This is a genomic window from Pseudomonas sp. SIMBA_068, from assembly GCF_046534705.1.
GTDB lineage: Bacteria > Pseudomonadota > Gammaproteobacteria > Pseudomonadales > Pseudomonadaceae > Aquipseudomonas > Aquipseudomonas putida.
Genome location: NZ_JAWRYI010000014.1, coordinates 1 through 112090, shown reverse-complemented (window position 1 = coordinate 112090; position 112090 = coordinate 1). Strand labels below are relative to the sequence as shown.

At 62.7% G+C, this 112090-nt stretch carries 115 protein-coding genes, 1 tRNA gene, 1 pseudogene and 1 riboswitch (1 of these 118 cut by a window edge); of the genes and pseudogenes, 46 read left to right on the top strand and 71 right to left on the bottom strand.

Annotated features, from left to right (window positions below; genetic code table 11):
* On the top strand, positions 1 to 571 hold the 3' portion of the coding sequence (locus SB756_RS25785; protein ID WP_410912439.1) for an MATE family efflux transporter. The gene continues 767 nt to the left of window position 1, outside the view; the window shows 571 of its 1338 coding nt (coding positions 768-1338); its start codon lies off the left edge, out of view; the stop codon is at positions 569 to 571.
* An 85-nt stretch (positions 572 to 656) separates the two neighbouring features.
* On the opposite strand, the gene speA is transcribed toward SB756_RS25785, so the two are convergent.
* The 4 genes from speA to SB756_RS25765 all read right to left on the bottom strand — a co-directional run bounded on the left by speA (position 657) and on the right by SB756_RS25765 (position 4984).
* The gene (gene speA / locus SB756_RS25780; protein ID WP_016497862.1) at positions 657 to 2570 is read right to left on the bottom strand and encodes an arginine decarboxylase; all 1914 of its coding nucleotides are present in this window, start codon (positions 2568 to 2570) and stop codon (positions 657 to 659) included.
* Positions 2571 to 2721: 151 nt separating this feature from the next.
* Entirely contained in the window at positions 2722 to 3093 is a 372-nt protein-coding gene (locus SB756_RS25775) for a translation initiation factor Sui1 (RefSeq protein ID WP_016497861.1), read from the bottom strand.
* A 284-nt stretch (positions 3094 to 3377) separates the two neighbouring features.
* On the bottom strand, positions 3378 to 3914 hold the full coding sequence (locus SB756_RS25770) for an NUDIX hydrolase (RefSeq protein ID WP_016497860.1): 537 nt from the start codon (positions 3912 to 3914) through the stop codon (positions 3378 to 3380).
* A gap of 2 nt (positions 3915 to 3916) precedes the next feature.
* Positions 3917 to 4984 carry a DUF2333 family protein gene (locus tag SB756_RS25765; protein WP_410912435.1) on the bottom strand — a complete coding sequence of 356 codons (1068 nt, stop codon included), beginning with the start codon at positions 4982 to 4984 and terminating at the stop codon, positions 3917 to 3919.
* A 248-nt stretch (positions 4985 to 5232) separates the two neighbouring features.
* Here SB756_RS25765 and SB756_RS25760 point away from each other — a divergent pair, with 248 nt between their 5' ends.
* The 6 genes from SB756_RS25760 (at position 5233) to accC (ending at position 13258) form a co-directional block, all read left to right on the top strand.
* On the top strand, positions 5233 to 6588 hold the full coding sequence (locus SB756_RS25760; RefSeq protein WP_341797468.1) for a diguanylate cyclase: 1356 nt from the start codon (positions 5233 to 5235) through the stop codon (positions 6586 to 6588).
* 224 nt (positions 6589 to 6812) lie between these two features.
* A complete protein-coding gene (locus SB756_RS25755; RefSeq protein ID WP_410912433.1) occupies positions 6813 to 8774 on the top strand; it encodes a methyl-accepting chemotaxis protein in 1962 nt (653 codons plus the stop codon).
* A gap of 138 nt (positions 8775 to 8912) precedes the next feature.
* Positions 8913 to 10685 carry a protein-disulfide reductase DsbD gene (locus SB756_RS25750; protein ID WP_410912431.1) on the top strand — a complete coding sequence of 591 codons (1773 nt, stop codon included), beginning with the start codon at positions 8913 to 8915 and terminating at the stop codon, positions 10683 to 10685.
* A 179-nt stretch (positions 10686 to 10864) separates the two neighbouring features.
* Positions 10865 to 11320, top strand: a complete 456-nt coding sequence (gene aroQ / locus SB756_RS25745; protein ID WP_003255330.1) for a type II 3-dehydroquinate dehydratase — start codon at positions 10865 to 10867, stop codon at positions 11318 to 11320.
* Positions 11321 to 11420: 100 nt separating this feature from the next.
* Positions 11421 to 11885 carry an acetyl-CoA carboxylase biotin carboxyl carrier protein gene (gene accB, locus SB756_RS25740; RefSeq protein WP_341797465.1) on the top strand — a complete coding sequence of 155 codons (465 nt, stop codon included), beginning with the start codon at positions 11421 to 11423 and terminating at the stop codon, positions 11883 to 11885.
* A gap of 17 nt (positions 11886 to 11902) precedes the next feature.
* A complete protein-coding gene (gene accC, locus SB756_RS25735; RefSeq protein ID WP_012270325.1) occupies positions 11903 to 13258 on the top strand; it encodes an acetyl-CoA carboxylase biotin carboxylase subunit in 1356 nt (451 codons plus the stop codon).
* A gap of 173 nt (positions 13259 to 13431) precedes the next feature.
* Here the strand turns inward: accC and SB756_RS25730 are convergent, their stop codons facing one another.
* Positions 13432 to 15285: a sigma-54-dependent Fis family transcriptional regulator gene (locus SB756_RS25730; RefSeq protein WP_410912428.1), complete on the bottom strand. Its 1854-nt coding sequence runs from the start codon at positions 15283 to 15285 to the stop codon at positions 13432 to 13434.
* A gap of 283 nt (positions 15286 to 15568) precedes the next feature.
* Here SB756_RS25730 and SB756_RS25725 point away from each other — a divergent pair, with 283 nt between their 5' ends.
* The 6 genes from SB756_RS25725 to SB756_RS25700 all read left to right on the top strand — a co-directional run bounded on the left by SB756_RS25725 (position 15569) and on the right by SB756_RS25700 (position 22625).
* Positions 15569 to 16624 (top strand): ATP-NAD kinase family protein, encoded by a 1056-nt coding sequence (locus SB756_RS25725; RefSeq protein ID WP_341797463.1) that lies wholly within the window; start codon positions 15569 to 15571, stop codon positions 16622 to 16624.
* A 22-nt stretch (positions 16625 to 16646) separates the two neighbouring features.
* Positions 16647 to 17624, top strand: a complete 978-nt coding sequence (locus tag SB756_RS25720; RefSeq protein ID WP_016497852.1) for a thiamine pyrophosphate-dependent dehydrogenase E1 component subunit alpha — start codon at positions 16647 to 16649, stop codon at positions 17622 to 17624.
* Positions 17625 to 17657: 33 nt separating this feature from the next.
* On the top strand, positions 17658 to 18680 hold the full coding sequence (locus SB756_RS25715) for an alpha-ketoacid dehydrogenase subunit beta (RefSeq protein ID WP_043199305.1): 1023 nt from the start codon (positions 17658 to 17660) through the stop codon (positions 18678 to 18680).
* A complete protein-coding gene (locus SB756_RS25710; protein ID WP_341797462.1) occupies positions 18677 to 19783 on the top strand; it encodes an acetoin dehydrogenase dihydrolipoyllysine-residue acetyltransferase subunit in 1107 nt (368 codons plus the stop codon). The genes SB756_RS25715 and SB756_RS25710 overlap by 4 nt, the downstream gene beginning before the upstream one ends.
* A 436-nt stretch (positions 19784 to 20219) precedes the next feature.
* Entirely contained in the window at positions 20220 to 21953 is a 1734-nt protein-coding gene (locus tag SB756_RS25705) for a C13 family peptidase (RefSeq protein ID WP_410912427.1), read from the top strand.
* 27 nt (positions 21954 to 21980) lie between these two features.
* Positions 21981 to 22625 carry an oxidoreductase gene (locus SB756_RS25700; protein ID WP_341797460.1) on the top strand — a complete coding sequence of 215 codons (645 nt, stop codon included), beginning with the start codon at positions 21981 to 21983 and terminating at the stop codon, positions 22623 to 22625.
* Positions 22626 to 22732: 107 nt separating this feature from the next.
* Here SB756_RS25700 and SB756_RS25695 read toward each other — a convergent pair whose 3' ends face one another.
* The 4 genes from SB756_RS25695 to SB756_RS25680 all read right to left on the bottom strand — a co-directional run bounded on the left by SB756_RS25695 (position 22733) and on the right by SB756_RS25680 (position 27125).
* Positions 22733 to 23020 (bottom strand): YceK/YidQ family lipoprotein, encoded by a 288-nt coding sequence (locus tag SB756_RS25695; RefSeq protein WP_049277555.1) that lies wholly within the window; start codon positions 23018 to 23020, stop codon positions 22733 to 22735.
* Positions 23017 to 23646: a flavin prenyltransferase UbiX gene (ubiX, locus tag SB756_RS25690; protein WP_019472370.1), complete on the bottom strand. Its 630-nt coding sequence runs from the start codon at positions 23644 to 23646 to the stop codon at positions 23017 to 23019. The genes SB756_RS25695 and ubiX overlap by 4 nt, the downstream gene beginning before the upstream one ends.
* Positions 23643 to 24992: a UDP-N-acetylmuramate:L-alanyl-gamma-D-glutamyl-meso-diaminopimelate ligase gene (mpl, locus tag SB756_RS25685; RefSeq protein WP_234229288.1), complete on the bottom strand. Its 1350-nt coding sequence runs from the start codon at positions 24990 to 24992 to the stop codon at positions 23643 to 23645. Before mpl ends, ubiX begins: the two co-directional genes overlap by 4 nt.
* A 66-nt stretch (positions 24993 to 25058) precedes the next feature.
* Positions 25059 to 27125 carry a sigma-54-dependent Fis family transcriptional regulator gene (locus tag SB756_RS25680; RefSeq protein WP_410912424.1) on the bottom strand — a complete coding sequence of 689 codons (2067 nt, stop codon included), beginning with the start codon at positions 27123 to 27125 and terminating at the stop codon, positions 25059 to 25061.
* A gap of 255 nt (positions 27126 to 27380) precedes the next feature.
* Here SB756_RS25680 and SB756_RS25675 point away from each other — a divergent pair, with 255 nt between their 5' ends.
* From SB756_RS25675 to SB756_RS25635, 9 genes are all read left to right on the top strand, one after another.
* Complete coding sequence (locus SB756_RS25675) at positions 27381 to 28901, top strand: aldehyde dehydrogenase family protein (protein ID WP_341797458.1); 1521 nt, start codon at positions 27381 to 27383, stop codon at positions 28899 to 28901.
* Between the two features lie 226 nt (positions 28902 to 29127).
* The gene (eat, locus tag SB756_RS25670; RefSeq protein ID WP_049277561.1) at positions 29128 to 30576 is read left to right on the top strand and encodes an ethanolamine permease; all 1449 of its coding nucleotides are present in this window, start codon (positions 29128 to 29130) and stop codon (positions 30574 to 30576) included.
* 46 nt (positions 30577 to 30622) lie between these two features.
* Positions 30623 to 32017 carry an ethanolamine ammonia-lyase subunit EutB gene (locus tag SB756_RS25665; RefSeq protein WP_410912422.1) on the top strand — a complete coding sequence of 465 codons (1395 nt, stop codon included), beginning with the start codon at positions 30623 to 30625 and terminating at the stop codon, positions 32015 to 32017.
* 8 nt (positions 32018 to 32025) lie between these two features.
* On the top strand, positions 32026 to 32844 hold the full coding sequence (gene eutC, locus SB756_RS25660; RefSeq protein ID WP_341797456.1) for an ethanolamine ammonia-lyase subunit EutC: 819 nt from the start codon (positions 32026 to 32028) through the stop codon (positions 32842 to 32844).
* A 108-nt stretch (positions 32845 to 32952) separates the two neighbouring features.
* Positions 32953 to 33411, top strand: coding sequence for a GNAT family N-acetyltransferase (locus tag SB756_RS25655; RefSeq protein WP_341797455.1), 459 nt, complete (start codon positions 32953 to 32955; stop codon positions 33409 to 33411).
* 264 nt (positions 33412 to 33675) lie between these two features.
* The gene (locus tag SB756_RS25650) at positions 33676 to 34323 is read left to right on the top strand and encodes a DedA family protein (protein WP_341797454.1); all 648 of its coding nucleotides are present in this window, start codon (positions 33676 to 33678) and stop codon (positions 34321 to 34323) included.
* A 20-nt stretch (positions 34324 to 34343) separates the two neighbouring features.
* Positions 34344 to 35159 (top strand): zinc-dependent peptidase, encoded by an 816-nt coding sequence (locus SB756_RS25645; RefSeq protein WP_341797453.1) that lies wholly within the window; start codon positions 34344 to 34346, stop codon positions 35157 to 35159.
* Positions 35160 to 35252: 93 nt separating this feature from the next.
* Complete coding sequence (gene ppa / locus SB756_RS25640; RefSeq protein ID WP_016497835.1) at positions 35253 to 35780, top strand: inorganic diphosphatase; 528 nt, start codon at positions 35253 to 35255, stop codon at positions 35778 to 35780.
* A 185-nt stretch (positions 35781 to 35965) separates the two neighbouring features.
* Complete coding sequence (locus SB756_RS25635) at positions 35966 to 36667, top strand: helix-turn-helix transcriptional regulator (RefSeq protein WP_410912419.1); 702 nt, start codon at positions 35966 to 35968, stop codon at positions 36665 to 36667.
* Between the two features lie 288 nt (positions 36668 to 36955).
* Here SB756_RS25635 and SB756_RS25630 read toward each other — a convergent pair whose 3' ends face one another.
* Positions 36956 to 39895, bottom strand: coding sequence for a TonB-dependent receptor domain-containing protein (locus SB756_RS25630; protein ID WP_410912417.1), 2940 nt, complete (start codon positions 39893 to 39895; stop codon positions 36956 to 36958).
* Positions 39896 to 40084: 189 nt separating this feature from the next.
* On the opposite strand from SB756_RS25630, the gene SB756_RS25625 reads away from it, so the two are divergent.
* Positions 40085 to 40624 (top strand): sigma-70 family RNA polymerase sigma factor, encoded by a 540-nt coding sequence (locus SB756_RS25625; protein ID WP_410912416.1) that lies wholly within the window; start codon positions 40085 to 40087, stop codon positions 40622 to 40624.
* The gene (locus SB756_RS25620; protein ID WP_410912414.1) at positions 40617 to 41573 is read left to right on the top strand and encodes a FecR domain-containing protein; all 957 of its coding nucleotides are present in this window, start codon (positions 40617 to 40619) and stop codon (positions 41571 to 41573) included. Before SB756_RS25625 ends, SB756_RS25620 begins: the two co-directional genes overlap by 8 nt.
* 15 nt (positions 41574 to 41588) lie before the next feature.
* On the opposite strand, the gene SB756_RS25615 is transcribed toward SB756_RS25620, so the two are convergent.
* On the bottom strand, positions 41589 to 42809 hold the full coding sequence (locus SB756_RS25615) for a glycosyltransferase family 4 protein (RefSeq protein ID WP_410912412.1): 1221 nt from the start codon (positions 42807 to 42809) through the stop codon (positions 41589 to 41591).
* Positions 42810 to 43077: 268 nt separating this feature from the next.
* The gene (locus SB756_RS25610) at positions 43078 to 45255 is read right to left on the bottom strand and encodes a TonB-dependent siderophore receptor (RefSeq protein WP_410912410.1); all 2178 of its coding nucleotides are present in this window, start codon (positions 45253 to 45255) and stop codon (positions 43078 to 43080) included.
* 181 nt (positions 45256 to 45436) lie between these two features.
* On the opposite strand from SB756_RS25610, the gene SB756_RS25605 reads away from it, so the two are divergent.
* The 3 genes from SB756_RS25605 to SB756_RS25595 all read left to right on the top strand — a co-directional run bounded on the left by SB756_RS25605 (position 45437) and on the right by SB756_RS25595 (position 48448).
* Positions 45437 to 46129, top strand: a complete 693-nt coding sequence (locus SB756_RS25605; protein WP_410912408.1) for a response regulator transcription factor — start codon at positions 45437 to 45439, stop codon at positions 46127 to 46129.
* The gene (locus SB756_RS25600; protein ID WP_410912406.1) at positions 46129 to 47475 is read left to right on the top strand and encodes a histidine kinase sensor domain-containing protein; all 1347 of its coding nucleotides are present in this window, start codon (positions 46129 to 46131) and stop codon (positions 47473 to 47475) included. Before SB756_RS25605 ends, SB756_RS25600 begins: the two co-directional genes overlap by 1 nt.
* Positions 47476 to 47557: 82 nt before the next feature.
* Positions 47558 to 48448, top strand: coding sequence for an alpha/beta hydrolase (locus tag SB756_RS25595; RefSeq protein ID WP_410912404.1), 891 nt, complete (start codon positions 47558 to 47560; stop codon positions 48446 to 48448).
* A 38-nt stretch (positions 48449 to 48486) separates the two neighbouring features.
* On the opposite strand, the gene SB756_RS25590 is transcribed toward SB756_RS25595, so the two are convergent.
* Together SB756_RS25590 and SB756_RS25585 are read right to left on the bottom strand one after the other, a co-directional pair.
* Complete coding sequence (locus tag SB756_RS25590) at positions 48487 to 49473, bottom strand: zeta toxin family protein (protein WP_341797443.1); 987 nt, start codon at positions 49471 to 49473, stop codon at positions 48487 to 48489.
* A gap of 94 nt (positions 49474 to 49567) precedes the next feature.
* Positions 49568 to 50794 (bottom strand): RtcB family protein, encoded by a 1227-nt coding sequence (locus tag SB756_RS25585; RefSeq protein ID WP_410912402.1) that lies wholly within the window; start codon positions 50792 to 50794, stop codon positions 49568 to 49570.
* Between the two features lie 70 nt (positions 50795 to 50864).
* A riboswitch (FMN riboswitch) is annotated at positions 50865 to 51006 on the top strand.
* Positions 51007 to 51086: 80 nt separating this feature from the next.
* Between SB756_RS25585 and ribB the strand changes: the two genes are divergently transcribed.
* The 5 genes from ribB to SB756_RS25560 all read left to right on the top strand — a co-directional run bounded on the left by ribB (position 51087) and on the right by SB756_RS25560 (position 57107).
* Positions 51087 to 51737 carry a 3,4-dihydroxy-2-butanone-4-phosphate synthase gene (ribB, locus tag SB756_RS25580; protein WP_341797442.1) on the top strand — a complete coding sequence of 217 codons (651 nt, stop codon included), beginning with the start codon at positions 51087 to 51089 and terminating at the stop codon, positions 51735 to 51737.
* 131 nt (positions 51738 to 51868) lie between these two features.
* Complete coding sequence (locus tag SB756_RS25575; RefSeq protein ID WP_003255380.1) at positions 51869 to 52111, top strand: exodeoxyribonuclease VII small subunit; 243 nt, start codon at positions 51869 to 51871, stop codon at positions 52109 to 52111.
* Positions 52108 to 52995, top strand: a complete 888-nt coding sequence (gene ispA, locus SB756_RS25570; protein WP_016497789.1) for a (2E,6E)-farnesyl diphosphate synthase — start codon at positions 52108 to 52110, stop codon at positions 52993 to 52995. The genes SB756_RS25575 and ispA overlap by 4 nt, the downstream gene beginning before the upstream one ends.
* A gap of 204 nt (positions 52996 to 53199) precedes the next feature.
* On the top strand, positions 53200 to 55095 hold the full coding sequence (gene dxs / locus SB756_RS25565; protein ID WP_410912400.1) for a 1-deoxy-D-xylulose-5-phosphate synthase: 1896 nt from the start codon (positions 53200 to 53202) through the stop codon (positions 55093 to 55095).
* A 140-nt stretch (positions 55096 to 55235) separates the two neighbouring features.
* A complete protein-coding gene (locus tag SB756_RS25560; RefSeq protein ID WP_410912398.1) occupies positions 55236 to 57107 on the top strand; it encodes a TonB-dependent receptor domain-containing protein in 1872 nt (623 codons plus the stop codon).
* Here SB756_RS25560 and SB756_RS25555 read toward each other — a convergent pair.
* The 12 genes from SB756_RS25555 to nrdR all read right to left on the bottom strand — a co-directional run bounded on the left by SB756_RS25555 (position 57085) and on the right by nrdR (position 65901).
* Positions 57085 to 57897, bottom strand: coding sequence for a cobalamin-binding protein (locus SB756_RS25555; protein WP_410912396.1), 813 nt, complete (start codon positions 57895 to 57897; stop codon positions 57085 to 57087). The two genes, SB756_RS25560 and SB756_RS25555, sit on opposite strands and share 23 nt — an antisense overlap.
* On the bottom strand, positions 57897 to 58316 hold the full coding sequence (locus SB756_RS25550) for an MFS transporter (RefSeq protein ID WP_410912394.1): 420 nt from the start codon (positions 58314 to 58316) through the stop codon (positions 57897 to 57899). The genes SB756_RS25555 and SB756_RS25550 overlap by 1 nt, the downstream gene beginning before the upstream one ends.
* Complete coding sequence (gene ribA / locus SB756_RS25545) at positions 58313 to 58930, bottom strand: GTP cyclohydrolase II (protein ID WP_016484701.1); 618 nt, start codon at positions 58928 to 58930, stop codon at positions 58313 to 58315. Before ribA ends, SB756_RS25550 begins: the two co-directional genes overlap by 4 nt.
* A gap of 244 nt (positions 58931 to 59174) precedes the next feature.
* The gene (locus tag SB756_RS25540) at positions 59175 to 59918 is read right to left on the bottom strand and encodes a substrate-binding periplasmic protein (protein WP_341797439.1); all 744 of its coding nucleotides are present in this window, start codon (positions 59916 to 59918) and stop codon (positions 59175 to 59177) included.
* Positions 59919 to 59933: 15 nt separating this feature from the next.
* Positions 59934 to 60437, bottom strand: a complete 504-nt coding sequence (locus tag SB756_RS25535; protein ID WP_410912392.1) for a phosphatidylglycerophosphatase A — start codon at positions 60435 to 60437, stop codon at positions 59934 to 59936.
* A complete protein-coding gene (gene thiL, locus SB756_RS25530) occupies positions 60434 to 61402 on the bottom strand; it encodes a thiamine-phosphate kinase (protein WP_410912390.1) in 969 nt (322 codons plus the stop codon). Before thiL ends, SB756_RS25535 begins: the two co-directional genes overlap by 4 nt.
* An 18-nt stretch (positions 61403 to 61420) precedes the next feature.
* Positions 61421 to 61921 (bottom strand): transcription antitermination factor NusB, encoded by a 501-nt coding sequence (gene nusB, locus SB756_RS25525; protein ID WP_410912388.1) that lies wholly within the window; start codon positions 61919 to 61921, stop codon positions 61421 to 61423.
* Complete coding sequence (ribE, locus tag SB756_RS25520) at positions 61918 to 62394, bottom strand: 6,7-dimethyl-8-ribityllumazine synthase (protein WP_003255395.1); 477 nt, start codon at positions 62392 to 62394, stop codon at positions 61918 to 61920. Before ribE ends, nusB begins: the two co-directional genes overlap by 4 nt.
* A 91-nt stretch (positions 62395 to 62485) precedes the next feature.
* Entirely contained in the window at positions 62486 to 63577 is a 1092-nt protein-coding gene (gene ribBA / locus SB756_RS25515; protein ID WP_016497781.1) for a bifunctional 3,4-dihydroxy-2-butanone-4-phosphate synthase/GTP cyclohydrolase II, read from the bottom strand.
* Positions 63578 to 63595: 18 nt separating this feature from the next.
* Positions 63596 to 64261, bottom strand: a complete 666-nt coding sequence (locus SB756_RS25510) for a riboflavin synthase (RefSeq protein WP_016497780.1) — start codon at positions 64259 to 64261, stop codon at positions 63596 to 63598.
* Between the two features lie 42 nt (positions 64262 to 64303).
* Entirely contained in the window at positions 64304 to 65434 is a 1131-nt protein-coding gene (gene ribD, locus SB756_RS25505) for a bifunctional diaminohydroxyphosphoribosylaminopyrimidine deaminase/5-amino-6-(5-phosphoribosylamino)uracil reductase RibD (RefSeq protein WP_410912386.1), read from the bottom strand.
* A gap of 2 nt (positions 65435 to 65436) precedes the next feature.
* Positions 65437 to 65901, bottom strand: a complete 465-nt coding sequence (gene nrdR, locus SB756_RS25500; RefSeq protein ID WP_009685710.1) for a transcriptional regulator NrdR — start codon at positions 65899 to 65901, stop codon at positions 65437 to 65439.
* A gap of 106 nt (positions 65902 to 66007) precedes the next feature.
* Between nrdR and SB756_RS25495 the strand changes: the two genes are divergently transcribed.
* Genes SB756_RS25495 through trxA form a run of 3 tightly spaced genes read left to right on the top strand, consistent with a single transcriptional unit; the run spans position 66008 to position 68024 of the window.
* Positions 66008 to 66460 (top strand): YbaY family lipoprotein, encoded by a 453-nt coding sequence (locus tag SB756_RS25495; RefSeq protein ID WP_016497778.1) that lies wholly within the window; start codon positions 66008 to 66010, stop codon positions 66458 to 66460.
* A complete protein-coding gene (locus tag SB756_RS25490) occupies positions 66461 to 67120 on the top strand; it encodes a class I SAM-dependent methyltransferase (RefSeq protein ID WP_341797436.1) in 660 nt (219 codons plus the stop codon). It begins immediately after the preceding gene.
* Between the two features lie 31 nt (positions 67121 to 67151).
* The gene (trxA, locus tag SB756_RS25485; protein WP_016497776.1) at positions 67152 to 68024 is read left to right on the top strand and encodes a thioredoxin; all 873 of its coding nucleotides are present in this window, start codon (positions 67152 to 67154) and stop codon (positions 68022 to 68024) included.
* 143 nt (positions 68025 to 68167) lie between these two features.
* On the opposite strand, the gene SB756_RS25480 is transcribed toward trxA, so the two are convergent.
* The gene (locus SB756_RS25480) at positions 68168 to 68512 is read right to left on the bottom strand and encodes a hypothetical protein (protein ID WP_410912383.1); all 345 of its coding nucleotides are present in this window, start codon (positions 68510 to 68512) and stop codon (positions 68168 to 68170) included.
* Positions 68513 to 68642: 130 nt separating this feature from the next.
* Between SB756_RS25480 and SB756_RS25475 the strand changes: the two genes are divergently transcribed.
* From SB756_RS25475 to SB756_RS25455, 5 genes are all read left to right on the top strand, one after another.
* The gene (locus tag SB756_RS25475; protein ID WP_410912381.1) at positions 68643 to 69212 is read left to right on the top strand and encodes a DUF2796 domain-containing protein; all 570 of its coding nucleotides are present in this window, start codon (positions 68643 to 68645) and stop codon (positions 69210 to 69212) included.
* Positions 69213 to 69923, top strand: coding sequence for an ABC transporter ATP-binding protein (locus SB756_RS25470; RefSeq protein ID WP_016497772.1), 711 nt, complete (start codon positions 69213 to 69215; stop codon positions 69921 to 69923).
* Positions 69923 to 71188 (top strand): ABC transporter permease, encoded by a 1266-nt coding sequence (locus SB756_RS25465; RefSeq protein WP_341797434.1) that lies wholly within the window; start codon positions 69923 to 69925, stop codon positions 71186 to 71188. The genes SB756_RS25470 and SB756_RS25465 overlap by 1 nt, the downstream gene beginning before the upstream one ends.
* A gap of 126 nt (positions 71189 to 71314) precedes the next feature.
* A complete protein-coding gene (locus SB756_RS25460) occupies positions 71315 to 71827 on the top strand; it encodes a DUF3299 domain-containing protein (protein ID WP_410912378.1) in 513 nt (170 codons plus the stop codon).
* Between the two features lie 109 nt (positions 71828 to 71936).
* Positions 71937 to 72620, top strand: coding sequence for an OmpW/AlkL family protein (locus SB756_RS25455; protein WP_016497769.1), 684 nt, complete (start codon positions 71937 to 71939; stop codon positions 72618 to 72620).
* Here SB756_RS25455 and SB756_RS25450 read toward each other — a convergent pair.
* Positions 72608 to 73813: an MFS transporter gene (locus SB756_RS25450; RefSeq protein ID WP_410912376.1), complete on the bottom strand. Its 1206-nt coding sequence runs from the start codon at positions 73811 to 73813 to the stop codon at positions 72608 to 72610. The genes SB756_RS25455 and SB756_RS25450 overlap by 13 nt on opposite strands.
* 101 nt (positions 73814 to 73914) lie before the next feature.
* Here SB756_RS25450 and SB756_RS25445 point away from each other — a divergent pair, with 101 nt between their 5' ends.
* On the top strand, positions 73915 to 74358 hold the full coding sequence (locus SB756_RS25445) for a winged helix-turn-helix transcriptional regulator (RefSeq protein ID WP_410912374.1): 444 nt from the start codon (positions 73915 to 73917) through the stop codon (positions 74356 to 74358).
* A gap of 30 nt (positions 74359 to 74388) precedes the next feature.
* On the opposite strand, the gene SB756_RS25440 is transcribed toward SB756_RS25445, so the two are convergent.
* Both SB756_RS25440 and SB756_RS25435 read right to left on the bottom strand, forming a co-directional pair.
* A complete protein-coding gene (locus SB756_RS25440; protein ID WP_341797431.1) occupies positions 74389 to 75321 on the bottom strand; it encodes an NAD-dependent epimerase/dehydratase family protein in 933 nt (310 codons plus the stop codon).
* Positions 75314 to 76198: a sugar nucleotide-binding protein gene (locus tag SB756_RS25435; protein ID WP_341797430.1), complete on the bottom strand. Its 885-nt coding sequence runs from the start codon at positions 76196 to 76198 to the stop codon at positions 75314 to 75316. Before SB756_RS25435 ends, SB756_RS25440 begins: the two co-directional genes overlap by 8 nt.
* A gap of 228 nt (positions 76199 to 76426) precedes the next feature.
* On the opposite strand from SB756_RS25435, the gene SB756_RS25430 reads away from it, so the two are divergent.
* The gene (locus SB756_RS25430) at positions 76427 to 77272 is read left to right on the top strand and encodes an alpha/beta hydrolase (RefSeq protein WP_410912372.1); all 846 of its coding nucleotides are present in this window, start codon (positions 76427 to 76429) and stop codon (positions 77270 to 77272) included.
* 11 nt (positions 77273 to 77283) lie between these two features.
* Here the strand turns inward: SB756_RS25430 and SB756_RS25425 are convergent, their stop codons facing one another.
* Positions 77284 to 78093: a helix-turn-helix domain-containing protein gene (locus SB756_RS25425; RefSeq protein ID WP_043199392.1), complete on the bottom strand. Its 810-nt coding sequence runs from the start codon at positions 78091 to 78093 to the stop codon at positions 77284 to 77286.
* 178 nt (positions 78094 to 78271) lie between these two features.
* Between SB756_RS25425 and SB756_RS25420 the strand changes: the two genes are divergently transcribed.
* Together SB756_RS25420 and SB756_RS25415 are read left to right on the top strand one after the other, a co-directional pair.
* Positions 78272 to 79714 carry an alanine/glycine:cation symporter family protein gene (locus tag SB756_RS25420; RefSeq protein WP_019471904.1) on the top strand — a complete coding sequence of 481 codons (1443 nt, stop codon included), beginning with the start codon at positions 78272 to 78274 and terminating at the stop codon, positions 79712 to 79714.
* Positions 79715 to 79786: 72 nt separating this feature from the next.
* Entirely contained in the window at positions 79787 to 80776 is a 990-nt protein-coding gene (locus tag SB756_RS25415; RefSeq protein ID WP_410912369.1) for an asparaginase, read from the top strand.
* 106 nt (positions 80777 to 80882) lie between these two features.
* Here the strand turns inward: SB756_RS25415 and SB756_RS25410 are convergent.
* The 7 genes from SB756_RS25410 to fdnG all read right to left on the bottom strand — a co-directional run bounded on the left by SB756_RS25410 (position 80883) and on the right by fdnG (position 90056).
* Positions 80883 to 80978 (bottom strand) — tRNA-Sec (locus SB756_RS25410).
* A gap of 6 nt (positions 80979 to 80984) precedes the next feature.
* Positions 80985 to 82907, bottom strand: coding sequence for a selenocysteine-specific translation elongation factor (gene selB, locus SB756_RS25405; protein ID WP_410912367.1), 1923 nt, complete (start codon positions 82905 to 82907; stop codon positions 80985 to 80987).
* Complete coding sequence (gene selA / locus SB756_RS25400) at positions 82904 to 84331, bottom strand: L-seryl-tRNA(Sec) selenium transferase (protein WP_410912365.1); 1428 nt, start codon at positions 84329 to 84331, stop codon at positions 82904 to 82906. The genes selB and selA overlap by 4 nt, the downstream gene beginning before the upstream one ends.
* A gap of 122 nt (positions 84332 to 84453) precedes the next feature.
* Positions 84454 to 85380 (bottom strand): formate dehydrogenase accessory protein FdhE, encoded by a 927-nt coding sequence (gene fdhE / locus SB756_RS25395; RefSeq protein ID WP_341797425.1) that lies wholly within the window; start codon positions 85378 to 85380, stop codon positions 84454 to 84456.
* A 4-nt stretch (positions 85381 to 85384) separates the two neighbouring features.
* Complete coding sequence (locus tag SB756_RS25390; RefSeq protein ID WP_132846736.1) at positions 85385 to 86041, bottom strand: formate dehydrogenase subunit gamma; 657 nt, start codon at positions 86039 to 86041, stop codon at positions 85385 to 85387.
* On the bottom strand, positions 86038 to 86988 hold the full coding sequence (gene fdxH, locus SB756_RS25385; RefSeq protein WP_063424888.1) for a formate dehydrogenase subunit beta: 951 nt from the start codon (positions 86986 to 86988) through the stop codon (positions 86038 to 86040). The genes SB756_RS25390 and fdxH overlap by 4 nt, the downstream gene beginning before the upstream one ends.
* Complete coding sequence (gene fdnG / locus SB756_RS25380; RefSeq protein ID WP_341797424.1) at positions 86988 to 90056, bottom strand: formate dehydrogenase-N subunit alpha; 3069 nt, start codon at positions 90054 to 90056, stop codon at positions 86988 to 86990. The genes fdxH and fdnG overlap by 1 nt, the downstream gene beginning before the upstream one ends.
* Before the next feature lie 321 nt (positions 90057 to 90377).
* Between fdnG and SB756_RS25375 the strand changes: the two genes are divergently transcribed.
* Positions 90378 to 90866: a GlcG/HbpS family heme-binding protein gene (locus SB756_RS25375; protein WP_161774249.1), complete on the top strand. Its 489-nt coding sequence runs from the start codon at positions 90378 to 90380 to the stop codon at positions 90864 to 90866.
* A gap of 70 nt (positions 90867 to 90936) precedes the next feature.
* Here the strand turns inward: SB756_RS25375 and SB756_RS25370 are convergent, their stop codons facing one another.
* Both SB756_RS25370 and SB756_RS25365 read right to left on the bottom strand, forming a co-directional pair.
* A complete protein-coding gene (locus SB756_RS25370) occupies positions 90937 to 91488 on the bottom strand; it encodes a single-stranded DNA-binding protein (protein ID WP_016497749.1) in 552 nt (183 codons plus the stop codon).
* Between the two features lie 9 nt (positions 91489 to 91497).
* Entirely contained in the window at positions 91498 to 92892 is a 1395-nt protein-coding gene (locus SB756_RS25365; protein WP_341797423.1) for an MFS transporter, read from the bottom strand.
* A gap of 129 nt (positions 92893 to 93021) precedes the next feature.
* Here SB756_RS25365 and uvrA point away from each other — a divergent pair, with 129 nt between their 5' ends.
* A complete protein-coding gene (gene uvrA / locus SB756_RS25360) occupies positions 93022 to 95856 on the top strand; it encodes an excinuclease ABC subunit UvrA (protein WP_049275099.1) in 2835 nt (944 codons plus the stop codon).
* 71 nt (positions 95857 to 95927) lie between these two features.
* Here uvrA and bfr read toward each other — a convergent pair whose 3' ends face one another.
* From bfr to SB756_RS25205, 31 genes and pseudogenes are all read right to left on the bottom strand, one after another.
* Entirely contained in the window at positions 95928 to 96392 is a 465-nt protein-coding gene (gene bfr, locus SB756_RS25355) for a bacterioferritin (protein WP_003255449.1), read from the bottom strand.
* A gap of 163 nt (positions 96393 to 96555) precedes the next feature.
* Entirely contained in the window at positions 96556 to 97995 is a 1440-nt protein-coding gene (locus SB756_RS25350) for a catalase (RefSeq protein ID WP_341797422.1), read from the bottom strand.
* 171 nt (positions 97996 to 98166) lie between these two features.
* A complete protein-coding gene (gene rplQ / locus SB756_RS25345; RefSeq protein WP_003255451.1) occupies positions 98167 to 98553 on the bottom strand; it encodes a 50S ribosomal protein L17 in 387 nt (128 codons plus the stop codon).
* 42 nt (positions 98554 to 98595) lie between these two features.
* Entirely contained in the window at positions 98596 to 99597 is a 1002-nt protein-coding gene (locus SB756_RS25340) for a DNA-directed RNA polymerase subunit alpha (protein ID WP_003255452.1), read from the bottom strand.
* A 22-nt stretch (positions 99598 to 99619) separates the two neighbouring features.
* A complete protein-coding gene (gene rpsD / locus SB756_RS25335) occupies positions 99620 to 100240 on the bottom strand; it encodes a 30S ribosomal protein S4 (protein ID WP_012270238.1) in 621 nt (206 codons plus the stop codon).
* Positions 100241 to 100255: 15 nt separating this feature from the next.
* A complete protein-coding gene (gene rpsK, locus SB756_RS25330) occupies positions 100256 to 100645 on the bottom strand; it encodes a 30S ribosomal protein S11 (RefSeq protein ID WP_003255454.1) in 390 nt (129 codons plus the stop codon).
* A gap of 18 nt (positions 100646 to 100663) precedes the next feature.
* On the bottom strand, positions 100664 to 101020 hold the full coding sequence (gene rpsM / locus SB756_RS25325) for a 30S ribosomal protein S13 (RefSeq protein ID WP_003255457.1): 357 nt from the start codon (positions 101018 to 101020) through the stop codon (positions 100664 to 100666).
* A 131-nt stretch (positions 101021 to 101151) separates the two neighbouring features.
* A complete protein-coding gene (rpmJ, locus tag SB756_RS25320) occupies positions 101152 to 101268 on the bottom strand; it encodes a 50S ribosomal protein L36 (RefSeq protein ID WP_002555468.1) in 117 nt (38 codons plus the stop codon).
* A 28-nt stretch (positions 101269 to 101296) separates the two neighbouring features.
* Positions 101297 to 102628, bottom strand: coding sequence for a preprotein translocase subunit SecY (gene secY, locus SB756_RS25315; protein ID WP_003255459.1), 1332 nt, complete (start codon positions 102626 to 102628; stop codon positions 101297 to 101299).
* Positions 102629 to 103063, bottom strand: coding sequence for a 50S ribosomal protein L15 (rplO, locus tag SB756_RS25310; protein WP_003255461.1), 435 nt, complete (start codon positions 103061 to 103063; stop codon positions 102629 to 102631).
* Positions 103064 to 103066: 3 nt separating this feature from the next.
* Positions 103067 to 103243 (bottom strand): 50S ribosomal protein L30, encoded by a 177-nt coding sequence (rpmD, locus tag SB756_RS25305; protein WP_016497744.1) that lies wholly within the window; start codon positions 103241 to 103243, stop codon positions 103067 to 103069.
* Between the two features lie 2 nt (positions 103244 to 103245).
* The gene (gene rpsE / locus SB756_RS25300) at positions 103246 to 103746 is read right to left on the bottom strand and encodes a 30S ribosomal protein S5 (protein WP_003255465.1); all 501 of its coding nucleotides are present in this window, start codon (positions 103744 to 103746) and stop codon (positions 103246 to 103248) included.
* 3 nt (positions 103747 to 103749) lie between these two features.
* Positions 103750 to 104100: a 50S ribosomal protein L18 gene (gene rplR, locus SB756_RS25295; protein WP_003255467.1), complete on the bottom strand. Its 351-nt coding sequence runs from the start codon at positions 104098 to 104100 to the stop codon at positions 103750 to 103752.
* A 10-nt stretch (positions 104101 to 104110) separates the two neighbouring features.
* The gene (rplF, locus tag SB756_RS25290) at positions 104111 to 104644 is read right to left on the bottom strand and encodes a 50S ribosomal protein L6 (RefSeq protein WP_003255469.1); all 534 of its coding nucleotides are present in this window, start codon (positions 104642 to 104644) and stop codon (positions 104111 to 104113) included.
* A 12-nt stretch (positions 104645 to 104656) separates the two neighbouring features.
* Positions 104657 to 105049, bottom strand: a complete 393-nt coding sequence (gene rpsH, locus SB756_RS25285; protein WP_003255471.1) for a 30S ribosomal protein S8 — start codon at positions 105047 to 105049, stop codon at positions 104657 to 104659.
* 209 nt (positions 105050 to 105258) lie between these two features.
* Complete coding sequence (gene rpsN / locus SB756_RS25280) at positions 105259 to 105564, bottom strand: 30S ribosomal protein S14 (protein WP_009681970.1); 306 nt, start codon at positions 105562 to 105564, stop codon at positions 105259 to 105261.
* Between the two features lie 13 nt (positions 105565 to 105577).
* The gene (gene rplE, locus SB756_RS25275; protein ID WP_003255474.1) at positions 105578 to 106117 is read right to left on the bottom strand and encodes a 50S ribosomal protein L5; all 540 of its coding nucleotides are present in this window, start codon (positions 106115 to 106117) and stop codon (positions 105578 to 105580) included.
* Between the two features lie 20 nt (positions 106118 to 106137).
* Positions 106138 to 106452 carry a 50S ribosomal protein L24 gene (rplX, locus tag SB756_RS25270; protein WP_003255476.1) on the bottom strand — a complete coding sequence of 105 codons (315 nt, stop codon included), beginning with the start codon at positions 106450 to 106452 and terminating at the stop codon, positions 106138 to 106140.
* A gap of 11 nt (positions 106453 to 106463) precedes the next feature.
* Positions 106464 to 106832, bottom strand: a complete 369-nt coding sequence (rplN, locus tag SB756_RS25265; RefSeq protein WP_002555479.1) for a 50S ribosomal protein L14 — start codon at positions 106830 to 106832, stop codon at positions 106464 to 106466.
* Between the two features lie 23 nt (positions 106833 to 106855).
* Positions 106856 to 107122 carry a 30S ribosomal protein S17 gene (gene rpsQ / locus SB756_RS25260; protein WP_023534981.1) on the bottom strand — a complete coding sequence of 89 codons (267 nt, stop codon included), beginning with the start codon at positions 107120 to 107122 and terminating at the stop codon, positions 106856 to 106858.
* Between the two features lie 2 nt (positions 107123 to 107124).
* Positions 107125 to 107316 carry a 50S ribosomal protein L29 gene (gene rpmC / locus SB756_RS25255; RefSeq protein ID WP_002555481.1) on the bottom strand — a complete coding sequence of 64 codons (192 nt, stop codon included), beginning with the start codon at positions 107314 to 107316 and terminating at the stop codon, positions 107125 to 107127.
* On the bottom strand, positions 107316 to 107729 hold the full coding sequence (gene rplP, locus SB756_RS25250) for a 50S ribosomal protein L16 (RefSeq protein ID WP_003255479.1): 414 nt from the start codon (positions 107727 to 107729) through the stop codon (positions 107316 to 107318). Before rplP ends, rpmC begins: the two co-directional genes overlap by 1 nt.
* Before the next feature lie 12 nt (positions 107730 to 107741).
* Positions 107742 to 108428, bottom strand: a complete 687-nt coding sequence (gene rpsC, locus SB756_RS25245) for a 30S ribosomal protein S3 (RefSeq protein ID WP_003255481.1) — start codon at positions 108426 to 108428, stop codon at positions 107742 to 107744.
* Positions 108429 to 108441: 13 nt separating this feature from the next.
* Positions 108442 to 108774, bottom strand: coding sequence for a 50S ribosomal protein L22 (rplV, locus tag SB756_RS25240; RefSeq protein WP_003103908.1), 333 nt, complete (start codon positions 108772 to 108774; stop codon positions 108442 to 108444).
* 11 nt (positions 108775 to 108785) lie between these two features.
* Entirely contained in the window at positions 108786 to 109061 is a 276-nt protein-coding gene (gene rpsS / locus SB756_RS25235; RefSeq protein ID WP_003255482.1) for a 30S ribosomal protein S19, read from the bottom strand.
* A gap of 16 nt (positions 109062 to 109077) precedes the next feature.
* Complete coding sequence (gene rplB / locus SB756_RS25230) at positions 109078 to 109902, bottom strand: 50S ribosomal protein L2 (RefSeq protein WP_008089816.1); 825 nt, start codon at positions 109900 to 109902, stop codon at positions 109078 to 109080.
* Positions 109903 to 109916: 14 nt separating this feature from the next.
* Complete coding sequence (gene rplW, locus SB756_RS25225; RefSeq protein ID WP_003255484.1) at positions 109917 to 110216, bottom strand: 50S ribosomal protein L23; 300 nt, start codon at positions 110214 to 110216, stop codon at positions 109917 to 109919.
* Entirely contained in the window at positions 110213 to 110815 is a 603-nt protein-coding gene (rplD, locus tag SB756_RS25220; RefSeq protein ID WP_003255485.1) for a 50S ribosomal protein L4, read from the bottom strand. Before rplD ends, rplW begins: the two co-directional genes overlap by 4 nt.
* Before the next feature lie 12 nt (positions 110816 to 110827).
* Positions 110828 to 111463 carry a 50S ribosomal protein L3 gene (gene rplC / locus SB756_RS25215; protein ID WP_003257089.1) on the bottom strand — a complete coding sequence of 212 codons (636 nt, stop codon included), beginning with the start codon at positions 111461 to 111463 and terminating at the stop codon, positions 110828 to 110830.
* An 80-nt stretch (positions 111464 to 111543) separates the two neighbouring features.
* Positions 111544 to 111855, bottom strand: a complete 312-nt coding sequence (rpsJ, locus tag SB756_RS25210; protein WP_003186070.1) for a 30S ribosomal protein S10 — start codon at positions 111853 to 111855, stop codon at positions 111544 to 111546.
* A 142-nt stretch (positions 111856 to 111997) separates the two neighbouring features.
* Positions 111998 to 112090: pseudogene (locus SB756_RS25205) on the bottom strand (elongation factor Tu); the annotation flags it as partial.

Below are 112090 nucleotides of genomic sequence, written 5' to 3'. Positions count from 1 at the left end.
GGTGTTTCTGCTGATTACCGTGCAAGGCGCACGCCTGGGCGAGTCCACGGTGGCGGCCAATGCCCTGCTGCTCAACGGCCTGTTGCTGACTGCCTATGCACTCGATGGGTTGGCGCATGCGGTGGAGGCCCTGTGTGGCCATGCCATTGGTGCCCGCGACCGCGACACCCTGCGCCGCTCGCTGGTGGTCGCCTGCGGCTGGTCGCTGATCACCAGCCTGGGCTTTGCCGGGTTGTTCCTGCTGGGTGGGCACCTGTTCATCGACTTGCAGACCGACATCGACAGTGTGCGGGCGGCGGCCTACCCATATTTGCCCTATTTGGCGCTGCTGCCGTTGATTGCAGTGTGGAGTTACCTGCTGGACGGCCTGTTCATAGGCGCGACCCGGGCGCGGGAGATGCGCAATGCGATGTTGGTGTCGGTGCTGATTGCACTGCCGGTGGCGGTGGCCATGAGCGGGTTCGGCAACCATGGATTGTGGTTGGCGTTTCTCGGGTTCATGGGGTTGCGGGCGGTGACGCTGGGGTGGGTGGGGTGGCGGTTGCAGCAGAGGGGTGAGTGGATTCAGTGATGTCGGGGCCGCTTTGCGGCCCATCGCGACACAAGGCCGCTCCCACAAAAGGCAGCACAGGCTTTTGCAGGAGCGGCCCCGGCAATTACGACGACAGGTACGAAGACCGGGTCAGCCCAAGGCGCAACGCATCCAGGTACTGCGTGCGCTCGCGCGCAGTGATCTTGGCGCTGGCGACCTTGTCGCGGTAATGGGTCATCAACTCCTCCGGCGACAGGTGCACGTAGCGCAGCATGTCTTCGATGGTGTCGTGGGTCTCGATGCCGGCGTGGTACACGCTGCCGTCGGCGTTCTGGTAGATGTTCACCGAGTCGGTGTCACCGAACAGGTTGTGCATGTCACCCAGGATTTCCTGGTAGGCACCGACCAGGAACACGCCCAGCAGATAGTCCTCGCCATCCTTCAGCGCATGCACCGGCATGCTGGTTTCGATGCTCTGCTCGTCGACGTACTGGTTGATCTTGCCATCCGAGTCGCAGGTCAGGTCCTGCAGTACGGCGCGGCGCAGCGGCTCTTCGTCCAGGCGGTGCAGCGGGATGATTGGCAGCACCTGGCCAATGGCCCAGGTATCCGGCAGGCTCTGGAACACCGAGAAGTTGCAGATGTACTTGTCGGCCAGCTTGTCGTTCAGCTCGTCCAGCACCTGGCGGTGCGAGCGCTGGCGGGCTTTCAGCGAGTTATGCAGGCGGCGGCACACGGCAAAGTAGCACTGCTCGGCCAAGGCCTTCTCGCTCAGGCTGATCTTGCCATCGGCATACTGCGCGGCCACGTCACCCATGTAGTGGGTGGCGCGCCAGTAAGTCTCGGTCACCATCTCGATGTCGGTCGGGCCAAGCAGGTCGGCCAGCCACTGCACCGTCTCGGGCAGGGCTTCCTTGTTCTCGATGGTCGGCACGTCGTCGTTGTGCTTCTCGACGTCGGTGACCTGGATCACCAGCATGGCGTGGTGCGCGGTCAGCGAGCGGCCACTCTCGGAGAAGATGTGCGGGTGCGGCAGGCCTTGCGCGTCGCAGAACTCCTTGAGCATGCCCACCACCACGCCGGCGTAGTCGTCCATGTCGTAGTTGATCGAGCTGGCATTGCGCGAGTGGGTGCCGTCGTAGTCCACGCCCAGGCCGCCGCCGACGTCGATGTGGTCGACCGGCAGGCCCAGCGCACGCAGCTCGCCGTAGTAACGGATGGCTTCCTTGAAGCCGTGCTGGTAGTCGGCCAGGTTGGCAATCTGCGAGCCCATGTGAAAGTGCAGCAAGCGGATGCCCTGGTCCAGACCGGCATCGCGGAAGCGCTGTACCACCGAAATCAGCTGGGCAGCAGACAACCCGAACTTGGACTTCTCACCACCGGTGTCGGCCCATTTGCTGGACGCCAGCGACGACAGGCGCACGCGCAGGCCGACCTGCGGCTTCACCTTGAGCTCGGCGGCCTCGTCGATCACCAGAGCCACTTCCGACTCTTTCTCGATGACGATAAATACGTTGTGGCCAAGCTTCTGGCCCATCAGCGCCAGGCGAATGAACTCACGGTCCTTGTAACCGTTGCAGACGATGGTACCGCCCTTCGGCGCCAGCGCCAGCACGGCCAGCAGCTCGGGCTTGGAGCCGGCTTCCAGGCCAATGGAGACGTTTTGCGTGGCGATGATGTTTTCCACCACCGCTTCCTGCTGGTTGACCTTGATCGGGTACAGCGCGGTGTACTGGCTCTGGTACTCCAGGCGCGCGATATTGGCATCGAACGCACCGGTCAGCTGGCGTACGCGGTCCTGCAGAATGTCGGGGAAGCGCACCAGCAAGGGCAGCGACAGGCCGCTCTGGCGCAATTCGTCAACCTGCTCGTACAGGTCGATCGGCGCGCTGTCGGGGCCGTTGGGGCGCACTTCGACGCGCCCGGCTTCATTGATGGCGAAATAACCAGCGCCCCAATGGCGGATGCCATAAACACTGCGGCTGTCGGCCACGGTCCACTGGCTACCATCGTCTTTGCGTGTGCGTCGTACGGACATTCAAGTCCCCTATAGATAAGTCGAAGACACTGCCCCGCAGGCAGCGGAGCGAGTGTAAAAGCTGTAAATGACGATTCATCCGTGCTCAGGCATAGACCCTGACCACAGGAACGAGTTTAGAAAGCGCTGGGCAAAAAATTGTGCGATGGCCTCAGCCGCCGGACTTTTTCGCCTTGAAACCCTGTTTGGTCAGCTCGCCGATCAACAGCTCGACATGGTCGCCCTGGATCTCGATAACCCCGTCCTTCAGTGCGCCGCCAGTACCGCAGCGGCGCTTGAGCGTGGTCGCCAGGTCTTTGAGCTGGTCGGGCGGCAGGGGCACACCGGTGACGGTAGTCACGGTCTTGCCACCACGGCCTTTGCTCTCACGGCGCACACGGGCAATGCCGTCGCCTTCGGGGATGATTTGCTGCTTGCAGCTGCAGGCATCCACCGGCTGGCCACAGTCGGGGCAGTGCCGACCAGCGTCGGTGGAGTAAACGAGACCGCCGAGGGCGGAAAAGGAAGAAGCTTTCTTGGCCACTTTTGTTCCTCTGTGCTGAGGACAAAAACTGGTCGTGCCCTGGGGTTGAGGCCGACCGCGAAGCCCCACTCTGGCAGGGGCGGCGCTACTGCCGCAAGATCCTGCGACAGCCCGAAAAGGGCGCGCAGTGTAACGATAAATCCGGCTGTTGCTAAGTACAGGATTGCGGCATTTTACGAATGTTTTGCGACTATTCGCGGCCCACAGGTACAGCGCAGCTCTCGAACACTTCACAATCCCTGTGGGAGCGGGCGTGCCCGCGAAAGGGCCAGTATTGAAAACAACTATCCCTGGCTGACTTTATATCGCTGCAAAGCGGCCAGTGAGTCCGGGCAATACGGTTTGCTCAGGCTCTCTTGCTCAGCCTGCTCCAAGCCAATGAACCGCGCCTCGATCACCTCTTCCGGCTGCAAGCGCAACGGCGCATCGGACACCGCTGAATACACCGCACACCACAACCGGTTGTCGGGCTGGTCGAAATAGAACCGTTCGTGAAAGCGTAACTCAACCCCTTCAATTCCCAGTTCCTCGGCCAGCTCACGCGCCGCCGAGTCGGCGTAACCCTCCCCGGCCGTCACCATGCCACCCGCCGCCACATCCCAGTACCCCGGGTACAGCGCCTTGCTCAGGGTACGCCGGTGCACACACAACTCACCGGCACTGTTGAACAGCAGAATGAAGGTGCAACGGCCGATCAGGCCACGCTCGCGCAACTCTGCGCGGGGCAATGCCCCCAGTACCTGATCGGCCTCGTCCACCCAGCTGACCAGTTCGCGGTCGGAGGCCGCCCGGTGGGCGGCCTCGTTCGGGCTGATGGCCATTCTCAACCCTGCGACAGCAACTGACGCAGGTCGATCACGGCAGCGTTGGCCCGCGAAATGTAGTTGGCCATGACCAGCGAATGGTTGGCCCACATGCCGAAGCCACTGCCGTTGAGCACCATCGGGCTCCACAGCGGCTCTTGCGAGGCCTCCAGTTCACGGATGATCTGGCGCACGCTGACCGTGGCATTCTTCTTCGCCAGCACGTCGGCGAAGTCCACCTCGATGGCGCGCAGCAGGTGCGACAACGCCCAGGCCTGGCCGCGGGCTTCGTAGAACACGTTGTCGATCTGCAGCCATGGGGTTTCCACCAGCTCCTCGTCCACCTGCGGCGCTTGCCCGGCAACCACCGACTCGGTCTTCAGCGTGGTGTTGAGCTTGACCCGGCCAACGCTGGCCGACAGCCGCTGCGACAGCGAGCCCAGGCGAGTGGCCACGTCACCCAGCCAGTTGTTCAGGTTGTCGGCACGGGTGTAGAAAATCGCGCCTTTGTCGCCGGCAGCCAGACGGGTCTGGTAACGGCTCAGCGACTTGATGCCCTCTTCGAACTCCGACTCGCTCGATGGCAGGATCCAGCTCTTGTTGTCGAAGTTGAAGCGCGGCTCGGCCTTGGCCAGGTCGGCGTCTTCGGTGGACTGCGACTGCGAGCGGGCGAAGTCCTTGCGCAAGGCGCGGGACAGGTCGCGTACCTGGACCAGCACGCCGTATTCCCAGCTCGGCATGTTGTCCATCCACAGCCCTGGCGGGAAGCGGTCGTTGGAAATGTAGCCGCCCGGCTTGTTCAGCAAGGTGCTGGCCACGGTCTTGAGGGTCTCGATGGTGGTGTAGCCCACCACCATCTGCTGGCCGCCGCGCTCAGCGGCAGACTGGGCATTCTGCTGTACCGGGAACAGTTCCGGCTCCTGGCTCCAGTACCAACCCAGGCCGATACACACCAGCAGGTACAACCCGATCAGGGTCCCCAGGGCACGGCTCCACAGGCCGCCAAGGTAGCTACGGGCGGCAGCGCCGCGGCCGTCGACACGCTCACGGGGCTCGGCTTTGGCCTCGCGGTTTTTCCAGTCCAGCATGGCTTTGTCCTTAATCAGTCACGACGGTTCTAGGGCTTTGACCACAGGCCTGCGCCAGGGTGCCACGGCAAGCCCGCATGGCAGCACTATAAAGCAGACACCACCGTACGCATAAGCGACCAATCAGTCAGCAACTGAATATTCGTTCTGGCCGCTTTGTTGATACAGGGCAGTCACGTATTTGCAAAGAGCTGCTAGCATAGAGCCATCATTGCCCCTGCACATCCCAACCTATAAGTAGCCAGGACATGAGCCAAGCAGTTGAGCCGAGCCCGCAGTGCCCCACCCAACAGGTGACGCGTAGCGGCCTGCGCAAGGACGACCCGCTCGACCCGCTGCTGCTGCCCCTGCGCAAGCCGGTGTACATCCTGCTGCAGGACCATGAGCGTGCCCAGCGCCTGGCCCAGCAACTGGAGTTCTTTGGCCTGGTGGTGCAAGCGCTGCCCAGCGCTGCGGCGTTTCTCGCCTCGATCAACGAATACCCGCCTTCGGCCATCATCATGGATGTCGACTTCACCGGTGCCGGCCAAGGCTTGCTGCTGGCCGCCCAGGTGCAGCAGGGGCTGGCGCTACCTGTTCCGCTGCTGTTCTTCAGCCACCACGAAGCCGACACCCCGACCCGCCTTGCCGCCGTACGCGCGGGTGGCCAGGACTTTCTCACCGGCAGCCTTGAAGCTTCCAGCCTGCTGGAAAAGGTCGAACTGCTGACCAACGCCACCCCGCACGACCCGCTGCGCGTGCTGATCATCGACGACTCGCGCACCCAGGCGCTGCACACCGAGCGCGTGCTGGCCAGCGCCGGCATGGTCACCCGCAGCCTGACCGACCCCATCCGCACCATGGCCGAGCTTGCCGACTTCCAGCCCGACCTGATCATCCTCGACCTGTACATGCCTGCCTGCACCGGCCCGGAACTGGCCAAGGTGATCCGCCACAGCGACCGCTATGTGAGCGTGCCGATCATCTACCTGTCTGCCGAAGACGACCTGGACAAGCAGCTGGATGCGATGAGCGAAGGCGGTGATGATTTTTTGACCAAGCCCTTTCGCTCACGCCACCTGATCACCACCGTGCGCAACCGCGCCGCCCGCGCCCGGCACCTGAAGGCGCGCATGGTGCGCGACAGCCTGACCGGGCTTTACAACCACACCCACATCCTGCAACTGCTGGAAGACTGCAGCTTCCGCGCCCGCCGCGAACAGCAGCCGTTGAGCTTTGCCATGCTCGACATCGACCATTTCAAGAAGATCAACGACCGCCACGGCCACCCCATGGGCGACCGGGTGATCAAGAGCCTTGCACTGTTCCTCAAGCAACGCTTGCGCAAGACTGATTTCATTGGCCGTTATGGGGGTGAAGAGTTCGCCATCGTCATGCCCAACACCGCGCTGGACGCGGCGCACAAGGTGCTGGACGAGATTCGCCGGCGCTTTGCAGAAATCCTCTACCCGGCGCAGCCGCAGGATTTGCAGTGCACCTTCAGTGCCGGGGTGGTGCAGCTGGATGAGGTGCTGGATGCACTGACCATGGCCAGTGCGGCGGACGAGGCGCTGTACCGGGCCAAGCATGCGGGGCGTAATTGCGTAGTGCGTGTAGAGCCTTGAGTTATTTATAGGCTGTACCGGCTTCTTCGCAGCACAAGGCTGCTCCTACAGGAGCACGCTGAATGTAGGAGCAGCCTTGTGCTGCGAAGAGGCCAGAGCAGTCCACACCAATAGCAGCACTGTGCCACTTTTTTCTGGCACCAAGCCCCTGTCGTCATCACCCCGTCACAAAATCGCAATAACTTCAGGCGCCTACCTCTCCCCTGCGCAGGAAGTTCGCGGCTATGCGCCTGAAGTGGCTGACCAATTTCAACACCCTGTTGCTGGTAACGGTGTGTCTCGCCCTGGCCGTCACCCTGTGGTGGTCGCAGCGTGCCCTGGAGCGCCCCTACCAGATGATGGAGCGCTACCTGGGCCTGTCCCAGCAGTTCCAGAACCAGGCAGCACGCAATATCCAGGCTTACCTTGGCAGCGGCGATGCCCTGCGCCATGCCGCCGCCATGGAGGCCAACCAGCAATTGCAGGCCAGCCTGAGCGAGTGGCCCGCAGAACTGGCCGGCAAGCTGCGCCCCAGCCTCGACAACCTGCAGTCCTTCACTGCCAACGAACTGCTGGCCGCCGGTAAACTGGCCGGCGATCCGCAAGCCCTGCTGCTGCAGGCCGAGCGGGAAATGGGGGCCAACTTCGAACAACTGGCCGGCTACGCCCGCGACAGCGGCACCGCCGATGCCAACCGCTACCTGCTGCCGTTGCTCGATGCCAGCGTGCACCTCGGCCGCCTGTCGCTGGCAAGGGACAAACTGATCAGCAGCGGCCGCCCGGAGCTGGCCGACGAAGTGGAGCGTGAACTACAACTGATCCGCACCCAGGCGCAGGCCATCGACAGTTTGCCGTTGCTGGGCGTGACCCGCGCAGCCGAATCCGGTGCCGACGACTTCGCCGCCATGATGGGCCTGGAAACCCAGGCCAGCGCCCAGCAGGAAGACATTGCGGTGGGCCTGAAGCGTGAACTGCAAAGCCTGCTCAGCCGCTACCCGGCCGAACTGCAACGCACCCGCGAACAGATCGAACGCCGCGCCGCCCTTGCCGCCAGCACCCATCAGAGCCTGGAGGCGGTGCAGCAGGCCATCGCCGCGCTGGAACCCGAAGTACGCGGCGAGCATGCCAAGATCGCCGCCGAGGTGCGCATCATCCAGGGCCTGATGATCGGCCTGATACTGCTCATCGCCCTGCTGATCGACACCTTGCAGCGGCGCCTGACCCGCACCCTCGTCAGCCTTGCCCCAGCCTTGTCACATTGGGCCGAGGGCGACTTTGCACAGGCCATCTCCCTGGGCAAGACCAACCGCGAACTGCACGACATCCAGGAGTCGCTCAACCGCCTGCGCCAGTACCTGGTGGAGCTGGTAGGCACCATCCGCCACAACGCCGAGCAGGTGGCTGGCAGCAGCCACGCCCTGGCCGGCATGAGCGCCGCCCTGCACGACGGCGCCGAGCGCCAGGCCGGCGATACCGGCCAGATCCGCGATGCCTTGGGCGAGCTGGAAGCGACCATTCAGCAAGTGGCGGGCGATGCCAGCGCCGCTGCCGATGCCAGCCGCGATGCCGGGCGCGCAGTGGAACAGGGCCAGGCGGTCATTGGCCAGAGCTTGTCGGGCTTGCGCGAGCTGGTCGATGAAGTGCAAGGCAACGCCCGTATGATCGAGCAACTGGCCGACGAGTCGGCGACCATCGGCGGGGTGTTGACGGTGATCCGCTCGATTGCCGAGCAGACCAACCTGCTGGCGCTGAACGCCGCGATCGAAGCAGCCCGTGCGGGAGAAATGGGCCGCGGCTTTGCCGTGGTGGCCGATGAAGTGCGCTCGTTGGCGCAGCGCACCACGGGGGCTACCGGCGAAATTCAGGCACTGATCGACCGCTTGCAGCAAGCTGCGAAAAGTTCGGTGGCGGGAATGCGTGCGCAGCTTGAGCATGCCGAGGCCACGGCCAACCAGGCCCAGGCGGCGGATGGCGCGCTGGACGAGATTGTCTGTGCCATCCGCACCATTTCCGACACAGCGGTGCGCATTGCCGATGTCACGGCCCAGCAGAGTGGTGCGGTGAGTGAAATTCGTGACCACAGCGAGCGCATCCATGAGCTGGGCGAAGACAACCTGCAACGCATTGGCGAAGGGCGCGAGCAAGGCGAGCAGTTGCTGGGGCTGGGTGGTGAGCTGAACCGGGCGGTGCGGGCGTTCAGAGTCTGAACGGGCAGTGCAGTCTCTGTGGGAGCGGCGCATGCCTTGAAGATATCGCAGGCCATGTGTCGCCCACGCCGCCTGCATGGCCCCAACCTGTACCAACTCCGCTATCATGCCCGGCACGTTCCACCTCGCGAGTCCGCCATGCGCCGCCTGTTTTTCCTGCTGTTCCTGCTGCTGGCCAGCCCTGCGTTCGCCACGGGCCTGCTCGACAACCGCCCCAGCGCCACCCTCGGCGCCGCTTCGCTGGCCAACAACGCCGACTTCCTGCCGGTACACGAAGCCTTCAAGCTCAGCCTGGTCCAGGCCGATGCGCAAACCGTCAAGCTGCGCTTCGTTGCCACCGAGGGCTACTACCTCTACCGCCACCGCTTCCAGTTCCGCACCGAGCCCGCCGACATCGCCCTGGGCACCCCGAACATCCCCAAGGGCGAGGCCAAGCACGATGAATTCTTCGGCGACGTCGAGGTGTACCACGGCGTGCTCGACATCGAGCTGCCGCGCACCGACCCGCGAGCCTTCACCCTGCTGGTGGGCTACCAGGGCTGTGCCGACAAAGGCCTGTGCTACCCACCGGAAACCGCACGCCTGAGCATCGATGGCGAAGGCGGCGCCAACGCCCCCGCAACCGCCGAACACGGCTGGAACTGGAAATCGCTGCTGTTGTTCTTCCTCGCCGGGGTCGGCCTGACCTTTACCCCGTGCGTACTGCCGATGCTGCCGATCCTGTCTGGCGTAGTGCTGCGCGGCCAGGTCGGTGGCCTGCGCGGGCTGTCGCTGTCGCTGGCCTACGTGCTGCCGATGGCGGCCAGTTTCGCGGCGCTCGGCGCGCTGATGGGCCTGTTCGGCGCCGGCCTGAACCTGCAGGCGCGCCTGCAGTCGGCCTGGGTGCTGGTGCCCTTCGCGCTGTTTTTCGTGCTGTTCGCCCTGGCCATGTTCGGCCTGTTCGAGCTGAAGCTGCCCCAGGCACTGAGCAACCGCCTGAACAACGTCGCCAACCATACCCGGGGTGGCTCGCTGCTGGGCGCCGCAGTGCTGGGCGTGCTCTCCAGCCTGCTGGTTTCGCCTTGTGTGTCAGCCCCCCTGGCTGGCGCCTTGCTGTATATCAGTGCCAGTGGCGATGCCCTGGGCGGCGCACTCAAGCTGTTCGCCCTGGGCCTGGGCATGGGTGCCCCCTTGTTGCTGGTGGCCACCGGTGGCGCAGCATGGCTGCCGAAAAGCGGCCCGTGGATGAACACGGTGAAAAACGCCATCGGCGTACTGCTGCTGGGCCTGGCCATCGGCTTGCTCAGCCGCGTGCTGCCGGGGCCGGTGACCTTGCTGCTGGTCGGTTTCCTCGCCGCTGGCGTGGCCCTGTTCCTCGGCGCCCTGGAGTTCGTGGTCAAGACCGCTCGCCAACGCCTGGCCCAACTGCTTGGCCTGGCCTTGCTGGTATACGCCCTGGCCTGCTGGTACGGCGCCCTCAGCGGCCAGGGCGACCCGCTTCGCCCGCTGCCCGTTGCAACAGTGGCGGCCACCGGCAGCAGCCAGGCGGCACAGGCAGATGCCTGGCAGACCATCACCACCCCCAGCGCACTGGACGCCGCACTGGCCCAGGCCAAGGCGGCCGGCCAGCCAGTGCTGCTGGACTGGTACGCCGACTGGTGCATCAGTTGCAAAGTGATCGAGCATGAAGTGCTCAATGCGTCGCAGGTGCAAACGCAGCTGGCCGGCTTCAAGCTGCTGCGTTTCGACATCACCGAGAGCAGTGCCGAGCAACGCAAGCTGCTCGACCGTTACCAGCTGTTCGGCCCACCTGCCCTACTGTTCTTTGCCGCGAACGGCAGCGAAATTACCGCTGATCGGGTGATTGGCGAGATAAACGCCGGTGATTTTGCGCAAATTCTGACACGCGTGCGCGGCAAAGTCGGTCTATAACTTCCCGCGTGCGGGGAAAAATCTTGTAATAGGTGACCAGATTTAATTATTTGGTCACATACTTCGCGCGAATCTCGGACATCGTGCTGGCTATTGCCGGGAACTGGACACTTGCCGTCGCTTTACGGCACACTCGCCGCGCTGTGTCGAATTGCCCTACAAATCCAAGGAATCCGCAGATGGCAACGCTACTGGTGCTCCACGGCCCAAACCTCAACCTGCTCGGTACTCGCGAGCCTGGCCATTACGGCGCCGTGACCCTGGCCCAGATCAACCAGGACCTGGAGCAACGTGCCCGCGCCGCGGGCCACCATCTGCAGTACCTGCAGAGCAATGCCGAATACGAACTGATCGACCGTATTCACGCCGCACGCAACGAGGGTGTGGACTTCATCCTGATCAATCCGGCTGCTTTCACCCACACAAGCGTCGCATTACGTGACGCATTGCTTGCGGTGAGCATCCCATTCATCGAAGTGCACCTGTCCAACGTGCACAAACGCGAACCGTTCCGTCACCACTCCTACTTTTCCGATGTTGCCGTAGGGGTGATCTGCGGCCTGGGCGCCAGCGGTTATCGCCTGGCCCTGGAGTCCGCGCTGGAACAACTGGCTGCCAACGCACAGCCCAAATGATGAAAACCCTGGCCTAAGTGGGCCGGGGTTCGAGAGAAACGTTTCCGATACGTTTTTTTGTATTTCGCCCCCTGACCGAACCTTTGGGAGTTGATGATTAATGGATATCCGTAAAGTCAAGAAACTGATCGAGCTGCTGGAAGAGTCTGGCATCGACGAACTGGAGATCAAGGAAGGCGAAGAGTCGGTCCGTATCAGCCGTCACAGCAAGACCCCAGCTGCCCAGCAGTTCTACGCACCAGCACCGATGGCCGCTGCCCCTGCTGCTGCTGCCCCGGTTGCCGCTGCTGCTCCAGTCGCCGAAGCCGCTGCTGCTGCCCCGGCCCTGAAAGGCACCGTGATCCGCTCGCCAATGGTAGGTACCTTCTACCGCAAGCCTTCGCCGACCTCGCCGAACTTCGCTGAAGTGGGCCAGTCCGTGAAGAAAGGCGACACCCTGTGCATCGTTGAAGCCATGAAGATGATGAACCACATCGAAGCCGATGTTGGCGGTGTCATCGACGCCATTCTGGTAGAAGACGGCCAGCCGGTTGAGTTCGACCAGCCGCTGTTCACCGTCGTTTGATTCGCGGAGAGCCAACGATGTCTGGGAAGCTGGAAAAAGTCCTGATCGCCAACCGCGGGGAAATTGCCCTGCGGATCCTGCGTGCCTGCAAAGAGCTGGGCATCAAGACCGTCGCCGTGCACTCCACGGCCGACCGCGAACTGATGCACCTGGGCCTGGCAGACGAGTCGGTCTGCATTGGTCCTGCTTCGTCCAAAGATTCCTACCTGCACATCCCGGCGATCATCGCTGCGGCCGAAGTGACAGGCGCTACCGCCATTCACCCGGGTTACGGGTTCCTGGCGGAAAACGCCGACTTCGCCGAGCAGGTGGAAAAGTCCGGCTTTGCCTTCATCGGCCCGAAAGCCGACACCATTCGCCTGATGGGCGACAAGGTTTCGGCCAAGGACGCGATGATCAAGTCGGGCGTACCGACCGTACCGGGCTCCGATGGCCCGCTGCCGGAAGACGAAGAAGTCGCCCTGGCGATTGCCCGTGATGTCGGCTACCCGGTGATCATCAAGGCCGCCGGTGGCGGTGGTGGTCGCGGCATGCGCGTGGTGCACAAGGAAGAGGACCTGATTTCCTCGGCCAAGCTCACCCGTACCGAAGCCGGTGCCGCCTTCGGCAACCCGATGGTCTACCTGGAGAAGTTCCTGACCAACCCACGCCACGTGGAAGTGCAGGTCCTGTCCGACGGCCAGGGCAACGCCATCCATCTGGGCGACCGCGACTGCTCGCTGCAGCGCCGTCACCAGAAGGTACTGGAAGAAGCACCAGCCCCGGGTATCGATGAGAAAGCCCGTCAGGAAGTGTTCAAGCGTTGCGTCGATGCGTGCATCGAGATCGGCTACCGTGGTGCCGGTACTTTCGAGTTCCTGTACGAGAACGGCCGCTTCTACTTCATCGAGATGAACACCCGCGTGCAGGTTGAGCACCCGGTGTCGGAGATGGTTACCGGTATCGACATCGTCAAGGAGATGCTGAGCATCGCCGCTGGCAACAAGCTGTCGTTCCGCCAGGAAGACGTGGTTATCCGTGGCCACTCGCTGGAGTGCCGGATCAACGCCGAAGACCCGAAGAAATTCATCCCGAGCCCTGGCAAGGTCAAGCACTTCCACGCCCCAGGCGGCAACGGCGTTCGCGTCGATTCGCACCTGTACAGCGGTTATTCGGTTCCGCCGAACTACGATTCGCTGATCGGCAAGCTGATCACCTACGGCAAAGACCGCGACGAAGCCATGGCGCGCATGCGCAACGCCCTGGACGAGATCGTCGTCGACGGCATCAAGACCAACATCCCGCTGCACCGCGACCTGGTGCGTGATGAAGGCTTCTGCAAAGGCGGCGTCAACATTCACTACCTCGAACACAAGCTGGCAAACGAGCATTGATCGAATAGTGTGATGTACCAGAACCCCGGACTTGTTCCGGGGTTTTTTATTGCCTGTCGGGGCCTCATCGCCGGCAAGCCAGCTCCCACAGGTACTGCACATGGCTTGAGGCCGATGCGGTCGGGGTGGGAGCTGGCTTGCCGGCGATTGGGCTGCAACGCAGCCCCAGGGCCCTACCCCTTCATCCGCGGCATCTCGATGCGGTGCTCGTGCACACGCCGATACAAGGTAGCCCGCGAAATACCCAACGCCCGCGCTGCATCGGCCGGTTTCCAGCGATGGCGGATCAGTGCATCCAGCAACAACTGCCGGGCCGGGCAGGACACGCCGCTTTCAGCCGAGACAACCGCATCACCGCGCACCTCTTGCGGCAAATCCTGCAACTGCACCTGCCCGCCTTCACTCACCGCACAGGCATAACGCAACACCTGCCGCAGTTGGCGCAGGTTCCCAGGCCAGCGGTAAAGCAGCAGCGACTGCAACGCAGCATCCGCCAACACCACCTCCACCGAACACGCTTGCGCCTCCTCGGCCAGCAGTTGGTGAATCAGCCCCAAGCGATCCTCGCGCTCTCGCAGCGGCGGCAGCTCGAACCGGGCATTGGCCAGACGGAAGTACAGGTCCTCGCGAAAACGGCCCTCCGCCACCATCTTCGCCAAGTCGCGGTGGGTGGCGCAGATCACCTGGATATCCACCCGCTCGCGCCGTGCAGCCCCCAGCGGCGCCACTTCGCCTTCGGCCAGCACACGCAGCAGGCGGGTTTGCAGGTTCAGCGGCATGTCGCCGATTTCGTCAAGAAACAGGGTGCCGCCATCGGCCTGCTGCAACAGCCCCTGCATACCTTTGCTGGAAGCCCCGGTAAAGGCCCCGGCTACATAGCCAAACAGTTCGCTCTCGATCAGGTTTTCCGGGATGGCGGCGCAGTTTAGCGTGACAAATGGCCCGTCGCGGCGCTGGCTTTGCTGGTGCAGCTGGCGGGCAAACACTTCTTTGCCGGCCCCGGTTTCGCCTTGTACCAGCACCGCGAGGTTGCAGTCCTTGACCCGCGTGGCCAGCCGCAAATGCTGCTCGATGCGGGTGTCCTGCGCCTGCTGCAAGGGCTGCGCGCGCTGGCGTTGCTGCGGAGCGCTGACCCGGCCATACAGCCCACCCAGGCCCGGCAGGCGCTGGGCGGACGACGTGTTGACGCGCCGTAGCTGGCCCATGTCGAACAGTTCGCCAATGTGCTCGGGCAAGCGCCCCAGGTGCTGCACCAGCCGTTGCCGCGCCAGGCTGTTGATGGCCTGCAAGCGGCCATCGGCATCCCAGGCCAGCAGGTAATCGGGCTGGCTCTCCACATAACCCGGGGTGCCATGGGCGCGCATTACCCAGTGGCCTTGGGCACTGTGCATGAAGAAGGCGTTTTCGATTTCACGGGCAGTCTGCTCGACCAACTGGCGGATAAGGTGCTGGCTGCGGCGGTCGTCGGGTGACTGCAAGGCCGAGACATCCACCACCCCCAGCAACTCGCCCTGCGGGTCGAACACCGGCGCCGCGGTGCAGGTCAGGCCGATGAAGGCTGCGCGGAAGTGATCGCGCTTGTGCACCGTGACCGGGGCCTTGCTGGTCAGCACCGCCGCTACACCGCAGGTGCCCTCCTCGCCCTCCGACCAGCAGGTACCCAGGTACAGCCCGGCCTTGCGGCAGTCATTGCGGATGGCCGATTCGACCCGGTAATCGATGGTGCGCCCCTGGGCATCGGTCAGCAGCACGCAGTAGTCGGCGCCGCGCACTCGCTCGTGCAGGCGTGCCACGGCATCGCTGGCGATGCGCAGAAACAGCTCGGCGCGTTCGCGGCATTCGTTGAGCAGGCTTTGGGACAGGATGCGCGGCCCCTGCTGGGACCCGGGGTCGAGGCGGTACAGCTCCATGGAACGGCGCCATGAATCGAGGATCAGCGCTGGCACCGGCGCCTGTGGCAGGCGGTCGGCGTTCTTCAGCACCCGGCTGACGCAGTCGACATGGGCTCGGGAGTTCGCGGCAAGCATTCAGGCCCTCCGGTTCTCGTTGCTGTTTTTATCGTTGTCCGGCCATTAAGCGCTTCCACGCATGCCCCGACAAGCACTGTGTGATTACCGGCCGGCTTGAGACGCTGCGTCTCAGCGTCTCGCCAACCCTGGCCCCGCGCTGGCACCCGGCGTCTCGCAAGCAGCGCAATGAGCACCTGCCTGAGCGCAACAAAACCGCTCTGGCACGGCCATTTCAGCCGCGCCACGAAAAGCTGGCACCGCGCTTGCTCCTGCCCTTGCAAACAAAAATACGAGGTGCGCCATGCAGCTACCCGCCCTGACCGTCGGGATCATTGCCAACCCTGCCTCTGGCCGCGACCTGCGCCGCCTGACCGCCAATGCCGGGCTCTATTCGAGCACCGACAAGGCCTCGGCGATCCAGCGCCTGCTGGCTGCCTTCGGTGCCACGGGCATCGGCCAGGTGCTGCTGCCCAGCGACATGACCGGCATAGCCGCCGCCGTGCTCAAGGCCAGCCAGGGCCCCGGCGCCCGTGACCAGCACTGGCCGGCCATCGAAATACTCGACCTGCCGCTGACCCAGACCGTTGCCGATACCCGCCTGGCCACCCGGCGCATGGTCGAGCGTGGCGTGGCGATGATCGCCGTGCTCGGTGGCGACGGCACCCACAAGGCAGTCGCTGCCGAGGCCGGTGACATACCGCTACTGACGCTGTCCACCGGCACCAACAATGCCTTCCCCGAACTGCGTGAAGCTACCAGTGCGGGCCTGGCCGGCGGCCTGCTCGCCAGCGGCCAGGTACCGGCCAGCATCGGCCTGCGCCGCAACAAGCGCCTGCTGGTGAAAGTGCCCGAGCAGCAGCTTGCCGAATGGGCCTTGGTGGAAGTGGCGGTATCGCCCCAGCGCTTCATCGGTGCCCGTGCACTCAGCCGCAGCGAAGACTTGAGCGAAGTCTTTGCCTGCTTCGCCGAGCCCCATGCCATTGGCCTGTCAGCCTTGTGCGGGCTGTGGTGCCCGGTGTCGCGCCAGGACCCGCACGGCGCCTGGGTACGCCTGAACCCCGCTGCCGAACAGGCGCTGCTCGCCCCCTTGGCGCCCGGCCTGCTGCAAGGCTGCGGCATCACCGCCAGCGGCCCGCTGACGCCCGGCGTCGCCCATCGCCTGAGCCTGGCCAGCGGCACCCTGGCCCTGGACGGCGAGCGCGAAATCGAATTCGCCGAGCACGATACGCCCACCATCACCCTCGACCACCAAGGCCCGCTGAGCGTGGATGTCGAGGCCGTCCTGGCACATGCCGCCCGCCATCACCTGCTGGCCGTCCCGCGCGGCCACCGGCTGCACCCTGCAAACCCGCGTTGAGACAACCCTGGAGAACAACAAGATGTCCAATCAACTCAGTACCGAACAACTGCTGCATGCCTATGAAGTGATGCGCACCATCCGCGCCTTCGAAGAACGCCTGCACGTGGAGTTCGCCACTGGCGAGATCCCCGGCTTCGTCCACCTGTACGCCGGCGAAGAAGCCTCCGCCGCCGGGGTCATGGCCCACCTGCGCGACAGCGACTGCATCGCCTCGACCCACCGCGGCCATGGCCACTGCATCGCCAAGGGGGTGGATGTGTACGGCATGATGGCCGAGATCTATGGCAAGAAAACCGGCGTGTGCGGCGGCAAAGGCGGCTCGATGCACATTGCCGACCTGGAAAAAGGCATGCTCGGTGCCAACGGCATCGTCGGCGCCGGTGCACCGCTGGTGGCCGGGGCGGCATTGGCAGCCAAACTCAAGGGCCGTGATGACGTGTCGGTAGCCTTCTTCGGCGATGGCGCTTCCAACGAAGGCGCCGTGTTCGAAGCCATGAACATGGCGTCGATCATGAACCTGCCGTGCATCTTCGTGGCCGAGAACAACGGCTACGCGGAGGCCACAGCCTCCAACTGGTCCGTCGCCTGCGACCACATTGCCGACCGCGCAGCCGGCTTCGGCATGCCGGGCGTCACCATCGACGGCTTCGACTTCTTTGCCGTGTACGAGGCCGCCGGCGCCGCCATCGAGCGCGCCCGTGCCGGGCAAGGGCCGTCACTGATCGAGGTCAAGCTCAGCCGCTACTACGGCCACTTCGAAGGCGATGCGCAAACCTACCGCGCGCCGGATGAAGTGAAGAACCTGCGCGAATCCCGCGACTGCCTGATGCAGTTCCGCAACAAGACCACCCGCGCCGGCCTGCTCACTGCCGAGCAACTGGACGCCATAGACGCGCGCATCGAGGACCTGATCGAAGACGCCGTGCGCCGCGCCAAGTCCGATCCCAAGCCACAGCCCGCCGACCTGCTCACCGACGTCTACGTCAGCTACCCCTGAGCCGCGGATTACAAGAACAACAGGAGAACCACCATGGCAAGAAAGATCAGCTACCAGCAGGCCATCAACGAAGCCTTGGCCCAGGAAATGCGCCGCGACAACACGGTGTTCATCATTGGTGAAGACGTCGCCGGCGGTGCCGGTGCACCCGGCGAGGAGGACGCCTGGGGTGGCGTGCTGGGCGTGACCAAGGGCCTGTATCACCAGTTCCCCGGCCGCGTGCTGGACGCTCCATTGTCGGAAATCGGCTACGTCGGCGCTGCCGTCGGTGCCGCCACCCAAGGCCTGCGCCCGGTGTGCGAACTGATGTTCGTGGATTTTGCCGGCTGCTGCCTGGACCAGATCCTCAACCAGGCTGCCAAGTTTCGCTACATGTTCGGCGGCAAGGCGGTCACCCCGCTGGTGATGCGCACCATGTACGGCGCCGGCCTGCGTGCGGCCGCCCAGCACTCGCAGATGCTCACCTCGCTGTGGACGCACATCCCCGGCCTGAAGGTGGTGTGCCCTTCTTCCCCTTACGATGCCAAGGGCTTGCTGATACAGGCGATCCGCGACAACGACCCGGTGATCTTCTGTGAGCACAAGCTGCTGTACAGCATGCAGGGCGAGGTGCCGGAAGAGGTGTACACCGTGCCGTTCGGTGAGGCCAACTTCCTGCGTGATGGCGACGATGTGACCTTGGTCACCTATGGCCGCATGGTCCATGTAGCACTTGAAGCCGCCAACAACCTGGCCCGCCAGGGCATCGACTGCGAAGTGCTGGACCTGCGCACCACCAGCCCGCTGGACGAAGACAGCATTCTTGAAAGTGTGGAAAAAACCGGCCGCCTGGTGGTGATCGACGAAGCCAACCCGCGCTGCTCGATGGCCACCGACATCAGCGCGCTGGTGGCGCAGAAGGCCTTCGGCGCACTCAAGGGCCCGATCGAGATGGTCACTGCACCGCACACCCCGGTGCCGTTCTCCGATGCCCTGGAAGACCTGTACATCCCTGACGCGGCGAAGATCGAAGCGGCCGTGCGCAAGGTGATCGAAGCCGCAAGGAGTGCCGCATGAGCCAGATCCATACCCTGACCATGCCCAAGTGGGGCCTGTCGATGACCGAAGGCCGGGTGGATACCTGGCTCAAGCAGGAGGGTGACGAAATCAACAAGGGCGACGAGGTGCTGGACGTCGAGACCGACAAGATCAGCAGCAGCGTCGAAGCCCCGTTCAGTGGCGTGTTGCGCCGCCAGGTGGCCAAGCCGGATGAAACCCTGCCAGTGGGCGCGTTGCTGGCCGTGGTGGTGGAAGGCGAAGCCGAAGAAGCCGAAATCGATGCGCTGGTGCAGCGCTTCCAGGCCGAGTTCGTCGCCGAGGGGGGCGCCGATCAGGCCCAGGGGCCGGCCCCACAGAAGGCAGAGGTTGGCGGCCGCCTGCTGCGCTGGTTCGAGTTGGGGGAAGGTGGCACGCCGCTGGTGCTGGTGCACGGTTTTGGCGGCGACCTCAACAACTGGCTGTTCAACCACCCGGCATTGGCCGCTGAACGCCGCGTGATCGCACTCGACCTGCCGGGGCACGGCGAGTCGGCCAAGGCCCTGCAGCGGGGCGACCTGGATGAACTGAGCGAAACCGTGCTGACCCTGCTCGACCACCTGGACATCGCCAAGGCCCACCTGGCGGGCCATTCCATGGGCGGCGCGGTAAGCCTCAACGTGGCACGCCTGGCGCCGCAGCGGGTGGCCAGCCTCAGCCTGGTCGCCAGTGCCGGCCTGGGCGAAGCGATCAACGGGCAGTACTTGCAAGGCTTCGTCGCCGCCGCCAACCGCAACGCCCTCAAACCGCAGATGGTGCAACTGTTTGCCGACCCGGCGCTGGTCACCCGGCAAATGCTGGAGGACATGCTCAAGTTCAAGCGCCTGGAAGGTGTTGATGACGCCTTGCGCCAGCTGGCATCAGCCATTGCCGACGGCGACCGCCAGCGCCACGACCTGCGCGGGGTGCTGGGGCAGCATCCGGCACTGGTGGTGTGGGGCGGCAAGGACGCGATCATCCCGGCCAGCCATGCCGAAGGCCTGGAGGCAGAAGTACTGGTGCTGCCCGAGGCTGGGCATATGGTGCAGATGGAGGCGGCTGAAGAGGTGAATCGGAGGATGGCGGATTTTTTGCGGGGGCATTGAAGGGTATGACTTGAGCTCTTGCGTGCCTGTGAGATCGAGCGCCGCCCGCGCGGCGCTTCGCAGCACAAGGCTGCTCCTACATTTGTTTCGGGCCAGTCACTACTGCACCCTAGGCGCGCGCCCCCTGGATGTATGACAGGAGATTGATGAAGAGCAGCTGGGGCCGCGCGGAAAAGGTTCAGGTAGTACTGGCCCGAAACAAATGTAGGAGCAGCCTTGTGCTGCGAAGCGCCGCGCGGGCGGCGCTCGATCTCACAGGCAATGAACAACCCAAGGCATGCGCCTGTCTGCCCACCCTCGATCCCCCGACATTCACCTCGCAGCCATCTCGCAGCCATCTCGCCGCGCCGGCCTGTTGTCTCATCTGCTTATGCCCTATCTGTCTCGGCCCCTTATTCTGCGTCATACTCGGCAGACCTATTGCCCGGTCCTCGCCATGCGTCCACTGCTCCCCATTACCCTGGTCCTGCTGCTCGCCGCCTGTGGCGATGGCGAATCGCTGCTTGCGCCGGACGCACGCCTGCCGGACGGGGGGCGTTACCGGGGGCAGGTGGTTGATGGCCTGCTGCAGGGCGAGGGCCGTATCGACTACCCCAACGGCAGCTGGTACGCCGGCGGCTTCAAGGACGGCCAGTGGCATGGCCAGGGCGAATGGCATGGCCAGAACGGCGAGGTGTACCGTGGCCAGTTCGCCGAGGGGCTGTTCCAGGGGCTGGGCGACCTGACCACGCCGGGCAGCCACTATGGCGGCACCTTCAAGCACGGCCGCCGCGACGGCGAAGGCACGCTCAAGCAAGCCGACCAGACCTACCGCGGCCAGTTCAAGGACGACCTGTACGATGGCGCGGGCGAGCTGGAACTGGCCGACGGCAGCCGCTACCAGGGCCTGTTCGCCAAGGGCAAGCCCAACGGCGCCGGGGTGCGCAGCGATGCCAGCGGCAACCAGTTCAGTGGCCGCTTCGTCAACGGCCAGCTGCAAGGCAGCGGCACGTACGACAGCGTCGACGGCGAGCAGTACATCGGTGAGTTCAAGGACAATCGCCTGGAAGGCCGGGGCCGCTACGAAAACGCCGATGGCGATGTATGGATCGGCGAATTCAAGGACGGCGCGCTGATGGGTGAAGGCGAACTGCTGGGCAGTGACGGCAGCCACTACAAGGGCGAATTCGTCGACTGGCGCCTGTCGGGCCGGGGCAGCCTGCAACTGGCCGACGGCAGCACCTACGTCGGCGGTTTCCTGAACGATGCCTACCATGGCCATGGGCAGCTGACCTTGCCAAGCGGCCAGGTCGAAGGTGGCACCTGGGCCAACGGTGTGCGCGTACGCGACCAGAAAGGCAAGCTGCTACCTGACCCACTGGACCTGGCCCTGCTCAACCAGGGCCGGCTGCTGGAAGAGACGCTGGCCCGGGTACCGCGCTCAACGCCGCCCATCCAGCTGTACAGCCTGGTGGTGGCCGGCGATGGCCAGCAAAGCGTGTTCCTGCGCGAAGCCGACTACGTCAGCAACATGCTCAAGGTGCGCTTTGGCGCCCGCGGCCAGGTGACCCTGGTCAACCACCGTGACCACATGGCCACCCGCCCCATGGCCACCCGCGAGAACCTCACCCGCGCCGCCAGTACCCTGGCCGAACGCAGCGGCCCCGAAGACCTGGTGTTCATCTACCTCACCAGCCATGGCAGCCAGGACCATCAGTTGGTGCTCGACCAGCCGCGCCTGCAACTGGCCGACCTTTCTGCCGACGAACTGGCCACTGCCCTGGCGCCATTGAAGGACCGCGACAAGGTAATCGTCATCTCGGCTTGCTATTCAGGGGGCTACATCGCCCCGCTCAAGGACGATCGCACGGTGATCATGACCGCCGCCCGGGCCGACCGCGTATCCTTCGGGTGCTCGGAAGAAGCCGACTTCACCTACTTTGGCGATGCGTTGTTCGCAGAAGCACTGAACCAGACCGACGACCTGAAACAGGCGTTTGAACTGGCACGCTCCAGCGTTGCCGAAAGAGAACAAAGGGAAGGCTTCGAGGCCTCGGAGCCGCAGCTGTGGGCACCGCCAGCAGTACTGGAACACTGGCAGCACCTGCGCCGGCAACAGGCCGAAGAAGCATTGCGTAACGCCGCACAGGCCAACGTGGGGGCACAGGCAAAAACACCTGGCAGCCACTAGACTTGTGTGTAACAAGGGAGAGACATCATGTATTTGACGCCTCAGCATGTCCTGCTTGCCGGTGCTACCGGCCTGACCGGTGAACACCTGCTGGACCGCCTGCTCAACGAACCCACCATCACCCGCGTACTGGCGCCTACCCGCCGGCCGCTGGCCGAGCACCCGCACCTGGAAAACCCGGTGGGCGACCCGGCGGTATTCCTTCCACAGCTGGCCGGGCGGGTCGATATCGCTTACTGCTGCCTGGGCACCACGCTGAAACAGGCCGGCTCCGAATCGGCCTTCCGCGCAGTGGACCTGGACATGGTAGTGGCGTTCAGCAAGCGTGCCCGGGAGATGGGCGCGCGGCATCTGCTGGTGGTCAGTGCGCTGGGTGCCGACCCGAAATCGTCGATTTTCTACAACCGGGTCAAGGGCGAAATGGAAGAGGCGCTCAAGGCCCAGGACTGGCCGCAACTGACCATCGTGCGGCCGTCATTGCTGCTGGGCGAGCGGATCGAGCCACGGCTGGCAGAACAACTGGTTTCGCCGTTTTCGAGGTTGATACCTGGCAAGTACCGGGGGATCGAGGCGTGTACCTTGGCCCGGGCCTTGTGGCGGTTGGCGCTGGAGGAAGAAGACGGGGTGCGGATTGTGGAGTCGGATGAGCTTCGCAGGTTGGGCAAGATATAAGCTTTTCCTGAAAGGGCCTCTTCGCGGGCACGCCCGCTCCCACAGGTACTGTGATCAACTGAGGACCACGCAATCCTGTGGGAGCGGGCTAGCCCGCGAAATGGCCATCACAGGCCGCCGGTGGCCTGGAAGCCGACACCGGCCGCAGTCAGCAATGACAACGGCAACAACAGGGTATCCAGAAGCATGCTGCCAGGCAGGTCCAGGCGTGGATACGCCGGTGCATCAGCCCCGTAATGATCGCGCGGGCAGCACCCGCCATTGATCACGTACAAATCCAGCCGGGTACCGGCATACACCACCGGCGCCCCAGGTTTTGCAGCATCCAGCGTGCGCACCGTGGCGCAGCCACCCAGCATCACCAGCGCCGCCACCCCCAACAGCGCTCGCTTCAATCATCCACCCCGAAGTGGTGCTCGCCCCAACGCGGCAACATGTCCTGGGGAATGGCCAGCAGGTTGAGAATGCGCGCAACGACAAAGTCGACCAGGTCGTCGATGGTCTGCGGCTGGTGATAGAAGCCGGGCGCAGCCGGCAGGATCACCGCACCCATTTGCGACAGCTTGAGCATGTTCTCCAGGTGGATGGTGGAAAACGGCGCTTCGCGCGGCACCAGGATCAGCTGGCGCCGCTCCTTGAGGGTAACGTCGGCAGCGCGTTCGATCAGGTTGTTGCAAGCCCCCGTGGCAATCGCCGACAGGGTGCCGGTGGAACAGGGCACCACTACCATCGCCGCCGGGGCGCCGGAGCCGGAGGCTACCGGCGACATCCAGTCTTCCTTGCCGTACACACGGATCTGCCCATCGGCGGCGCCGGTGTATTCGGTAAGGAATGCCTGCATCGCCTGGGGCTTGGCCGGCAGCACCACGTCGGTCTCGGTGGCCATGACCAGTTGCGCGGCCTTGGAGATCAGGAAATGCACCTCACGGTCCTCGCGCACCAGGCAATCGAGCAGGCGCAGGCCATACTGGGCGCCCGAGGCGCCCGTCATGGCCAGGGTGATGCGTTCCGGCCCGCTCACTTCAGGGCCTCGGCCAGCTTGCCGTGCAGGCCACCGAAGCCGCCGTTGCTCATGATCACCACGTGGGTGCCCGGGCGTGCCTGACCTTTGACCCGCTCGATGATCGCGTCGAGGCTGTCGGCCACCACGCTCGGTACCTTGCACTTCGCCGCAGTGGCAGCCAGGTCCCAGCCGAGGTTGGCCGGGGCGTACCAGATCACCTGATCGGCGTCGTTGACGCTTTCCGGCAAACCGTCACGGTGGGCGCCGAGCTTCATCGAGTTGGAGCGTGGTTCGATCACGGCAATCACCGGCGCCTCGCCAACGCGCTTGCGCAGGCCGTCGAGGGTGGTGGCGATGGCGGTCGGGTGGTGGGCGAAGTCATCGTAGATGGTCACGCCCTGTACTTCGGCAACCTTTTCCATGCGCCGCTTGACGCTCTTGAAGGCGCTCAGGCCTTCGATACCCATGGCCGGCACCACGCCAACATGGCGGGCCGCTGCCAAGGTAGCCAAGGCGTTGGCGACGTTGTGCTGGCCAGTCATTGCCCAGTCCACCACGCCCTGCGCCTCGCCCTCGAACAGCACTTCGAAACGCGAGCCGTCGGGGCTGAGCAGGCGCGCCTGCCACTGGCCACCTTCACCGGTCGTCTGTACCGGGGTCCAGCAGCCCATGCCGATGACCCGCTCCAGCGCTTGCTCGGTGGTGGGGTGAATGACCAGGCCTTCGCCCGGGATGGTGCGCACCAGGTGGTGGAACTGCCGCTCGATCGAGGCCAGGTCCGGGAAGATGTCCGCATGATCGAACTCAAGGTTGTTGAGGATCGCGGTACGTGGGTGGTAGTGGACAAACTTCGAGCGCTTGTCGAAGAAGGCGCTGTCGTATTCATCGGCTTCGACCACGAAGAACGGCGTGTCGCCCAGGCGCGCCGACACCGAGAAGTTCTGCGGCACACCACCAATCAGGAAGCCCGGGCTCATGCCGGCATGTTCCAGCACCCAGGCCAGCATGCTGCTGGTGGTGGTCTTGCCATGAGTGCCGGCAACGGCCAGTACCCAGCGGCCTTGCAGCACGTGGTCCGCCAGCCATTGCGGGCCGGACACATAAGGCAGGCCCTTGTTCAGCACGTACTCCACGGCCGGGTTGCCACGCGACATGGCATTGCCGATGACCACCAGGTCTGGCGCCGGGTCCAGCTGGGCTGGGTCATAGCCTTGGGTCAACTCGATGCCCTGGGCTTCGAGCTGGGTGCTCATCGGGGGATAGACGTTGGCGTCCGAGCCGGTGACGCGATGGCCAAGTTCCTTGGCCAGCACCGCCAGCGAACCCATGAAAGTGCCGCAAATACCGAGAATGTGAATATGCATGGTCGACCTCGCAAAACATCGAGGCAGGGTAGCCCAGGGCGCGACAAATCGCACCCGCTGTTTCGCTCAGTCGGCCCTGGTGATGCCGTGTTTGCGCAGTTTTCGATACAAGGTATTGCGGCTGATGCCCAGGAGCTCGGCGACGCGGGTCAGATGCCAGTGTTTTGCCTCCAGGGTCGCCAGCAGCGCATGGCGCTCGGCCTCTTTCAACGCTGCCGGCCCTATCGCCGGCAAGCCAGCTCCCACAGGTGCAGCGTCAGCTTCGAAAGCCCTGTTTACCCTGTAGGTGCAACTGCGTTCTAGCGCCGGTTCTGGCCTTGTCGCAGGCAAGCCGGCCCCTGGATTTACAAATGGCTTGAAGCCAGTGTGGTCGGGGTGGGAGCTGGCTTGCCGGCGATCGAGGGCAAAGCCCTCGCGGACGACGGCGGGGAGATCCGAGAACATGATTCGGGCATCTTCGCAAAGCGCTACCAATGTACGCAGCACATTGCGCATCTGCCGCACGTTCCCCGGCCAGGTGAAGTCCAGCAGCGCCTGGCGCGCACTGGGCTCCAGCTCGACCCGATGCCCCTGCGCCTCCTGACGCAGCAGGAAGTCCAGCAACTGCGCCTTGTCACTGCGATCGCGCACCGCCGGCAACGCCACCTCCAGGCCATTGAGGCGGTAATACAGGTCCTCGCGGAAACTGCCCTGCTCCACCCGTTCCAGCAGGTGGCGGTGGGTAGCGCTGACAATGCGCACGTCAACCGCTTGCGGTTCACCCCCGATCGGCACCACCTGGCGCTCTTCCAGCACCCGCAGCAGGCGGGTTTGCAGGGCCAGCGGCATGTCGCCGATCTCGTCCAGTAGCAAGGTCCCGCCGTCAGCCTGCAACAGCTTGCCGCGCATGCCTTCCTTGCGTGCGCCGGTAAAGCTGCCACCGCGGTAACCGAACAGCTCGCTTTCAATCAGGCTCTCCGGGATCGAGGCGCAGTTGATGGCGACAAACGGCTTGCCGCGCCGCTCGCTGGCCTGGTGCACGGCCTGGGCGAACGCCTCCTTGCCACAACCGGTTTCGCCGCGCAGCAGCAACGGCACGTCACGCTCGAACACCCGCACGCAGCGGCGAAAATCGTTGTGCAACGCCGGGTCGAGCAGGCAGATGGCCGGTTCCACATCGCGCACGGGCTGGCGGTAGGCGGTGGGCACAGACCACACCGGCGTACGTGCCTTGCCGCGCAGGCTGGCGAACACCTGGCGGCCGTCCACCGTGCGTAGCGGCCAGACCGTACTGCCTGCGGGCATGGCGCGGTTGAACAACTCGTCGTGGCTGCAGGCAAAGAAGCGCTGCACGGGTTTGCCCAGCACGCCACCGCGCACGGTACCCAGCAGGTTCAGCGCGCTCTGGTTGGCCGCGCAGATGCGCCCGTCACCGTCGAAGGCCAGCAGCCCTTCGCTGAACAGGCCGACCGACTCGGCCTGCAGGTGGAAACGCAGCAGCCACTGCTGCTCGAAATGGCGCAGGAAATAGCAGCTTTCGATCATCTTCGCCGAAAGGTTGACCAACGCCATGGTGTGGAACTGGCTCTGGCGCGAAACATCGGGCCGGGCCGACGACACATCAAGCACCGCCAGCAGTTCGCCATGCGGGTCGAACACCGGGCTCGCCGAACAGGTCAGGCCGGTATGGCGGCCACGAAAGTGCTCGTTCTGGTGGATGGTCAGGGCCTGGCGCTCGACCAGGCAGGTGCCGATGCCGTTCGTGCCCTCGCGCGCTTCGCTCCAGTCGGCGCCCAGCCACAGCCCGGCACGCTCGAAGCTGCGCCGCTCGGTGGGCGCGCTGACGCAGTTGAGGATTACCCCGCGGGCGTCGGTCAGCAGTACCGCGTGGCCGGCCCCGGAAAGCTGCTGGTGCAGGCTGTTCATTTCAGGGTCGGCAATTTGCAGCACCTGGCGCAGGCGCTCGCGGCTTTCCAGCAGGCGCCCGTGCTCAAGCACCACCGGGGCCGCGATCACAGCAGGGTCGAGGTGGTAGTCCTCCAGGCAACGCAGCCAGGAGCGGGCGATGGACGGGTCACTGCCGCCCTCCCCGGCGCCACCATGGGCAACGGTATGGACTTGCTGGGCATGGCGACTGAAATGATTGCTCTGCATTGTTGTAGTTCTCTGCAGATAGAGAGTCACATCAGCATCCTCCACCCGGGAAGGCTTTGCAATGCAGCCTGCCGTGACGTGTCGCAAATGGCACAAAGTGTCACCCCCGCGTGTACCGGCGCTGGCACAACGGCCGCTCACCGGGGCCGGGCAACTGACCCAAATCATTGATTTGCCTGGGGTGCCCAACGCTGGCCCAACCTTTGCTCTACGCTTCTCAACTCCTCAACAAACATAACAGCCAGGAGACACACCATGCGTTACGCACATCCCGGTACCGACGGCGCGAAGGTTTCCTTCAAGAACCGCTACGGCAACTACATCGGTGGCGAGTTCGTAGCTCCGGTCCAGGGGCAGTACTTCGAGAATACGTCCCCGGTGAATGGCAAACTGATTGCCGAATTCCCCCGCTCCACTGCCGAAGACATCGATAAAGCGCTCGACGCTGCCCACGCCGCTGCCGACGCCTGGGGCCGCACTTCAGTGCAGGACCGCTCCAACGTGCTGTTGAAGATTGCCGACCGCATCGAGCAGAACCTTGAGCTGCTGGCCATTACCGAAACCTGGGACAACGGCAAACCTGTCCGCGAAACCCTCAACGCCGACATTCCGCTGGCCGTCGATCACTTCCGCTACTTCGCCGGCTGCATCCGCGCCCAGGAAGGCGGCGCTGCCGAGATCAACGAAGGCACCGTGGCTTATCACATCCACGAGCCGCTGGGCGTCGTCGGGCAGATCATTCCGTGGAACTTCCCGATCCTGATGGCGGCCTGGAAGCTGGCGCCTGCGCTGGCCGCCGGTAACTGCGTGGTGCTCAAGCCTGCCGAGCAGACGCCACTGGGCATCACCGTGCTGCTGGAAGTGATCGGCGACCTGCTGCCACCTGGCGTACTCAACGTGGTGCAAGGCTACGGCCGCGAAGCCGGTGAAGCCCTGGCCACCAGCAAGCGTATCGCCAAGATCGCCTTCACCGGGTCTACCCCGGTGGGCTCGCACATCATGAAATGCGCGGCCGAAAACATCATCCCGTCCACCGTCGAGCTGGGCGGCAAGTCGCCGAACGTGTACTTCGAAGACATCATGCAGGCCGAGCCAAGCTTCATCGAGAAGGCTGCCGAGGGCATGGTGCTGGCGTTCTTCAACCAGGGCGAGGTGTGCACCTGCCCGTCGCGTGCCCTGGTACAGGAGTCGATCTACCCGCAGTTCATGGAAGTGGTGATGAAGAAGGTGCTGCAGATCAAGCGCGGCGACCCGCTGGACACCGACACCATGGTCGGCGCCCAGGCTTCGCAGCAGCAGTTCGAGAAGATTCTCTCGTACCTGCAGATTGCCCAGGAAGAAGGCGCCGAGCTGCTGACCGGCGGCAAGGTCGAGAAACTGGAAGGCTCGCTGGCCACCGGTTACTACATCCAGCCGACCCTGCTCAAGGGCAACAACAAGATGCGCGTGTTCCAGGAAGAAATCTTTGGCCCGGTGGTCAGCGTCACCACCTTCAAGGACGAAGCCGAAGCACTGGCGATTGCCAACGACACCGAGTTCGGCCTGGGTGCCGGCGTGTGGACCCGTGACATCAACCGTGCCTACCGCATGGGCCGCGGGATCAAGGCCGGGCGTGTGTGGACCAACTGCTACCACCTGTACCCGGCGCATGCGGCGTTTGGCGGGTACAAGAAGTCCGGCGTCGGCCGTGAGACCCACAAGATGATGCTGGACCACTATCAGCAGACCAAGAACCTGCTGGTGAGCTACGACATCAACCCGTTGGGCTTCTTCTAAACCGCGTCGCGGCCTTCGCGGGCTCGCCCGCTCCCACAGGTTCACCGTTGGTTCCAGAACCGATGCAATACCTGTGGGAGCGGGCAAGCCCGCGAAGAGGCCGGACCTGATCTACACAAAACCCAGAGCGGCAACCGTGCACCAACCGCTCTGGCTCGCTTCCTGCAGTACACATCACCATCGGCCCGAACCCTTCCGGCCACCAAGAAAAACAACAGGTGAATCTATGCCAAGCGATCATTCCGCCGGCTCGCCGGCAGGCTCTTCCGTCGACTTCGAAAAAGTCGGGTCGGACTATTTCCAGCAACGTGAACTGAAAAAAGGCGCCGCCGGCTGGGTACTGCTGGTCGGCCTGGGCGTGGCCTATGTCATCTCCGGCGACTATGCCGGCTGGAACTTCGGCCTGGCCCAGGGCGGCTGGGGCGGCATGTTCCTCGCCACCTTGCTGATGGCCACCATGTACCTGTGCATGTGCTTCTCGCTGGCCGAACTGTCGTCGATGATCCCCACCGCAGGCGGCGGCTACGGTTTTGCCCGCAGTGCCTTCGGCCCATGGGGCGGCTTCCTGACCGGCACGGCAATCCTCATCGAGTACGCCATTGCGCCCGCAGCCATCGCCGTGTTCATCGGCGCCTACTGCGAGTCACTGTTCGGCATCGGCGGCTGGGTGATCTACCTGGCGTTCTATATCGTGTTCATCGGCATCCACATCTTCGGCGTGGGTGAAGCGTTGAAACTGATGTTCATCATCACCGCCGTCGCCGCCATCGCCCTGGCGGTGTTCCTGGTGAGCATGGTGCCCCATTTTGATGCAGCCAACCTGTTCGACATCGCCAAAACGGACGCAGTAGGCGCCAGCAGCTTCCTGCCGTTCGGCTATGTCGGCGTGTGGGCGGCCATCCCTTACGCCATCTGGTTCTTCCTTGCCGTCGAAGGCGTGCCGCTGGCTGCCGAAGAAACCAAGAACCCCAAGCGTGACCTGCCACGCGGCCTGATCGGCGCCATGCTGGTACTGCTGGCCTTCGCCCTGCTGATCCTGGTGGTCGGCCCCGGCGGTGCAGGCTCCGAAGCGCTGAAGGCATCCGGCAACCCGCTGGTTGAAGCGCTGTCCAAGGCCTACGGCGGCAGCACCTGGATGGGCGGCTTCGTCAACCTGGTCGGCCTGGCCGGGCTGATCGCCAGCTTCTTCTCGATCATCTATGCCTATTCCCGGCAGATCTTTGCCCTGTCCCGTGCCGGCTACCTGCCGCGCAAACTGTCGGAGACCAACAAAAGCAAGGCCCCGGTGCTGGCCCTGATCATCCCCGGCATCATCGGCTTTGCCCTGTCGCTGACCGGCCAGGGCGACTTGCTGATCCTGGTGGCGGTGTTCGGCGCTACGCTGTCCTATGTGCTGATGATGGCCGCGCACATCACCCTGCGCATCCGCCGGCCGAAGATGGAGCGCCCGTACCGCACCCCCGGTGGCATCTTCACTTCAGGTGTGGCGCTGGTGCTGGCGTGCATCGCCGTGGTTGCCGGCTTCCTGGTCGACCCACGGGTGGTGATTGGCGCCGCAGTGATCTATGCGGTACTAATTGCCTACTTTGCTTTCTACAGCCGCCACCACCTGGTCGCGGGCACGCCGGAAGAGGAATTCGCCGCCATCCAGCAGGCCGAAGAGGCCTTGCACTGATTGCCGCCACCCGCCGCGGGGCAACCCGCGGCTCTGGAGATTCTGTATGGCAAGTTTCGTACACACGGTAGGCCACCTGGTCTACCGCTTCGACAGCCTCAAGGACGTGATGGCCAAGGCCAGCCCGGCCCGCTCGGGGGACTTCCTGGCAGGCGTCGCGGCCAGCAATGACGGCGAGCGTGTCGCTGCGCAGATGGCGCTGGCCAATATCCCGCTGCCCCATTTCCTCAATGAAGCCCTGATCCCATACGAAGCCGATGAAGTCACCCGGCTGATCATCGACACCCACGATGCCCAGGCCTTCGCCCCGGTCAGCCACCTGACCGTGGGCGGCTTGCGCGACTGGCTGCTGAGCGAAGAGGCCAATGAAGACAGCCTGCGCGCCCTGGCGCCAGGGCTGACACCGGAAATGGCTGCGGCCGTGTCGAAGATCATGCGCGTGCAGGACCTGGTGCTGGTGGCGCAGAAGATTCGCGTGGTCACCCGGTTCCGCGGCACCATGGGCTTGCGCGGGCGCTTGTCTACGCGCTTGCAGCCCAACCACCCGACCGACGAGCCGGCCGGTATCGCCGCCAGCATTCTTGACGGCCTGCTGTACGGCAACGGCGACGCGATGATCGGCATCAACCCGGCCACCGACAGCATCGCCTCGATCTGTGCCCTGCTGGAAATGCTCGACGCCATCATCCAGCGCTACGACATCCCCACCCAGGCCTGCGTGCTGACCCATGTCACCACCTCGATCGAGGCGATCAACCGTGGCGTGCCGCTGGACCTGGTGTTCCAGTCCATTGCCGGCACCGAGGCGGCCAACGCCGGGTTTGGCATCAACCTGAACGTGTTGCAGGAGGGTTACGAAGCGGGCCTGTCGCTGAAACGCGGCACCCTCGGGCAAAACCTGATGTATTTCGAAACCGGCCAGGGCAGCGCTCTGTCGGCCAACGCCCACCATGGCGTCGACCAGCAAACCTGCGAGACCCGCGCCTATGCCGTGGCCCGCCACTTCAAGCCGTTTCTGGTCAACACCGTGGTCGGTTTCATCGGCCCGGAGTACTTGTACAACGGCAAGCAGATCATCCGCGCGGGCCTGGAAGACCACTTCTGCGGCAAGCTGCTGGGCGTGCCGATGGGCTGCGACATCTGCTACACCAACCACGCCGAAGCCGACCAGGACGACATGGACACCCTGCTGACCCTGCTGGGGGTGGCCGGGATCAACTTCATCATGGGCATCCCCGGCTCCGACGACATCATGCTCAACTACCAGACCACCTCGTTCCACGACGCGCTGTACGCGCGCCAGACTCTGGGCCTGAAGCCCGGGCCGGAATTCGAGGCATGGCTGGCCCGCACCGGCATCTTCACCCAGGCCGATGGCCGGGTGCGCTTTGGTGACAACCTGCCAGCGGCCTTCCGCCAGGCCTTGGCACAGCTTGCATAGGGATGACCATGGACCATCGCACGCCTACCCCCGACAACCCTTGGCTGGCCCTGCGCAACCTGACCCCGGCGCGCATCGCCCTGGGCCGTGCCGGCACCAGCCTGCCGACCGGGGCGCAGCTGGACTTCCAGTTCGCCCATGCCCAGGCCCGCGATGCCGTGCACCTGGCCTTCGACCATGCCGGCCTGACTACCCAGCTGGGTGACCGCGGGCGCGAAAGCCTGGTGCTGCACAGCGCTGCCAGTGACCGCCACCAGTACCTGCAGCGCCCGGACCTGGGCCGGCGCCTGGACGAAGAGTCGATTGCCACCCTGCGCCAGCATGCACAGGCCAACCCCGGCGGCGTCGACCTGGCCATTGTGGTCGCCGATGGCCTGTCGGCGCTGGCCGTGCACCGCCACGCATTGCCGTTCCTGGCCCGTTTCGAGGAACAGGCCGCCGCTGACGGCTGGACCAGCGCCCCGGTTGTGCTGGTGCAGCAGGGCCGCGTGGCAGTGGCTGACGAGGTTGGTGAACTGCTGGGCGCACGGATGACCGTGATGCTGATCGGCGAGCGCCCGGGGCTGAGTTCCCCCGACAGCCTTGGCCTGTATTTCACCTACGGGCCAAAAGTCGGCCTGACCGATGCCTACCGCAACTGCATCTCCAACATCCGCCTGGAGGGGTTGAGCTATGGCATGGCGGCGCACCGCCTGTTGTACCTGATGCGCGAAGCCTGCCGTCGGCAGCTTTCCGGAGTGAATCTCAAGGATGAAGCCGAGGTCCATAGCCTGGAAAGTGAGCACACTGGTAACCAGAAAGGCAACTTCCTGCTCGGCAAAGAGTAAACAACATGTCACGGAAGGCGGATTGCACTTGTGACGCGCATTGGGCAGCATGCCCTTGAAAGCCGCTGGCATTCCGCTGTTTCCCTAAATGGACTCTGAGGGCCGCACATGCGCATCATCAAGGCAACCCTGGAACACCTCGACCTGCTCACGCCATTGTTCGTCAAGTACCGTGAGTTCTACGGGCAGCTCCCCTACCCCGATAGCTCGCGCAGCTTCCTGGAAAAGCGCCTGAAGCGGGATGAATCAGTGATCTACCTGGCACTTCCCGATGATGACGACAGCAAGTTGATGGGCTTTTGCCAGCTCTACCCAAGCTACTCGTCGCTGTCGCTCAAGCGCGTGTGGATTCTCAACGACATCTACGTGGCCGAAGATTCGCGACGCATGCTGGTGGCCGACCATCTGATGCGTGAAGCGAAGAAAATGGCCAAGGAAACCAACGCCGTGCGCATGCGGGTGTCGACCAGCGCGAACAATGAGGTCGCGCACAGGACCTACGAATCCATCGGGTTTCGTGAAGATACCGAGTTCAAGAGCTACATCCTGCCCATCAGCCAGGATTGATCTGTCAAAACGGTTCACCGCATTTGTAGGAGCAGCCTTGCGCTGCGAAAGGGCCGAGATTGCCTGTGGCATCACTGGCCTCTTCGCAGCGCAAGGCTGCTCCATGAGCTCGGTGCTGACACAAAACAGTCCCTATCGTAACCCCCCGCTACAAACTCCCCGGGCATGATCCTCACTTCGCCGTATAATGCCCCACCTGTCATGCGTGAAAATTTACCCATCCCCAGGTAACCCAGCCTACGCCCAAGAACACAGGTGCTGTACATGGATTTCAACCCGTTGGACCTTATCCTGCATCTCGATGCCTACCTCGATCTGCTGGTCACCAATTACGGTCCCTGGATCTACGCCATCCTTTTCACCGTGATCTTCTGCGAAACCGGGCTGGTGGTAATGCCCTTCCTGCCGGGCGACTCGCTGCTGTTCATCGCCGGCGCCGTAGCGGCGGGTGGCGGTATGGATCCGGTGCTGCTGGCTGGCCTGTTGATGGCTGCCGCAATCCTGGGCGACAGCACCAACTACGTGATCGGCCGAACAGCCGGCGAGCGGTTGTTCAACAATCCCGACTCGAAAATATTCCGCCGCGACTACCTGCAGCGCACCCATGAGTTCTATGAACGCCATGGCGGCAAGACCGTGACGCTGGCGCGCTTCCTGCCCATCCTGCGCACCTTCGCACCGTTCGTCGCCGGCATCGCCCACATGCATTACCCACGTTTCCTGGGCTTCAGCGTTGCCGGTTCAATCCTGTGGGTCGGCGGCCTGGTCACCCTGGGCTACTTCTTCGGCAACGTGCCATTCATCAAGCAGCACCTGTCGCTGATGGTGGTGGGCATCATCATCCTGTCGCTGGTACCGATGATCCTCGGCCTGTTGCGCGGCCGCCTGGGCCGTGCGGCCAAGGCTCACTGAACACTTAGAGAACAGCAGGCATGTGGTCGTTCAGCGCCTGGCGGCGCAAGCGCGCACTGGCGCGCTACCCCATCGAGCCAAAGCAGTGGCAGGCCGTGCGCGAGCGCTTGCCCATGCTGGACGGCATCAGCGACGACGAAGATCACTGGCTGCGCGAAGCCTGCATCCTTTTCCTGCTCGACAAGCACCTCACCTGCCTGCCAGGTGTCGAACCCGACGACGAGCAGCGCCTGTTGCTGGCCGCCCAGGCGCAGTTGCCGCTGCTGCACCTGGGCGAGCTGAACTGGTACCAGGGCTTCCACGAAATCATCCTGTACCCCGACGATTTCAAGAGCCCCCAGCGCCACCGCGATGCCAGTGGCGTGGAGCACGTGTGGGACGGCGAGCACAGCGGCGAGGCCTGGCAACAGGGGCCGATCATCCTGGCCTGGAACGGCGTGCTGGCCAGCGGTGGCTGGGAGGCCTACAACCTGGTCATCCATGAGCTGGCGCACAAGCTCGACATGCTCAACGGCGATGCCAACGGCCTGCCGCCGCTGCACAGCGGCATGCCGGTGGATGAGTGGGCAACGGCCATGCAGCAGGCCTACGACGACCTCAACCGCCAGCTGGACAACAACCCCGACGCCGAAACCGCCATCGACCCGTATGCCGCGGAAAACCCGGCGGAGTTCTTTGCTGTCACCAGCGAATACTTCTTTAGTGCCCCCGACCTGCTGTATCAGGCTTATCCACAGGTCTACCACCAGTTGTCGCAGTTCTACCGGCAAGACCCGCTGGCGCGGCTGCTTCGGCTGCAGGCCGAACACCCCGAGTACCGCGAAAGCCACGCCTGACGGGGCCGCACATCCGGCCAGGCGTGGCATGCCCCGGCAGAATGTGCCTATAATCGCCGCCACTTTTTTGGTCAAACACGGGGGCACTGCCCAATGAGCTACAGCAAGATTCCGGCGGGCAAAGACCTGCCGAACGACATCTACGTCGCCATCGAAATCCCGGCCAACCACGCGCCGATCAAATACGAGATCGACAAGGACAGCGACACCCTGTTCGTCGACCGTTTCATGGCTACCCCGATGTTCTACCCAGCCAACTACGGCTTCATCCCGAACACCCTGGCTGACGACGGTGATCCGCTGGACGTGCTGGTGGTTACCCCTTACCCGGTAGCGCCAGGCTCGGTTATCCGCGCCCGTCCGGTTGGCATCCTGAACATGACCGACGACGGCGGCGGTGATGCCAAGGTCATCGCTGTTCCTCACGACAAGCTGTCGCAGCTGTACGTCGACGTGAAGGAATACACCGACCTGCCAGCCCTGCTGATCCAGCAGATCGAGCACTTCTTTGCCAACTACAAAGATCTCGAGAAGGGCAAGTGGGTCAAGATCGAAGGCTGGGATGGCGCTGACGCCGCCCGTGCTGCGATCACCAAATCGGTTGCTGCCTACAAAGGCTGATACCGGTTGTAAAAAAAACCCGCTTCGGCGGGTTTTTTTTTGCCCGAAGGGGCGACAGCACCTTCATTCGGTAAAAAGTCCTACGCAGTCCTACACCAACGCCCTACAAGCAGGCACTTTTCGTACAAACTCCGTCAACAAGCGGTTCATTTCCTTGCGGGTACCCCGTCGCTACACTCGCCCCCATGAACACTTCCGGCGACCGTCTCAAAGCCCTTCTCCACGAATGTGGCCTGTCCGCTTCTGATTTCGCCGCTCAGCGCAGCGTCACACCGCAGCACGTCAACAACTGGTTCAACCGCGGCGTACCCCTGGCCCGCCTGGACGAAATGGCCGACCTGTTCTGTGTGCATCGGCGCTGGCTACGCACGGGCGAAGGGCCCAAACACACAAACCCGATCCAGCGCAACCACCCGCCACGCCAGGCACCGGCCAACTCGCCCAGCCCACTGTCGGCACACCGTGCCCGGGAGCTGAGGGTGCCTTTTTACGAACTGCGAAACGGCCTGCTTGCGCCGGTGGCCAGCAAACACCTGCGCCTGCCGGCAAAAGCGCTGAAAGGGTTGGGTGTGCACGCCCATCACGCCATCTGCCTGGCCATGCCCGCCAGCAACATGGTTCCGCTCATTCCGCTGGAGGCCATCCTGGCCGTGGACTTGGGCATGACCCAGGTAATAGAGGGCGAAACCTATGCCCTGCTGCACAATGGCGTGCTCAGGGTAAACAACCTCAGCCTCGGCCCGCAGGGCACGCTGTACCTGCACAGCCATGACCGGCGCAATTACGCCGTCGAACGCTACACCTGCGCCCAGCGCCAGGCGCAGGGCCTGGAGATTATCGGTTGGGTATTCCACTGGTCGCATTTCCGCCAGCAGCGGCCCGGCTGAAACAACCTGTGCCATTTTTTGCTGGGCATCCTGCGCGTGCCCTTGTATGCTACGCCGCACATTAAGCCCCGACCGGCGCGAGCCGCGGTCCAGAGGGCTCGGCGATATCCCACACGGGCATCTGCCATCTCTTTCAGGCCCTTGATGGCCACACAGTTAAGGCGATTGCGGCTTACCATAAATTAGTCGGAAGCGTCCCCGAGAAGCCGGCCACAAGCCGGCTTTTTAATGCCCGCAAAAATGCCGGGGCGCTGGCGAAACCCTCTGCGCCAACGCCCTCTGCGGCCTTCAGAACCGCGTCACTACCCCCACCCGCAGCGTGCGCCCCGGCGCCGGCATGAAGCTTTGCGCCAGCGGGTCCAGATAGTAGCGATCGGTCAGGTTCTGCAGCGAGGCATTCACCTCGGTGTTCTCGAGCAACTTGTATTTCAGGAACAGATCGAACAGCGCAACCGAGCGGTATTCGATCTGCGGCGTGGTAGCACCGGACTGCCAGGGCTTGTCGAGGGTATTGGTCGGCCCGGAGGTGTAGGTCACCCGCCCACCCACGGTCAATGCCTCGTCGAGGAAGCGCACGCCGCCAGTCAGGTTGGCTGAAAACCGTGGCGGGTTCTGGGTGTTGGTGTAAGAACCCATGAAACTGCCCGGCGTACAGTTGGGTGTGTTCTCGGTCTTCTGGTACGGGTTGGCGGTGGCGCGGAGTTTGCCGGCGAAGTCCGCGTCGCAGGTCTCGGTCTTGAGGTAGTAGGTGGCCGAGAGGTCGGCAAACACACGGCCGGCATCGTAGTGTGATTGCAGCTCAAGGCCGCGGGTGCTGAAGCTGTCGGTGTTGCTGAAGGTCATCAGGCCCCAAAGCCCCGGGCTTGGGTCGTAGTACCGGGTGATGTAGTTCTTTATCACGTTGTCGAAGTAGGCAAGCTTGACCGCGGCCGAATCGTGCTCGGTAAACAGGTTGTCGCGCAGCGCGCTGACGCCGATCTCCCAGCTCTGCGAGCGTTCGGGCTTCAGGCTTTTACCGGGGGAGACTTGCTGGGTACCCTGGCTGGTCTCGAACAAAGACGGCAGGCGCAGGCCCTGGGTGTAGGTGACATACAAGAACGTGTCGGGCATCAGCTCGACGTTGATGCCGAATGCCGGCGAGAAGCCGCCGCCACTGCTGCTGCCCTGCGGGCTATGGTCGTAGCCTGTGACTACGCTGCTGATGCCTTCGGTGCCGACCTCCACGCTGGTCGCGCCGAAGTCGTTGAAACGCACGCCATTGAACGGCTCGTTGCTGTTGCCGAAGACGATGCCGTTGTTCAGCCTGGGGTCGGTGGCATCGGTGTACTGGCCGTTCTGGTCGGGGAACCAGGTCATGCTGCCCCAGCCTTTCGGGCCACTCGCCGAGACGTATCGTACCTCGCGGTCCTGACGCCTGGCGGTGGCCAGCACGGTGTTGTCCCTGGTGTGGAAGTGGCTGTAACGGCCACCGCCCCACAGGGTCAGTTGCTCGATCGGCTGGTACTCGAGCTTGCCGTTGAAGCTGAACTCCTGCCTGGAGGCATCGCGCAGGGTGCGGTTGGCATCGATGTCATGCTGGGTGATAAGCACACTTTTCTGCGGTTGCAGGTCTTCGAGCTGGAAAGCGCCGCCCAGGTCGAGCTTGAAGTCGCCATGGGTCGTCTCGAACCGGGAGACGTTATTCAGGTCGCCACCAATACGGCGGTTGTCCTGGCGGGTCCAGCTGCGGTCAGAACGAAACAACTGCGAAGCAGGCGCCGTCCAGGCCGAGCTCAAGGTGCTGGTTTTGGCGTCTGTCATCCACAGGTTGCTGGTCAGGTCGACCCAGGGGTTACCGGCAGGCAGGTAGTGGTAGCGCGCCGTGTAGGTGTCGATCTTCACCTCGCCCAAGGGGTACTGGTAGATACCCGCGGTGCCGAAACGATAGATGTCGGAAGGCATGATCTCGGCAGTGCGACCGTCGTAGCGGCGATAGCCCAGGTCCAGCGTATGGTCGTCGGCTATCCGCCAGGTTGCCTTCAGCAGGTACGAGTCGGTTTTCGATGAAGAGTTGAGCACTTCTTCGCCGGCGTTGTAGGTCATTGCCACGCTTGGCTGCTCCCGGCCGTCTTCGTCATGGATGCGGTAGCGGTCCTGGCCTTTCTTGCCGGAAAAGTAGTTGCCCTGGTTACGGTGGGCATACGCCGCCACTACGTCCAGCCGCTCTGTGGTGAAGGCTAAGGCAGCGCTGCCAGACTCAGCCTCGGAGCCAAACAGGCTGCCCCGGCTGTCGCGTGGCGGCGCGGTCAGGCTTTCATCCCTGGAGCTGGCGCTGCGGTGAGCGGGGGCTACGCCGTTGTCCCAGAAATCGCCCTTGAGCCGCACGCCGACCTGGTTGCCGTCCACCAGAATGTCCTGCACACCGATCGTCTGCATCTCCACCGTGCCGCCTATCGCCCCGGACTTGGTCGACGGCCCTTTGTTCACGGTCAGACTGCTGATCAGGTCGGGATCGATATAGCTGCGCTGCTGGGTACCGCCATAACCTCGATACACATCCAGGGCCTGCTCAGAACCATCGACCTTGACCGCCACCCGGCTCTGGCCCTGGATGCCGCGGATGTTGACGTCCAGGGCACCGCCATTGCGGGTGTCACCAACCTGCACGCCTGGGACACCGCTGAGCAGGTCGCCCGCAGACACCCGGCCGAAGCGGTCGATCTGCTCGCTGGTCAGGTGCACTGACGAACGTGGCGCTCTGTAGGTTTCCACCTCTGGGCCCTGTGCGGCGGCCTCGACCATCGTCGGCGACAACTCTGCTGCAGCACGGGCAGCGGTGCCCTGCGCCAACAACACGTAGGTGCCGGTAGCACTTGGCACCAGCCGCAAACCGGTATTGGCGAGCAACCGCTGCATGCCCTCGCTGACCGTATACCGCCCTTTCAAGGCGGGCGCCGTTCGCCCGCGGATCAGGTCAGGCTCGTACGACAGCAGCAGCCCGGCCTGGCTGCTGAAGCTGCCGAGGGCTGCCCCCAACGGGCCTTGGGCAATGTTGTAGTCACGCAGCGTGGCGTCGTCCAGGCGGGTAGCCGTGAGCGCAGCCTTGTGGGCATCCTGGGCCAAAACCGCGCTGCTGTGCAGCAGGCCCGCAGCGCAGCAACTGGTCAGCGTGCAACGCAGCACAAAGTTGATGGGCGACAGGCAAGGCCGAAGGCGCGGAGCAGGTGAAGGACAACGTACTGGGAGCATGCTTTTCTCGCTCGTGGGGTTCGCGCCCACCACTGGCAGCGGGCTGTTACCTCCTCTGTCGCACGAGATCGAAAAAAGGATATGAATGGATAGGAAGCGTCCGAATTTACCGAACCGGCCTTGTGACTTGAGCAATTCTAGTGATAATGGTTTGCATTTGCGACAGCCCATGTATCAATTCAATCGACGATGAATGCACCCTTCTCCCCGCCGAACAGTACCGAGCCGTGCAGTATCGAAACGCTGTACATCGAGAACCACGCCTGGCTGCGTAACTGGCTTGCCTACCGGCTGAGGTCATGGGGGCGCGGGGTGGCCGACGATCTGGCCCAGGATACGTTCCTGCGTGTGCTGGCCAGCCGCGAGGGCGCGCGGGTCGAGCCGATTCGTCAACCCCGCGCCTACCTGACGCGCATCGCGAACTGCGTGCTGGTGAGCTGGCGGCGCCGGCAGTCGCTGGAGCAGGCGTGGCTCGAAGCGCTGCTGTTGCTGCCAGAGCCCGAGTATCCTTCGCCCGAGCTGCAATGTGTGATCCTCGAGACCCTGCATGAGATCGACGCAGTTCTGCACAAGCTGCGACCGCGTGCAAGGCAGGCATTCCTGATGGCGACCCTGGACGGCATGAAGCACAAGGACATCGCCGTGGCCTTGAACATAGCGCTGCCGACGGTGAAGAAGTACATCCACGACGGCTACCTGACCTGCCTGACGCAGATGCCCGATGACTAACGGTACTCCAACGCCCGACGATGCCATCGCGCAGCATGTGCTTGCCCAGGCAGCCTCGTGGCTCATGCTGATGCAGGAAGGGCCGCTGCTGCCTGCCCAGCAGCTCGAACTGGAGCGCTGGCGGCTTGCCAGTGATGAGCACGAACGTGCATGGAAAAGGGCGCAGCGCCTGCTTTCACGCCTGGGCAGCCTGCCGCCAACGCTGGCCAGGCATACCCTGCAACGCCCCCCGGGCAGGCGCGCGGTACTGCGCGGGCTGGTTCTGCTGATGGGTGCCGCACCGCTTGGTTGGTGGGGCTGGCGCTTGCAGGCCGGGCGTTTTGCCAGTGATTACCATACGGCTGTCGGCGAGCGCACACACGCGCGGCTGGCCGATGGCACGCAGATCATCCTGAATACCGACAGTGCCCTGCAGCTGCTTTTCGATAGCGCGCAACGGCTGCTGCATCTGCGCCGTGGCGAGGTGTACATCGTGACCGCTGCCGACCCACGGCCGCTGATGGTGCAGACCGTACATGGGCAGTTGCTTGCACTGGGCACGCGGTTCAGCGTGCGCCAGCTGGCCGATGAAACCTTGCTCGAGGTGTACGAAGGCGCCGTGCAGGTACGCCCCGAAAGCACCAGCGTGGCGGCAGGCGAGAACATCATCCGCGCCGGGCAGCAGGTTCGATTCACCCGGGAGCGTCTGGGCCTTGTCGGTGAGGTGGGTGAAACCAGCCTTGCTTGGCAACGCGGCTTGCTGGTGGCCGATGACATGCCATTGCACCAGTGGGCGCAGGCATTGATGCGCTACGCCGACCAGCGCCTGGAGTACGACCCCGCGTTGAGCGAACTGCGGGTGTCTGGCACCTTCCCGGTCGATGATCTGCCGCTGGCGTTGGCCATGCTGGCCCAGACCTATGGGCTGCAGGTTCGCCAAGGTGGTGGGCGTCTGGTTATCAGTCGGTGATCGGGCAGCCCATCGTCAGTCTTTTCGGGCGCGCGGGCTGGCAGAGGGTGTCAAACTGCTCTTCAGGAATTCCTCGCGCACCTGGTGCATCTGCAAGTGTGTTTTCCCGGTCGCATACTCCAACCCCGCAAGCCCCATTTCCAACGCCAGCTCGGGATGCCGGGCAGCATGACGGATACGCTCTGCCAGGCTGGACGGGTTCCCGGTTTCGAACGTCAGCGCGTTGTGCTTGCTGGTTATGTCCAGCACCCCGGATGTATCAGAACCGATGACGGGAACGCCTTGGCTGAACGCGTCAAAAATGATGCGGGGCTGTTCCTGCTTCAAGGTCGGCACCAACAACCAGTCATGCTGGGCAATGATGTCGAAAAAGTCGTTGCCATAATCAACTGCGTTCTGGAACCGCACTTCGATGCCGCCATGGTCTTCAGCTGCAAAGCGTAGGCAGTGCTCTTTGAAATCACCCTCACCCATGAGGGTGACGGTGATATCAATGTTTTCGACTTCCAGTTGTTCAATGGCTTCAAGGACTAGCAGAACACCTTTATCCAGGACAAGGCGTGATGGGTAAAGCAGTTTGACTTTACGGTTGCCCTTGGCTTCGAATCTTTTCCTGACGGCGTCCGGTGCCGCGATGTATTTTTTATCCAGCCAGCTGGCAGGGTTGATCAGCGTGCGGCTGCTATTACGCCCAAGAAAATACTCCTTGTAGAAAGACTGAGTAAAGATCCTGGCATTCGCCAGCTTCAGGCAGCGCTTCAACAAAAGGGTGTGCATATGGTGTTCGATGATTGCTCTGAGGCTTCGCGGCTGCCCCTGAGCCAACATCCAGAATGAAGACTCTATGACAATCACCCATTGGAAGCGGAACAAAGGCTTGAGCGGCAATAGGTAAAAGGACAAGGGGAATGCCCAACCGGCCCCGTCAGAATGAACGATCCGCGCATGCTTGCAGGCATTGATGACGGTTATGAAATTCGGAAAAAAGTTCTTTAATACTGACGAAAGCCCATAGTCTTTGCGCAACCCATAAAGCCATTTAACATCCAGATGGCTAATGCTTTGCAGTCCGTCGACGTTGCCGCCTCTCTCGACAGGGCAGCACATGCCGAAGTTTTCTATGTAGGTGAGATGAAGCTCTATATCTTTGACCCACAAGGGGTCTGTAAACAAGCCACCTTGCTCGTCTACGACAACAGGAATTCGGGTGAACAGCATGTATGGGTCTTCAATCATATTCCCCTCACAGGGATGCCAAGGACACTAACGGTTGAATTGTCTACATGGGGCCTACTCCTCAATACCAGCCGTCCATCTCAACAACGTTCCAGCGTCCTTGCAGACCTTCTTCATACGCAGCAAGCGCTCCGCATGGGTTCACTCTAGTGCGGCTTCACAGATTGCACACGCGATGTAGCAACAATTTCTCATCGTGTGCTGCCCCCTTGTAGGCGCGACATAAGGCCGCGCCCACAGGGACCGCACGCGTGCCCAAACAAGCCGATCAGAAATCGTAACGCGCCCCAACCATCATGCTGCGCGACGGCCCGTAGAAGTTGAACGTCGACGTCGACCCCACCCGCGACAAGTAGTCCCGGTCGAACAGGTTGTTGACGTTGAAAGTGGCCGTCAGCTTCGAGGTAACCGGGTACGACAGCATGGCGTCGACCGTGGCATAGCCCGGTGCATCGATACGCACGCCACCATTCTCGGAATAGAAGCTGCTCATCGCCGATACCCCGCCACCAATGGCCAGGCCGGTCAGCGGGCCTTGGCTGATGGTGTACTTGCTCCACAGCGAAGCCTGGTTGCGCGGCATGATGAAGAAGGTGGTTTCGGCGTCCCCCTTGAGGGTTTCGGTTTCCATCCAGGTGTAGCCGGCCAGCAACTCCCAGTTTGGCGTCAGCTTGCCGCTCACTTCCACTTCCGCGCCTTTGACGCGGGTCTTGCCGGAGGCAATCGAGAAATTGGTGTCTACACCATCCTCGTCATACTCGGTGGTGGCGCGGTTCTTGTCGGTCAGGCGGAATACCGAGAAACGGGTATTCAGGTCGCCGCCAAAGTAGCTGCTCTTGAGCCCGAATTCGTACTGCTCGCCTTCACGCGGCTTCAGCACCCGGCCGTTGCTGTCGGTGTCGGACTGCGGCTTGAACACCTGCGAGTAGCTGGCGTACAGCGCATGGTTCTCGGTCAGGTCGTAGACCAGGCCGCCATACGGGGTGAAGTGGCCATCGACACGCTTGCTGTCGTTGGTGGTAGCGCCGCTGCTCAGGGTAGTGGTGTAGAAATCACCGCGATACCAGCTGAAGCGGCCGCCAGCGATCAGCGCCAGGCGCTCGATGGGGCGGAAGGTGACCTTGGAATACAAGCCGTATTCCTCTTCCTGCATGCCGGTCTCGGTACTGTAGTTGGGCGACGGTTTGGCGAACTGCTTCGGCGAGTAGGTGTTGACGTTGATGGGGCCCAGGTTGGTGGTGCCGTTGAGGTACTCGGTGTCGTAGTTCTTGTAGTCGGTGCCGACCACAAATTCGCTGACCTGGCCGAGGGTTTCGAACGGCTGGCTGTAGCTAGCGTCCAGCGAGTAGGTGTCCTGGGTGAAGTCGCGGGCGCTGGCGCGCTCGGAGTTGGCACCGGTGGTGGCATTGGTCGCGGTGAAGGCATACAGGTAATTGGTGTCGCGGTGCGAACCGCGCGCCGCGATACGGCCATAGCCGCCGTTGTCGAAGCGGTGGGTCAGCTCGGCGACCAGATCGGTGGTCTTGCCATCGAAGGAGTTCCAGTCAGCCCCCAGGAAACGCGAATGGCTGAAATCGGGCACTTCGCCGGACAGCGTTGCCGGGTAACCATTGTGCGGTGTGATGTTCTTCACTTCGTGCATCAGGCCGAACGACAGCGTGGTGGCGTCGTCCAGGTCGACATCCAGCGCGCCGTAGTAGCTGTTGCTGGTGTTGGCGTTGTAGTCGACCTCGCCATTGGTGTCGTCACGGGACGCGATGAAACGCCCGCGCACGCGCCCGGCGTCATCCAGCGGCCCGCTCAGGTCGATTTCTTCGTGGTTGGTGTCCCAGGTGCCATAGCTGCCTTCGACGTGGCCCTGGAACTCGGCAGTCGGGCGCTTGCGCACCATGTTGACGATGCCACCCAGTTCACTGGTGCTGCTGAACAGCCCGGCCGGGCCGCGCATGATTTCGACACGGTCGAACGCCGCCAGCGACGGCACGGTACCAAAGATGCTGGCCATCGGTGCCGGCAGGCCGTCAATGTTGAACTCGCTGTACTCATAGCCACGGGCGTAGATCGACGACCGGCCGCTGTCGTTGGTCAAGGTGCGCAGGCCGGCGGTGTACTTGGCCAGGTCATCCAGGTGTACGAACTGGCGGTCTTTGACGTAGTCCTGGGTGTATACGGTGATCGACTGGGGGATGTCCTTCAGCGCTGCTGGCGTCTTGGTGCCCACGGTCGCGGCATCGACGCTGTAGCCACCGGTGGCTTCCGAGGGCAGCATGTCGTACAGCCGGTTGCCTTCGATGGTCAATGCCGGCAGGTCGAGCGCAGTGTCCTCGGCTGCCGCCTGGGTCGCTACCGTTTCGGCCAGTGCCGACACCGAAAACGGGGCCAGCAACCCCAGCACCAGCCAGCCCCGAGCCCGTCGCGAGCTCCCCACACCTTTGAAACCGTTCATGACACACCCTTCGCCCAAATGATAGTAATTCGCAAACGAAACAAGTTGCTTTTTGCGAACGATACCGGAGGGAAAACGGGGGCGCAGCAGGATTAACCTTCTTAACACACCCAAGCGTTGCCCTCCCTTGCTGGCAATGGGATGATTCGTAACTGATACAGGTTCTCATTCAAGGCTCCCCGTGCCCACCTCACTTCTCCTCGCCGAAGACGACGCAAGCCTGCGTCAGGACCTGGAACGCCATTTCCTCAAACGCGGTTTCCGGGTACACGCCTGTGCCACTGGTACCCAGGCCCTGGACGCCATTGGGCAAACACCGTTCGAACTGGTGTTGCTGGACATCATGCTTCCGGGTATCGATGGCCTCAGCCTGCTCGACGAGTTGCGCCGCCAGCAGGCGGTGCCGGTCATGCTGATGTCGGCGCTGGGCGCCGAGCAGGACCGCATCAGTGGCTTTACCCGTGGTGCCGACGACTACCTGCCCAAGCCCTTCAGCCTGGCGGAGCTGGACGCACGGGTCGATGCCTTGCTGCGGCGCGTGGCATTTGATCGCGGCACGGCGCTGCGTGCCGACGTCGGCGAAGTGATGCTGGACCACGACCGCCAGGACGTTATCCACAACGGCAACGCCGCTGGCCTCACCGCATCCGAATTCCGCTTGCTGGTGACGCTGCGGGCGCATCCCGGCGAAGCCTTGAGCAAGCCCTTCCTGTACCAGACCGTGCTGCACCGGGCCTATACCCGCCTGGACCGGGGCCTGGACGTGCACGTGTGCAACCTGCGCCGCAAACTGGCCGACATCAGTGCCCAGCACCTGCAGATCCAGGCCGTGCGCGGGCAGGGGTATCTCCTGGTCGACACGGAACAGCCCTGATGCGTCGCCACCCGTTGCTGTGGAAACTGGCCGTACTGCAGGTCAGCTTCTGCCTGTTGCTGATCTGGCTGATCTGGACCTGGGGCCTGTCGGTGGAGCGCAGCACCTATTTTCTGTCCCCGGCCGACCAGGATTACCTGGCGCGCTATGCGCAACAAGCTGAAGACGCCTGGAACCAGGGCGGTGCGGTAGGCGCCGAGGCCTGGCGCAGGCAACTGGAACAGGCCGAGGACACCTGGGTGGCGGTGATCGGCCCGCACCTGCAAAGCCTCGGCACCACACCGCTGAGCGCCGAGGAGGCGAGCCACCTGACCTTCATGCGCAAACTGGACTGGCCCATGAGCCGGCGCCTGCAGGATGAGCTGCCCTACGTCAGCATCGAATTCCCGCAACACCCCGAGCGCGGCCGCCTGGTGCTGCAACTGCCCGAACGCCTTCTGCCCACCGGCCTGACGCCATGGACCCATGTGATCACCCACGGCGTTGCACCTGCGCTGCTCGCCCTGCTGCTGGGCCTGGCGTTGTACCGGCATTTAGTCGTACCACTGAACCGCCTGCGCGACCGCGCCGACGCCTTGCGTGCCGATGACCTGGACAGCCCCGCCCTGCCCCTGCTGGCACGCCGTGACGAGCTGGGTGAACTGGCACAGGCCTTCGAGCACATGGCCGGGCGCCTGCGCCAGAGCCTGGAGCAACAGCGCCTGCTGCTGCGCACGCTGTCTCACGAGCTGCGCACACCCCTGGCACGGTTGCGAATCGCCCATGACAGCGACTTGCCGCCGCTGCAGTTGCGCGACCGCCTGGACCGCGAAGTCGCCGACATGCAGAAACTGCTGGAAGACACGCTGGACCTGGCCTGGATGGACACCGAACAGCCCAGCTTGCCGACCGAGCCGATACTGATGGTTTCCGTATGGGAAGCACTGTGCCAGGACGCCTGCTTCGAAAGTGGCTGGGACCGTGCACGCCTGCCGTGTTCACTCGGCACCGATTGCCTGGTACAGGCCCATCTGGACAGCCTGGCCCAGGCCCTGGAAAACCTGATGCGCAATGCCATTCGCCACTCGCCGGCCGAGGGCCGGGTCAGCCTGGAGGGCTGGCGTGAAGGCGACTGCTGGCACCTGTGCCTGAGCGACCAGGGCCCCGGCGTACCTGACGCCGACCTTGAACGCATCTTCAAGCCTTACCAGCGCCTGACCGACAGCGGCGCGGGCTTCGGCCTGGGCCTGGCCATCGCCCGACGCGCCATCGAGCTGCAAGGCGGCCGCTTGTGGGCCAGCAATGGCCACCCTGGGCTGTGCCTGCACCTGACCTTGCCGATGGCCAGGGACTGTTTAGAAAGTTAATGCGCTTTACGCTCAATCAGGACTGATTATCATCTGGGCGTTCCAGCCTTGCGTTCCTCGCAAAGCCCTGACGAGACGCCTGATGAGCAAGATGACCCTGACGCTGGCTTTGGCACTGGCCCTTGCAGCCCCCGTTGCCCTGGCACAGCCCGAGCGCAACCAGAAGATGGACACCTCGCTGCTGCAGCGTCAGGACCTGGCCTACCGCTTCACCCAGCTCGACCTGGACTCGGCCGATGGCCAGCGTCATTACCGTTTGTGGGTCGGTACGCCGAACCGCACGGCGCCAGCATCGGGGTACCCGGTACTGTGGATGCTCGACGGCAATGCTGCGCTCGGCGCGCTGAACAGCCAGCAACTGGCCAAACTTGCCGCCGGTCAGGCGCCCTTGCTGGTGGCCGTGGGGTACCAGACCGAGCAGCGTATCGAGCGGGCGGGGCGGACTTATGACTACACCCCGGCGTTGCCTGGGCAGGCCGAGCAGCGTGACCCGCTGACCGGCCAGCCCAGTGGTGGCGTGGATGCATTTCTGGACCTGCTGACCGAGCGCATGCGGCCGATGGTGGCCGGGCTGGCCCCCATCGACCTGCAGCGACAGACGCTTTGGGGCCATTCCTACGGCGGGCTGGCCGTGCTGCATGCGCTGTTCACCCGGCCCGGGGTGTTCAGCGACTATGCGGCGGCCAGCCCTTCACTGTGGTGGCATGACGGGGCGATCGTGCAGGAGGGGCAGGGCCTTGCGCAACGCTTGGGCAACAGCCCTGCACGGCTGCTGTTGATGCGCGGCAGCGAGGAACCTGCCAACCCCAGGGCGCAGGTAAAGGGCGATGTCGAGAGGCCTGCACGAGAACTGGCGGCAGACCTGGCCAGGGTAAAAGGCCTTCGGGTCCACTTCAAACGGTTCGAAGGACTCGACCATGGGCAAATGCTGGGGGCCTCTTTGAATACGGTGATCGAGCAGCTGGCCAAATAACCGCCTATCCGGCTCCGGCCTGCTGCGCCCTCGTATCATCAGGGATAGGTGTACTTGAGCAGGTACTGGCTCAGGTCGCGGAAGGCATCCCTGGAAATCCTGGGTACCAGGTCGGTGCTACGGCCAAGGGTCTTGCAGCAGGCCATTACCATCTGTTGGCGCACCGGCTCATCAAGCATGCCGGCATGCACGACCTGGAAGAATTGCAGGTAGGCGCCAGAATCGTTGCCTTCAGGGCTACGCCGGATTTCAACCAGTGTGTCGTGGTAAGGCGCCCGGAAAAAGGGCTGGCCATCGTAGTCCGCCTGGGGAGTCAACACACCAGGGGCATCACAGATGCTGTGGCACAGCACCTTGCTCTGCTGATCCGTTTCGAAGCCACGCTCATAAAGCGTGACCTGCGAACCAGGGGCCTGCGTACAAGCGTGTTCGAAAGCGTTCAGGATCTTTTTGGCATTCGCCTGTGAGCTCTGGATCTGCGACAACGCCACGAATCGCTCGATTTCGCCCTTGGCGACGCTCTTCACGCCGCGGTCGAGGGTCGCCCAATGGCTGAATTCCACCTTGCAGGCGATCATGTGAATTTCGAAGCGGTAACCCGCTTTTACGGCCGCAGGCTGGAAGCCGGCGAATGCTGCGTCGTCCAATGCCGTTTCCATGATGATGTTGTAACGGTTGGCGAAAGCGTATTCAAACACCTTGCCGCTCAGTGCCCTGATGAAGGCTTCGGTGTGCTCGTACACGTGCAGCACACCGTGCTCGCTCATTTCGGCGTAGTGCGGGTGCAGCTTGCGAAATTCGGGCAAGTACAGTCGCACATGGTTCGGGTAGCGCTCGCTGGGTAGCAACTGCTTCTCCAGCAAGTAGGTCTTGCCCGACCCTTGGGCACCGGCAACGATCAGCATGTTCGGGGTGGGGTCACTTTCAGGCCCATCAGCTTCGCGCGCTTTGTCGAACAATGCGTGGTCGAGCTGGGCGAAGGCATTATCGACGTCGCTGTCAGTGAACGGGTAAAGCGTGGCCATATCTGCAATCCTCAGGTGTCTGCCCCAAGTGGGCTGCGCGACACTCTAGGAACTACCCGGCGCACTGTGTGGTAGCCAGTTATGGCACTTCTCGCTACCCCTTCACACACACGACCTGGCGCAGGGTATGAACCACCTCTACAAGCGCCTGCTGGGCACGCATCACCGCGTCGATGTCTTTGTACGCCATCGGGATCTCGTCGACGACGTCCTTGTCCTTGCGGCACTCCACATGCGCCGTGGCACGCCGTTGGTCCTCGACGGTAAAGCGGCTTTTGGCCTTGGTCCGGCTCATCACCCGGCCTGCGCCATGGCTGCAGGAACAGAACGACTCCTCGTTGCCCAGCCCACGCACGATGAAGCTCCTGGCCCCCATCGAGCCCGGGATGATGCCCAGTTCCCCCTTCTGTGCCGACACCGCCCCTTTGCGCGTGACCAGCACTTCGCGGCCAAAATGCTGCTCACGCTGCACGTAGTTGTGGTGGCAGTTCACCGCTTCCAGGCTGGCCTCGAACGGTTTGCCCAGCGCCTTGCGAGCAGCGCCGACCACGGCCAGCATCATCAGCTCGCGGTTCTGCCGGGCGTACTCCTGCGCCCACTCCACCGCTTCGACGTAGTCGGCGAAATGGCGGCTGCCTTCTTCGAAGTACGCCAAGTCCTTGTCCGGCAGATTGGCCAGGTGCTGGCGCATGTCGGCCTGGGCCAGTTCGATGAACAGGTTGCCGATGGCATTGCCCACACCGCGCGAGCCGCTGTGCAGCATGAACCAGACGCGGTCGGCCTCATCCAGGCAAACTTCGATGAAGTGGTTGCCGCCGCCCAGGGTGCCCAGGTGGTGGCGGTTATTGGTCTTTTCCAACCGGGGGTATTTATCGGTAATGGCCTTGAACCGCCCGGCCAGCTGGCCCCAGGCCTTGTCCGCCTTGGCCGGCACATCGGCCCAGGCGCCCTGGTCACGTTTGCCGAAGCTCTTGCCATGCGGCACCGCCTGCTCGATGGCACTGCGCAAGCCATGCAGGTTGTCTGGCAGGTCACGGGCGTGCAGCGAGGTGCGCGCGGCGATCATGCCGCAGCCGATGTCCACGCCAACCGCTGCGGGAATGATCGCGCCGACCGTAGGGATCACGCTGCCGATGGTCGAGCCCTTGCCCAGGTGCACGTCGGGCATCACCGCCAGGTGCTTGAAGATGAACGGCATCCTGGCCGTGTTCAGCAGTTGTTGGCGGGCCTCGTCTTCGACCGGCACGCCATCGGTCCACAACTTGATCGGCTTGCCACCGGCGAGCTGCAGAATATCCATGGGCTTGTTCCTCGAATGCATGACGGCATGATACCGCCAAAGGTCGTAGAGCCGTGGGTTGCCAGCGGGGTGGCAAGGTGCGGTATGCTTGGGCGGTCTTCAGGGCGGGGTGAAAGTCCCCACCGGCGGTAAATCGAAAGATGAGCCCGCGAGCGCCCCGGCCATGCCGGGGGTCAGCAGATCTGGTGCAACTCCAGAGCCGACGGTCATAGTCCGGATGAAAGAAGGCGTCAGGCAGGGGCCATCCGGGCGCCCCTGCGCGCGCATTTTGTTCGCCCCGAGACGTTCATCGATCATTCACGAGGAGCGTTTCATGTCCACCCGTAACCATCCGCAATTCCCCGCTGTTTCCGCCGCCATCGCCGCCTTCCAGGCCGGGCGCCCTGTGCTGCTGCTTGACGATGACGACCGCGAGGACGAAGCGGACATCATTGCCGCTGCCGAAAACATTACGCTGCAGACCATGGCCATGATGATTCGCGACTGCAGCGGCATCGTCTGCCTGTGCCTGGACGAAGCCACCGTCGACGCACTGCAACTGGCGCCAATGGTGCAGAACAACCAGGCCCGCCACGGCACCGGATTCACGGTCACCATCGAGGCTGCAGAAGGCATCACCACCGGGGTTTCTGCCCAGGACCGCATCACCACCATTGGCGCAGCACTGCGCTCCAGCGCCGAACAGCGTCATATCGTCAGCCCGGGGCATGTGTTCCCGCTGCGCGCCCGCAATGGCGGGGTGCTGACCCGCCGTGGGCACACCGAAGGCTCGGTGGACCTGGCGCGCCTGGCCGGCCTGCGCCCGGCGGCAGTGCTGTGCGAGCTGATGAACCCCGATGGCAGCATGGCGCGTGGCGAGCAGGTGGCGGTTTATGCGCGGCAGTACAACTTGCCGGTGCTGACCATCGAGGAGCTGGCGCGGTACCGCGAGGCGCTGCTGGAACGGGAAGCAGAGCCGGCCTGATCCTCCGAACAGGGCCGCTTTGCGGCCCTTTTGGGAGCGGCCTGTATCAGCCGGGCAGCTGTCGGAAGTTTGCTCCCCCCGCCCCGCTCTGCTAGTGTCGCGCCGTTCTGAATGCCACCGAGAAAGTCGCCATGGCCCGCAAAAAAGCCTCCCTCGATTTCGAGCAATCCCTCGCAGACCTGCAAGCACTGGTCGAGCGCCTGGAGAACGGCGAGTTGTCGCTGGAAGAGTCGCTGGCCGCCTTCGAGCAAGGCATCGCCCTGACCCGTGATTGCCAGGGTGCCCTGGCCCAGGCCGAACAGAAGGTGCAAATCCTCCTGGAACGCGACGGCGAACTGGCCGCGCAGCCCTTCGACGCGGAGCCGGAAGCATGATCGGCACCTACCAGGCCAGCTGCCAGGCTCGGGTCGACGCCGCCCTCGAACCGCTGTTCGTTGCCCCGTCCAAAGAGCTGGAACGCCTTTACGCCGCCATGCGCTACAGCGTGATGAACGGCGGCAAGCGCGTACGCCCGCTGCTGGCCTACGCGGCCTGCGAAGCCTTGGGCGCCCCGGCCGAACAGGCCAACGGCGCGGCCTGCGCGGTCGAACTGATCCACGCCTACTCGCTGGTGCATGACGACCTGCCAGCCATGGACGACGACGACCTGCGTCGCGGCCAACCCACTACCCACAAAGCATTTGACGAAGCCTGCGCCATCCTCGCTGGCGACGGTTTGCAGAGCCTGGCATTCAGTGCCCTGCTCGACCCTGGCCTGAGCCCGCAGGCCGACGGCATTCGCCTGGCCATGGTCCAGGCCCTGGCCAAGGCTGCCGGCCCGGCAGGCATGGTCGGCGGCCAGGCCATCGACCTCGGTTCGGTAGGCCTGAAGCTGGACCAGCAGGCACTGGAGTTCATGCACCGGCACAAGACCGGCGCACTGATTGAAGCCAGCGTGCGCCTCGGCGCCCTGGCCAGCGCCCGTGCCGAACAGGCGCAGCTGGATGCCTTGCAGGTGTATGCACAGGCCATCGGCCTGGCATTCCAGGTGCAGGACGACATCCTCGACGTGGAAAGCGATACCGCTACCCTGGGCAAACGCCAGGGTGCCGACATAGCGCGTGACAAACCGACCTACCCGGCCCTGCTGGGCCTGGAAGCGGCCAAGGCCTATGCAATCGAACTGCGCGACCAGGCGCTGATCGCACTGCAAGGCTTCGGGGAAACGGCCGAGCCGCTGCGGGCCTTGGCGCGCTACATCGTCGAACGCCGTAACTGATTGATTGGGGCCGCTGCGCGCCCAATGCCGGCAAGCCAGCTCCCACAGGTACCTCGGCGGCCTGTGATCTGTGAAGATCCTGTGGGAGCTGGCTTGCCGGCGATGGGCTACAAAGCAGCCCCGTGCGACACCCGTCTGAATGGGCAGTATTTCCTACAATGGGGTAAACTGCCGCGTCTTCACACACCTATAACGACTCGCCTGATGCCCACGACGTTTCAAGAGATCCCCCGCGAACGCCCGGTCACGCCGTTGCTCGACCGCGCTGACACGCCTGCCGGCCTGCGCCGGCTGGCCGAAGCCGACCTGGAGACCCTGGCCGACGAACTGCGCCAGGAACTGCTCTACACCGTGGGACAGACCGGTGGGCATTTTGGCGCCGGTCTGGGCGTGATCGAGCTGACCATCGCCCTGCACTACGTATTCGACACCCCGGACGACCGGCTGGTGTGGGACGTGGGCCACCAGGCCTACCCGCACAAGATCCTCACCGGGCGCCGTAACCGCATGCTCAGCCTGCGCCAGAAGGACGGCATCGCCGCTTTCCCGCGCCGCAGCGAGAGCGAGTACGACACCTTTGGCGTCGGCCACTCCAGCACCTCGATCAGCGCCGCACTGGGCATGGCCATTGCCGCCCGTCTGCAGAACAGCGCACGCAAGTCGATCGCGGTGATCGGGGACGGGGCGCTGACTGCCGGCATGGCCTTCGAGGCGTTGAACCACGCCCAGGAAGTCAACGCCGACATGCTGGTGATCCTCAACGACAACGACATGTCGATTTCGCGCAATGTCGGCGGCCTGTCCAACTACCTGGCCAAGATCCTCTCCAGCCGCACCTACGCGAGCATGCGCGAAGGCAGCAAGAAGGTGCTGTCGCGCCTGCCAGGCGCCTGGGAAATCGCCCGCCGCACCGAGGAATACGCCAAGGGCATGCTGGTGCCGGGCACGCTGTTCGAAGAACTGGGCTGGAACTACATCGGCCCCATCGACGGCCACGACCTGCCGACCATGATCGCCACCCTGCGCAACATGCGTGACCTGAAGGGCCCGCAGTTCCTGCACGTGGTGACCAAGAAGGGCAAGGGCTTCGCCCCGGCCGAGGCCGACCCGATCGGCTACCACGCCATCACCAAGCTGGAGCCGGCCGACAAGCCTGCCGCGCCGAAGAAAGTCAGCGGCCCGAAATACTCTGCCGTGTTCGGCCAGTGGCTGTGCGACATGGCCGCCGCCGACAACCGCCTGGTGGGCATTACCCCGGCGATGAAGGAAGGCTCCGACCTGGTCGACTTCAGCGAGCGCTACCCGGAACGCTACTTCGACGTGGCGATCGCCGAGCAGCACGCCGTTACCCTGGCGGCCGGCATGGCCTGCGAGGGCAGCAAGCCGGTGGTGGCGATCTACTCCACGTTCCTGCAGCGTGCCTACGACCAGCTGATCCACGACGTGGCCGTGCAGAACCTCGATGTGCTGTTTGCCATCGACCGCGCCGGCCTCGTTGGCGAAGACGGTCCGACCCATGCGGGCAGTTACGACCTGTCGTACCTGCGCTGCATCCCGGGCATGCTGGTGATGACCCCGAGCGACGAGAACGAGCTGCGCAAGATGCTCAGCACCGGCCACCTGTACAACGGCCCGGCAGCCGTGCGCTACCCGCGTGGCACCGGCCCGAATGCGCCGATCAGCGGCGACCTGGAGCCACTGGAAATCGGCAAGGGCGTGGTTCGCCGCCAAGGCGAGAACGTCGCCCTGCTGGTGTTTGGCGTGCAGCTGGCCGAGGCCATGCAGGTGGCCGAGCAGATCAACGCCACAGTGGTTGACATGCGCTTCGTCAAACCGCTGGACGAGGCCTTGGTGCTGGAACTGGCTGGCAGCCACGCGCTGCTGGTGACCATTGAAGAGAACGCCATCATGGGTGGCGCGGGTGCTGCGGTGGGTGAGTTCCTGGCCAGCCAGGCAGTGCTCAAGCCGCTGCTGCACCTGGGCTTGCCCGACATCTACGTCGAGCATGCCAAGCCTGCACAGATGCTGGCTGAGTGCGGGCTGGATGCGGCCGGGATCGAAGCGTCGGTGAAGGCCCGCATGGCCAGGCTCGGCTTGTAACCCCCGGGGCCGCTCTGCGGCCCATCGCGACACAAGGCCGCTCCCACAGCGACCTCACCGCTCCCCAGGCTTGCGCAATACCTGTGGGAGCGGCCTTGTGTCGCGATCGAGGGCGCAGCCCTCGCAAAATGGTACTGCCCATGAAAGCCCCAACTTTTGCCACCCTGCTCTGCCTCCCCCTCCCGCTGCTGGCCGCCGAGCGCGACGACGCCCTCAAGCTCCCCGACGTGCTGATCAGCGCCAGCCGCCAGGTCGAATCGCGCACCGTCACCAGCGCCGCCAATACCGTCTTCACCCGCACCGACATCGACCGCCTGCAACCCACCAGCGTCACCGACCTGCTCAGCCGCGTGCCTGGCGTGCAAGTGGCGCCTACCGGTGGCCGTGGCAGCCTGCCCGGCATCTTCATCCGTGGCACCAAGGCCGCACAAAGCCTGGTACTGGTCGATGGCGTGCGCATCGCCAACGCTACCTCCGGCGACAGCGGCCTGCAGCTTCTCGACGTTGACCAGATCGAGCGGGTGGAAGTGCTGCGTGGCTCGCGTTCGGCGGTGTACGGCAGCGATGCCATTGGCGGGGTAATCCAGATCTTCACCCGGCGCAGCAATGGCCCCGGCCTGCAGCCGCGCCTGCGCATGGCCGCCGGCAGCAACCAGACATTCCAGCGCAGCTTGGGGCTTTCTGGCGGCAACGACGCGACCCGCTTCAACCTCGGCGCCAGCCTGGATGAAACGGCCGGCATCGACTCGACCGGGCCGTCATTCGCCAGCGATGGCGACCACGACGCTTACCGCAACAAGGCATTCAACCTGAGCCTGAGCCACACCTTCAGTGAGCGCTTCGAGGCCGGGCTGAACCTGCTCGACAGCCGTGGCCGCAGTGAGTACGACAACCCGTTCGGCGGCTTCGACCCGGTCACCTTCGAAAGCTTCGGCCAACAGCCCTACACCGATTTCAGCGTCAGCAGCCTGGGCAGCTACTTCGATGCCCAGCTCACCGACGCATGGCATACGCGGCTGGAACTGGCCCACAGCGAGAACCGCGACGACAAGCGCGACAAGCTCAGCGCCGAACGCTTCGTGTTCAATACCTACCGTGATCAGGCCACCTGGCAGAACGACCTGACCCTGGGCGAGCGACACAGCGTGTTGCTGGGTGGCGACTGGTACGAAGACCGCGTGCACGCCAGCACCGACTTCACCGAAGACAGCCGGTGGAACCGCGCCGTCTTCGTCCAGCACCGCTACCAGGGCGAACGGTTTTCCACCGAAGTGGGTGTGCGCCATGACCGTAACCAGCAGTTCGGCGGCCAGACCACCTGGAGCGGCAGCCTGACCGTACCGTTGAACGCACAGAATGATGTGCTGCTGTCCTACAGCGAAGGCTTTCGGGCGCCAACCTTCAACGACCTGTATTACCCTCAGTTCAGCAACCCGGACCTGAACCCCGAGCACTCCAGAAGCTACGAGCTGCAATGGCGCAGCCAGCTGACTGCGGACAGCCGCCTGGAAGCCTCGCTGTACCGCACCGACCTGCGCGATGCGATCGTGTTCGGCCAGGACTCGATACCCCGCAACGTCGCCTCGGCCCGTATCAACGGCTTCGAAATGGCCTTGGCGCAACAATGGGGCGCCTGGCACAGCCAACTGGGCCTGGCACTGATCGACCCTCGTGACCGTGACAGCGGCCACACCCTCGCCCGCCGTGCACGCCGCACGCTGAGCCTGGACCTGGACCGTGAACTCGGGCGTTTCACCGTGGGCGCAGGCTGGCAAGCGGTCAGCGGCAGCTATGACGATGAGGCCAACCGCAACCGCATCGGCGGCTATGGCCTGCTCGGTTTGCGCGGTAGTTGGGCAGCCACTGACGAACTGAAACTGGAAGCGAAGCTGGATAACCTGCTGGACCACACTCACAGCCGTGCCCTGTACAGCTACGAGGGTGCCTACCACCCCTACCGCGAAGAAGGCCGCACGCTGTTGTTCAGCGTTACCTGGACGCCGGCGCTTTAGCCGCGAGCAACGCGCACAAGCGTGCGGTGGCTTCGATCATCTGCCCGCTGGGCCGCTCCAGACCTTTGTCGGGCACCACCAGCAAGCGGCCATCGGCAACCGCACGCAATTGCGGCCAAGCCTTCCAGCTCGCCAGTTGCGCTGGATCGCCAGCCAGGATGACCTGTGGGTTGCGCAGCAGCACAGACTCCACATTCACCTGCGGTGCCGGCTGGTTGAGGTCGGCGAACACATTGCGCGCCCCGCACACTGCCAAGGCATCGCTCACCACCTGCCGGCCACCCAGGGTGTACAAGGGCTGGTCCCATACCTGGTAGAACACCTGCAATGGCTCGTCACGCCGGTACTGCTCACGTAACTGCTGCAGCCGCTCTCGCAGGGCCTGGGCGTACTGATGGCCTTGTTCGGCACGGCCGATACGCTCGGCGATGGCTTCGATCTGGGAAATCAACTGGTCGATATCATGGGGTTCCGCACTGAAGGTGGCGATGCCCAGGCGCTTGAGCTGGTCGCGCTGGGCAGGTGGCACGCTGCCCGGCCAGAGCAGCAACAGCTCGGGGCGCAGGCTGAGCAGGCGCTCCATGTTCAGTTGCCCTTGGCGCCCAACCGAGGGCAGGTCGCGCAGCGCTGCCGGCCGCTCGCCACCGTCGAGCACCCCCACCAGCAGGTCGTCGGCCCGCAGTTCGAGCATGATTTCAGTCATCGAGGGCGCCAGGCTGACCACCCGCAGGGGGTCAGCGGCCAGCGCGGTGCAGGCGAACAGCGCCAGCAGGCCTGGCAGCAGGCGCATCAGCCGAGCTGACGTGGAATGCGATAGAGGTACAGCACCACCACGGTAGACAGTGCCAGCAGGATTTGCGGCACCGCCTCAAGGCCGACCAGCACCGACAGTGCGGCGACCCAGGCCGGGAAGCAGGCGTACAACATGGCCATGCGCCGTACCCCGGCCAGTTCGATCCAGGCAGCGGGCTCTTCGCCCGTGCCGAGCACCTTGGAGGTGGCGATCAGTGCGCGCTTGTAGGCGCCGAAGCGCGGCAGGCTGAGGAACATGGTCGCCGCGCCGGCGATGAACAGCGGCATGGCCAGCACCGGGATCAGCGCGTCACCACCACCAAAGGCCCAGGCCATGACCGGCAGCGGCACCACGCCCATCGCCAGGTACTGCCACCAGGCCAGTGCCAGGCGCCGCTTGACCTCGGCACGGGTCACGCCTGGGGCACCTCACCCTGGTGTTCATTGCCCAGCATGTGGCCGAGTTTGCCGGCCTTGGTCGCCAGGTAGTAACGGTTGTGCGGGTTGTGGCCGGTGTGCAGCGGCACACGTTCGGCAACCACGATATTCATGTCGGTCAGCGCTTTGACCTTGCGCGGGTTATTGGTCATCAGGCGCAGGGCTTTCACACCCAAGTGCTCCAGCATCGGCAAGCAGATGGCGTAGTCGCGCTGGTCGGCGGCAAAGCCCAGGCGTTCATTGGCTTCGACGGTATCGGCGCCACCATCCTGCAGCTCGTAGGCGCGGATCTTGTTCAACAGGCCGATGCCACGGCCTTCCTGACGCAGGTACAGCAGCACCCCACGGCCTTCACGGGCGATAGCCTGCAGCGCGGCTTCCAACTGCGAACCGCAGTCGCACCGCTGGCTGAACAAGGCATCGCCGGTCAGGCACTCGGAGTGCAGGCGCCCCAGCACCGGCTGGCCGTCCGCAATGTCACCCAGGCTGAGCACTACGTGCTCGCGGCCAGTGGCTTCGTCGAGGAAGCCATGCATGGTGAAGGTCGCGAATGGCGTCGGGAGTTTAGAGGCGGCAACAAAGACGACGGGCACGTTGTGCTCCTGGAATAAGTTGGAAATTTCTCGTGGGCCGATTGTATCAGCCGGTTGCAGGCTGTGGGCGGGCTGAATACCGCGGGTTAAGATCGAAAAGTTCGATGCTTAGCAGCGCGGGCTTGGCACGCTCTCTGTGGGAGCGGGTTTACCCGCGAAGCAGACAACGCGGTGCCTGGCACCGGCTCCGCCGGTGTTCGCGGGTAAACCCGCTCCTACAGGGACCGCGCAAACCCTTTGAATGCTAATGCGGGCGGCTATCTGGGCCGAAAGGGTACGGCTGTTTCCAGTGCTCGAAAATCGGCTTCAGCTCGCCGCTGCGCACCAGTTCGTCCATGCGCTTGTCGAACAGGTCACACAGCGCCTTGGCCTGGCCGTTGCGGGCAAACGCCAGGTACAGCGGCAGCTCGGCCACATGGGTACGGCGGAAGCGCTCGGGCTGGGATGACTGGCTCAGGACATAATCGACTTCGGTCTGTGCATCGATGTAGAAGTCCACCCGGTCATGCTCGAGCATCGGCAGAATGCCTTCGCGGCGCTGAATTTCACGGTATTCATGCACATCTGGCAGGTAGCTGCCGTAGTCGTAGCCACGCACCCAGGCCAGGCGATACTTGCCCACATTCTGCGCAGTAGGCACAGGTTTGCTAGCCAGCCCCAGGGCATAGATGTGGTCCATGTCGAAGTGCCAGCGCGGGTACAGGTTGTCGTCGTTCTCTTGCTTGTAAGAGCCCACCCAGGCATCGGCTTCGCCACGCTTTACCAGCCCGACTGCACGGCTATAGGGCGCGCTCTGGGCCACCACCTTGACCCCTGCCGGCTCGAACACCTTGCGCAGCACATCCCAAGCCACCCCGGTACCGTCAGCGTTGGTGTAATCGAGCCACTCTTCACTGACCAGATGGATCTGCTTCGGCACGCCTTCAGCAGCTGCCACCCATGGGGCAACGCTCAGCAGCACTGCCAACAGCAACGTCCTTATGGCCATTCAAGCGCTCCCTGTTCAGGCAACCGCCCACACCAGAACCTGCATGCCCAGCCAAGCAAACACGCCGGCCAGGATATCGTCGAGCATGATGCCGACGCCCCCGTGCACATGGCGGTCGATCCAGCGGATCGGCCAGGGTTTGAGGATGTCGAAGAAGCGGAACATCAGGAACCCTGCCAGCAGCCACTGCCAGCCTTCTGGCACCAGCCAGAGGGTGATCCACATGCCGACGATCTCATCCCAGACAATGCCTTCATGGTCGTGTACGCGCAAGTCATTGGCGACTTTGCCGCACAACCAGAAGCCAAACAGCATGCTCACGCCCAGCACCAGCCAGTAGCCCCAGTCAGGCAACAGCTGCCACAACGGAATGAACGGGATGGCCACCAGCGAGCCCCAGGTGCCTGGGGCCTTGGGCAAGGTACCGGAACCGAAGCCAAAAGCGATGAAGTGCCACGGGTTGCGCCAGACCGAAGGCGGAACGAACTCCGCAGGCACCTGATTGGGGTGATCGGTCACGGTGTCTCCCTAAAATGTTGATAGCCCCGCTGAACGGGGGTGATGTCCCGACCCTGTGCGTCGCGCAAGGTGACACCCTGCCCTTCGAGCACACGGCCAATGGTATGTACCTCGACCATGCCGAGGTCAGCCAGGAGCGCCAGCGCCTCAGGCGGCAGCGTGAAAGCGAGCACGTAGTCGTCGCCACCGGCCAGGGCTGCCTGTACTGCCGCTTCGCGCCCCAGGAACGCCTCTACAGCAGGAGACACTGGCACCTGGGCCAGGTTCACCTCCAGCGCAACGCCGGACGCCTTGGCGATGTGCCCGCAATCAGCGAGCAGGCCGTCGGAGATGTCCAGCGCCGCCGTGGCCCGGCCACGCAGCAGCGTGCCGAGGGTGAGCTGCGGCATTGGCGACCAGTAATGGGCCAGCAGCGGCTCGGCCTGTTCGGCAGGCGCCTCGCGTTCGCCCAGCACCAGCGGCAGCGCGCCGGCCGCCTTGCCCAGCACACCGCCGACGCACAGCAGGTCGCCTGGCCGTGCACCGCTACGGCGCAACGCCTGGCCTGCCGGCACGCGGCCAAACACTGTGACGGTGATGCTCAGCGGGCCCCGGGTGGTGTCACCCCCGATCAGGCTCATGCGGCAACGGTGGGCCATGCGGCTGAGGCCGTCGGCATACGCCGCCAGCCAGTCAGGGCCAACGTCCGGCAGGGTCAGGGCGAGGGTAAAGCCGATCGCAGTCGCGCCCATGGCGGCCAGGTCACTGGCGGCCACGGCCAACGAACGCTGGCCAAGCAGCAGCGGATCGCAAACAGCGGGAAAATGCACCCCGGCGACCAGGGTGTCGGTCGACACCGCCAGTTGCTCACCGGGGGGAAGGGCTAGCAGGGCGCAGTCGTCGCCAATACCCAGGGCCACGCCCTCGCCGCCCTGCGCACAAGGCGCGGCGGCGAAGTAATGGTTGATCAGCTCGAACTCACCCATGGCTCTACAGCGCCAGAATCAGCGCTTGTTCGCCTTGACTTCGGCTTCACGCAGCGACGGCGCCAGCTTGTCTAGCACGCCGTTGACGAACTTGTGGCCGTCGGTGGCACCGAAGACCTTGGCCAGCTCGACACCTTCGTTGATCACCACGCGGTACGGTACGTCGACGCGCTTGATGAACTCCCAGGTGGACAGGCGCAGCACAGCCAGCTCGACCGGGTCGAGCTCTTCCAGCGTTATGGTCATGCAAGGCGCCAGCGCCTTGTCGATTTCGCCCTTGATTGCCGGAACCCCATGCAGGATTTCACGGAAATAAGCACCGTCGACGTCGGTGAAATCGTTATCCACCCGGAACTGCGCTTCGATCTCGTTCAGCGAATGCTGCGCCATGTGCCACTGGTACAGTGCCTGGGTCGCGAGCTTGCGGGCTTCGCGGCGCTTGGCGCTTTTCGAGGGCTTGCCGGCATCCGCAGGTTTTGGATCGCGCGGGTTGAAACGATCGCTTTCGTCGCTAATCACTTGGCCTCCAACTGCGCCAGCAGGCTGACCATTTCCAGTGCGGACAGGGCAGCTTCAGCACCTTTGTTGCCGGCTTTGGTGCCGGAACGCTCGATGGCTTGTTCGATGGAGTCGACGGTCAGTACGCCGAAGGCCACCGGAACACCGAACTCCATGGACACCTGGGCCAGGCCCTTGGTGCATTCGCCCGCCACGTATTCGAAGTGCGGGGTACCGCCACGGATCACGGCGCCCAGGGCGATGATCGCGTCGTAGGCGCCTTGCTGGGCGACCTTCTGTGCTACCAGCGGGATTTCAAATGCGCCCGGGGCACGGATGATGGTGATGTCGCTTTCGCTGACACCGTGGCGTACCAGGGCATCAACGGCACCGCTTACCAGGCTTTCAACGACGAAGCTGTTGAAGCGGCCAACCACCAAAGCATAGCGACCTTTGGGGGCGATGAAGGTACCTTCGATGGTCTTCAGGGTCATTCCGATATTCTCATCTTCAAGAGCGAGGCCGCATACAAGCGGCCTCGACAGGGGTCTGGACTCGAGCAGAGGGCGTCAATGCCGCCTCAAGTCACTCGGAGGGCACGTATTCTACAACTTCCAGATCGAATCCGGATATCGCGTTGAACTTCATCGGCGAACTCATCAGGCGCATCTTGCGCACACCAAGGTCGCGCAGGATCTGCGAACCGGCACCCACGGTGCTGTAGGTGGTCGGTGCCTTGGCCGGTGCATCGCCTGCGCTTTCGCGGATGTGCGCCAGCAGCACGTCGCCATCCAGCGGGTGGCCCAGCAGCAGTACCACGCCGCTGCCGGCTTCGGCCACGGCGGCCATGGCAGCACGCAGGCTCCAGCGGCCTGGCTGCTTGACCAGCAGCAGGTCGCGCAGCGGGTCCATGTTGTGCACACGCACCAGGGTCGGCTCTTCGGCGCAGATCTTGCCCAGGGTCAGGGCCAGGTGCACGTCGCCTTCCACCGCGTCGCGGTAGGTGACCAGGTTGAACTCGCCCAGCTCGCTTTCCACCGGCTGCTCGGACACACGCTGCACGGTGCGCTCGTGGATCATGCGGTAGTGGATCAGGTCGGCAATGGTGCCGATCTTCAGGCCGTGCTCGGCGGCGAACACTTCCAGCTCGGCGCGGCGCGACATGGTGCCGTCGTCGTTCATCACTTCGCAGATCACGCCGCTTGGCTCGAAACCGGCCATGCGCGCCAGGTCGCAGGCAGCTTCGGTGTGGCCGGCGCGGGCCAGGGTACCGCCGGGCTGGGCCATCAGCGGGAAGATGTGGCCAGGGCTGACGATGTCTTCGGCCTTGGCATCCTTGGCGGCAGCGGCCTGAACCGTGCGTGCACGGTCGGCGGCGGAGATGCCGGTGGTGACACCTTCGGCGGCTTCGATCGACACGGTGAACTTGGTGCCGAAGCCCGAGCCGTTGCGCGGCGCCATCAGCGGCAGCTTCAGCGTTTCGCAACGCTCACGGGTCATCGGCATGCAGATCAGGCCACGGGCGTGCTTGGCCATGAAATTGATGTGCTCGGGCAGGCAGCATTCGGCTGCCATGATGATATCGCCTTCGTTCTCGCGGTCTTCGTCATCCATGAGGATGACCATTTTGCCCTGGCGGATGTCTTCGACCAGTTCTTCGATGCTGTTGAGCGCCACGCGGCACCCCCTTCTCAATCAGGATTTCAAGAAGCCGTTGGCGGCCAGGAAGCTTTCGGTAATGCCACTGCCCTTGCTCGGTTCGGCAGCCTTGTCACCCAGCAGCAAGCGCTCCAGATAACGGGCCAGCAGGTCGACCTCAAGGTTTACCCGACGCCCTGCGCGGTAGTCGGCCATGATGGTTTCGGACAGGGTGTGCGGGACAATGGTCAGCTCGAACTCGGCGCCATTGACCTCATTGACCGTCAGGCTGGTGCCGTCGACGGTGATCGAACCCTTGTGGGCGATGTACTTGGCCAGCTCCTTGGGTGCACGCACACGGAACTGGATGGCGCGGGCGTTATCGCTGCGCGAGATGATTTCGCCGACGCCGTCGACATGGCCGCTGACCAGGTGCCCACCCAGGCGGGTGGTGGGGGTCAGGGCTTTCTCCAGGTTGACCTTGCTGCCGCTCTTGAGGTCAATGAACGCGGTGCGTTTGAGGGTTTCGACGCTGACGTCGGCCCAGAAGCCATTGCCCGGCAGTTCGACGGCGGTCAGGCATACCCCGTTGACGGCGATGCTGTCGCCCAGCTTGACGTCACCCAGATCGAGCTTGCCGGTTTCGACGTAGACGCGCACGTCACCACCCTTGGGGGTGAGGCTGCGGATGGTGCCGATGGATTCGATGATGCCGGTAAACATGGGGTCTTCCTCAAAAACGGTTTGCACGGGGCAAGCCCGGCATTATACGCCGGGTGCCGGCAGGGGGATGGCTGTGACCCGCCAGTCATCGCCCACTGCGCGCATTTCGGTAATTTTCAATCGCGGCGCTTCGCTCATCTTGTCCAGCGGCCAGTCCAGCAACGGGCGGGCCTGGGAGCCGAGGAAGGTGCCGGCAACGAACAGCTGATATTCGTCGACCAGGCCTTGGCGGGCAAAGGCACCGACCAGGCCGGCACCGGCTTCCAGCAGGATTTCGTTGACGCCGCGGGCGGCCAGGGCCTGCAGCAGCGCCGGCAGGTCGACCTGACCATTGTCACCTGGCAGGTTCAACAATTCGTGGCCGGCAGCGGCATAGCGCGGGTCATCTGCGACAGCGGTCACCACCAGTGCCGGGCCGGCCTTGAAGAACGGCGCATCCAGTGGCAGGCGCAGGCGGCCATCGACCAGTACGCGCAGCGGCGTACGGCTGAGAGCCAGGGCTGTGGTTTCGGCATCCAGGCCCAGCTCGGCGCCACGCACGGTCATGCGGGCGTTGTCGGCCAGCACGCTGGCAGCGCTGGTCAGCACCACGCTGGAGCGGGCGCGCAGGCGCTGTACCGCCGAACGTGCAGCCGGGCCGGTAATCCACTGGCTTTCGCCACTGGCCATGGCGGTGCGGCCGTCCAGGCTCATGGCCAACTTGGCGCGCACGAACGGCAGACCAGTTTCCATGCGCTTGAGAAAGCCCGGGTTGAGTGCGCGGGCCTCGGCTTCGAGCACGCCACTGGCCACCTCGATACCGGCCTCGGCGAGGCGCCGCAGGCCTTGCCCCGCCACTTGCGGGTTAGGGTCCTGCATGGCTGCCACAACCCGCGCCACACCGGCCTTGACCAGCGCCTCGGCACACGGCGGCGTGCGCCCATGGTGGCTGCACGGCTCAAGGGTAACGTAGGCACAGGCGCCACGGGCACGCTCACCGGCCTGGCGCAGGGCATGCACTTCGGCATGCGGCTCGCCGGCGCGCACGTGCCAACCTTCGCCGACCACTTCGCCATCACGTACGATCACGCAGCCTACGCGCGGGTTGGGGTGGGTGGTATACAGGCCCTTGCGCGCCAGCTCCAGCGCGCGGGCCATGTAGTGGGCGTCAAGGATGGCGGCTTGGCTGGGCATGTTCACTCTTTGGCTGGCTCACGGGCCAGGCGGTCGATTTCTTCGCGGAACTCGTCCAGGTCCTGGAAGCGCCGGTACACCGAGGCAAAGCGGATATAAGCCACCTCGTCGAGCTTGCGCAGCTCGGCCATGACCATTTCACCCACCACCAGCGATTTGACTTCGCGCTCGCCAGTGGCACGCAGGCGGCTCTTGATGTGGGCCAGCGCCGCTTCCAGACGCTCGACGCTGACCGGGCGCTTTTCCAGGGCCCGTTGCATGCCGGCGCGCAGCTTGTCTTCGTCGAAAGGCTGGCGCGTGCCGTCCTGCTTGATCAGCCGGGGCAGCACCAGTTCGGCGGTTTCGAAGGTGGTGAAGCGCTCGCCACAGGCCACGCATTCGCGGCGGCGGCGCACCTGCTCGCCCTCGGCAACGAGGCGAGAGTCGATGACCTTGGTGTCGTTGGCACCGCAAAAGGGACAGTGCATGGTGGCAGGCAACAAAAAAAGGGAGGGCCATGGTAGCGCATTGCACTGGCAAGACAAGCCAAAGGGGTTAACATCCATGGGAAATCTGCCCGTTAAGGACTCCCCCATGCACTACCGAGCGCTCGTCGTGCTGTGCTGCGCCGCCCTGCTCGCCGCTTGCGGCAGCGACAGGCCGAAGACCGATACACCCCCGGCGCCCACGCCAACCCGCTCGGCCAAACCGGCCGAAGTATTGGGCCCGTTGCCGGCCTACCAGCGTGAACTGAGCGGCACCTTGCTGGAAATCCCGGCCGGTGCCGACGTGGAACTGGCCTTGCTGGTCATCGACGAACGCGACCGCCCGCAACGCCTGCTGGCCAGCAGCAACCTGACCGGCACCGGGCAAGCGTTGCCCTACCACCTTCGCTTCAACCCCGAAGCCTTCCCGGCCGGCGCGCGGGTCGAGCTACGTGGCCGCGCCAGCCGTTCCGGCCAGTTGATCATGCACCTGCCGCCGGTACGTATCAGCCAGGCCCAGACCCAGGCCACCGGCCCGCTGCGTTTCGAGAAGGCACCTTAAGTGGCGCCACTGGCCCTGCAACAGGCTCTCAGCGGCCTGATCGGCGAAGCGCGCCTGATCGTCAGCGAGCTGCCCGGCTGTGACTTGAAGCTGTGGTTGATCGACGACCAGAACATGGACCGCGCCTTCAGCAGCGACGAAACCCGGCGCATTCTTGACGAGCCGCCCTACTGGAGCTTTTGCTGGGCCAGTGGCCTGGCCATGGCCCGGTACCTGGCCGAACGCCCGGAATGGGTGGCCGGCAAGCGCGTGCTGGACTTTGGCGCCGGCTCCGGTATCGCCGGCATTGCCGCCGCGCGCGCCGGGGCACTGGAAGTGGTGGCCTGCGACCTTGACCCGCTGGCCCTCCATGCCTGCCGCGCCAATGCCGCGCTGAACGGGGTAGAGCTCAGTTACAGCAGCGACTTCTTTGCCGAGGACGACCGCTTCGACCTGATCCTGGTTGCCGATGTGCTGTACGACCGCGCCAACCTGCCGCTGCTGGATGCCTTCCTCAGCCGCGGCCGCCAGGCGCTGGTGGCCGACTCGCGGGTACGCGACTTCAGCCACCCGCTGTACCAGCAGTTGGGCGTGCTCGAAGCACTGACCCTGCCGGACCTGGCCGAGCCACACGAATTCCGCAGGGTCAGCCTGTACCACGCCAGCCGCGACGCCTTATAGTGGTGCCATTCACGAGTTAGCGAGAGTCGCGATGACCCAAGACACGCCTTACATTTTCGACGCTACCGATGCCACCTTTCAGCAACTGGTGATCGAGAACTCTTTCCACAAGCCGGTGCTGGTGGACTTCTGGGCCGAGTGGTGTGCGCCGTGCAAGGCACTGATGCCGTTGCTGGCCAAGATCACCGAAGGTTACCAGGGCGAGTTGCTGCTGGCCAAGATCAACTGCGACGTGGAGCAACAGGTGGTTGCCCAGTTCGGTATCCGCAGCCTGCCGACCGTGGTGCTGTTCAAGGACGGCCAGCCGGTGGACGGTTTTGCCGGGGCTCAGCCGGAATCGGCGATTCGCGCCATGCTCGAGCCACACGTGCAGATGCCCGCCGCACCCACCGCTTCGCCACTGGAGCAGGCCAAGGCACTGTTTGCCGAAAGCCGCTTTGCCGAAGCCGAAGCGCTGTTGCAGGCGCTGCTGGGTGAAGACAACAGCAATGCCGAGGCGTTGATCCTGTACGCCCGCTGCCTGGCCGAGCGCGGTGAACTGGGCGAGGCCCAGGTGGTGCTGGATGCGGTCAAGACCGACGAGCACAAAGCTGCGCTGGCCGGTGCCAAGGCCCAGCTGACCTTCCTGCGCCAGGCGGCCAGCCTGCCGGAAGTGGCCGACCTGAAAAGCCGCCTGGCGCAGAACCCGCAGGATGACGAGGCGGCTTATCAGCTGAGCATTCAGCAGCTGGCGCGCCAGCAGTACGAGGCGGCGCTGGATGGGCTGCTGAAGCTGTTCCAGCGTAACCGTGGCTACGAGAACGGGCTGCCGCAGAAGGCGTTGCTGCAGGTGTTCGAGTTGCTGGGTGGGGATCATCCGCTGGTTGGCGTTTATCGCCGCAAGCTGTCGGCGGCGATGTTCTGAGAATGCCGGGGGCCGCTTTGCGGCCCATTCGCAGCACAAGGCTGCTCCTACAGGGACCGTACGAAACCACGGCCACCTGATCCTTGCAGGAGCAGCCTTGTGCAGCGAACGGGCTGCAAAGCAGCCCTAAATTCCTGGCCCTCTCACCCAACCCAGTGATAGACCGGCGCATCCACGCCACTTTCCACCTTCACCTCACTGCTGTGCCGCAAGCGCACCAGCAGCCGCTTGCCCGCCGCCGTGCTTCCCGCCAGCCCTTCCAGCCGGTCCAGCAACTCCGGCCCGCTCATCTGCCCGGCAACGCGCAACACTTCACGCGCTGCGGACCATTGCCCGTCATCATGGCGCGGTGCCGCAACAGTAGCCGTCGCAGCACCCTGTACCACAACAGGCACCTCGATTTGCTTACCCAGTTGCGCCCACTCTTCAGGCGCCAGCTCGATGGTCAGGTCCACCGGCCAGTCACCAATCTGTCCACGAATTCTCATGATGCATTCCTTGAGCCCAGGTCAATGCAGCCATGCTACCGCAACATGAAACCTTAGCCACGCAGGCTGGCGGCGCGCAGAAAAGTTGTTATAACATAACCCAATCTTCCAGCCCGCCCCGGAGTCGTCCATGCGTCGCCTGCTGCTCGCCCTGCCCTTCGCCTTGCTGCCACTGGCCGTGGCCCATGCCCACGATGACCATGATCATGACCACGGCACGCTCGGCACCCACGAGCATGGCGTGGCCAAGCTCAACGTCGTGCTTGATGACAACACCCTGGAGCTGGAGCTGGACAGCCCGGCAATGAACCTGGTGGGCTTCGAGCATGCCGCCAGCAGCGATGCAGACAAGGCCAAGGTCGCCGCCGTGCGCCAGCAACTCGAACAACCCCTCAAGCTGTTCGGCCTTTCTGCAGCAGCAAACTGCAAGGAAGAACAACAGGAGCTGGAAAGCCCGCTGTTCGGTGATGCCCTGAAAGCCGACGACGAGGGTGACGAGCACGCGCATGGCCACCAGCACAGCGACATTGGTGCCCATTACCAGCTCACCTGCGCCAACCCTGACAAACTGGCACAGGTGGACCTGGCGCCCTTGTTCAAGGCCTTCCCGGCCACCCAGAAAATCAACGTGCAACTGATCGGCCCCAACGGCCAGAAAGGCGTGGAAACCACGCCGGCCAAGGCAGCGGTCGCCTTCTGAATGAGCCAGCCGTTGATCGAATTGCATGACCTGGTGTTCGGCTGGCCAGGTCAGCCGCCGTTGCTGGATATTCCGGCATTCCACCTGGACGCGGGTGAAGCCCTGTTCCTCAAGGGCCCCAGCGGCAGTGGCAAGACCACCTTGCTGGGCCTGCTCGGCGGGGTGAACGTGCCGGCCCAGGGCCGCATCCAGTTGCTTGGCCAGGACCTCGGCAAATTGGGCCAGGGCGCCCGCGACCGCTTTCGGGTCGATCACACCGGTTACATCTTCCAGCAGTTCAACCTGCTGCCGTTTCTCTCTGTACGTGAAAACGTCGAGCTGCCCTGCCGCTTCTCGCACAGCCGCAAGGCCCGCGCCGAGCAGCGCCATGGCAGTGTCGACCAGGCGGCCGGCACGCTGCTGGCCCACCTGGGCCTGGGCGACCCCGCCCTGCTCGCCCGCCGCGCCGACAGCCTGTCGATCGGCCAGCAACAGCGGGTCGCCGCCGCACGCGCCCTGATCGGCCAGCCAGAACTGGTGATTGCCGACGAACCGACCTCGGCGCTGGATGCCGACACACGCGAAGCGTTCATCCGCCTGCTGTTCGATGAATGCCGCGCAGCCGGTGCCAGCCTGCTGTTCGTCAGCCACGACCAGAGCCTGGCACCACTGTTCGACCGTCACCTTTCCCTGGCCGACCTCAACCGCGCCGCCAAGCCCCGGGAGGCCTGATGTACCTGCTCCGCCTTGCCCTGGCCAGCCTGGCCAACCGCCGCTTCACCGCCTTTCTCACCGCCTTCGCCATCGCCCTGTCAGTGTGCCTGCTGCTGGCGGTGGAACGTGTTCGCACAGAAGCGCGCGCCAGCTTCGCCAGCACCATCAGCGGCACCGACCTGATCGTCGGCGCCCGCTCCGGTTCGGTGAACCTGCTGCTGTATTCGGTGTTCCGCATTGGCAACGCTACCAACAACATCCGCTGGGACAGCTTCCAGCACTATGCACAGGACCCCCGCGTGAAGTGGGCGATCCCGATCTCGCTGGGCGACTCGCACCGCGGCTACCGAGTGATGGGCACCACGACGGATTACTTCAGCCATTACCAGTACGGCCGCCGCCAGCATCTGGAACTGAGCCAGGGGCGTGAGTTTGCCAGCGACCCGTTCGAGGTGGTGCTCGGCGCCGAAGTGGCCGAGGCGTTGCACTACAAACTGGGTGACAAGCTGGTGCTGGCCCACGGCGTGGCAGCCATCAGCCTGGTCAAGCATGACGACAAGCCGTTCACCGTGGTCGGTGTGCTCAAGCGCACCGGCACACCGGTCGACCGCACACTGCATATCGGCCTGGGCGGTATGGAGGCCATCCATATCGACTGGCACAACGGCGTACCGGCCCGAGGCGCCGGGCGCATCAGCGCCGAGCAGGCACGCACGATGGACCTGCAACCTGCCGCCATTACCGCGTTCATGCTGGGCCTGAACAACAAGATCGCGACCTTCAGCCTGCAGCGCGAGATCAACGAGTACCGCAGCGAGCCGTTGCTGGCAATCCTGCCAGGCGTGGCCCTGCAAGAGCTGTGGAGCCTGATGGGCACGGCGGAACAAGCGTTGTTCGTGGTGTCGCTGTTCGTGGTGCTGACCGGCTTGATCGGCATGCTGACGGCGATTCTCACCAGCCTCAACGAGCGCCGCCGGGAGATGGCGATCCTCCGTTCGGTCGGGGCCAGGCCGTGGCATATCGCGGGGCTGCTGGTACTGGAGGCGCTGTCACTGGCGGCGGTCGGGATCGTGGCCGGGCTTGGCTTGCTGTATGCGGGGATTGCCCTGGCGCAGGGGTACGTGCAGGCCAACTATGGCTTGTATCTGCCACTGGCCCTGCCGAGTGCTCATGAATGGACCTTGCTGGCTATCATCCTGGGGGCGGCGTTGCTGATGGGCAGCGTGCCGGCGTGGCGGGCCTATCGGCAGTCGCTGGCCGATGGCCTGTCCATACACCTCTGAGTGCGCGTAATGATCAGACACCTCACCGCCTGCTTCGCGGGCACGCCCGCTCCCACAGGGAGCCCCGCAGGCTTCGAACCTTGTGCAGGACCTGTGAGAGCGGGCATGCCCGCGCAGAGGCCGGCAATGCGCATGCTGCTGGCCCTGCTGTTGCTGGTAGCAATGCCTCTATGGGCCGCCGAACCCAAGGAGCTGGACTGGCCGGCCCTGATCCCCGAAGGCGCCCCGGTCATCCCGCCGCAACTGACGCCGCTGCACGACATGTCACAGCTCAGCAACGCCCTGTCTGCCGAGTCCGCGCCAGCCGCGCGCCAGCAAGCCCCCGATGCCCCAGTCGTGAGAGGCCTCGACGGCCAGCAGGTCAAGCTGCCGGGCTACATCGTGCCGCTGGAGGTAAGCGAAGAAGGCCGCACCACCGAGTTCCTGCTGGTCCCTTACTACGGTGCGTGCATCCACGTGCCACCCCCGCCGTCGAACCAGATCGTGCACATTTTCAGCGAGATGGGCGTGCGCGTCGAAGACCTCTACCAGCCGTACTGGATCGAGGGAAAGATGCAAGTTAGAGCCTCCAGCAGCGAACTGGCCGACGCCGGCTACCAGATGGAAGCCGAGAAAATATACGTTTATGACCTGAGATGAGAACTGTTTCGAATTCGTGAAGACGCTTCTTTGAGCTGGGTCAAACTTTCTGTTTAAACAGCTCCGTACCATTGGACTACTCGATTAATAACGTCCTTTGGGAGCTTCCATGAACAAGTCCTTGCTCGGCGCCTCGCTTGTGGCCCTTGCGCTCGCCGCCCCTGCCGCCCACGCCTACCAGGCGGGGGACATGATCCTGCGCGCAGGCGCCATCACCACCGCCCCGAACGAAAGCAGCGGCGATCTGAAGTTCGACGGCAACAAGGTGTCGGGCACCAAGGCGACCCTGGACAGCGACACCCAGCTGGGCCTGACCTTTGCCTACATGCTCACCGACCACATTGGCCTGGAACTGCTGGCAGCCACCCCGTTCAAGCACACCGTCGGCGTTAAAGGCCTGGGCGGCGGGCTGGACGGCAAGCTGGCAGACATCAAGCAACTGCCACCGACCCTGTCGCTGCAGTACTACCCGATGGAGCCGAATTCGCGCTTCCAGCCGTACGCCGGTGTGGGTATCAACTACACCCTGTTCTTCGACGAAGACCTGAGCAGCGCACGCAAGCAACAAGGCTTCAGCAACCTCAAGCTGCAGGATTCGGTCGGTATTGCCGGCCAACTGGGCATGGACTACATGCTGACCGAAAACTTGCTGGTCAACGCCTCGGTCTGGTACGTCGACATCGACACCAAAGCCAGCGTAAACGGCCCGACCGCGCTGGGCTACAGCAAGACCAAGGTCGACGTCGATGTCGACCCGTGGGTATACATGGTCGGCCTTGGCTACAAGTTCTGACCTGAACACTGCAGGGCGGCTTCGGCCGCCCTCGCGCGTTGCAGCCATAGCCAGTAGCCCAGCGCTGCCGCACTGAAGGCCATGCCAAGCCCACACACCGCAGCCCACCCCCAATGGGCATGCACCCAACTCGCAAGCACCGCCCCCAGCCCGCTGCCAAGCGAATAGCAGCACATGTAGGCGCCGATCAAGCGGCTGGCCATCGCGCCACGCCCTGCCAGCAAAAGGCTCTGGTTGGTGACATGCACCGCCTGCACGGCAAAGTCCAGCATCAGCACACCTAGCACAAAGGCCATCAGCGACTGCCCGACAAAAGCTGTGGGCAACCACGACAGCGTCAGCAGCGCCAGCGCCAACCCGGTGGTGCGCTCTCCCAGCCCCTGGTCGGCCAAGCGACCGGCGCGCGCAGCCGCCAACGTCCCCACAACACCTGCCAGGCCGAACAGGCCAATCTGGGTATGGCTCAACACAAATGGCGCAGCGCTGAGGGGCATGACCATGGCACTCCACAGCACGCTGAACGCAGCGAAGATCAATACGCCAAACACGCCGCGCTGGCGCAGCAGCCTGTCTTCCCGATACAAACGGAACTGGGACACGATCAACGCCCGGTAGCCAGGCCGGTGTACGAGCGGCTGCCCACCGGGCAGGCTGCGCCACAGCACCAGGGCCAGCAGCGTCAGCAGCCCTGCGGCAACCAGATACACGCTGCGCCAACCGGCCAAGTCAGCAAGCCCACCTGCCACCAGGCGCGCCAATAGAATACCCAGCACCACGCCACTGGTGACGGTGCCCACGGCCTGCCCCTGCGCACCGGGTGAAGCCAGGCTGGCCGCATGCGCCACCATTATCTGCACCATGACAGCCATCAGCCCGGTGATGGCCAAGGCCAGCAGCAACATCGCCCAGTTGGGCGCCATGCCGACGCCGACCAGCGCCAGGGCAGAAAACAGCAACTGGCCCAGCAACAGGCGTTTGCGGTCGATCAGGTCCCCCAGTGGCACGATCAATAGCAGCCCCAGGGCATAACCTGCCTGGGTCGCGCCGACAACCCAGCCAATTTGCTGTTGCGCCACACCAAGGTCGGCGGCCATCGATTCAAGCAAAGGTTGGGCGAAGTAGACCGTGGCCACCGCCATGGCGCTGGTGATGGCAAGCAGCAGGGTTAGCCCGCGTGTCAGCGCAGATGTCATCGGTCAGGCCTCGTCAATTTGGTTTCGATTTGAAACCACTTCTGGCTATTTAACAAATGTGGTTTTAATCTGCAACCAGACAATCAGGAAAGGCCCACCCCATGCTCGATGAAAACAATGCCCAATGCCCCGTGGCCCGAGCCCTGGAGGTATTGGGTGATCGCTGGGCACTGATGATCCTGCGCGACGCCTTCGACGGCTTGCGGCGGTTCAGTGAGTTTCAGAAGAACCTGGGGCTGGCGAAGAACATCCTCGCCTCACGGCTCAAGCTGCTCGTGGAAAGCGGGTTGCTGATGACACAGCCGGCATCGGATGGCAGTGCCTACAAGGAATATGTGCTGACCGAGAAAGGGCGGTCGGTGTTTCCGGTCGTGGTTGGCTTGAGGCAGTGGGGGGAGCGGTATCTGTTTGAGGCGGGTGAAGCGCGTTCTGAATTGTTCGAGGCTGCCAAAGGGCAGGCTATCGAGACTTTGCAGGTGCGAGCTTTGGATGGGCGGGTACTGGGGGCCGAGGATTGCCTGCGCAGGGTTGTGCGGCATGGGTGATTTTTGGGGCTGCGCAGCAGCCCCAAAAGTTCAGCTTTTACCGAGAAGCTTGGCCAAGCCCTCGACCATCGGCGTCGCCTGCGGAAACTCGAACCGCGCCAGCAACCGCTGGTTGTCCGCCCGCGAATGGCGAATATCACCCGAACGCGCCGCCACATGGCTGATCGCCGGCAAGCTGCCCACCACCTTCTCCAGCGCCACCAGCAACTGGTTCAGCGAGGTGGCCTGGTTGAGGCCGATGTTCACCGCCCCCTCCTCGACCTGCGGCTGCTCCAGTGCCTGCACCATCACCTGCACCAGGTCGCCCACGTAGAGGAAATCGCGGGTCTGCTCGCCATCGCCGAAGATGGTGATCGGCAAGCCCTGCACTGCGCGCTCGCAGAAGATGCTGATTACCCCGGAATACGGCGAGGACGGGTCCTGGCGTGGCCCGAAGATATTGAAGAAACGGAACACCACCGGCTCCAGGCCATGCTGACGGCGGTAGAAGTCCAGGTACTGCTCACTGGCCAGCTTGTCCACGGCGTAGGGCGTCAGCGGCGCCTTGGGCGTGTCTTCGGCAATTGATTCACCCTCGCCATTGTTGCCGTACACCGCCGCACTGGAGGCGAACAGCACCCGGCGCACACCCTGCACGCGCATGGCTTCGCACACATTGAGGGTGCCAATGAAGTTGCTTTGGTGGGTACGCACCGGGTCTTCGACCGAGGCCTGCACCGAGGCCACCGCCGCCAGGTGCACCACAGCACTGCAGCCTGCCGCAGCCTGCGTGACCAGCCCGGCGTCGGCAACATCGCCTTCAATCAGCTCCAGCCGTGGGTGGTCAACCTGCAGGTTGCTGCGCCGGCCGGTGGAGAAGTCGTCGAGAATGCGTACGGCGTAGCCTTTGTCCAACAACGCATCGCACAGGTGGGAGCCAATGAAGCCGGCACCGCCGGTGATCAGGATGGGGGCGTCAGCCATGGCGGTAGAACCGGTCCAGTAGAGGCGGCAGGCCGGCGCGCCAGGCGCGCGGCTTGATGCCGAAGGTATGAAGGATTTTCTTGCAGGCCAGTACAGCGTTCTGCGGCTCTTCGCTGGCATCCGGCCGTGCCGCATGGGCCTGCGGTGTCGGCGCCAGCACCGCCAGTTGGCGGTATTGGCCTGCTTCGGTAAGGATAGCCTGGCCTAGCGCCAGCGGCGTGGTCGCCTCGTTGCCGGCGTAATGGTATGTGCCCCACAGCGGCGCACTGCAATCGAGCTGCTTGAGCACCGACAGAATCACCCGTGCGGCATCGTCGACCGGTGTCGGGTTACCACGCCGGTCATCGGCCAGCAGCAGTTCTTGCGGCTGCTCTGCACGGGTCAGGAAGCGGCCCAGCGCGCCGTCGATGCTCTCGTCGAGCAACCAGCCGAAGCGCAGCAGCACATGCTGCGGGCAGGTTGCGCGCACACTCTGTTCGATGCGCCACAACGCCTGGCCACGCAGGCCCAGCGGCACCGGCTCGTCCTTTTCGCTGTAGGCCGTTGCCCGCGAACCATCGAAGACCCGGTAGCTGGAAGGTTGAACCAGGGTGATCTGGTGGTGCTGGCACAGCTCTGCCAGCCGCTCCACAGCCCGCTCCTGTTGAGCCAGGCGTTGCTCGCTGACCGACTCGGCCTGGAACCAGTCGAAGTAATAGGCCAGGTTGACCAGGGCGTCGGGGCGGTGATCGTCGAGCAACTGGGTGAGGTTGGCCGGCGTCCAGCCATTCTCGGGCGGGCGCGGCGCCAGGAAAGCAATGTCCTCCTCGGCCCCAAGACGAATCAGCGCTTGCCCGAGGGCATTGCCACCACCCAACAGCATTAGGCGCATACGCATAGAGTCAGCAGATCCGAGAGGTTGATGAAGGAAAGGGGCCATTTTGCGGTTTCCGGGCGGGGAAGTCCAACGCAGGGCCCGGTGAATGCCATGGACGGATTTGCTGATGCTGATTACCCGTCTGCTTCACCTGCCGTCAATGCCGAATGTACAGCCGCGCAAGGGGGAGATCTCGACTAGCCTCTTTTGCGTGACAATAGCGCCAATCATGGCTTTTCAGAGACCATCATGCACTTGCAAACTGGCACCCAGCAGCGCCTGAAATGGCAATTCGACGAGCCGGCCCCGGGCAAAGAGCTGTTCATCGACGAACAATTCGGAAGCTACCAGCAACAGGCCCGGTTGCTTGTACCTGATACCGAGCGCGCAGCGCCGGCATTCGTGCTGGGTGGCGCGCGCTCGGACTTTACCCGGCTCAACCCACTGCTCTATCGCTTGCAAGCCGCTGGCATCGGGTCGCTTACCGGCAATCTTTCTGGTCACAGCCTCGCTAGCGAGCCAGGCGCAGTGGCACCGTCACTGGCCACCAACCTCGAAGAGGCACAGCGGTTTCATACGCATATCGCACCTCGATGCCGAACACTGATCGGCCACAGCCTGGGCGCGGCAATCACGCTGAAACTTGCAGCACGGTTGCCGCAAGTGGACAGTATCGTGTTGATCTGCCCAGCGGTTTATCCAGATGATGCCCACCGGGCGCCGTTTGGCCCGGCATTCACCACAGCCATCAGCAAACCCTACGGCTTTCTGGACAGCGACAGCTACGCCTTCCTCAAGCAGTTCCAAGGCAGAGTGCTGATGGTGATTGGCGAGTATGACGGGCTCAACTCACAACGCTTCGGCAAAGACCCGGGGACCAGTGCAGGTAGCCTGTGGCTGGCCGGTGCCGAGCGCTACAGCCCGATTCCTGAAGAAGTTACCCAGGCCCTGATGCAATCAGTTCCAGCAGCGCATTTGCAATGCCTGTTTCTTACCGACTGCGACCATGGCATCGCTTCCCACTTACGCAGTACGCCAGCGATTGCGGATCAGGTTGCCAGCGCCGTGGCGGGATTCATCCTCGAAGACGCCTGACTTGTTGAGCATTACTCGATCTCGAACAAACTGTTGCGCAACGGCCCCACACTCAAACGCTCACGCACATCATCATCTATACGTGGGTCATCCGGCCGGTACAGTTTCACCTGCCGATAGGCATTGATGCGATTGATCTCCTCGCCCAGGTACTCCCACACCACGCGGGTGCAGGCCGGGTTGCGCCGGTCGCCGCTGGAAACCCCGGCTTTGAGGCCGTTCAGGCGGGTGATGCGGCTTTTGAAGCTGGGGATGAGGATGGTCTGGCTCATTTCGTTGAAGGTGAGCGACTCGTAGTCGATGAGGAACACCCGGTCCTGCAGCTGAAACGCCGCGCCCAGGTAGCGGCAACGTACCTCGGCATGCTGGTCGTTGGCACTGGAACGCTCCTGGCGCTCCTGGCGCTCGAACAGGAAACGGCCGCGCTCCTCCCACAGGTGCACCAGCGACACCAGGATCGTGCCCGGTACCGACATGCAGTTGGAATACTCGAAGTAGTAACCGCAATAACGCGACAGGTTGCCCGCATGATCATGCAGCGGGCGGAACAGTTCGCTGATCGGGTCGCTGGGCTGCTCGGCCAAGGTGGACACCCGTGCGCCGATCAGCCGGGCGAACTGCTCGGCCGGCAGGTTCAGTTCGTAATCCTCAACCCCGAAGAAGTCGCCAATGCGCTTGAGGTTGAAAGCCGTCGGACGGCTCTGACCGCTCAGGTACTTGTTGAACTGCGCGCGGTTGATAGAGAGCTGCCGGCAAACTTCGGAGATAGAGCGGTAGTGGCTGCAGGCCAGTTTGAGGTTGGTGGCGAAATGATCGCTCATGTGCGGAATCCAGGTGACGCGAATGACGCAATTGTAGCATCAAGTCGCATCAATTCAGAGCAACCCGCGAAATTGTAACGGCTCTTGTCATGGCCAACCATTCGCCCCAACGAATAGCGGTGCGCCTGCCGTCCGCTGGTCATTCCACACGAAGAATAAGAATCGAGGTCATTTTCCAATGCTCGAAGTACTCAACGATTTCCTTTCAGGGAAACTCCTCATCGTGCTGATCGTAGGGCTGGGTAGCTACTTCACTATCCGTTCGCGTTTCGTTCAGTTCCGCCATTTCGGCCACATGTTCACCGTGTTCAAGGAATCGCTGCGTGGCCAGGCAGGCCAGCTGAGCTCCTTCCAGGCCCTGATGTTGAGCCTGGCCGGCCGCGTTGGCGCCGGTAACATTGCCGGTGTCGGTATCGCTGTGACCCTGGGTGGCCCGGGCGCCGTGTTCTGGATGTGGGTCACCGCGCTGGTGGGCATGTCCAGCAGCTTCTTCGAATGCACCCTGGCCCAGGTCTACAAGCGCGCCGACGGCGACGGCCTGTACCGTGGCGGCCCGGCCTACTACATCCAGCATGGCCTGAAGCGCAAAAGCATGGCCATCGTGTTCTCGATCCTGCTGCTGGTCACCTACGGCTTCGCCTTCATCGGCCTGCAGTCGTACACCGTGACCCACTCGCTGCAGAACGCCTTTGACTTTGCCCCAAGCCAGACCGGTATCGTCCTGGCAGTGCTGCTGGCCATCACCTTCATCGGCGGCATCAAGCGCATCGCCGCAGTGTCGGACCTGCTGGTACCGATCAAGACCTTGGCCTACATCGGCGTGACCCTGTACGTGATCGGCACCCAGATCGAACACGTGCCGGCCATGCTGGAAACCATCTTCAAGAGCGCCTTCGGCCTCGACCCAGCGTTCGCCGGCCTGCTCGGCAGCGCCATCGTCATGGGCGTGAAGCGTGGCGTGTTTGCCAACGAAGCGGGCCTGGGCAGTGCGCCGAACGTCGCCGCCGTGGCAGCCGTGAAACACCCGGGCGCCCAGGGCGTGGTCCAGGCCTTCAGTGTGTTCCTCGATACCTTCGTGATCTGCACCTGCACCGCGCTGCTGATCCTGCTGTCGGGCTTCTACACCCCGGGCTTCGAGGGTGACGGCATTGTCCTGACCCAGAACTCGCTGGCCGCCGTGGTCGGTGACTGGGGCCGTGTGTTCGTCAGCGTGGCGCTGTCGCTGTTCGTGTTCACCTGCATCCTCTACAACTACTACCTGGGCGAGAACAGCCTGCAGTTCCTCACCCGCAACCGCGTGGTGCTGATGGTGTTTCGTGGCCTGGTGCTGGCACTGGTGGTATGGGGCTCGATGCAAGACCTGTCGACCGTGTTCGCCTTCGCCGATATCACCATGACCTGCCTGGCTTTCGTCAACCTGGTGGCCTTGGCCCTGCTGTTCAAGGTCGGCCTGCGCGTCATGCGTGACTACGACGACCAGCGCAAAGCCGGTATCGGCCAGCCTGTGTTCGACTCGAGCAAGTTCGCCGACCTGGACCTGGACCGCAATGCCTGGCCTGCCAACCCGCAGGTGGAAACAGCCGCTGACAAAGCAGCTGTCCAGGCTCAGCCGCAGCGCTGATATCCTCCCCTGCCCAGCCGCCCCTTCTGCGGGCGGCTTTTCTTTCTCGGCTCACCGCTACGGATGTTTTCCATGCGTGCAGTAAAGAATCTTCTCGTTCTCTATACCGGTGGCACCATCGGCATGCTCGAAACCTCGGAAGGCCTGGCGCCAGCCGGTGGCTTCGAAGCGCGGATGCGTGAGCACTTTGCCAAGATGGCCGATGCCCCCCAGGTGCACTGGTCGCTTCAGGAGCTGAACCCGCTGCTCGACAGCGCCAACATGCAACAGCACAACTGGCTGGCGATGCGCGATGCCATCGTCGAAGCGGTGGATGTGGCAGGCCATGATGGCGTGCTGGTGTTGCATGGCACCGACAGCATGGCTTACAGCGCCGCGGCGTTGTCGTTTTTGCTGCTGGGCCTGCCAGTACCGGTGCTGCTGACCGGCTCGATGCTGCCGGCAGGTGCCGCAGACAGCGATGCCTGGGCCAACCTGTGCGGTGCGCTGCGCCAGTTCGAACAAGGGCTGGAGAATGGCGTGCAGCTGTACTTCCACGATCAGCTGCTGCATGGCTGCCGGGCGTCGAAGCTTCGCAGCGAGGCGTTCGATGCCTTTGCTGCGTTGCCGCGCCATCGCGACGGCGAGCGGGCCGGGGCGATTCCCGCCGAGCTTGGCTACAAGCACCCGCGCCAGCCGGTCAACCTGGCGATAGTGCCGGTGTTCCCCGGGCTGCAGGCCGGGCACTTGCAGGCCTTGATCGACAGTGGTGTGCAGGGTTTGCTGCTGGAGTGCTACGGCAGCGGTACCGGGCCGTCGGATGACCAGGCGCTGCTGAATGTGCTGCGGGCGGCGCGCCAGCGTGGCGTGATGTTGGCAGCGATCAGCCAGTGTCCTGAGGGTTCGGTGGTGTTCGATACCTATGCGGCGGGTAACCGCTTGCGTGGGGCCGGGCTGGTCAGTGGCGGTGGCATGACCCGTGAGGCGGCGCTGGGCAAGATGGTTGCGCTGCTGGGGGCGGGGTTGGATGTGGATACTGCAGAACAGTGGTTTGCCCTGGATCTGTGTGGGGAGCGGGCTTAGGCTTCACCCTTCAGGGCCTCTTCGCGGGTGAACCCGCTCCCACAGGTACCGTGCAAGTCCCAAGGGCTGTGAAGCGCCCCGTAGAGCCCCGACAGGCGAATGAAAATGGCGGAAGGCAGCGGGAGTCGAACCTGCCCGGGAACGGCTGCCGTCCCCAACCGGGTTTGAAGCCCGGCCGCGCCACCGGGCGCGATTGCCTTCCTTGAACTCAGTGCCTGGCCTGTTGCTGGGCCAGGGCGCTGTCGGCGCGGATGTGACGCTGGTCGGCCACCCTCCGGGTCAGGCCGATGCGGTCGAAATATTCCAGAATCTGCACACTGCGCTTGCGACCGATGCCCAACATATCGCGAAACGCGGCCACCTGCACTATCGGCGTTTCGCTGGCCTGCCCCAGCAACAGCTCTGCCATGCGCTGTAGCGTCGCCTCTGGGTAGAACAGGTCACGCACCACCTGGTGCACCACACCAAGCCTAGCCAGCTTGCGCAGCAGCAGGCGCACGTCGGCTTCGGCGCAATTCTCCTCAGTTGCCAGCGTCCTGACCCAGGGCGGATCGTATTGTCCCTCCAGCAACTTCGGCTGCAAGCGCGCCCACAACGCACTGTCGGCTTCGCTCAACTGCACCTTGTGATCGGGCAAATGCAGCCAAGGCCCGCTGCTGGCGATGGCGCCGTCATCGAGCAGTTCATCCAGCAGGCTGACGAATGCCGGCCGCTCCAGCGGCAAGGCCGCAAAGCGACGCAGGCGATCACGGTCCGGGCCCAGTTGGTCAGGCTCTTGCTCATGGAACCGCGCCAAGTGCTCCAGCACCTGTTGCTTCAGCGCCTGCCACTGGGCGTTGGCGAACAGCAGCTGCCCCTGCCGCGTGGCCACCACCAATACCCCTTCTGGCAACTGCCAGGTTGCGCGCAGGCGATTGAACTGCCGCTCAAGCCGCTGGGGATCGATGCCACCGAGAGCGCTGGCGAGCAGCGCAGGCAGGGCCTGTTCCAGGTCCTCGGCATCCCGTAGCACCTGCAACTGGCGCAGGCGCTCATCGCTGCGGCGCTGCCGGCTTGGCGCGAATGGGTCGAGTACTTTGCCGCCCCCCAAGGTGCGCTGGGCACGCTGGTCCCGCAACACCAGGCGATCGCCGTGCACGGCCTGCAACGGCGCATTGAGCAGTAACTGGGCGAACATACGCTGCCCCGCTGCCAAGGACTCACCTTCGAGCAAGGCCACGCGGGCCGTTACATCCTGGGTGCCGAGGTGCACGTGTACAGCGCTGAAATGTTCAAACGTACGGGGCTCGCCCGGCAGCAGGTTCAACTCGATATCGACGCGTACGCTGGGCGCGTGCAGCCACTCGGGCACCAGCCAGTCGCCCCGATGCAGCTGCTCCATCGCCAGCCGTTCGGCCGTGATATTCAACGCCACTCGCTGGCCTGCCTCGGCCACCAGCGCGGCCTGGTTCTGCGCATGCAGACCACGCACCCGCACCGGTTTGCCGGCCTTGCCCAGCAATAAGGTGTCGCCGGCACTGACCCGCCCGGCCAGCGCCGTGCCCGTGACCACCACGCCGGCACCGGTAACCGCGAAAGCGCGGTCGACGGCCAGGCGAAAACCGCCACCAGCGCTGCGCTTGCGCACCGCTGCTTCGGCCTCCAGCAAGGCCTGACGCAGCGCGTCTATGCCTACCCCGTTGATGCTGGAGACGGGAAACTGCCGCGCACCGGCATACGGCCCGGGCGCCAGCAGTTCGCTGACTTGCGCCCGCACTTCGGCCAGGCGCGCCGGCTCGACCCGGTCACATTTGCTGATCGCCACCAAGGCCTGAGGAATGCCCAACAGCTCGATGATCGCCAGGTGCTCGCGGGTCTGCGGCATGACCCCGTCGTCGGCAGCCACCACCAACAACACCAGGTCGATACCGTGGGCACCGGCCAGCATGTTGTGGATAAAGCGCTCGTGGCCCGGTACGTCGATGAAACCGGTCAGCGGTGCACCTTCGACCAGGGGCGCGTAGCGGTACCCCAGGTCGATGGTCATGCCGCGGGCACGCTCCTCATGACGCTGGTCGCCGGCCTGCCCGGTCAGCGCCTGCAGCAGTGCAGTCTTGCCGTGGTCGATATGGCCGGCGGTACCGACGATCACTGCACCGGCCCCAGTTGCAGGGCGGGCAACTGCGCCAGCCACTGGAGCTCGTCATCCAGTTGGCGCAGGTCCAGCCACAGGGCGTCGTCATCGATACGGCCAAGCACCGGCACCGGCAGTTCACGCAGTGCCCGTTCCAGCACATGCAGGCTGCGTCCTCGCAACTTCTTCGACACCTGCGGGCGCAGGCACAGGGCTGCACTGGGCAAGCGCGCCACCGGCTGGCTGCCACTGCCGATCATGCCCAGCGCGGGCTCCACGCTGACAGCCCACTGCTCACCGAGGTGAGCCTTTAGCCCAGGGGCCAGGCGCTCGGCCTGGGCCTGTATCTCGGCCTGGCTGCGGGTCAGCAGACGCAGGCTGGGCAGGCGCTCGGCCAGGCGGTCGGGGTTACGGTACAGCGCCAGCACCGCTTCGAGTGCAGCGAGGGTGATCTTGTCGACGCGCAGCGCACGCTTTAGCGGGTTTTTCTTGATCCTGGCAATCAAGTCCTTGCGACCGACGATGATCCCGGCTTGCGGCCCGCCCAGCAGTTTGTCGCCACTGAAGGTGACGATATCGGCGCCGTCAGCCAGTGCCTGACGCACCGTCGGCTCGGCGGGCAAGCCCCAACGGGTAAGGTCTAGCAGGCTGCCGCTGCCCAGGTCTTCGAGCAGCGGCAGCTCATGTTTGTGGGCGATGCGCGCCAGCTCGGCCGTGGGCACCTGAGTAGTGAAGCCCTGGATGCTGTAGTTGCTGCAATGTACCCGCATCAGCAGGCCGGTACGTGGGCCGATGGCAGCTTCGTAGTCGCGGGCGTGGGTGCGGTTGGTGGTGCCGATCTCGTGCAGTTTCACACCGGCACGGGCCATGATGTCGGGGATACGAAAGGCACCGCCGATCTCGATCAACTCGCCGCGGGAGATGATGCCCTCCTTGCGCGCGCCCAGGCTGTTGAGCGCCAGCAGCACAGCGGCGGCATTGTTGTTGACTACGGTGACGGCTTCGGCGCTGGTCAACTCGCGGATCAAACCTTCGATCAAATCGTCACGGTCGCCGCGCTTACCGGTAGCCAGGTCGAATTCCAGATTGAGGGGATAGCGGGCGGCGGTTTGCATGGCCTCGATGGCTTCTTCGGGCAACAGAGCACGACCGAGGTTGGTGTGCAGTACGGTGCCGGTGAGGTTGAACACGCGGCGGACCTGGCTGCGCTGCTGAACGGCCAGGCGTTCGCCGGTGCGGCCCAAGAGGATCTCGGGGGCCAGTTCGGCGGGGGTGAGTTCACCGTTGCGGGCGGGGGCGCGCAGGTCGTCGAGCAGCTGGCGCAGGGTGGCCAGGACCGCGTCGCGGCCGTGGCGGTCGATCAGTGCGAGGCCGGCCGGGTGGCGCAGGAGGGTGTCGATGGAAGGCAGGCGTAGGGTGTCGCTGGCGAGGCTTGAAGACATGCGGTACTACCTTGGCTAATCCGGTGTCTGTACTGGCCTCTTCGCGGGTGAATCCGCTCCCACAGGGTCCGCGAAGCGGGTTTACCCGCGAAGAAGGCAACTCGGTGTTTCAGTGTAGACACTCAGCCACCACCCGGCGCGAGCATCAGGTTTGGTGCCAGGCGATGGAAGCCCTCCTCGTCCAGGCGCATATCCAGCGCCAGGCTGGCCAGGTCGTCGGCCAGCGCCTCGGCCGCAGCGTCGTTTTCCAGATAATTCTGCTTCAGGTACGTATTGCACCCGGGGCAGCACTCCGCACGCAGCGGTGCCTTGCCCGGCGCATGGCGGTCATCTTCAAGGCTGGTGTAGCGCAAGTCCTTGCTCGACTCGCAGTACACACACTTGACCCGCACCACATGCCATTCACAGGCACACAGCGAACAGGCCAGATAGCGCAAGCCATTGTGCTTGCCGCGGTTACGCACCACCCCGGCCATTGCCGGCGAACCGCACGCCGGACACTGGGCCAGGCTACCGGCGGGTTTGAGCTCCGGCGCCGGGAGCGCCAGCAACCAACTGGACCAGGCCGCCTGCAACGCAGCGCCCAAAAACGGCACCAATGCCGCAGGCACCGCGTCGTACTGGCCCGCCAGCAAGGCGATGCCCCAGCCCTTGCGCTGATGGTCATCACTGCTGCGCAGCACCTGCAATGCTTCACCCAACGGGCCGCCTGTAGCGCCGCTGCAGTGCTCCAGCAGGGCCTGCAACCAGACAAGCCAAGGCCCTTCACGCACCAGGCTGTCGGCCGCCAGCGGCGGCAAGCCATGACTTATGCACAGGCGTTGACGCTCCTCGGCCACCGGCATACGACCGGGTGGGTTATCCACAAGCTGCTGCTGGATGCGGCACAACTGCGCGATCAGCCGCAGATAGTCGCCAAGGGCATTGCCATCGGCCAGTTGCTCAAGGCGCGCAGCGCGCAGTTCGAACAGATTGGCGGGGGGCAGATGCAGGAACGGCGGCGCTACCGCCGACGCTTCGATCTGCCCGGGTTCAAGTATCGTGCTCAAGCGCTCATCCTTCTTTTCGTCCGTGATCGCCCGGCGTCTTGTCGCCGGTCACTTCGCGGTACCACAACGCATGGTGCTTGCGCGCCCAGGGGCGGCTGACCCAGCCATGCAGCATGGCGCCGATCGAGCCCTTGATCCAGATGCCGGCGTAGATGTGCACGATGATGCTGAGGATCAGCACGAAGCCCGCCAGTGCGTGGGCAAGCGATGCCAGGCGAATCGAGCCTATATCAAAGAAGTGACTGAAATAGGCCCGCCAGATCACCACACCGCTGATCAACAACACCAGCATGCACAGCAATAGCGTCCAGAACAGCAGTTTCTGCCCGGCGTTGTATTTACCAATGGGGGGCACGCCGTCTTCGCGGTTGACCATCACCCGATCAATGCGACGCAACCACAGGCGGTCGTTGGCGGTGATGAAGTTGGCGCGCCAGAAGCGGAACACCAGGCCGAGGAAAAACACGAACATCGCCACACCCATGAACGGGTGCAGGATGCGCGTCCACGGCCCACCGCCGAACAGATGGCTTAACCAGAACAGCGCCGGGTGAAACAGCGCCAGCCCGGAAAGCCCGGCCATGAAGAACAGGATGGCGACAATCCAGTGGTTGGTCCGCTCGTTGGCGTTGTAGCGCAGGATGGGTTTGTTGTCGTTCATGGCCGCTGCTCCCCTTGCCCACCGGGCTGCTTCGGATCGTAGACATGCACCGCCGGGTCTACCTGGTGCACGCTGTCATCGGGCGGCGCTGGGTGCTCGTCCTCCTCTACCCGCTGCGGGCCAACCCGCACGTAGTGGAAGAACCCGGCCAATACCGCCGCGCCCATGGCCAGCAGCGCCAGCGGTTTGGTGAAGCCCTTCCACAGCCCCACAAGCGGGCTGATCACCGGCTGGTCCGGCAGGCCGGCGTACAGCTTCGGCGTGTCGGCATGGTGCAGCACGTACATCACGTGGGTGCCACCGACGCCATCCGGGTCGTACAGCCCGGCCTTGTCGTAGCCCCGCGACTTCAGGTCGACGATGCGCTCGGCGGCGTGCACCTTCATCTCGTCCTTGCTGCCGAACACGATCGCCCCGGTCGGGCAGGTTTTCACGCAAGCCGGCTCCAGGCCCACGCTCACGCGGTCGGAACACAGCGTGCACTTGTACGCCTTGTGGTCCTTCTGCGAGATGCGCGGGATGTTGAACGGGCAGCCGGTGATGCAGTAACCGCAACCGATGCAGTGGTCCTGGTTGAAGTCGACGATGCCGTTGGCGTGCTTGATGATCGCCCCCGGGCTCGGGCAGGCCTTCAGGCAACCTGGGTCGGCGCAGTGCATGCAACCATCCTTGCGGATCAGCCACTCCAGGTTACCGTCGTCGCGCTCGTGCTCGGTGAAGCGCATCAGGGTCCAGGTCTCGGCCGTGAGGTCCTGGGGGTTGTCGTAGGTGCCGTGGTTGTGGCCGACCTCGTCACGCAGTTCGTTCCACTCCGAACACGCCACCTGGCAGGCCTTGCAGCCGATGCACTTGGTGGTATCGATCAGCTTGGCGACTTCCTGCTGCTGGCGTACCGAAGGCGGTACGGTGGTGGTGGCCGAGCGGGCGATGATGTCTTGGCTGGCCATCAGAGTTTCTCCACTTTGACGAGGAACGACTTGGACTCTGGCGTCTGCGTGTTGCCGTCACCCAGGAATGGCACCAGCGTGTTGGTCAGGTAGCCATGCCGCGTTGCACCGGTGAAGCCCCAGTGCAACGGGATGCCGATCTGGTGCACGGTCTGATTGTTGACCTGCAGCGGGCGAATCCGCTTGGTCACCACCGCCACCGCATCGATATGCCCGCGCTTGCTCGACACCCGCACCCGGTCGCCGGCCTTGATGCCTTTCTCATTGGCCAGCACCTCGCCGATCTCGACAAACTGCTCCGGCTGGGCAATGGCGTTGAGCCGGCAATGCTTGCTCCAGAAGTGGAAGTGCTCGGTGAGCCGGTAGGTGGTCGCCGCATAGGGGAACTCGTCGTGGGTGCCGAGGGTGTCCCACACCGAGTCGAAGATGCGCCCGGCCGGGTTGCTGACCACCTTCTTGTTCTGCGGGTGCAGCGGGTTGATGCCAATCGGCGTTTCGAATGGCTCGTAATGCTCGGGGAACGGGCCTTCGGCCATCTTGTCGATGGCGAAGAACCGCGCCACGCCTTCAGGGTTCATGATGAACGGGTTCATCCCCGCTTCCGGTGGCGAGTCGACCTTGAAGTCCGGCACGTCGGTGCCGGTCCAGGCCTTGCCGTTCCACCACACCAGGCGCTTTTTCTCCGGGTCCCACGGCTTGCCTTGCGGGTCGCTGGAGGCACGGTTGTAGAGGATGCGGCGGTTGGCCGGCCAGGCCCAGGCCCAGTTCTGCACCTGATGCATGCCGTAGGGGTCGCTGTTGTCACGACGGGCCATCTGGTTGCCCTGCTCGGTCCAGCTGCCGGCGAAGATCCAGCAGCCGGACGCGGTGCTGCCATCGTCCTTCAACTGCCCGAAGCCCGACAGCTGCTGGCCGGCTTTGAGCGTGGCGCCGGTGGCGTCGGTAAGGTCGGTGACTGCCCAGCCGTTCATCTCCTTGGCCAGCTCCTCCGGGGATGGCTCTTCAGGAATCTTGTACGGCCAGCTGATGTTCATCATCGCGTCAGGGTAGGCGCCGCCCTCGGCCTGGTAGCGTTGACGCATGCGCAGGAACAGCTCGCTCATGATCTGCACGTCGGTACGGGTCTCACCCGGGCCGTCGGCCCCCTTCCAGTGCCATTGCAGCCAGCGGCTGCTGTTGACCAGCGAGCCATCCTCCTCGGCGAAGCAGGTGGTGGGCAGGCGGATCACTTCGGTCTGGATACTGGCGGTGTCGACATCGTTGAATGGCCCGGCATTACGCCAGAACTCCGAGGTCTCGGTAGCCAGCGGGTCCATGATCACCAGCCACTTGAGCTTGCCCAATGCCGCAGTCACGCGGTTCTTGTCCGGCAGCGCAGCGATCGGGTTGAAGCCTTGGCACACGTAGCCGTTGACCTTGCCTTGGCTCATCATCTCGAACATGCGCAGCACGTCATAGGCAGGCACGTCGAGCTTGGGCAGCCAGTCATAGCCCCAGTTGTTTTCTGCCGTGGCGTTGGCGCCGTACCAGGCCTTCATCAGGCTGACGTGGAACTTGCCGTAGTTCTGCCAGTACGACAGTTGCCCCGGGCGCAGCGGTTTGGATGCGCGCTTGTCGATGTAGGTGGCGTAGTCCTGCTCGGCATCCCCAGCCAGGGTCAGGTAACCCGGCAGCGAGTTCGACAGCAGGCCGAGGTCGGTCAGGCCCTGGATGTTGGAATGCCCGCGCAGTGCGTTGACCCCGCCACCTGGCATGCCGACGTTGCCCAGCAGCAGCTGGACCATGGCCGCGCTGCGGATGATCTGCGCACCGATCGAGTGTTGCGTCCAGCCCAGTGCATAGAGAATCGTCATGGTCTTGCCCGGTACCGAGCAGGTGGCGATCTCTTCCCAGACCTTCATCATGGCGTCCTGTGGCATGCCACAGATCATGCTCGCCAGCTCAGGGGTGTAGCGGCTGTAATGCTGCTTCATCAGCTGGAACACGCAACGTGGGTGCTGCAGGGTCGGGTCGACCTTGGCAAAACCGTCCTCACCCAGCTCGTAACCCCAACCGGATTTGTCGGCATACACGCGCTTGGCCTCGTCGTAGCCGCTGAACAGCCCGTCCTCGAAGCCATAGCTCTCTTTGACGATGAACGACACGTCGGTGTAGTTGCGCACGTATTCGTGCTGGATCTTGTCGGTGCTCAGCAGGTAATTGATCAGCCCGCCCATGAAGGCGATGTCGGTACCGGTGCGGATCGGCGCGTAGTAGTCCGCCACCGAAGCGGTACGGGTAAACCGTGGGTCGACCACAATCAGCCGCGCGTTGTTGTGCGCCTTGGCCTCGGTCACCCATTTGAAGCCGCACGGATGCGCTTCTGCTGCGTTGCCACCCATCACCAGGACCAGATTCGCGTTGGCGATATCGGACCAGTGATTGGTCATGGCGCCACGGCCGTACGTCGGGGCAAGACTTGCCACCGTCGGGCCATGTCAGACACGTGCCTGGTTATCGAACCCCAGCATGCCTGTTGCGCGGACGACCTTGTGGGTCAGGTAGCCAGCCTCGCTGGAGGCGGCGGAGGCAGCAAGAAAACCGGTGGTAAGCCAGCGGTTGACGGTTTGCCCCTGGGCGTTCTTCTCGATGAAGTTGGCGTCGCGGTCCTGCTTCATCAGGTCGGCGACGCGGTCGAGCGCCTCGTCCCAGCTCACCCGCACCCACTCCTTGCTACCCGGCTTGCGTACCTCGGGGTACTGCAGGCGGCTTGGGCTGTGGATAAAGTCCAGCAGGCCGGCGCCTTTCGGGCAAAGAGTGCCGCGGTTGACCGGGTGGTCGGCGTCACCTTCGATATGGATGATGCTCTGTTTGACGTTCTTGCCCGCATCACCCTGGCTGTACATGATCAGGCCACAGCCGACCGAGCAGTAGGGGCAGGTGTTACGGGCTTCTTTCGTATGCGCCAGCTTGAAGTGACGCACCTGCTCGGCGAATGCCGGCGTCGGGGCCATGCCCAACGCCGCCAGGCTCGAGCCTCCAAGGCCGACGGCGGCGACCTTGAAGAATTGCCGACGGTTGAGGTCCATCGTGCACTCCTGATCAGGTGGTGGACGCGCGGAACATGGCCGGCGCCTCTTGGTAGTCACGGTGGCGGTTTTGACGGCCGCCAACAGGTAAGACTAGTCAAGAATCCGAAACGTGCGATGACCTGGGTCAGGGGCGATGCAGTTGGTGCATGGCTTGTGGTTGCCTGAGTACCTAGAGGCGCACTTCATTACCTGACATGTAACCAAAAGCAAAAAAGCCATCTGCCAGGCAGTAGCCCCACGTCAACTTCAGAAACGGACTACATCCAAGGGTGACTGTTGCTTGCTAGCTTCGCGAAAAATCCTAGGGATGGTGCTCACATGAACAAGAACTTCAGCCGCGTCACACTCTTGATGGTCTCGCTATTAATGGCAGCACCGTCGCTGGCGGACCCTCCGAAAACCACCCCTACGTCCCCCATCACTTCCGAAGCTGCTCGAACAATGGCCGCCAACGCCGAGCGCGCAGCCCGTGCCCACGGTCATGCCATCGTCATCAGCATCGTCGACAGCCATGGCAACCTGAAGCACTTCCACCGTATGGACGGCACCAGCAGCGGCAGCATCCAGGTCGCGCAACTCAAGGCCTCGACTTCTGCCCGCTTTCCGCTTTCCTCCAGCTCGCTGGCGGACCGCAGCGCGGCACTACCAGCCAATCCCTACGCGTCCTTGCCAGGCTTCACCCTGTTGGGAGGCGGTTTGCCGATCATCGATGGCGACGGCCAGCACATCGGTGGCATCGGCATCAGCGGCGCTACGCCGGAACTGGACGCGCAATTCGCCCAGGCGGCGCTGGATGGCGATGCCTGAATTCACACATAAAAAAACCCAGGGCAACTGCCCTGGGTTTCTGGTTTTGCGTGACGCCTGACCGCTCGAATCAGAACGGAATATCGTCATCGAAGCTGTCGAAGTCGGCGGCCGGCTGCGGCGCAGGCTGCTGGGGCGCTGGGCGCTGAGGGGCCTGTTGCGGACGCTGGGCCTGCTGGCGAGGCGGTGCCTGGTTGTACTGTTGCTGCTGGCCGCCACCCTGGTTGTAGTTGCCGCCACCCTGGTTGTACGGGTCGCCGCCTTGCTGCTGGCCTTGCGGACGGCCGCCAAGCAGCTGCATGGTGCCGTTGATGTCGACGATGATCTCGGTGGTGTAGCGCTTGATACCGTCTTTTTCCCACTCGCGGGTCTGCAGCTTGCCTTCGATGTAGCACTGCGAACCCTTGCGCAGGTACTCGCCGGCAATTTCGGCAACCTTGCCGAACAGCGACACACGGTGCCACTCGGTACGCTCGACCTTCTGGCCCGACTGCTTGTCGGTCCACTGCTCGCTGGTAGCCAGGCTCAGGTTGGTCACGGCGTTACCGTTGGGCAGGTAGCGGACTTCGGGATCCTGGCCACAGGTGCCGACCAGAATGACTTTGTTAACCCCACGGGCCATAACGTTCTCCTAGGCTTCGCACGCCGAAGAGGCCGGGTTAACCAGGCGCTCGAGGGTCGTACGGTCCAAAATTTTCGTATCCAGTTTGATATAGATGGCGGCTTCTTCAGCCACCACAACGGCGTCGGTCACACCCGGCACGGCCATCAGGCGCTCGGTCAGGCCGGCTTCCCGGACTGCCTCTGGCGTCAGCGGCATGCGCAGGCTGGTCACATAGGGCGGCTCGTTCATGCGAAGCGCGACGACCAGCCAGATGGCACACAGTACCGCGCAACCGAGGAACACCATGTTCAGCCCGCCGTGCTGGAACAACCAGCCACCGAGGATTCCTCCCAAGGCAGCGCCAAGGAACTGGCTGGTGGAATAAACCCCCATTGCCGTCCCCTTGCCACCGGCAGGCGACACCTTGCTGACCAGCGAAGGCAGCGAAGCCTCCAGCAGGTTGAATGCGGTAAAGAATACCACGGTGCCAATCACCAGTCCGCGCAAACCGTCAGCCCACTCCCAGAAGTATATCTCTGTCAGCAGCAGGACACTGACCGCACCGGCCAACACACGTTTCATCTTGCGCTTCTTTTCGCCGTAGATGATGAACGGGACCATTGCAAAAAATGAGATGAACAACGCGGTCAGGTACACCCACCAGTGTTGCTCTTTGGGCAGCCCCCCGCGCTCGACGAAGGCCAGTGGCAATGCGACGAAGCTGGCCATGAGAATGGCGTGCAGAACAAAAATGCCCACGTCCAGGCGCAGAAGGTCCGGATGGCGCAGGGTCGGGCCTATGGCCTGGCGCGCTACACCCGACTCGCGGTGCTGTAGGATGCTGTGCGAGCTGGGCACGACAAACGCGACCAACAGGATGCCGACCAGGGCAAGACCCGCCGTGGCGAGGAACAATCCTGACAAACCAAAGGCACTTGTCAGCAATGGGCCGACGACCATGGCGACCGCGAACGACAGGCCGATGCTCATGCCGATCATGGCCATGGCCTTGGTCCGGTGTTGCTCGCGAGTGAGGTCGGACAGCAGCGCCATGACCGCGGCAGAAATCGCCCCCGCGCCCTGCAGGATACGCCCGGCGATCACCCCCCAGATGGAATCGGCCTGGGCCGCCAGCACGCTGCCCAGGGCAAAGATCACCAGCCCCAGGTAAATCACCGGCCGACGGCCGATGCGGTCGGAAATCATGCCGAACGGGATCTGCAATACCGCCTGGGTCAGGCCATAGGCACCGATGGCCAGGCCGATCAGCGCTGGCGTGGCGCCGGCCAGGTCCATGCCGTAGGTGGCCAGCACCGGCAAGACCATGAACATGCCCAGCATACGAAAGGCAAAGACCAGGGCAAGGCCGCCAGCGGCGCGGGTTTCGCCGCCACTCATGCGCTCGTTGTGGGTGTCGTGCATGGATTAACCTCGTGTGAACCGGCGGCGATTCTATCAGTCCGACAGCTTGACGGCATCTACGCGACGCTTTGCCGCGTCATACTGGCGCGCCGTATACTTCCTTGTTTATGCCCGCCAAGCGAGGCCGCAGTGGACAAGATCCTGATTCGTGGGGCACGGACCCACAACCTGAAGAACATCGACCTGACCCTGCCCCGGGACAAGCTGATCGTGATCACCGGCCTGTCCGGTTCCGGCAAGTCGTCCCTGGCGTTCGATACCTTGTACGCCGAAGGCCAGCGCCGCTACGTGGAGTCGCTGTCGGCCTACGCCCGGCAGTTCCTGTCGATGATGGAAAAGCCCGACGTCGACACCATCGAAGGCCTGTCGCCGGCCATTTCCATCGAGCAGAAATCGACTTCGCACAACCCACGCTCCACGGTTGGCACCATCACCGAAATCTACGACTACCTGCGCCTGCTGTATGCCCGCGTCGGCACCCCTCGTTGCCCGGACCACGATATCCCGCTGGAGGCGCAAACGATCAGCCAGATGGTCGACCTGGTGCTGGAGCGCCCGGAAGGCAGCAAGCTTATGCTGCTGGCACCGGTGGTGCGCGAGCGCAAGGGTGAGCACCTGGCGGTGTTCGACGAGCTGCGCGCCCAGGGCTTCGTCCGCGCCCGGGTAAACGGCAAGCTTTACGAGCTTGATGAACTGCCGAAGCTGGACAAGCAGAAGAAGCACAGCATCGATGTGGTAGTGGACCGCTTCAAGGTCCGCGCCGACCTGCAGCAGCGCCTGGCCGAATCGTTCGAGACCGCACTCAAGCTGGCTGACGGCATCGCCTTGGTAGCCCCAATGGACGACGAAGAAGGCGAAGAGATGATTTTCTCCGCCCGCTTCGCCTGCCCGGTCTGCGGCCATGCCATCAGCGAGCTGGAACCGAAGCTGTTCTCCTTCAACAACCCGGCTGGCGCCTGCCCGACCTGTGATGGCCTGGGGGTCAAACAGTTCTTCGACACCAAGCGCCTGGTCAATGCCGAACTTACCTTGGCCGAAGGCGCGATTCGTGGCTGGGACCGGCGCAACGTGTACTACTTCCAGATGCTTGGCTCGCTGGCCGCGCATTACGGCTTCAGCCTGGAAGAACCGTTCGGCGAGCTGTCGGCCGAGCACCAGAAGGTCATCCTGCAAGGCAGTGGCAAGCAGACTGTCGACTTCAAGTACCTCAACGACCGTGGCGACATCGTCAAGCGCTCGCACCCGTTCGAAGGCATCGTGCCAAACCTTGAGCGCCGCTACCGCGAGACCGAATCGGCCACTGTGCGTGAAGAGCTGGCGAAGTTCCTCGGCACACAGCCCTGCCCGGATTGCCGCGGTACCCGCCTGCGCCGCGAGGCGCGGCATGTATGGGTTGGCGAAAAGACCCTGCCGGCGGTGACCAACCTGCCGATCGGTGAAGCCAGCAACTACTTCGGCGAGCTGACCCTAACCGGCCGCCGCGGCGAGATTGCCTCAAAAATTCTCAAGGAAATCTGCGAACGCCTGCAGTTCCTGGTCAACGTCGGCCTCGACTACCTCACCCTCGACCGCAGCGCCGATACCCTGTCCGGTGGCGAAGCGCAGCGTATCCGCCTGGCCAGCCAGATCGGCGCCGGCCTGGTCGGGGTGATGTACATCCTCGATGAACCGTCCATCGGCCTTCATCAACGCGACAACGACCGCCTGCTGGCCACCCTCAACCACCTGCGCGACCTGGGTAACACGGTGATTGTGGTGGAGCATGACGAGGACGCCATTCGCTTGGCCGACTACGTGGTCGACATTGGCCCGGGTGCCGGGGTGCACGGCGGCCAGATCGTCGCCGAGGGCACGCCGCAGGAGGTCATGGACCACCCTGACTCGCTGACCGGCAAGTACCTGTCCGGGCGCAAGAAGATCGTCGTGCCGGCCAAGCGCACACCGCGCAACAAGAAGCTGCAGCTAAAGCTCAAAGGCGCGCGCGGCAACAACCTGCAGAACGTCGACCTGGAAGTCCCGATCGGCCTGCTGACCTGTGTAACCGGGGTATCCGGCTCGGGCAAGTCGACGCTGATCAACAACACCCTGTTCCCGCTGGCAGCCACTGCCCTCAATGGTGCAAGCACCCTGGAAGCAGCCCCGCACAGCAGCATGGACGGCTTGCAGCACCTGGACAAGGTGGTGGATATCGACCAGAGCCCGATCGGCCGCACCCCGCGCTCGAACCCGGCGACCTACACCGGCATCTTCACGCCGATCCGCGAGCTGTTCTCCGGCGTGCCGGAATCGCGCTCACGCGGCTACGGCCCGGGGCGCTTCTCGTTCAACGTCAAGGGCGGACGCTGCGAGGCTTGCCAGGGCGACGGCCTGATCAAGGTGGAGATGCACTTCCTGCCAGACATCTACGTGCCGTGCGACGTGTGCAAGAGCAAGCGCTACAACCGCGAAACCCTGGAGATCAAGTACAAGGGCAAGAACATCCACGAGGTGCTGGAAATGACCATCGAGGATGCCCGCGAGTTCTTCGACGCAGTACCGGCGCTGGCGCGCAAGCTGCAAACCCTGATGGATGTGGGGCTTTCGTACATCAAGCTGGGGCAGTCGGCGACCACACTGTCTGGCGGTGAAGCGCAGCGGGTAAAGCTGTCACGCGAGCTATCCAAGCGCGATACCGGCAAGACCCTGTACATCCTCGATGAACCGACCACAGGCCTGCACTTTGCTGATATCCAGCAGCTGCTGGACGTACTGCATCGCCTGCGCGACCACGGCAACACCGTGGTGGTGATCGAGCACAACCTGGATGTGATCAAGACCGCCGACTGGTTGGTGGACCTGGGGCCGGAGGGTGGCTCCAAAGGTGGCCAGATCATTGCCTGCGGTACACCTGAAGAACTGAGCGAGATGAAACAGTCGTATACCGGGCATTACCTGAAACCACTGCTGGAGCGGGATCGGGCCTGAGTGTTGCGCCTGCAATGAAAAAGCCCCTGGTACCGTTGGTGCCAGGGGCTTTTTTTGAGTCTGTGGATAACTTACATCTGCGACTGCAGGTAGTTTTCCAGGCCAATGGCCTTGATCAACCCTTGCTGCTTCTCCAGCCAGTAGGTGTGATCTTCTTCGGTATCCGCCAATTGCGCACGGAGGATGTCACGGCTCACGTAGTCCTTGTGCAGCTCACACAGCTCGATGCCTTTGCACAGGGCGCCACGCACTTTGTACTCGAGCTTGAGGTCAGCCTCGATCATTTCTGGCACGGTGCTGCCGACCTCGAGGTCGTCCGCACGCATGTCGGGGGTGCCTTCGAGCATGAGGATGCGACGCATCAGGGCATCGGCGTGCTGCGTCTCTTCTTCCATCTCGTGGTTGATGCGCTCGTAGAGCTTGGACAGGCCCCAGTCTTCGTACATGCGCGAATGAATGAAGTACTGGTCGCGTGCCGCCAGTTCGCCCTTCAGCAGCGTGACGAGGTAGTTGATTACATCTGGGTGGCCTTGCATCGCCCTGGTTCTCCATGTGAAAACGTCTATGCCACATAGTGTGAACCAGCTTTTGCCTGCGGTCACTGAAAAACCCGCAATCAGAAGCAAAAAATCGGTTAAACAGTAGTGATATTCATTGAAAAACCGCCCAAATGAGGGCGGTTCTGCTTATCACTTAGAGTCAGGCCAGGTTGATGCCCAACGCTTTGGCAATCCCTTCGCCATAGGCCGGGTCAGCCTTGAAGAAGTACTGCAACTGGCGCTGGATCACGTCTTCGCTGACACCTGCCATGGTGCCGGCGATGTTGCTGATCAGCAGTGCCTTCTGCTCATCGCTCATCAGGCGGAATAACGCGCCGGCGTGGCTGAAGTAGTCGGTGTCCTCACGGTGATCGTAACGGTCTGCCGAACCGTTCAGGGCCAGCGCGGGTTCAGCATGGCGTGGCGACTGCTTCGGTGCCTCAGCGTAGCTGTTGGGCTCGTAGTTCGGTGCACTGCCGTAACTGCCAGTGGCCATGGAGCCGTCGCGCTGGTAGCTGTTGACTGCGCAGCGTGGCGCATTCACCGGCAAATGCTGGTGGTTGGTGCCCACACGGTAGCGGTGTGCGTCTGCGTAAGCGAATACACGGCCCTGCAGCATGCGGTCCGGCGACAGGCCAACCCCTGGCACCATGTTGCTCGGCCCGAACGCAGCCTGCTCGACTTCGGCGAAGTAGTTGAGCGGGTTACGGTTGAGCTCCAGCACGCCCACCTCTATCAACGGATAATCCTTCTGCGACCAGGTCTTGGTGACGTCGAAGGGGTTCTCGTCGCGACTGGCTGCCTCGGCTTCGCTCATCACCTGAATGCATACGGTCCAACGCGGGTAGTCGCCACGTTCAATGGCTTCGAACAGGTCGCGCTGGGCGTAGTCCGGGTCAGTACCCGCCAGGCGTGCAGCATCTGCCGGCGCGAGGTTCTTGATACCTTGCTGGGTCTTGAAATGCCATTTGACCCAGGTACGCTCGCCCTTGGCGTTGATCAAGCTGTACGTGTGGCTGCCGAAGCCGTGCATATGGCGATAGCCGTCCGGAATACCACGGTCCGAGAACAGGATGGTGACCTGGTGCAGCGCCTCGGGCGAGTGCGACCAGAAGTCCCACATCATCTGGGCGTTCTTCAGGTTGGATTGCGGATGGCGCTTCTGGGTGTGGATAAAGTCCGGAAACTTCAGCGGGTCGCGAATGAAGAACACTGGCGTGTTGTTACCCACGATGTCCCAGTTGCCTTCCTCGGTGTAGAACTTGACGGCAAAGCCACGAGGATCTCGCTCGGTGTCTGCAGAGCCACGTTCGCCGCCGACAGTGGAGAACCGCAGGAAGGTTTCTGTTTGCTTGCCGATCTGCTCGAACAGCTTGGCGCTGGTGTAATGGGTGATATCGCGGTTGACGGTAAAGGTGCCGTAGGCGCCCGAGCCTTTGGCGTGCACGCGGCGCTCAGGAATGTTCTCGCGGTTGAAATGGGCGAGCTTCTCGATCAGGTGGAAGTCGTCGAGCAACAGCGGGCCACGCGGGCCGGCGGAACGGGAGTTCTGGTTGTCGGCTACTGGTGCACCGCTGGCGGTGGTAAGAATCTTGCTCATGGGCTCTCCTTATCGGTCTTCAAGCGCCGGCTAATCGGCTTGGAGAGAGTATTGACGAGCAAGGCTACAGGGACAAATTCATTACATGACTTGTATCAATAGAAATTAACAATACAGGCAGACACAAAAAACCGGGCACTAGGCCCGGTTCTTTGTAGCAGACAGAACGTCTTACTCAGCAGCTTCTACAGCACCGCCGACCGGACGATCAACCAGCTCGACGTACGCCATAGGCGCGTTGTCGCCAGCGCGGAAACCGCACTTCAGGATGCGCAGGTAGCCGCCCTGACGGGTGGCGTAACGCTTGCCCAGGTCGTTGAACAGTTTGCCAACAGCGGACTTCGAACGGGTACGGTCGAAGGCCAGACGACGGTTAGCAACGCTGTCTTCCTTGGCCAGGGTGATCAGCGGCTCGGCAACGCGGCGCAGTTCCTTGGCTTTCGGCAGGGTGGTTTTGATCAGCTCGTGCTCGATCAGCGACACTGCCATGTTCTGGAACATAGCCTTGCGGTGAGAGCTGGTACGGCTCAGGTGACGTCCACTTTTACGATGACGCATGATTCATTCCTTACCAAACACTACGTTCGGTGATTACGACGATCAGGCGGTCGCCTTGTCGTCTTTCTTAAGACTTGCAGGCGGCCAGTTGTCGAGGCGCATGCCGAGAGACAGACCACGAGAGGCCAGGACGTCCTTGATTTCAGTCAGGGACTTCTTGCCCAGGTTAGGAGTCTTCAACAGCTCTACTTCGGTACGCTGAATCAGGTCGCCGATGTAGTAGATGTTCTCCGCCTTGAGGCAGTTGGCCGAACGTACAGTCAGTTCCAGGTCGTCAACCGGACGCAGCAGGATCGGATCGATCTCGTCTTCCTGCTCGACTACGACGGGCTCACTGTCACCTTTGAGGTCGACGAACGCGGCCAACTGCTGTTGCAGGATGGTCGCAGCGCGGCGGATAGCCTCTTCAGGATCCAGGGTACCGTTGGTTTCCAGATCAATGACCAGCTTGTCCAAGTTGGTACGCTGTTCAACACGGGCGTTTTCGACCACATAGGCGATACGACGCACCGGGCTGAACGAAGCGTCCAACTGCAGACGGCCAATGCTACGGCTTTCGTCTTCGTCGGTTTGACGGGAGTCAGCCGGCTCGTAACCGCGACCACGAGCTACAGTGAGCTTCATGTTCAGGGCGCCGTTCGACGCCAGGTTCGCGATTACGTGATCGGGGTTGACGATCTCGACATCGTGATCCAGCTGAATATCGGCAGCGGTAACCACCCCCGAACCCTTTTTCGACAAGGTCAGCGTAACTTCGTCACGACCGTGCAGTTTGATAGCCAGGCCTTTCAGGTTCAACAGGATTTCAATTACGTCTTCCTGTACACCTTCGATCGCGGAGTACTCGTGGAGTACGCCATCGATCTCGGCCTCGACTACTGCACAGCCAGGCATGGAGGACAACAGGATGCGGCGCAGCGCGTTGCCCAGGGTATGGCCGAAACCACGCTCGAGAGGCTCGAGCGTAATCTTGGCGCGGGTCGGACTGACTACCTGCACATCAATGTGGCGGGGAGTCAGGAACTCATTTACCGAAATCTGCATGGATGCACCTATTTTCTAGCCCTTACTTGGAGTAGAGCTCGACAATCAGGTTTTCGTTGATGTCGGCAGACAGGTCGCTGCGAGCAGGAACGTTCTTGAAAACGCCCGACTTTTTAGCAGCATCCACGTCAACCCACTCAACGCGGCCACGCTGGGCGCACAGTTCAAGGGCTTGAACAATGCGCAGCTGGGCCAGCGACTTCTCGCGGACCGCGACCACGTCACCCGGACGAACTTGGTAGGATGGAATGTTTACAGTCTTACCGTTGACGCTGATCGCTTTGTGCGAAACCAGCTGGCGGGATTCGGAACGAGTCGAACCGAAGCCCATACGGTAGACGACGTTATCCAGACGGCACTCGAGCAGTTGCAGCAGGTTCTCACCGGTTGCGCCTTTTTTCGAGGCTGCAGCTTGGTAGTAACCGCGGAACTGACGCTCCAGAACACCGTAGATACGACGGACTTTTTGTTTCTCGCGCAGCTGGGTACCGTAGTCGGACTGACGGCCACGGCGCTGGCCGTGGATACCTGGGGCTGCTTCGATGTTGCACTTCGATTCCAGAGCGCGAACGCCGCTCTTCAGGAACAGATCGGTGCCTTCACGACGAGACAGTTTGCATTTTGGACCAATGTAACGTGCCATTCTTCTGTCTCCTGATTACACGCGACGCTTCTTCGGCGGACGGCACCCGTTATGCGGGATTGGCGTCACGTCGGTGATGCTGGCGATCTTGTAGCCGCAGCTGTTCAGTGCACGAACGGCGGATTCACGACCCGGACCTGGACCCTTGACGTTGACGTCGAGGTTCTTCAGGCCGTATTCCAGCGCAGCTTGACCAGCACGTTCAGCAGCAATCTGGGCTGCGAACGGAGTGGATTTGCGCGAACCACGGAAACCCGAACCACCGGAGGTCGCCCAGGACAAAGCATTGCCCTGACGGTCGGTGATGGTCACGATGGTGTTGTTGAAAGAAGCGTGGATGTGGGCGATGCCATCAACCACTGTCTTTTTGACTTTCTTACGAGGACGAGCAGCAGGTTTTGCCATGTCTATATTCCTGGGCGGTTACTTGCGGATCGGCTTACGCGGGCCCTTACGGGTGCGTGCGTTGGTCTTGGTGCGCTGACCGCGAACCGGCAGACCTTTACGATGACGCAGGCCGCGGTAGCAACCCAGGTCCATCAAGCGCTTGATCTTCATGTTGATGTCACGACGCAGGTCACCTTCGGTGGTGAACTTCGCAACTTCGCCACGCAGGGTTTCGATTTGCTCGTCGCTCAGATCCTTGATCTTAGCGGCTGGGTTTACACCAGCGTCTGCACAAATCTTCTGTGCAGTTGTGCGACCGACACCATAGATGTAGGTCAGCGAGATAACAGTATGCTTGTTATCTGGAATGTTGACGCCTGCAATACGGGCCATTCAGTGGGACTCCAATTGACAGCTACCTACGCCCCGGAAGCCAAGAAATAGGGCGCGAGATAATATCGCTGTAGAAACGAATAATCAACCCAGCAGCACACTAGCTGCTGGGTTTGAAGCGCAGATCACACTCAGCCTTGGCGCTGTTTGTGACGCGGTTCCGCGCTGCAGATCACTCGAACGACGCCTTCGCGACGGATGATCTTGCAGTTACGGCACAGCTTTTTCACCGATGCACGAACTTTCATTACCGACTCCTCGAACCTTAGGGGCGTATCAGCGCAGCAAACCGCTGCCGCCGTAGCCTTTCAGGTTGGCTTTCTTCATCAGGGATTCGTACTGGTGCGAAACGAGGTGCGATTGTACTTGGGACATGAAGTCCATCACAACCACTACCACAATCAGCAACGAGGTCCCGCCAAGGTAGAACGGCACATTTGCTGCCACCACCAGGAACTGGGGCAGAAGGCAGACGGCCATCATGTAAAGAGCACCGAACATGGTCAAACGAGTCAGAACGCCATCAATGTAGCGCGCAGACTGCTCACCAGGACGGATACCCGGAATAAAGGCACCGGACTTCTTCAGGTTTTCCGCTACGTCTTTCGGATTGAACATCAACGCTGTGTAGAAGAAGCAGAAGAAAATGATCCCTGCACTAAACAGCAAGATGTTCAACGGCTGACCAGGAGCGATCGACTGCGAGATGTCCTGCAGCCAGCCCATACCTTCGGACTGACCGAACCAGGCACCCAGCGAAGCCGGGAACAGCAAAATGCTGCTCGCGAAAATGGCCGGGATAACCCCCGCCATGTTCACTTTCAGCGGCAAGTGGCTGGTCTGCGCAGCAAAGACCTTACGGCCCTGCTGACGCTTGGCGTAGTGAACGGCGATACGACGCTGACCACGCTCAATGAACACCACAAAACCGATAATCGCTACTGCCAGCAAACCGATTGCGACCAGGGCGAAAATGTTGATATCGCCTGTGCGTGCAGACTCGAAAGACTGCCCGATTGCTCTCGGAAGACCGGCAACGATACCTGCGAAGATCAACATCGAGATACCGTTGCCCACACCGCGCTCGGTGATCTGCTCGCCCAGCCACATCATGAACATCGCGCCTGCCACGAAAGTGGAGACGGCAACGACATGGAAGCCCAGGCCCGCAGAAAACGCCACGCCCTGGTTGGCCAGGCCAATGGACATGCCAATGGCTTGAACCAGTGCCAGGATAACGGTGCCGTAGCGGGTGTACTGGCTGATCTTGCGACGGCCAGCTTCACCTTCCTTCTTCAACTGCTCCAGTTGCGGGCTGACCGCCGTCATCAGCTGCATGATGATCGATGCCGAAATGTACGGCATGATCCCCAGTGCAAAGATGCTCATGCGCTCAAGCGCGCCACCGGAAAACATGTTGAACAAGCTAAGAATGGTCCCCTCATTCTGCCGAAACAGATCCGCCAGACGGTCCGGATTGATGCCAGGAACCGGGATATGCGCACCTATCCGATAGACGATGATCGCCATGAACAGAAAGCGCAGACGAGCCCAGAGTTCCGACATCCCGCCCTTACCGAGCGAAGAGAGAGCACCTTGCTTAGCCATTTATTCCTCGAATTTGCCGCCAGCTGCTTCGATAGCCGCACGCGCACCCTTGGTGGCTGCGATGCCCTTGATGGTGACTGCGCGAGTAACTTCGCCAGACAGCATGATTTTCACACGCTGAATATGCTGGTTGATCACGTTGGCATCCTTCAAGGATTGCACGGAGATCACGTCGCCTTCCACTTTGGCCAGCTCGGACAGACGCACTTCGGCGCGGTCCATGGCTTTCAGGGAAACGAAGCCGAATTTCGGCAGACGACGGTGCAGCGGCTGTTGACCGCCTTCGAAGCCCGGAGCGATCGAACCACCCGAACGGGAGGTCTGACCTTTGTGGCCACGGCCGCCGGTCTTACCCAGACCGCTACCGATACCACGACCCGGACGATGCTTTTCGCGACGGGAACCCGGCGCTGGACTCAGATCATTGAGTTTCATCGATTAACCCTCGACGCGCAGCATGTAGTAAGCCTTGTTGATCATCCCGCGATTCTCGGGAGTATCCAGGACTTCTACAGTGTGACCGATGCGACGCAGACCCAGGCCCTTAACACACAGTTTGTGGTTAGGCAGACGACCCGAGACGCTCTTGATCAGCGTTACTTTTACGGTTGCCATGATCAGAAGATCTCCTCGACGCTCTTGCCGCGCTTGGCAGCAATGGATTCAGGAGATTGCATGGCTTTCAGACCCTTGAAAGTGGCGTAAACCACGTTCACTGGGTTGGTCGAACCGTAGCACTTGGCCAGAACGTTCTGAACACCAGCAACTTCCAGGACAGCACGCATTGCGCCACCAGCGATGATACCGGTACCTTCCGAAGCAGGCTGCATGTAAACCTTCGAGGCGCCGTGGGCAGCCTTGGTGGCGTACTGCAGGGTGGTGCCCTTCAGGTCTACCTGGATCATGTTGCGGCGAGCAGCTTCCATGGCTTTCTGAATCGCAGCAGGTACTTCGCGCGATTTGCCACGGCCGAAGCCCACACGACCTTTACCATCACCAACCACGGTCAACGCGGTGAAGGTGAAGATACGGCCGCCTTTTACGGTCTTGGCAACGCGGTTAACCTGAACCAGCTTCTCGATGTAGCCTTCGTCGCGCTTTTGATCGTTATTTGCCATAACTTAGAACTCCAGCCCGCCTTCACGAGCAGCATCAGCCAGCGCTTTGACGCGGCCATGGTACTTGAAGCCGGAACGGTCAAAGGCAACTTGAGATACACCGGCGGCTTTCGCACGCTCAGCTACCAGCTTGCCAACCTTAGTGGCCGCGTCGATGTTGCCAGTGGCGCCATCACGCAGGTCTTTGTCCAAGGTCGAGGCGCTTGCCAGAACCTTGCTGCCGTCGGCCGAAATGACCTGGGCATAGATGTGCTGCGAGGAGCGGAACACGCACAGGCGCACGACTTCGAGTTCGTGCATCTTGAGACGTGCTTTGCGAGCGCGACGCAGTCGAATAACTTTTTTGTCGGTCATTTACTAGGCCCTACTTCTTCTTGGCTTCTTTACGACGGACTACTTCGTCCGCGTAACGCACACCTTTGCCTTTGTAAGGCTCTGGCGGACGGAAGTCGCGGATTTCAGCGGCCACCTGACCTACCAGCTGCTTGTCGATACCCTTGATCAGGATGTCGGTCTGGCTAGGCGTTTCAGCGGTGATACCGGCTGGCAGTTCGTAGTCCACTGGGTGAGAGAAGCCCAGGGCCAGGTTCAGGACGGTGCCTTTAGCCTGTGCCTTGTAACCAACACCGACCAGCTGGAGCTTACGCTCGAAGCCTTGGCTTACGCCTTGGACCATGTTGTTAACCAGAGCGCGGGTGGTACCGGCCATGGCACGAGCTTGCTGGTCACCATTGCGAGCGACGAAACGCAGCTCACCAGACTCTTCGGTAACTTCAACAGACGAGTGAACGTTCAGTTCGAGAGTGCCCTTGGCACCCTTCACCGAAAGCTGCTGGCCTGCGAATTTGACTTCGACACCGGACGGCAGCTTAACGGGGTTCTTAGCGACGCGAGACATGTCTATCCCCCCTTAGAACACTGTGCACAGAACTTCGCCGCCGACACCGGCAGCGCGCGCAGCGCGATCAGTCATCACACCTTTGTTGGTGGAGACAATAGACACGCCCAGACCGCCACGTACTTTCGGCAGATCGGTGACGGCCTTGTACTGGCGCAGGCCTGGACGGCTGGAGCGCTTCAGTTCCTCGATGACCGGACGGCCTTCGAAGTACTTCAGTTCGATCGACAGGGAAGGCTTGGCTTCACCAGTTACCTGGTAGCCAGCGATGTAACCTTCGTCCTTCAGAACTTTGGCAACCGCGACCTTCAGGGTAGAAGAAGGCATGCTTACGACGGACTTTTCAGCCATCTGGGCATTACGGATGCGAGTTAGCATGTCCGCTAACGGGTCCTGCATACTCATGGGCTAGATGCTCCTGATACAAGAATTATTAGCCTTGCGGCTATGACAACCACCTGAGCGGATTGGGTAAAAAACCCAGGCTCGGGTGAGCCGGTCATTCTAGACACAAGGCAGAAACGAAACAAGCCCCATATAGGGGCTTGTTTCTTGGCGAGGTCACCGGCGGTCGGAAGATTGCTCCCCTTCCGCCGGGATCACACCGACAGCGATTACCAGGAGGCCTTGACCAGACCTGGTACGTCGCCGCGCATTGCAGCTTGACGCAGCATGTTACGGCCCAGGCCGAACTTACGGTATACACCGTGAGGACGACCGGTCAGGCGGCAACGGTTGCGCAGGCGCGAGGCGCTAGCGTCACGTGGCTGCTTCTGCAGAGCGACAACGGCAGCGAAACGCTCTTCTGGAGAGGCATTAACGTTGACGATGGTCGCTTTCAGCTCAGCACGCTTCTTAGCGAACTTGGCTACCGTCAGCTGACGCTTCAGCTCACGGTTTTTCATGCTCTTCTTGGCCATTTTCCTACTCCAATCAGTTGCGGAACGGGAACTTGAAAGCACGCAGCAGAGCGCGGCCTTCGTCGTCCGAACGAGCAGTGGTGGTCAGGGTGATGTCCAAACCGCGCAGAGCATCGATCTTGTCGTAATCGATTTCCGGGAAGATGATCTGCTCTTTCACGCCCATGCTGTAGTTGCCACGACCATCGAAGGACTTGGCATTCAGGCCGCGGAAGTCGCGAACCCGAGGCAGGGAGATCGCCAGCAGGCGGTCCAGGAATTCGTACATCTTGTCGCTACGCAGGGTCACCTTGACACCGATCGGCCATCCTTCGCGGACTTTGAAGCCAGCGATGGATTTGCGAGCGAAAGTCACGACCGGCTTTTGACCGGTGATCTTTTCCAGGTCAGCTACTGCGTGCTCGATGACTTTCTTGTCGCCGATCGCTTCGCCCAGACCCATGTTCAGGGTGATCTTGGTAACGCGCGGAACTTCCATCACGTTCGACAGCTTAAGTTCTTCCTTAAGCTTAGGAGCGATTTCGTTCCGGTAAATCTCTTTCAGTCGTGCCATGGTCTTCTACCTAGCAGTGTTCAAGCATCAACCGCTTTTTGGGTCGACTTGAAGACACGAATTTTCTTACCGTCTTCTACTTTGAAACCAACGCGGTCAGCCTTGTTGGTTTCGCCGTTGAAGATGGCAACGTTGGAAGCGTGCAGAGGCGCTTCTTTCTCGACGATACCGCCCTGAACGCCCGCCATCGGGTTAGGCTTGGTATGACGCTTGACCAGGTTCACACCACCGATGACCAGACGGTCATCAGCGAGAACCTTCAGCACCTTACCGCGCTTACCTTTGTCTTTGCCGGCGATCACGATGATCTCGTCGTCACGACGAATCTTTTGCATGTCGGATCTCCTTACAGCACTTCAGGGGCGAGCGAGACGATCTTCATGAACTTCTCAGTACGAAGTTCACGGGTCACTGGCCCGAAGATGCGAGTGCCGATCGGCTCTTGCTTGTTGTTCAGCAGAACAGCAGCGTTGCCGTCGAAACGAATGATGGAACCGTCAGCGCGACGAACACCGTGACGGGTGCGCACGACAACAGCAGTCATCACTTGGCCTTTTTTGACCTTACCGCGCGGAATTGCTTCCTTGACAGTAACCTTGATGATGTCACCGATGCCGGCGTAACGACGGTGCGAGCCGCCGAGCACCTTGATGCACATGACGCGACGAGCGCCGCTGTTATCGGCCACATCGAGCATGGATTGAGTCTGAATCATAAAATTTCTCCGACCCCTAGCCCTTAGACTTCAACAGCGCGTTCGAGGACTTCAACCAGTGCCCAGGACTTGGTCTTGGCCAGCGGACGGGTTTCGGTAATCGAAACCTTGTCGCCGATCTTGCACTGGTTGGTTTCGTCGTGCGCGTGCAGCTTAGTCGAACGCTTAACGTATTTACCGTAGATCGGGTGCTTAACGCGACGCTCGATCAGAACGGTGATGGTCTTGTCCATTTTGTCGCTGACGACACGGCCAGTCAGCGTACGGACGGTTTTTTCAGCTTCAGCCATGATCACTTACCTGCCTGCTGGTTGAGCACAGTTTTCACGCGAGCGATGTCACGCTTAACTTGCGAGAGCAGGTGCGACTGCCCCAACTGGCCAGTTGCTTTCTGCATACGCAGATTGAACTGGTCACGCAGCAAGCCGAGCAGTTGCTCGTTCAGCTGCTGTGCCGATTTTTCACGAAGTTCATTCGCTTTCATCACATCACCGTCCGCTTAACAAAGGAGGTGGCGAGAGGCAGCTTTGCAGCAGCCAGGGCGAAAGCTTCGCGCGCCAGCTCTTCAGAAACACCCTCGATCTCGTACAGGACTTTGCCTGGCTGGATCTGGGCAACCCAGTATTCCACGGAGCCCTTACCTTTACCCATACGAACCTCGAGAGGCTTCTTGGAGATCGGCTTGTCCGGGAACACACGGATCCAGATCTTGCCGCCACGTTTAACGTGACGGGTCAGCGCACGACGTGCGGACTCGATCTGGCGAGCGGTGAGGCGACCGCGAGCAACAGCTTTCAGGGCGAATTCGCCGAAGCTGACTTTGCTACCGCGCAGTGCCAGACCACGGTTGTGGCCGGTCATCTGCTTGCGGAATTTTGTACGCTTTGGTTGCAACATTTGGCGTACCCCTTACTTAGCAGCTTTTTTACGAGGCGCTGGTGCTTGTGGTTTCAGTTCTTCTTGGCGACCACCAATAACTTCGCCTTTGAAGATCCAAACCTTCACACCGATCACACCGTAAGTGGTGTGAGCTTCGTAGGTGTTGTAGTCGATATCGGCACGCAGGGTGTGCAGAGGCACACGACCTTCGCGATACCACTCGGTACGAGCAATCTCGGCACCGCCGAGACGACCGCTCACCTGGATCTTGATGCCCTTGGCACCAATACGCATGGCGTTCTGTACGGCGCGCTTCATGGCGCGACGGAACATTACGCGGCGTTCCAGCTGCTGAGCTACGCTCTGCGCAACCAGCATAGCGTCGAGTTCCGGCTTGCGGATCTCTTCGATGTTGATGTGCACAGGCACACCCATCTGCTTGGTCAGGTCCTGACGCAGCTTCTCAACATCTTCACCTTTCTTGCCGATAACGATACCGGGACGAGCAGTGTGGATGGTGATGCGTGCAGTTTGAGCCGGACGATGAATATCGATACGGCTTACGGACGCGCTTTTTAGTTTGTCTTGGAGGTACTCACGCGTTTTCAGATCCTTCAAGAGGTAATCTGCGTAAGTAGCACCGTCTGCGTACCAGACGGAGGTGTGCTCCTTGACGATTCCCAGGCGAATGCCAGTGGGATGTACTTTCTGACCCATCTGATCGACTCCGTTACTTGTCCGCAACCTTGACAGTGATATGGCAAGACCGCTTGACGATGCGATCAGCACGGCCTTTGGCACGTGGCATGATACGCTTCAGCGAACGCCCTTCGTTGACGAAGACGGTGGAGACCTTCAGGTCATCAACGTCTGCGCCTTCGTTGTGTTCGGCGTTGGCTACGGCCGACTCGAGGACTTTCTTCATGATTTCAGCGGCTTTTTTGCTGCTGAAGGCCAACAGGTTGAGCGCTTCGCCCACCTTCTTCCCGCGGATCTGGTCGGCGACCAAGCGGGCTTTCTGGGCGGAGATGCGAGCGCCCGACAACTTAGCGGCTACTTCCATTTCCTTACCCCTTAACGCTTGGCTTTCTTGTCAGCCACGTGCCCGCGATAGGTGCGGGTACCGGCGAACTCGCCCAGTTTGTGGCCGACCATGTCTTCGTTCACGAGAACTGGAACATGCTGGCGACCGTTGTGAACCGCGATGGTCAGACCGACCATTTGTGGCAGGATCATCGAGCGACGCGACCAGGTTTTAACTGGCTTGCGATCGTTCTTCTCCACCGCCACTTCGACCTTCTTCAACAGGTGAAGATCGATAAAAGGACCTTTTTTCAGAGAACGTGGCACTGTCGTATCCCTCTAGTTACTTGCGACGACGGACGATCATGTTGTCGGTACGCTTATTACCACGGGTTTTAGCACCCTTGGTTGGGAAGCCCCATGGCGATACCGGATGACGACCACCGGAGGTACGACCTTCACCACCACCATGTGGGTGGTCAACCGGGTTCATGGCAACGCCACGAACGGTTGGGCGAACGCCGCGCCAGCGTTTGGCACCTGCTTTACCCAGCGAACGCAGGCTGTGCTCGGAGTTCGAGACTTCGCCCAGGGTCGCACGGCACTCAGCCAGTACTTTACGCATTTCACCGGAACGCAGACGCAGAGTCACGTATACGCCGTCACGAGCGATCAGCTGAGCCGAAGCACCAGCGGAACGAGCGATCTGAGCACCTTTACCCGGCTTCAGTTCGACGCCGTGAATGGTGCTACCTACTGGGATGTTGCGCAGCTGCAGGGAGTTACCGGCCTTGATTGGGGCCAGGGCACCTGCGATCAGCTGGTCGCCAGCGCTCACGCCTTTAGGGGCGATGATGTAGCGACGCTCACCGTCTGCGTAGCACAGCAGGGCGATGTGAGCAGTACGGTTTGGATCGTATTCGATACGCTCGACAGTGGCTGGGATGCCATCTTTGTCGTTGCGACGGAAGTCGACCAGACGGTAATGCTGCTTATGACCACCACCAACGTGACGAGTGGTAATACGGCCATTGTTGTTACGACCACCAGACTTCGATTTCTTCTCGAGCAGCGGTGCGTGAGGAGCGCCTTTGTGCAGCTCCTTGTTGACCACCTTGACCACGAAACGGCGGCCAGGGGAAGTCGGTTTGCATTTAACGATTGCCATGATGCACCCCTTCCTTACTCAGCACTGCTGCTGAAATCGAGATCTTGGCCTGGCTGAAGGGAGACGATCGCCTTCTTCCAGTCATTGCGCTTGCCCAGACCACGTGCGGTACGCTTGGTTTTACCCAGAACGTTAACAGTCGACACGTTTTCAACTTTTACGTTGAACAGGCCTTCGACAGCTTTCTTGATTTCCAGCTTGGTTGCATCGGTAGCAACCTTGAATACGAACTGGCCTTTTTTCTCAGCCAGAACGGTAGCCTTCTCGGAAACGTGCGGGCCAAGGAGGACTTTAAATACGCGTTCCTGGTTCATCCCAGCAGCTCCTCGAATTTCTTCACGGCCGAGACAGTGATCAACACTTTCTCGTATGCGATCAGACTGACCGGGTCGGAACCCTGTACGTCACGTACATCGACGTGCGGCAGGTTGCGAGCAGCCAGGTACAGGTTCTGATCAACAGCGTCGGAGACGATCAGTACGTCGCTCAGACCCATGCCGTTCAGCTTGTTCAGCAGATCTTTGGTTTTCGGTGCTTCAACAGCGAAGTCCTGAACCACGACCAGACGGTCGCTACGCACCAGCTCAGCGAGGATGGAGCGCAGAGCTGCGCGATACATCTTCTTGTTGAGCTTCTGCGAGTGATCTTGAGGGCGAGCTGCGAAGGTTACACCACCGCCACGCCAGATCGGACCACGAGTGGTACCAGCACGAGCACGGCCAGTACCCTTCTGACGCCATGGGCGCTTACCGCCACCAGCCACGTCGGAACGGGTCTTTTGCTGCTTGGTGCCCTGACGGCCGCCGGCCATGTAGGCCACGACTGCTTGGTGAACCAGCGTCTCGTTGAATTCGCCACCGAAAGTCAGTTCGGAAACTTCGATCGCCTGAGCGTCATTTACATTGAGTTGCATGTCAGTTTCCCCTTAACCGCGAGCCTTGACAGCTGGACGTACAACCACGTCGCCGCCAGTAGCGCCAGGAACGGCACCCTTGACGAGCAGCAGGTTGCGTTCAGCGTCTACGCGAACTACTTCCAGGGACTGAACAGTCACGCGCTCGGCGCCCATGTGACCGGACATTTTCTTGCCCTTGAACACACGACCAGGAGTCTGGCACTGGCCGATGGAACCAGGCACACGGTGCGACACGGAGTTACCGTGGGTGTTGTCCTGGCCACGGAAGTTCCAGCGCTTGATGGTACCGGCGAAGCCTTTACCTTTGGACTGACCAGTAACGTCTACCAGCTGGCCTGCAGTGAAGAGTTCAGCTTTGATCAGATCGCCAGCCTGGAAATCGCCTTCTTCAAGACGGAACTCCCAAACACCGCGACCAGCGGCAACGTTAGCCTTGGCGAAATGGCCTGCCTGAGCGGCAGTCACACGCGAAGCACGACGCTCGCCGACAGTGACTTGCACTGCACGGTAGCCATCGGTTTCCTCAGTTTTGAACTGGGTGACGCGATTCGGTTCGATCTCAATGACCGTGACCGGAATGGAGACACCTTCTTCGGTGAAAATGCGGGTCATACCGCATTTGCGACCGATTACACCAATAGTCATGTTGTAAACCTCATGAGTGTACGGGGCTTTCACCCGCTATGGCCGCCCATTTCAGAGCGTTACACGACTAGACCGAAGTCTTAGCCGAGGCTGATCTGAACTTCCACACCTGCCGCCAGATCAAGCTTCATCAGCGCGTCAACGGTTTTATCCGTTGGCTGGACGATGTCCAGAACACGCTTATGAGTGCGAATCTCGTACTGGTCACGCGCGTCTTTGTTGACGTGCGGGGAGACCAGAACGGTGAAACGCTCTTTGCGGGTAGGCAGTGGAATCGGACCACGCACTTGTGCACCAGTACGTTTCGCGGTTTCCACGATTTCCTGGGTGGATTGGTCGATCAGGCGATGGTCGAAAGCCTTCAACCTGATACGGATTTGCTGATTTTGCATTGGATTTCAGACTCCAGGCTGTTCCCAACGGACGCACTACGCCCGCTAAAAGGAGGCGTGATTCTATAGACGCCCCAATTTAGTGTCAACCCAATAAAAAAAGCCCCCGCTGAGCGGAGGCCTTTTTCAATCGGTCGAGTGATTACTCGATGATTTTGGCTACGACGCCGGCGCCGACGGTACGACCGCCTTCACGGATAGCGAAGCGCAGACCGTCTTCCATTGCGATGGTCTT

Excerpts from the sequence above, each read along its gene's own strand:
- speA (WP_016497862.1), bottom strand. The coding sequence starts at position 2,570 with ATGTCCGTACGACGCACACGCAAAGACGATGGTAGCCAGTGGACCGTG.
- SB756_RS25770 (WP_016497860.1), bottom strand. The coding sequence starts at position 3,914 with ATGGCCATCAGCCCGAACGAGGCCGCCCACCGGGCGGCCTCCGACCGC.
- SB756_RS25765 (WP_410912435.1), bottom strand. The coding sequence starts at position 4,984 with ATGCTGGACTGGAAAAACCGCGAGGCCAAAGCCGAGCCCCGTGAGCGT.
- SB756_RS25760 (WP_341797468.1), top strand. The coding sequence starts at position 5,233 with ATGAGCCAAGCAGTTGAGCCGAGCCCGCAGTGCCCCACCCAACAGGTG.
- SB756_RS25755 (WP_410912433.1), top strand. The coding sequence starts at position 6,813 with ATGCGCCTGAAGTGGCTGACCAATTTCAACACCCTGTTGCTGGTAACG.
- SB756_RS25750 (WP_410912431.1), top strand. The coding sequence starts at position 8,913 with ATGCGCCGCCTGTTTTTCCTGCTGTTCCTGCTGCTGGCCAGCCCTGCG.
- aroQ (WP_003255330.1), top strand. The coding sequence starts at position 10,865 with ATGGCAACGCTACTGGTGCTCCACGGCCCAAACCTCAACCTGCTCGGT.
- accB (WP_341797465.1), top strand. The coding sequence starts at position 11,421 with ATGGATATCCGTAAAGTCAAGAAACTGATCGAGCTGCTGGAAGAGTCT.
- accC (WP_012270325.1), top strand. The coding sequence starts at position 11,903 with ATGTCTGGGAAGCTGGAAAAAGTCCTGATCGCCAACCGCGGGGAAATT.
- SB756_RS25730 (WP_410912428.1), bottom strand. The coding sequence starts at position 15,285 with ATGCTTGCCGCGAACTCCCGAGCCCATGTCGACTGCGTCAGCCGGGTG.
- SB756_RS25725 (WP_341797463.1), top strand. The coding sequence starts at position 15,569 with ATGCAGCTACCCGCCCTGACCGTCGGGATCATTGCCAACCCTGCCTCT.
- SB756_RS25720 (WP_016497852.1), top strand. The coding sequence starts at position 16,647 with ATGTCCAATCAACTCAGTACCGAACAACTGCTGCATGCCTATGAAGTG.
- SB756_RS25715 (WP_043199305.1), top strand. The coding sequence starts at position 17,658 with ATGGCAAGAAAGATCAGCTACCAGCAGGCCATCAACGAAGCCTTGGCC.
- SB756_RS25710 (WP_341797462.1), top strand. The coding sequence starts at position 18,677 with ATGAGCCAGATCCATACCCTGACCATGCCCAAGTGGGGCCTGTCGATG.
- SB756_RS25705 (WP_410912427.1), top strand. The coding sequence starts at position 20,220 with ATGCGTCCACTGCTCCCCATTACCCTGGTCCTGCTGCTCGCCGCCTGT.
- SB756_RS25700 (WP_341797460.1), top strand. The coding sequence starts at position 21,981 with ATGTATTTGACGCCTCAGCATGTCCTGCTTGCCGGTGCTACCGGCCTG.
- mpl (WP_234229288.1), bottom strand. The coding sequence starts at position 24,992 with ATGCATATTCACATTCTCGGTATTTGCGGCACTTTCATGGGTTCGCTG.
- SB756_RS25680 (WP_410912424.1), bottom strand. The coding sequence starts at position 27,125 with ATGCAGAGCAATCATTTCAGTCGCCATGCCCAGCAAGTCCATACCGTT.
- SB756_RS25675 (WP_341797458.1), top strand. The coding sequence starts at position 27,381 with ATGCGTTACGCACATCCCGGTACCGACGGCGCGAAGGTTTCCTTCAAG.
- eat (WP_049277561.1), top strand. The coding sequence starts at position 29,128 with ATGCCAAGCGATCATTCCGCCGGCTCGCCGGCAGGCTCTTCCGTCGAC.
- SB756_RS25665 (WP_410912422.1), top strand. The coding sequence starts at position 30,623 with ATGGCAAGTTTCGTACACACGGTAGGCCACCTGGTCTACCGCTTCGAC.
- eutC (WP_341797456.1), top strand. The coding sequence starts at position 32,026 with ATGGACCATCGCACGCCTACCCCCGACAACCCTTGGCTGGCCCTGCGC.
- SB756_RS25655 (WP_341797455.1), top strand. The coding sequence starts at position 32,953 with ATGCGCATCATCAAGGCAACCCTGGAACACCTCGACCTGCTCACGCCA.
- SB756_RS25650 (WP_341797454.1), top strand. The coding sequence starts at position 33,676 with ATGGATTTCAACCCGTTGGACCTTATCCTGCATCTCGATGCCTACCTC.
- SB756_RS25645 (WP_341797453.1), top strand. The coding sequence starts at position 34,344 with ATGTGGTCGTTCAGCGCCTGGCGGCGCAAGCGCGCACTGGCGCGCTAC.
- ppa (WP_016497835.1), top strand. The coding sequence starts at position 35,253 with ATGAGCTACAGCAAGATTCCGGCGGGCAAAGACCTGCCGAACGACATC.
- SB756_RS25635 (WP_410912419.1), top strand. The coding sequence starts at position 35,966 with ATGAACACTTCCGGCGACCGTCTCAAAGCCCTTCTCCACGAATGTGGC.
- SB756_RS25630 (WP_410912417.1), bottom strand. The coding sequence starts at position 39,895 with ATGCTCCCAGTACGTTGTCCTTCACCTGCTCCGCGCCTTCGGCCTTGC.
- SB756_RS25625 (WP_410912416.1), top strand. The coding sequence starts at position 40,085 with ATGAATGCACCCTTCTCCCCGCCGAACAGTACCGAGCCGTGCAGTATC.
- SB756_RS25620 (WP_410912414.1), top strand. The coding sequence starts at position 40,617 with ATGACTAACGGTACTCCAACGCCCGACGATGCCATCGCGCAGCATGTG.
- SB756_RS25615 (WP_410912412.1), bottom strand. The coding sequence starts at position 42,809 with ATGATTGAAGACCCATACATGCTGTTCACCCGAATTCCTGTTGTCGTA.
- SB756_RS25610 (WP_410912410.1), bottom strand. The coding sequence starts at position 45,255 with ATGAACGGTTTCAAAGGTGTGGGGAGCTCGCGACGGGCTCGGGGCTGG.
- SB756_RS25600 (WP_410912406.1), top strand. The coding sequence starts at position 46,129 with ATGCGTCGCCACCCGTTGCTGTGGAAACTGGCCGTACTGCAGGTCAGC.
- SB756_RS25595 (WP_410912404.1), top strand. The coding sequence starts at position 47,558 with ATGAGCAAGATGACCCTGACGCTGGCTTTGGCACTGGCCCTTGCAGCC.
- SB756_RS25590 (WP_341797443.1), bottom strand. The coding sequence starts at position 49,473 with ATGGCCACGCTTTACCCGTTCACTGACAGCGACGTCGATAATGCCTTC.
- SB756_RS25585 (WP_410912402.1), bottom strand. The coding sequence starts at position 50,794 with ATGCATTCGAGGAACAAGCCCATGGATATTCTGCAGCTCGCCGGTGGC.
- ribB (WP_341797442.1), top strand. The coding sequence starts at position 51,087 with ATGTCCACCCGTAACCATCCGCAATTCCCCGCTGTTTCCGCCGCCATC.
- SB756_RS25575 (WP_003255380.1), top strand. The coding sequence starts at position 51,869 with ATGGCCCGCAAAAAAGCCTCCCTCGATTTCGAGCAATCCCTCGCAGAC.
- ispA (WP_016497789.1), top strand. The coding sequence starts at position 52,108 with ATGATCGGCACCTACCAGGCCAGCTGCCAGGCTCGGGTCGACGCCGCC.
- dxs (WP_410912400.1), top strand. The coding sequence starts at position 53,200 with ATGCCCACGACGTTTCAAGAGATCCCCCGCGAACGCCCGGTCACGCCG.
- SB756_RS25560 (WP_410912398.1), top strand. The coding sequence starts at position 55,236 with ATGAAAGCCCCAACTTTTGCCACCCTGCTCTGCCTCCCCCTCCCGCTG.
- SB756_RS25555 (WP_410912396.1), bottom strand. The coding sequence starts at position 57,897 with ATGCGCCTGCTGCCAGGCCTGCTGGCGCTGTTCGCCTGCACCGCGCTG.
- SB756_RS25540 (WP_341797439.1), bottom strand. The coding sequence starts at position 59,918 with ATGGCCATAAGGACGTTGCTGTTGGCAGTGCTGCTGAGCGTTGCCCCA.
- thiL (WP_410912390.1), bottom strand. The coding sequence starts at position 61,402 with ATGGGTGAGTTCGAGCTGATCAACCATTACTTCGCCGCCGCGCCTTGT.
- ribE (WP_003255395.1), bottom strand. The coding sequence starts at position 62,394 with ATGACCCTGAAGACCATCGAAGGTACCTTCATCGCCCCCAAAGGTCGC.
- SB756_RS25510 (WP_016497780.1), bottom strand. The coding sequence starts at position 64,261 with ATGTTTACCGGCATCATCGAATCCATCGGCACCATCCGCAGCCTCACC.
- ribD (WP_410912386.1), bottom strand. The coding sequence starts at position 65,434 with ATGCCCAGCCAAGCCGCCATCCTTGACGCCCACTACATGGCCCGCGCG.
- nrdR (WP_009685710.1), bottom strand. The coding sequence starts at position 65,901 with ATGCACTGTCCCTTTTGCGGTGCCAACGACACCAAGGTCATCGACTCT.
- SB756_RS25495 (WP_016497778.1), top strand. The coding sequence starts at position 66,008 with ATGCACTACCGAGCGCTCGTCGTGCTGTGCTGCGCCGCCCTGCTCGCC.
- trxA (WP_016497776.1), top strand. The coding sequence starts at position 67,152 with ATGACCCAAGACACGCCTTACATTTTCGACGCTACCGATGCCACCTTT.
- SB756_RS25480 (WP_410912383.1), bottom strand. The coding sequence starts at position 68,512 with ATGAGAATTCGTGGACAGATTGGTGACTGGCCGGTGGACCTGACCATC.
- SB756_RS25475 (WP_410912381.1), top strand. The coding sequence starts at position 68,643 with ATGCGTCGCCTGCTGCTCGCCCTGCCCTTCGCCTTGCTGCCACTGGCC.
- SB756_RS25470 (WP_016497772.1), top strand. The coding sequence starts at position 69,213 with ATGAGCCAGCCGTTGATCGAATTGCATGACCTGGTGTTCGGCTGGCCA.
- SB756_RS25465 (WP_341797434.1), top strand. The coding sequence starts at position 69,923 with ATGTACCTGCTCCGCCTTGCCCTGGCCAGCCTGGCCAACCGCCGCTTC.
- SB756_RS25460 (WP_410912378.1), top strand. The coding sequence starts at position 71,315 with ATGCGCATGCTGCTGGCCCTGCTGTTGCTGGTAGCAATGCCTCTATGG.
- SB756_RS25455 (WP_016497769.1), top strand. The coding sequence starts at position 71,937 with ATGAACAAGTCCTTGCTCGGCGCCTCGCTTGTGGCCCTTGCGCTCGCC.
- SB756_RS25450 (WP_410912376.1), bottom strand. The coding sequence starts at position 73,813 with ATGACATCTGCGCTGACACGCGGGCTAACCCTGCTGCTTGCCATCACC.
- SB756_RS25445 (WP_410912374.1), top strand. The coding sequence starts at position 73,915 with ATGCTCGATGAAAACAATGCCCAATGCCCCGTGGCCCGAGCCCTGGAG.
- SB756_RS25440 (WP_341797431.1), bottom strand. The coding sequence starts at position 75,321 with ATGGCTGACGCCCCCATCCTGATCACCGGCGGTGCCGGCTTCATTGGC.
- SB756_RS25435 (WP_341797430.1), bottom strand. The coding sequence starts at position 76,198 with ATGCGTATGCGCCTAATGCTGTTGGGTGGTGGCAATGCCCTCGGGCAA.
- SB756_RS25430 (WP_410912372.1), top strand. The coding sequence starts at position 76,427 with ATGCACTTGCAAACTGGCACCCAGCAGCGCCTGAAATGGCAATTCGAC.
- SB756_RS25425 (WP_043199392.1), bottom strand. The coding sequence starts at position 78,093 with ATGAGCGATCATTTCGCCACCAACCTCAAACTGGCCTGCAGCCACTAC.
- SB756_RS25420 (WP_019471904.1), top strand. The coding sequence starts at position 78,272 with ATGCTCGAAGTACTCAACGATTTCCTTTCAGGGAAACTCCTCATCGTG.
- SB756_RS25415 (WP_410912369.1), top strand. The coding sequence starts at position 79,787 with ATGCGTGCAGTAAAGAATCTTCTCGTTCTCTATACCGGTGGCACCATC.
- selA (WP_410912365.1), bottom strand. The coding sequence starts at position 84,331 with ATGTCTTCAAGCCTCGCCAGCGACACCCTACGCCTGCCTTCCATCGAC.
- SB756_RS25390 (WP_132846736.1), bottom strand. The coding sequence starts at position 86,041 with ATGAACGACAACAAACCCATCCTGCGCTACAACGCCAACGAGCGGACC.
- fdxH (WP_063424888.1), bottom strand. The coding sequence starts at position 86,988 with ATGGCCAGCCAAGACATCATCGCCCGCTCGGCCACCACCACCGTACCG.
- SB756_RS25375 (WP_161774249.1), top strand. The coding sequence starts at position 90,378 with ATGAACAAGAACTTCAGCCGCGTCACACTCTTGATGGTCTCGCTATTA.
- SB756_RS25370 (WP_016497749.1), bottom strand. The coding sequence starts at position 91,488 with ATGGCCCGTGGGGTTAACAAAGTCATTCTGGTCGGCACCTGTGGCCAG.
- SB756_RS25365 (WP_341797423.1), bottom strand. The coding sequence starts at position 92,892 with ATGCACGACACCCACAACGAGCGCATGAGTGGCGGCGAAACCCGCGCC.
- bfr (WP_003255449.1), bottom strand. The coding sequence starts at position 96,392 with ATGCAAGGCCACCCAGATGTAATCAACTACCTCGTCACGCTGCTGAAG.
- SB756_RS25350 (WP_341797422.1), bottom strand. The coding sequence starts at position 97,995 with ATGAGCAAGATTCTTACCACCGCCAGCGGTGCACCAGTAGCCGACAAC.
- rplQ (WP_003255451.1), bottom strand. The coding sequence starts at position 98,553 with ATGCGTCATCGTAAAAGTGGACGTCACCTGAGCCGTACCAGCTCTCAC.
- SB756_RS25340 (WP_003255452.1), bottom strand. The coding sequence starts at position 99,597 with ATGCAGATTTCGGTAAATGAGTTCCTGACTCCCCGCCACATTGATGTG.
- rpsD (WP_012270238.1), bottom strand. The coding sequence starts at position 100,240 with ATGGCACGTTACATTGGTCCAAAATGCAAACTGTCTCGTCGTGAAGGC.
- rpsK (WP_003255454.1), bottom strand. The coding sequence starts at position 100,645 with ATGGCAAAACCTGCTGCTCGTCCTCGTAAGAAAGTCAAAAAGACAGTG.
- rpsM (WP_003255457.1), bottom strand. The coding sequence starts at position 101,020 with ATGGCCCGTATTGCAGGCGTCAACATTCCAGATAACAAGCATACTGTT.
- rpmJ (WP_002555468.1), bottom strand. The coding sequence starts at position 101,268 with ATGAAAGTTCGTGCATCGGTGAAAAAGCTGTGCCGTAACTGCAAGATC.
- secY (WP_003255459.1), bottom strand. The coding sequence starts at position 102,628 with ATGGCTAAGCAAGGTGCTCTCTCTTCGCTCGGTAAGGGCGGGATGTCG.
- rplO (WP_003255461.1), bottom strand. The coding sequence starts at position 103,063 with ATGAAACTCAATGATCTGAGTCCAGCGCCGGGTTCCCGTCGCGAAAAG.
- rpmD (WP_016497744.1), bottom strand. The coding sequence starts at position 103,243 with ATGGCAACCGTAAAAGTAACGCTGATCAAGAGCGTCTCGGGTCGTCTG.
- rpsE (WP_003255465.1), bottom strand. The coding sequence starts at position 103,746 with ATGGCAAATAACGATCAAAAGCGCGACGAAGGCTACATCGAGAAGCTG.
- rplR (WP_003255467.1), bottom strand. The coding sequence starts at position 104,100 with ATGACCGACAAAAAAGTTATTCGACTGCGTCGCGCTCGCAAAGCACGT.
- rplF (WP_003255469.1), bottom strand. The coding sequence starts at position 104,644 with ATGTCTCGCGTCGCTAAGAACCCCGTTAAGCTGCCGTCCGGTGTCGAA.
- rpsH (WP_003255471.1), bottom strand. The coding sequence starts at position 105,049 with ATGAGTATGCAGGACCCGTTAGCGGACATGCTAACTCGCATCCGTAAT.
- rpsN (WP_009681970.1), bottom strand. The coding sequence starts at position 105,564 with ATGGCCAAGAAGAGCATGAAAAACCGTGAGCTGAAGCGTCAGCTGACG.
- rplE (WP_003255474.1), bottom strand. The coding sequence starts at position 106,117 with ATGGCACGACTGAAAGAGATTTACCGGAACGAAATCGCTCCTAAGCTT.
- rplX (WP_003255476.1), bottom strand. The coding sequence starts at position 106,452 with ATGCAAAAGATTCGTCGTGACGACGAGATCATCGTGATCGCCGGCAAA.
- rplN (WP_002555479.1), bottom strand. The coding sequence starts at position 106,832 with ATGATTCAGACTCAATCCATGCTCGATGTGGCCGATAACAGCGGCGCT.
- rpsQ (WP_023534981.1), bottom strand. The coding sequence starts at position 107,122 with ATGGCTGAAGCTGAAAAAACCGTCCGTACGCTGACTGGCCGTGTCGTC.
- rpmC (WP_002555481.1), bottom strand. The coding sequence starts at position 107,316 with ATGAAAGCGAATGAACTTCGTGAAAAATCGGCACAGCAGCTGAACGAG.
- rplP (WP_003255479.1), bottom strand. The coding sequence starts at position 107,729 with ATGTTGCAACCAAAGCGTACAAAATTCCGCAAGCAGATGACCGGCCAC.
- rpsC (WP_003255481.1), bottom strand. The coding sequence starts at position 108,428 with ATGGGTCAGAAAGTACATCCCACTGGCATTCGCCTGGGAATCGTCAAG.
- rplV (WP_003103908.1), bottom strand. The coding sequence starts at position 108,774 with ATGGAAGTAGCCGCTAAGTTGTCGGGCGCTCGCATCTCCGCCCAGAAA.
- rplB (WP_008089816.1), bottom strand. The coding sequence starts at position 109,902 with ATGGCAATCGTTAAATGCAAACCGACTTCCCCTGGCCGCCGTTTCGTG.
- rplW (WP_003255484.1), bottom strand. The coding sequence starts at position 110,216 with ATGAACCAGGAACGCGTATTTAAAGTCCTCCTTGGCCCGCACGTTTCC.
- rplD (WP_003255485.1), bottom strand. The coding sequence starts at position 110,815 with ATGCAACTCAATGTAAATGACGCTCAGGCGATCGAAGTTTCCGAACTG.
- rplC (WP_003257089.1), bottom strand. The coding sequence starts at position 111,463 with ATGACTATTGGTGTAATCGGTCGCAAATGCGGTATGACCCGCATTTTC.
- rpsJ (WP_003186070.1), bottom strand. The coding sequence starts at position 111,855 with ATGCAAAATCAGCAAATCCGTATCAGGTTGAAGGCTTTCGACCATCGC.